Annotated in this window: 103 protein-coding genes (2 of these 103 running past the window's edge); 40 read left to right on the plus strand and 63 right to left on the minus strand. The window is 39.6% G+C overall.

Annotated elements, in window-relative coordinates; all coding sequences use genetic code 11:
* Positions 1–45 carry the 3' end of a hypothetical protein gene (locus tag OA84_RS03435; RefSeq protein ID WP_039342293.1) on the plus strand. 906 nt of this gene lie to the left of the window's left edge, so 45 of the gene's 951 nt are visible here — the last part of the coding sequence; its start codon lies off the left edge, out of view; its stop codon occupies positions 43–45.
* A 2-nt stretch (positions 46–47) separates the two neighbouring features.
* On the opposite strand, the gene OA84_RS03440 is transcribed toward OA84_RS03435, so the two are convergent.
* The 7 genes from OA84_RS03440 to OA84_RS03470 form a co-directional block, all read right to left on the minus strand.
* Complete coding sequence (locus OA84_RS03440) at positions 48–482, minus strand: nucleoside deaminase (protein ID WP_039342295.1); 435 nt, start codon at positions 480–482, stop codon at positions 48–50.
* Between the two features lie 66 nt (positions 483–548).
* The gene (locus tag OA84_RS03445) at positions 549–1,088 is read right to left on the minus strand and encodes a hypothetical protein (protein WP_052252087.1); all 540 of its coding nucleotides are present in this window, start codon (positions 1,086–1,088) and stop codon (positions 549–551) included.
* A gap of 63 nt (positions 1,089–1,151) precedes the next feature.
* Positions 1,152–1,745 (minus strand): hypothetical protein, encoded by a 594-nt coding sequence (locus OA84_RS03450; protein WP_233701814.1) that lies wholly within the window; start codon positions 1,743–1,745, stop codon positions 1,152–1,154.
* Between the two features lie 167 nt (positions 1,746–1,912).
* Positions 1,913–2,557 carry a 50S ribosomal protein L25/general stress protein Ctc gene (locus OA84_RS03455; protein ID WP_039342298.1) on the minus strand — a complete coding sequence of 215 codons (645 nt, stop codon included), beginning with the start codon at positions 2,555–2,557 and terminating at the stop codon, positions 1,913–1,915.
* 47 nt (positions 2,558–2,604) lie between these two features.
* On the minus strand, positions 2,605–3,543 hold the full coding sequence (locus OA84_RS03460; RefSeq protein ID WP_039342301.1) for a ribose-phosphate diphosphokinase: 939 nt from the start codon (positions 3,541–3,543) through the stop codon (positions 2,605–2,607).
* Between the two features lie 95 nt (positions 3,544–3,638).
* Positions 3,639–5,189, minus strand: coding sequence for an SGNH/GDSL hydrolase family protein (locus OA84_RS03465; RefSeq protein WP_039342304.1), 1,551 nt, complete (start codon positions 5,187–5,189; stop codon positions 3,639–3,641).
* 12 nt (positions 5,190–5,201) lie between these two features.
* Positions 5,202–6,440, minus strand: coding sequence for an OmpP1/FadL family transporter (locus OA84_RS03470; protein WP_039342307.1), 1,239 nt, complete (start codon positions 6,438–6,440; stop codon positions 5,202–5,204).
* Between the two features lie 389 nt (positions 6,441–6,829).
* Here OA84_RS03470 and ricT point away from each other — a divergent pair, with 389 nt between their 5' ends.
* From ricT to OA84_RS03495, 5 genes are all read left to right on the plus strand, one after another.
* Positions 6,830–8,131, plus strand: coding sequence for a PSP1 domain-containing protein (gene ricT / locus OA84_RS03475; RefSeq protein ID WP_039342748.1), 1,302 nt, complete (start codon positions 6,830–6,832; stop codon positions 8,129–8,131).
* A gap of 4 nt (positions 8,132–8,135) precedes the next feature.
* Positions 8,136–8,588: a gliding motility lipoprotein GldH gene (locus OA84_RS03480; RefSeq protein WP_233701815.1), complete on the plus strand. Its 453-nt coding sequence runs from the start codon at positions 8,136–8,138 to the stop codon at positions 8,586–8,588.
* A gap of 8 nt (positions 8,589–8,596) precedes the next feature.
* Positions 8,597–10,972 (plus strand): penicillin-binding protein 1A, encoded by a 2,376-nt coding sequence (locus tag OA84_RS03485; RefSeq protein WP_039342313.1) that lies wholly within the window; start codon positions 8,597–8,599, stop codon positions 10,970–10,972.
* A gap of 63 nt (positions 10,973–11,035) precedes the next feature.
* Entirely contained in the window at positions 11,036–12,580 is a 1,545-nt protein-coding gene (locus OA84_RS03490) for a protein adenylyltransferase SelO (RefSeq protein WP_039342316.1), read from the plus strand.
* Positions 12,581–12,611: 31 nt separating this feature from the next.
* On the plus strand, positions 12,612–13,886 hold the full coding sequence (locus tag OA84_RS03495) for a DUF6080 domain-containing protein (protein WP_052252089.1): 1,275 nt from the start codon (positions 12,612–12,614) through the stop codon (positions 13,884–13,886).
* 60 nt (positions 13,887–13,946) lie between these two features.
* Here OA84_RS03495 and OA84_RS03500 read toward each other — a convergent pair whose 3' ends face one another.
* The 6 genes from OA84_RS03500 to OA84_RS03520 form a co-directional block, all read right to left on the minus strand.
* Positions 13,947–15,317, minus strand: a complete 1,371-nt coding sequence (locus OA84_RS03500; protein WP_039342319.1) for a tetratricopeptide repeat protein — start codon at positions 15,315–15,317, stop codon at positions 13,947–13,949.
* 98 nt (positions 15,318–15,415) lie between these two features.
* Positions 15,416–16,798 (minus strand): phosphoglucosamine mutase, encoded by a 1,383-nt coding sequence (glmM, locus tag OA84_RS03505; RefSeq protein ID WP_039342321.1) that lies wholly within the window; start codon positions 16,796–16,798, stop codon positions 15,416–15,418.
* Between the two features lie 149 nt (positions 16,799–16,947).
* Positions 16,948–17,100, minus strand: coding sequence for a hypothetical protein (locus OA84_RS11445; protein WP_169743477.1), 153 nt, complete (start codon positions 17,098–17,100; stop codon positions 16,948–16,950).
* Complete coding sequence (gene feoB, locus OA84_RS03510) at positions 17,100–19,130, minus strand: ferrous iron transport protein B (protein ID WP_039342324.1); 2,031 nt, start codon at positions 19,128–19,130, stop codon at positions 17,100–17,102. The genes OA84_RS11445 and feoB overlap by 1 nt, the downstream gene beginning before the upstream one ends.
* A gap of 36 nt (positions 19,131–19,166) precedes the next feature.
* Positions 19,167–19,373: a FeoA family protein gene (locus OA84_RS03515; RefSeq protein ID WP_052252105.1), complete on the minus strand. Its 207-nt coding sequence runs from the start codon at positions 19,371–19,373 to the stop codon at positions 19,167–19,169.
* 185 nt (positions 19,374–19,558) lie between these two features.
* Complete coding sequence (locus OA84_RS03520) at positions 19,559–20,449, minus strand: GLPGLI family protein (protein WP_039342329.1); 891 nt, start codon at positions 20,447–20,449, stop codon at positions 19,559–19,561.
* Positions 20,450–20,571: 122 nt separating this feature from the next.
* On the opposite strand from OA84_RS03520, the gene OA84_RS03525 reads away from it, so the two are divergent.
* A complete protein-coding gene (locus OA84_RS03525; RefSeq protein ID WP_039342332.1) occupies positions 20,572–21,069 on the plus strand; it encodes a DinB family protein in 498 nt (165 codons plus the stop codon).
* A 47-nt stretch (positions 21,070–21,116) separates the two neighbouring features.
* Here the strand turns inward: OA84_RS03525 and OA84_RS03530 are convergent, their stop codons facing one another.
* On the minus strand, positions 21,117–23,828 hold the full coding sequence (locus tag OA84_RS03530) for a TonB-dependent receptor (protein WP_039342335.1): 2,712 nt from the start codon (positions 23,826–23,828) through the stop codon (positions 21,117–21,119).
* A 158-nt stretch (positions 23,829–23,986) separates the two neighbouring features.
* Between OA84_RS03530 and OA84_RS03535 the strand changes: the two genes are divergently transcribed.
* Complete coding sequence (locus OA84_RS03535) at positions 23,987–24,868, plus strand: cupin-like domain-containing protein (RefSeq protein ID WP_039342338.1); 882 nt, start codon at positions 23,987–23,989, stop codon at positions 24,866–24,868.
* A gap of 41 nt (positions 24,869–24,909) precedes the next feature.
* On the opposite strand, the gene OA84_RS03540 is transcribed toward OA84_RS03535, so the two are convergent.
* The 5 genes from OA84_RS03540 to OA84_RS03560 all read right to left on the minus strand — a co-directional run bounded on the left by OA84_RS03540 (position 24,910) and on the right by OA84_RS03560 (position 30,463).
* Entirely contained in the window at positions 24,910–26,607 is a 1,698-nt protein-coding gene (locus OA84_RS03540) for a M14 family zinc carboxypeptidase (protein WP_039342342.1), read from the minus strand.
* A 182-nt stretch (positions 26,608–26,789) separates the two neighbouring features.
* Complete coding sequence (gene lepA, locus OA84_RS03545) at positions 26,790–28,586, minus strand: translation elongation factor 4 (RefSeq protein WP_039342345.1); 1,797 nt, start codon at positions 28,584–28,586, stop codon at positions 26,790–26,792.
* 257 nt (positions 28,587–28,843) lie between these two features.
* The gene (locus OA84_RS03550) at positions 28,844–29,356 is read right to left on the minus strand and encodes a hypothetical protein (protein ID WP_039342348.1); all 513 of its coding nucleotides are present in this window, start codon (positions 29,354–29,356) and stop codon (positions 28,844–28,846) included.
* Positions 29,357–29,362: 6 nt separating this feature from the next.
* Positions 29,363–29,899, minus strand: a complete 537-nt coding sequence (locus tag OA84_RS03555; RefSeq protein ID WP_039342351.1) for a hypothetical protein — start codon at positions 29,897–29,899, stop codon at positions 29,363–29,365.
* Between the two features lie 12 nt (positions 29,900–29,911).
* Entirely contained in the window at positions 29,912–30,463 is a 552-nt protein-coding gene (locus OA84_RS03560; RefSeq protein ID WP_039342354.1) for an RNA polymerase sigma factor, read from the minus strand.
* A 103-nt stretch (positions 30,464–30,566) separates the two neighbouring features.
* On the opposite strand from OA84_RS03560, the gene OA84_RS03565 reads away from it, so the two are divergent.
* The 4 genes from OA84_RS03565 to porW all read left to right on the plus strand — a co-directional run bounded on the left by OA84_RS03565 (position 30,567) and on the right by porW (position 34,979).
* On the plus strand, positions 30,567–31,319 hold the full coding sequence (locus tag OA84_RS03565; protein WP_039342358.1) for a Rossmann-like and DUF2520 domain-containing protein: 753 nt from the start codon (positions 30,567–30,569) through the stop codon (positions 31,317–31,319).
* On the plus strand, positions 31,309–31,827 hold the full coding sequence (locus OA84_RS03570; RefSeq protein WP_039342361.1) for a KdsC family phosphatase: 519 nt from the start codon (positions 31,309–31,311) through the stop codon (positions 31,825–31,827). Before OA84_RS03565 ends, OA84_RS03570 begins: the two co-directional genes overlap by 11 nt.
* 14 nt (positions 31,828–31,841) lie before the next feature.
* On the plus strand, positions 31,842–32,399 hold the full coding sequence (locus OA84_RS03575; protein WP_039342363.1) for a Maf family nucleotide pyrophosphatase: 558 nt from the start codon (positions 31,842–31,844) through the stop codon (positions 32,397–32,399).
* An 87-nt stretch (positions 32,400–32,486) separates the two neighbouring features.
* Entirely contained in the window at positions 32,487–34,979 is a 2,493-nt protein-coding gene (gene porW, locus OA84_RS03580; protein ID WP_084060834.1) for a type IX secretion system periplasmic lipoprotein PorW/SprE, read from the plus strand.
* A gap of 9 nt (positions 34,980–34,988) precedes the next feature.
* Here porW and tsaB read toward each other — a convergent pair whose 3' ends face one another.
* Genes tsaB through rpiB form a run of 7 tightly spaced genes read right to left on the minus strand, consistent with a single transcriptional unit; the run spans position 34,989 to position 41,125 of the window.
* Positions 34,989–35,669, minus strand: a complete 681-nt coding sequence (gene tsaB, locus OA84_RS03585) for a tRNA (adenosine(37)-N6)-threonylcarbamoyltransferase complex dimerization subunit type 1 TsaB (protein WP_039342365.1) — start codon at positions 35,667–35,669, stop codon at positions 34,989–34,991.
* Between the two features lie 34 nt (positions 35,670–35,703).
* Entirely contained in the window at positions 35,704–36,453 is a 750-nt protein-coding gene (locus OA84_RS03590; RefSeq protein ID WP_039342367.1) for an SDR family NAD(P)-dependent oxidoreductase, read from the minus strand.
* Between the two features lie 11 nt (positions 36,454–36,464).
* Complete coding sequence (locus OA84_RS03595) at positions 36,465–36,836, minus strand: YraN family protein (RefSeq protein ID WP_039342370.1); 372 nt, start codon at positions 36,834–36,836, stop codon at positions 36,465–36,467.
* Positions 36,823–37,770, minus strand: a complete 948-nt coding sequence (locus tag OA84_RS03600; protein ID WP_039342371.1) for a S66 peptidase family protein — start codon at positions 37,768–37,770, stop codon at positions 36,823–36,825. The genes OA84_RS03595 and OA84_RS03600 overlap by 14 nt, the downstream gene beginning before the upstream one ends.
* On the minus strand, positions 37,767–38,450 hold the full coding sequence (locus OA84_RS03605) for a LysE family translocator (protein WP_039342373.1): 684 nt from the start codon (positions 38,448–38,450) through the stop codon (positions 37,767–37,769). Before OA84_RS03605 ends, OA84_RS03600 begins: the two co-directional genes overlap by 4 nt.
* Positions 38,451–38,502: 52 nt before the next feature.
* The gene (gene rnr / locus OA84_RS03610) at positions 38,503–40,668 is read right to left on the minus strand and encodes a ribonuclease R (RefSeq protein ID WP_039342374.1); all 2,166 of its coding nucleotides are present in this window, start codon (positions 40,666–40,668) and stop codon (positions 38,503–38,505) included.
* A 25-nt stretch (positions 40,669–40,693) separates the two neighbouring features.
* Positions 40,694–41,125: a ribose 5-phosphate isomerase B gene (rpiB, locus tag OA84_RS03615; RefSeq protein ID WP_039342375.1), complete on the minus strand. Its 432-nt coding sequence runs from the start codon at positions 41,123–41,125 to the stop codon at positions 40,694–40,696.
* Between the two features lie 592 nt (positions 41,126–41,717).
* Here rpiB and OA84_RS03620 point away from each other — a divergent pair.
* Positions 41,718–42,908 carry a phosphoglycerate kinase gene (locus OA84_RS03620; RefSeq protein ID WP_039342755.1) on the plus strand — a complete coding sequence of 397 codons (1,191 nt, stop codon included), beginning with the start codon at positions 41,718–41,720 and terminating at the stop codon, positions 42,906–42,908.
* Positions 42,909–43,229: 321 nt separating this feature from the next.
* Here the strand turns inward: OA84_RS03620 and OA84_RS03625 are convergent, their stop codons facing one another.
* The 6 genes from OA84_RS03625 to OA84_RS03650 all read right to left on the minus strand — a co-directional run bounded on the left by OA84_RS03625 (position 43,230) and on the right by OA84_RS03650 (position 51,612).
* Positions 43,230–44,048 carry a class I SAM-dependent methyltransferase gene (locus tag OA84_RS03625; RefSeq protein WP_039342376.1) on the minus strand — a complete coding sequence of 273 codons (819 nt, stop codon included), beginning with the start codon at positions 44,046–44,048 and terminating at the stop codon, positions 43,230–43,232.
* Positions 44,049–44,072: 24 nt separating this feature from the next.
* Positions 44,073–45,932, minus strand: coding sequence for a tRNA uridine-5-carboxymethylaminomethyl(34) synthesis enzyme MnmG (gene mnmG, locus OA84_RS03630; RefSeq protein WP_039342377.1), 1,860 nt, complete (start codon positions 45,930–45,932; stop codon positions 44,073–44,075).
* Positions 45,933–46,004: 72 nt separating this feature from the next.
* Complete coding sequence (ybeY, locus tag OA84_RS03635; protein WP_039342378.1) at positions 46,005–46,412, minus strand: rRNA maturation RNase YbeY; 408 nt, start codon at positions 46,410–46,412, stop codon at positions 46,005–46,007.
* Positions 46,413–46,416: 4 nt separating this feature from the next.
* Positions 46,417–48,579 carry a patatin-like phospholipase family protein gene (locus OA84_RS03640; protein ID WP_052252090.1) on the minus strand — a complete coding sequence of 721 codons (2,163 nt, stop codon included), beginning with the start codon at positions 48,577–48,579 and terminating at the stop codon, positions 46,417–46,419.
* Position 48,580: 1 nt separating this feature from the next.
* A complete protein-coding gene (locus tag OA84_RS03645; protein ID WP_039342379.1) occupies positions 48,581–51,025 on the minus strand; it encodes a bifunctional UDP-N-acetylmuramoyl-tripeptide:D-alanyl-D-alanine ligase/alanine racemase in 2,445 nt (814 codons plus the stop codon).
* Positions 51,022–51,612 carry a thymidine kinase gene (locus tag OA84_RS03650; protein WP_039342380.1) on the minus strand — a complete coding sequence of 197 codons (591 nt, stop codon included), beginning with the start codon at positions 51,610–51,612 and terminating at the stop codon, positions 51,022–51,024. The genes OA84_RS03645 and OA84_RS03650 overlap by 4 nt, the downstream gene beginning before the upstream one ends.
* Positions 51,613–51,673: 61 nt before the next feature.
* Between OA84_RS03650 and OA84_RS11145 the strand changes: the two genes are divergently transcribed.
* The 7 genes from OA84_RS11145 (at position 51,674) to OA84_RS03685 (ending at position 58,417) form a co-directional block, all read left to right on the plus strand.
* A complete protein-coding gene (locus OA84_RS11145; protein WP_052252091.1) occupies positions 51,674–52,672 on the plus strand; it encodes a hypothetical protein in 999 nt (332 codons plus the stop codon).
* Positions 52,673–52,681: 9 nt separating this feature from the next.
* Positions 52,682–54,058 carry a UDP-N-acetylmuramate--L-alanine ligase gene (gene murC, locus OA84_RS03660; RefSeq protein ID WP_156965026.1) on the plus strand — a complete coding sequence of 459 codons (1,377 nt, stop codon included), beginning with the start codon at positions 52,682–52,684 and terminating at the stop codon, positions 54,056–54,058.
* On the plus strand, positions 54,059–54,793 hold the full coding sequence (rsmI, locus tag OA84_RS03665; protein ID WP_039342382.1) for a 16S rRNA (cytidine(1402)-2'-O)-methyltransferase: 735 nt from the start codon (positions 54,059–54,061) through the stop codon (positions 54,791–54,793). It abuts the gene before it with no gap.
* A 10-nt stretch (positions 54,794–54,803) separates the two neighbouring features.
* Positions 54,804–55,547, plus strand: a complete 744-nt coding sequence (fabG, locus tag OA84_RS03670) for a 3-oxoacyl-[acyl-carrier-protein] reductase (protein WP_039342385.1) — start codon at positions 54,804–54,806, stop codon at positions 55,545–55,547.
* A gap of 109 nt (positions 55,548–55,656) precedes the next feature.
* The gene (gene egtB, locus OA84_RS03675) at positions 55,657–56,808 is read left to right on the plus strand and encodes an ergothioneine biosynthesis protein EgtB (protein WP_039342386.1); all 1,152 of its coding nucleotides are present in this window, start codon (positions 55,657–55,659) and stop codon (positions 56,806–56,808) included.
* Positions 56,805–57,758 carry an L-histidine N(alpha)-methyltransferase gene (locus OA84_RS03680; RefSeq protein ID WP_039342389.1) on the plus strand — a complete coding sequence of 318 codons (954 nt, stop codon included), beginning with the start codon at positions 56,805–56,807 and terminating at the stop codon, positions 57,756–57,758. The genes egtB and OA84_RS03680 overlap by 4 nt, the downstream gene beginning before the upstream one ends.
* Positions 57,755–58,417 carry an aspartate/glutamate racemase family protein gene (locus OA84_RS03685; protein WP_039342391.1) on the plus strand — a complete coding sequence of 221 codons (663 nt, stop codon included), beginning with the start codon at positions 57,755–57,757 and terminating at the stop codon, positions 58,415–58,417. Before OA84_RS03680 ends, OA84_RS03685 begins: the two co-directional genes overlap by 4 nt.
* Before the next feature lie 13 nt (positions 58,418–58,430).
* Here OA84_RS03685 and OA84_RS03690 read toward each other — a convergent pair whose 3' ends face one another.
* Together OA84_RS03690 and surE are read right to left on the minus strand one after the other, a co-directional pair.
* Positions 58,431–59,471 carry a GMP reductase gene (locus tag OA84_RS03690; protein ID WP_039342392.1) on the minus strand — a complete coding sequence of 347 codons (1,041 nt, stop codon included), beginning with the start codon at positions 59,469–59,471 and terminating at the stop codon, positions 58,431–58,433.
* A gap of 34 nt (positions 59,472–59,505) precedes the next feature.
* Positions 59,506–60,270, minus strand: coding sequence for a 5'/3'-nucleotidase SurE (gene surE, locus OA84_RS03695; RefSeq protein ID WP_039342395.1), 765 nt, complete (start codon positions 60,268–60,270; stop codon positions 59,506–59,508).
* 134 nt (positions 60,271–60,404) lie between these two features.
* Here surE and OA84_RS03700 point away from each other — a divergent pair, with 134 nt between their 5' ends.
* The 4 genes from OA84_RS03700 to OA84_RS03715 all read left to right on the plus strand — a co-directional run bounded on the left by OA84_RS03700 (position 60,405) and on the right by OA84_RS03715 (position 65,052).
* Positions 60,405–62,525 carry a carboxy terminal-processing peptidase gene (locus tag OA84_RS03700; protein ID WP_039342397.1) on the plus strand — a complete coding sequence of 707 codons (2,121 nt, stop codon included), beginning with the start codon at positions 60,405–60,407 and terminating at the stop codon, positions 62,523–62,525.
* Between the two features lie 140 nt (positions 62,526–62,665).
* Complete coding sequence (locus OA84_RS03705) at positions 62,666–63,976, plus strand: 2TM domain-containing protein (protein ID WP_039342400.1); 1,311 nt, start codon at positions 62,666–62,668, stop codon at positions 63,974–63,976.
* 6 nt (positions 63,977–63,982) lie between these two features.
* On the plus strand, positions 63,983–64,282 hold the full coding sequence (locus tag OA84_RS03710) for a 2TM domain-containing protein (RefSeq protein WP_039342403.1): 300 nt from the start codon (positions 63,983–63,985) through the stop codon (positions 64,280–64,282).
* A 29-nt stretch (positions 64,283–64,311) separates the two neighbouring features.
* Positions 64,312–65,052, plus strand: coding sequence for a LytR/AlgR family response regulator transcription factor (locus tag OA84_RS03715; RefSeq protein WP_156965036.1), 741 nt, complete (start codon positions 64,312–64,314; stop codon positions 65,050–65,052).
* A 9-nt stretch (positions 65,053–65,061) separates the two neighbouring features.
* Here the strand turns inward: OA84_RS03715 and OA84_RS03720 are convergent, their stop codons facing one another.
* From OA84_RS03720 to mnmA, 4 genes are all read right to left on the minus strand, one after another.
* A complete protein-coding gene (locus OA84_RS03720) occupies positions 65,062–66,147 on the minus strand; it encodes an endonuclease/exonuclease/phosphatase family protein (protein ID WP_039342408.1) in 1,086 nt (361 codons plus the stop codon).
* Positions 66,148–66,312: 165 nt separating this feature from the next.
* Positions 66,313–66,924 carry a beta-1,6-N-acetylglucosaminyltransferase gene (locus OA84_RS03725; RefSeq protein ID WP_084060828.1) on the minus strand — a complete coding sequence of 204 codons (612 nt, stop codon included), beginning with the start codon at positions 66,922–66,924 and terminating at the stop codon, positions 66,313–66,315.
* Entirely contained in the window at positions 66,875–67,183 is a 309-nt protein-coding gene (locus OA84_RS03730) for a beta-1,6-N-acetylglucosaminyltransferase (RefSeq protein ID WP_039342414.1), read from the minus strand. The genes OA84_RS03725 and OA84_RS03730 overlap by 50 nt, the downstream gene beginning before the upstream one ends.
* A gap of 226 nt (positions 67,184–67,409) precedes the next feature.
* Positions 67,410–68,597 carry a tRNA 2-thiouridine(34) synthase MnmA gene (mnmA, locus tag OA84_RS03735; RefSeq protein ID WP_039342416.1) on the minus strand — a complete coding sequence of 396 codons (1,188 nt, stop codon included), beginning with the start codon at positions 68,595–68,597 and terminating at the stop codon, positions 67,410–67,412.
* 307 nt (positions 68,598–68,904) lie between these two features.
* Here mnmA and OA84_RS03740 point away from each other — a divergent pair, with 307 nt between their 5' ends.
* Both OA84_RS03740 and OA84_RS03750 read left to right on the plus strand, forming a co-directional pair.
* A complete protein-coding gene (locus tag OA84_RS03740; RefSeq protein WP_052252092.1) occupies positions 68,905–69,441 on the plus strand; it encodes a hypothetical protein in 537 nt (178 codons plus the stop codon).
* A 273-nt stretch (positions 69,442–69,714) separates the two neighbouring features.
* Positions 69,715–70,218 (plus strand): superoxide dismutase family protein, encoded by a 504-nt coding sequence (locus OA84_RS03750; RefSeq protein ID WP_039342423.1) that lies wholly within the window; start codon positions 69,715–69,717, stop codon positions 70,216–70,218.
* Positions 70,219–70,290: 72 nt separating this feature from the next.
* Here OA84_RS03750 and OA84_RS03755 read toward each other — a convergent pair whose 3' ends face one another.
* Positions 70,291–72,810 (minus strand): ATP-dependent Clp protease ATP-binding subunit, encoded by a 2,520-nt coding sequence (locus tag OA84_RS03755; protein ID WP_039342426.1) that lies wholly within the window; start codon positions 72,808–72,810, stop codon positions 70,291–70,293.
* A gap of 158 nt (positions 72,811–72,968) precedes the next feature.
* Here OA84_RS03755 and OA84_RS03760 point away from each other — a divergent pair, with 158 nt between their 5' ends.
* From OA84_RS03760 to OA84_RS03775, 4 genes are read left to right on the plus strand one after another with little or no spacing between them, the layout of a single operon-like run.
* On the plus strand, positions 72,969–73,187 hold the full coding sequence (locus OA84_RS03760; protein ID WP_039342429.1) for a hypothetical protein: 219 nt from the start codon (positions 72,969–72,971) through the stop codon (positions 73,185–73,187).
* A 9-nt stretch (positions 73,188–73,196) separates the two neighbouring features.
* The gene (locus OA84_RS03765) at positions 73,197–74,291 is read left to right on the plus strand and encodes a glycosyltransferase (protein ID WP_039342431.1); all 1,095 of its coding nucleotides are present in this window, start codon (positions 73,197–73,199) and stop codon (positions 74,289–74,291) included.
* 33 nt (positions 74,292–74,324) lie between these two features.
* A complete protein-coding gene (locus OA84_RS03770) occupies positions 74,325–74,744 on the plus strand; it encodes a SufE family protein (RefSeq protein WP_039342434.1) in 420 nt (139 codons plus the stop codon).
* Complete coding sequence (locus OA84_RS03775; RefSeq protein WP_039342436.1) at positions 74,741–75,703, plus strand: glycosyltransferase family 9 protein; 963 nt, start codon at positions 74,741–74,743, stop codon at positions 75,701–75,703. Before OA84_RS03770 ends, OA84_RS03775 begins: the two co-directional genes overlap by 4 nt.
* A gap of 247 nt (positions 75,704–75,950) precedes the next feature.
* Here OA84_RS03775 and OA84_RS03780 read toward each other — a convergent pair whose 3' ends face one another.
* The 6 genes from OA84_RS03780 to OA84_RS03805 form a co-directional block, all read right to left on the minus strand.
* Positions 75,951–77,033, minus strand: coding sequence for a mannose-1-phosphate guanylyltransferase (locus OA84_RS03780; RefSeq protein ID WP_039342439.1), 1,083 nt, complete (start codon positions 77,031–77,033; stop codon positions 75,951–75,953).
* Between the two features lie 2 nt (positions 77,034–77,035).
* The gene (locus tag OA84_RS03785; protein WP_039342441.1) at positions 77,036–77,626 is read right to left on the minus strand and encodes a SprT-like domain-containing protein; all 591 of its coding nucleotides are present in this window, start codon (positions 77,624–77,626) and stop codon (positions 77,036–77,038) included.
* Positions 77,627–77,650: 24 nt separating this feature from the next.
* Positions 77,651–78,991 (minus strand): TolC family protein, encoded by a 1,341-nt coding sequence (locus OA84_RS03790; protein WP_039342444.1) that lies wholly within the window; start codon positions 78,989–78,991, stop codon positions 77,651–77,653.
* Between the two features lie 40 nt (positions 78,992–79,031).
* Positions 79,032–79,421, minus strand: coding sequence for a hypothetical protein (locus OA84_RS03795; RefSeq protein WP_039342447.1), 390 nt, complete (start codon positions 79,419–79,421; stop codon positions 79,032–79,034).
* A 23-nt stretch (positions 79,422–79,444) separates the two neighbouring features.
* Complete coding sequence (locus tag OA84_RS03800) at positions 79,445–80,848, minus strand: nucleoside recognition domain-containing protein (RefSeq protein WP_039342765.1); 1,404 nt, start codon at positions 80,846–80,848, stop codon at positions 79,445–79,447.
* Between the two features lie 186 nt (positions 80,849–81,034).
* Complete coding sequence (locus OA84_RS03805; protein ID WP_039342452.1) at positions 81,035–81,229, minus strand: hypothetical protein; 195 nt, start codon at positions 81,227–81,229, stop codon at positions 81,035–81,037.
* Between the two features lie 191 nt (positions 81,230–81,420).
* Between OA84_RS03805 and OA84_RS03810 the strand changes: the two genes are divergently transcribed.
* From OA84_RS03810 to OA84_RS03835, 6 genes are all read left to right on the plus strand, one after another.
* On the plus strand, positions 81,421–83,535 hold the full coding sequence (locus OA84_RS03810; RefSeq protein WP_039342455.1) for a prolyl oligopeptidase family serine peptidase: 2,115 nt from the start codon (positions 81,421–81,423) through the stop codon (positions 83,533–83,535).
* A 16-nt stretch (positions 83,536–83,551) separates the two neighbouring features.
* Positions 83,552–84,343 (plus strand): class I SAM-dependent methyltransferase, encoded by a 792-nt coding sequence (locus tag OA84_RS03815; protein ID WP_262493303.1) that lies wholly within the window; start codon positions 83,552–83,554, stop codon positions 84,341–84,343.
* A gap of 31 nt (positions 84,344–84,374) precedes the next feature.
* Positions 84,375–86,138 carry a DNA mismatch repair endonuclease MutL gene (gene mutL / locus OA84_RS03820; RefSeq protein WP_039342461.1) on the plus strand — a complete coding sequence of 588 codons (1,764 nt, stop codon included), beginning with the start codon at positions 84,375–84,377 and terminating at the stop codon, positions 86,136–86,138.
* A gap of 3 nt (positions 86,139–86,141) precedes the next feature.
* Complete coding sequence (locus tag OA84_RS03825) at positions 86,142–86,783, plus strand: rhomboid family intramembrane serine protease (protein ID WP_039342464.1); 642 nt, start codon at positions 86,142–86,144, stop codon at positions 86,781–86,783.
* A gap of 69 nt (positions 86,784–86,852) precedes the next feature.
* Positions 86,853–87,773 carry an endonuclease/exonuclease/phosphatase family protein gene (locus tag OA84_RS03830; RefSeq protein WP_233701817.1) on the plus strand — a complete coding sequence of 307 codons (921 nt, stop codon included), beginning with the start codon at positions 86,853–86,855 and terminating at the stop codon, positions 87,771–87,773.
* Position 87,774: 1 nt separating this feature from the next.
* On the plus strand, positions 87,775–88,149 hold the full coding sequence (locus OA84_RS03835; RefSeq protein ID WP_039342469.1) for a hypothetical protein: 375 nt from the start codon (positions 87,775–87,777) through the stop codon (positions 88,147–88,149).
* A gap of 3 nt (positions 88,150–88,152) precedes the next feature.
* Here OA84_RS03835 and OA84_RS03840 read toward each other — a convergent pair whose 3' ends face one another.
* From OA84_RS03840 to mraZ, 16 genes are all read right to left on the minus strand, one after another.
* Positions 88,153–89,670 carry a GH3 auxin-responsive promoter family protein gene (locus OA84_RS03840; RefSeq protein WP_039342471.1) on the minus strand — a complete coding sequence of 506 codons (1,518 nt, stop codon included), beginning with the start codon at positions 89,668–89,670 and terminating at the stop codon, positions 88,153–88,155.
* Positions 89,671–89,774: 104 nt separating this feature from the next.
* Positions 89,775–90,185: a BrxA/BrxB family bacilliredoxin gene (locus OA84_RS03845; protein WP_039342474.1), complete on the minus strand. Its 411-nt coding sequence runs from the start codon at positions 90,183–90,185 to the stop codon at positions 89,775–89,777.
* Positions 90,186–90,425: 240 nt separating this feature from the next.
* A complete protein-coding gene (locus tag OA84_RS03850) occupies positions 90,426–90,872 on the minus strand; it encodes a GatB/YqeY domain-containing protein (RefSeq protein ID WP_039342477.1) in 447 nt (148 codons plus the stop codon).
* A gap of 11 nt (positions 90,873–90,883) precedes the next feature.
* Positions 90,884–92,692 carry a cell division protein FtsZ gene (gene ftsZ / locus OA84_RS03855; protein ID WP_039342767.1) on the minus strand — a complete coding sequence of 603 codons (1,809 nt, stop codon included), beginning with the start codon at positions 92,690–92,692 and terminating at the stop codon, positions 90,884–90,886.
* A gap of 16 nt (positions 92,693–92,708) precedes the next feature.
* Positions 92,709–94,082 (minus strand): cell division protein FtsA, encoded by a 1,374-nt coding sequence (ftsA, locus tag OA84_RS03860; protein ID WP_039342479.1) that lies wholly within the window; start codon positions 94,080–94,082, stop codon positions 92,709–92,711.
* Between the two features lie 30 nt (positions 94,083–94,112).
* Entirely contained in the window at positions 94,113–95,075 is a 963-nt protein-coding gene (locus OA84_RS03865; protein WP_039342481.1) for a cell division protein FtsQ/DivIB, read from the minus strand.
* Positions 95,072–96,433 (minus strand): UDP-N-acetylmuramate--L-alanine ligase, encoded by a 1,362-nt coding sequence (gene murC / locus OA84_RS03870; protein WP_039342484.1) that lies wholly within the window; start codon positions 96,431–96,433, stop codon positions 95,072–95,074. Before murC (OA84_RS03870) ends, OA84_RS03865 begins: the two co-directional genes overlap by 4 nt.
* Positions 96,430–97,548 (minus strand): undecaprenyldiphospho-muramoylpentapeptide beta-N-acetylglucosaminyltransferase, encoded by a 1,119-nt coding sequence (murG, locus tag OA84_RS03875; protein WP_039342486.1) that lies wholly within the window; start codon positions 97,546–97,548, stop codon positions 96,430–96,432. The genes murC (OA84_RS03870) and murG overlap by 4 nt, the downstream gene beginning before the upstream one ends.
* A gap of 3 nt (positions 97,549–97,551) precedes the next feature.
* The gene (locus OA84_RS03880; protein WP_039342489.1) at positions 97,552–98,775 is read right to left on the minus strand and encodes an FtsW/RodA/SpoVE family cell cycle protein; all 1,224 of its coding nucleotides are present in this window, start codon (positions 98,773–98,775) and stop codon (positions 97,552–97,554) included.
* A gap of 2 nt (positions 98,776–98,777) precedes the next feature.
* Positions 98,778–100,124, minus strand: coding sequence for a UDP-N-acetylmuramoyl-L-alanine--D-glutamate ligase (gene murD / locus OA84_RS03885; RefSeq protein WP_039342492.1), 1,347 nt, complete (start codon positions 100,122–100,124; stop codon positions 98,778–98,780).
* Between the two features lie 5 nt (positions 100,125–100,129).
* Complete coding sequence (gene mraY / locus OA84_RS03890; RefSeq protein WP_039342495.1) at positions 100,130–101,371, minus strand: phospho-N-acetylmuramoyl-pentapeptide-transferase; 1,242 nt, start codon at positions 101,369–101,371, stop codon at positions 100,130–100,132.
* 25 nt (positions 101,372–101,396) lie between these two features.
* Positions 101,397–102,857, minus strand: a complete 1,461-nt coding sequence (locus OA84_RS03895) for a UDP-N-acetylmuramoyl-L-alanyl-D-glutamate--2,6-diaminopimelate ligase (protein WP_039342498.1) — start codon at positions 102,855–102,857, stop codon at positions 101,397–101,399.
* Between the two features lie 15 nt (positions 102,858–102,872).
* Complete coding sequence (locus OA84_RS03900; RefSeq protein ID WP_039342500.1) at positions 102,873–104,864, minus strand: penicillin-binding transpeptidase domain-containing protein; 1,992 nt, start codon at positions 104,862–104,864, stop codon at positions 102,873–102,875.
* A complete protein-coding gene (locus OA84_RS03905) occupies positions 104,848–105,213 on the minus strand; it encodes an FtsL-like putative cell division protein (protein ID WP_039342503.1) in 366 nt (121 codons plus the stop codon). The genes OA84_RS03900 and OA84_RS03905 overlap by 17 nt, the downstream gene beginning before the upstream one ends.
* Positions 105,214–105,242: 29 nt before the next feature.
* The gene (rsmH, locus tag OA84_RS03910) at positions 105,243–106,136 is read right to left on the minus strand and encodes a 16S rRNA (cytosine(1402)-N(4))-methyltransferase RsmH (protein WP_039342506.1); all 894 of its coding nucleotides are present in this window, start codon (positions 106,134–106,136) and stop codon (positions 105,243–105,245) included.
* Positions 106,137–106,172: 36 nt separating this feature from the next.
* On the minus strand, positions 106,173–106,643 hold the full coding sequence (gene mraZ, locus OA84_RS03915; RefSeq protein ID WP_039342509.1) for a division/cell wall cluster transcriptional repressor MraZ: 471 nt from the start codon (positions 106,641–106,643) through the stop codon (positions 106,173–106,175).
* A gap of 244 nt (positions 106,644–106,887) precedes the next feature.
* Here mraZ and OA84_RS03920 point away from each other — a divergent pair, with 244 nt between their 5' ends.
* The 4 genes from OA84_RS03920 to OA84_RS03935 all read left to right on the plus strand — a co-directional run bounded on the left by OA84_RS03920 (position 106,888) and on the right by OA84_RS03935 (position 111,061).
* Positions 106,888–107,652, plus strand: a complete 765-nt coding sequence (locus tag OA84_RS03920; protein WP_039342512.1) for an alpha/beta fold hydrolase — start codon at positions 106,888–106,890, stop codon at positions 107,650–107,652.
* Positions 107,653–107,705: 53 nt separating this feature from the next.
* Positions 107,706–108,329 carry a ribosome biogenesis GTP-binding protein YihA/YsxC gene (yihA, locus tag OA84_RS03925; protein WP_039342514.1) on the plus strand — a complete coding sequence of 208 codons (624 nt, stop codon included), beginning with the start codon at positions 107,706–107,708 and terminating at the stop codon, positions 108,327–108,329.
* 14 nt (positions 108,330–108,343) lie between these two features.
* A complete protein-coding gene (locus OA84_RS03930) occupies positions 108,344–108,799 on the plus strand; it encodes a GNAT family N-acetyltransferase (protein ID WP_394332711.1) in 456 nt (151 codons plus the stop codon).
* A gap of 123 nt (positions 108,800–108,922) precedes the next feature.
* A complete protein-coding gene (locus OA84_RS03935; RefSeq protein ID WP_039342516.1) occupies positions 108,923–111,061 on the plus strand; it encodes a S46 family peptidase in 2,139 nt (712 codons plus the stop codon).
* Positions 111,062–111,468: 407 nt separating this feature from the next.
* On the opposite strand, the gene OA84_RS03940 is transcribed toward OA84_RS03935, so the two are convergent.
* Together OA84_RS03940 and secA are read right to left on the minus strand one after the other, a co-directional pair.
* Positions 111,469–112,437, minus strand: coding sequence for an ROK family protein (locus OA84_RS03940; RefSeq protein WP_039342519.1), 969 nt, complete (start codon positions 112,435–112,437; stop codon positions 111,469–111,471).
* A 100-nt stretch (positions 112,438–112,537) separates the two neighbouring features.
* Positions 112,538–115,343, minus strand: the 3' portion of a protein-coding gene (gene secA / locus OA84_RS03945; RefSeq protein WP_039342521.1) for a preprotein translocase subunit SecA. It continues 266 nt past the right edge of the window; the window shows 2,806 of its 3,072 coding nt (coding positions 267–3,072); the start codon falls outside the window, past its right edge; it ends in the stop codon at positions 112,538–112,540.

The following is a 115,343-nucleotide window of genomic DNA, read 5'->3' on the forward strand; positions in this document are numbered from 1 at the left end:
CCAGCTTTAGCCAAGAAAAGTTTATTTGATGCTAAATGCCATTAATTTTATCTTTTACTTCTAAAAAATTCTTTCACGATTTGTGAGCATTCGTTTTCCAAAATACCCAGGACAATTTCTGTTTTCGGATGAAGGTGCAGGTTTTTATTAATAAAACCGCGCTGCTCGTCTCGCGCGCCGATAACCACTTTCGAAATCTGAGACCAGTTTAAAGCGCCCGCGCACATCACGCAGGGCTCAAGCGTTACGTAAAGCGTACAGTTCTGCAGATATTTACCACCAATAAAATCTGCGGCAGAAGTAATAGCCTGCATTTCAGCATGAGCGGTTACGTCATTTAAAGTTTCGGTGAGGTTGTGTGCTTTTGCAATAATCCGGTTTTGTGAAACGACGACACAACCCACGGGAACTTCATCTTTTTCCAGTGCTTGAGTGGCTTCTGCCAAAGCCATTTTCATAAAATATTCGTCGTTAAAAGCCATTTTTTTTAAATTTCGTATTAACAAAAAAATAAGCCATTAAAACGGCATTTTTTTGACTTTTACTGACTAGAAGCGATATCCAATTCCCAGCATCCCTTTGCCGGTAATCTTATCGAAATTCCCGCTCCCAAATCTTCTGGCGATTCCCGCACTTGCTTCAAATAGGATATTTTTGCGCGCAATCCATTTTCCGCCAAAACCAAAACCTAGACCAAAAGTCGTATTATCTTCAATTTCAAACGAAGAATTTCCGTACGGATCCGAATAAAAATAAGTGTCGTAATTGCGGTCGTTTGACATGGTAATAGGCGCGAAACCTTCAATAAAAAATCCGGAGGCGTATTTTTTCCCAAAATACATCCGGTAATAAGGTGAAATTTGCGAGGTTACACCGTCAATGCTATCATCGCTGTTGAAAAGAAGAGCAACGTTAATACCTATTCCGGAGCTTTCATTAAGCAATCTTTCGTAAGAAACGTTCAACGCTGGACCTGCGATCAGCTCGATTGGGCTGATCATAATATCATTTTGTTTTTCTGCACCTTCCTGTGCGTGCAGCTGTAGAAAAGTGGCAAAAAATGCCGAAATAAGGAGAAATTTTTTCATAGGTTATTTTTACCAAATGTAATAATATATTTGGCACCGACTGTGTTTTTTTTAACAAGGTGCTTAGTCAAAATTCATTGCTAAAGGCAGGCGGAAACGGTAGCGCACGGGAGTGGAATTAATGTACGCCGGCGTAAATTTATTCGGTAAAAGATAGAGTGCAATCTCGGCCTGGCGGTTAAAAGTAAAATTTTCACCGTCTGCTTTTACACTGCTGATGCTGCCATCTTTTTCCACTACAAAAAGAAGATTTGTACGAATGATTTTTTTATCGGCAAGCACAGCGTCGGTATAGAAAATGTTGGAAATCTGCTCGCGCATTTTGTCAAAACCTCCGGGATATTGAGCGTCTGTGGTGAGGTCGGACTTTCGTGCATTGTATTTTGTTCCCGGCTTGTTTTCTTCATTTGGAAAAATTTGCCCTAAATCTTCCCGAATTTTCACTTTTACCAAAGCATTGATGAGCGCGCTGTTCTGGATGCTGTCCATCTTTACCATAAACTCCTGAAAAACGTTTCGTACCAGCGCTTTCTGTTCGACGTCCGGTTCTTTATCAAAGCGTTTTTTAAACTCGGTATTCAGCATGCTGCGCTGATAATCGTAATAATTTATTACGTCTTTAAACTCGGAATTTTGCTGCCCGAAAGTAAAGGACATTAAAAAAATGAAGAAGAATTGTAGATATTTTTTAAGCACAGCGGTAAATAAGAAAGTAAAAATAATTAAAATAAACGAGAATAAAATCTAAAGCACCGGGTGAAATCACTATTAAATAAAAGTCCCGCTCATTAGAACGGGACTTATTATTATTTATTGAAGATTAATTATTCTGCGCTTGTAGCTTCTGCAGCAGGAGCATCGCCTTCAGCAGGAGTAGCTTCACCTTCCTCATCTTCATCTTCAGCAGCAGCACCACCTTTAAGAGCTGTTCTTGCCATTTTCACGGCTACAACTACGGCATTATCAGGATGCATAAATGTAAATCCTTCTGCTTTTACATCTCCAACATAAAGTTTGCTACCGATTTTCAATGGCGTAATATCCACCACGATTTCGTCCGGCAAGTTAGCAGGAATCGCTTTAACTTTAAGTTTACGGAATGACTGACGAAGTGCACCACCCGCAACAACACCTTTAGAACGACCTGTTAATTTCACAGGAACTTCCATAATCACCGGCTTGTCTTCTGACAACTGGTAAAAATCTACGTGTAAAATTTTGTCTGTTAATGGGTGAAATTGAATGTCCTGAAGTACGGCAGGAATAGTTTTTCCGTCAACCTCAATAGATACCGTGTGTGCTTCAGGAGTATAAACCAACCCTTTGAATGCTCTTTCTTCTGCAGAAAAATTCAGGGTTTCTTCACCTCCGTAAACAACACAAGGAACTAATTCAGCATCACGTAAAGCTTTAGTAGACTTTTTGCCCACGCTTTCTCTTTTTGTACCTTGAATTGTAATTGATTTCATTATAGTAAATTAATAAATTTTAAGGCTGCAAAGATATAAATTTAATATTAAATAATGAATTTATCGCTGATGGATTTGTGCTGATGCACCATATTCATCACGTCAGCAAACAATTCTGCACAGGATAGCACTTTTATTTTAGAACTTAATTCGGTTTTCACCGGAATGGTATCCGTAACAATAACTTCCGAAAGCTGAGAATTTTCAATGTTTTCATACGCATTTCCGGAAAGAACTGCGTGTGTTGCCATTGCACGAACGCTCAGCGCGCCGTTTGCCATGATAATTCCTGCAGCTTTACACAACGTACCTGCGGTGTCAATCATATCATCAATAAGAACGACGTTTCTACCTGCAACATCACCAATAAGGAACATTTCATCAACGACGTTCGCTTTTTTACGCTCTTTATAAGCAATTACGACATCGGCTCCGAGGTGGCCGGCATAATTTTTAGCTCTTTTTGCTCCTCCCATATCCGGTGATGCGATGGTAAGGGATGGCAAATTCAGCTTTTGGATATAATCGATGAAGATTGTGGAAGCGTACAAATGATCGACTGGAATTTCGAAAAAGCCCTGAATCTGATCAGCATGTAAATCCATGGTCATGATTCGCGTTGCACCGGCGGCTGTAAGTAAGTTTGCCACCAGCTTTGCTCCGATTGGCGCTCTTGGCTGATCTTTTCGATCCTGGCGCGCTAATCCATAATATGGAAGAACCACCGTGATGCTTTTTGCTGAAGCACGTTTTGACGCATCGATCATCAGTAATAATTCAAGCAGATTATCTGCCGGCGGAAAGGTGGAACCAATTAAAAAAACCCGCGCACCACGCACGGATTGGTCTAAAACAGGTTCGAATTCGCCGTCGCTGAACTCCTGAAAATTAATTTTTCCCATTTCCTGCCCATAAAAATGAGCGATTTTTTCTGCCAAAACCTTACTGGTGCGGGTAGAAAATAAATAACTTGCCTGGTCAGCCATTTTTTCACTTTATTAGATGTGCAAATTTAAAAAAAATAAAACCACCCGAAGAACTCAAGTGGTTTAATTATTTGGTTTAATTAGTCCCGATTTTTTTAAGGGAAAGTAACGCCGGAATAGCTGTTTACATTTACTTTTGGTAAAGTAGATTTGTATTTATCATTAATAGCTTCGATAAATTCATTAGCTAAGATTGCGTATCCGCGTCCTGTTGGATGTACACCGTCCAGTGAGAATGAACCACCGGTTACAAATGTTGAAGTATACTTCACGCCATCAAACTGGATACCGCCGGTTGCGTTAAGTTCACCCATTGTAGTATTAGCATCTACGAAAGCAAGCCCGTAAGTACCCGCTAAAGCAACAATTGATTTATTGTATGCTGTTACAGCTTTTGCCACTTTACCAACTTCAGTTGCTGTTAAAGAGTATTGATCGCCTACTGGGAAAGATGCTCCGTAAATAAACTGTGAAGTTGCTGTTGCAGGTGCATTTGTAAGTGCATCAAGACCTAAAACATTTGAAGCGGTAAGAAGAATCAATTCTCCTTTTTTCGCCTGTCTAGCCTGACCAAAAGCATTTCCTAAAAATGCTGCCTGTGTTGCCGGATATCCGTTTGCTGCTAAAACTGCGGTTAGCTGTGCTGATAAGTTTGGTAAAGAATTATCCACAATAATTACCGGATTATTTCCTGCTTTTACCATTGAAAAACGGTCTGGTGCACCTAAGTAAGTAAGCGCTCCGATTAATGGCTGATATAAGCCAGCGTTTAAAGCCTGTGCTTTTGCAGCGTCTAAAGGGACTGCATTATAAGGAACACGGTTGAAGTAAGGAATTTTTGTTACATCCGGAATGTTAGCAATTACGCCTTTTGTAGCTCCTACACTTTTCAAACCATCAAGCATGCTTTTGATTACACCCGCAACAAGAGTAGGATCAGAAATATCATTAGACTTATAGGTTGCAGGGTTCATATTACCTGTTTGGTCAACTGCTGCAACAACTTTGTTATCTGATGTGGTATTTGTTCCGCCACTTGTTGCGTAAGAAAGAACATCGTTATTACCAATCCACAGCGAGAAGAACGTCGGTTTTTGCTCCATTGCATCACCAATAACGCTTGAGGTTGGTGTTTTGGCAAAACGCACGAAGTACGGATTTGCTGCTCCAACAGCTAAATTTGCTGCGCTACCGTAACCCGGTGCAACAAGGTGAAAAGATTTTGCTCCCGGAACTCCCATATTATTATAAGGACCCGCGCTATAAATATTTGCTAAAGTTGTCGCGCCCGTTCCCGGTGCGATCGCCAAACCAAGTGTTGGAGTTAAAATTCTTTTGTTGGAAAATCCAACAGACGGAATACCACCTAAATTATCTGCCATCAAAGGTTGCTTGAAGACACCACCACCGGCTAAGGCCATCTGTTGAGCGATCATTGAAGGGAAAGATTGAGTTTGTCCATCAATGTACAAAGCACCATCTTGGTAACCTGAAGTCAATGAATTACCAATTGCCACATATTTGCTGAAATCTGCGGTGCCGCTTGTTACAGCAATATTTGCAACATCTGTTTCAAAATCTGTCTTACAACTCGCAGTGCTCAATAATGCTGCTACTGCCAGGGTTGAATATACTATTTTTTTCATAATTTATTAATCTTAAAATGCGTTATATGAAAGACCTAAACCAAAATAATAAGCTTTCGCTTTAGCCTGTCCGTAGAAGTTATTGTAATCGTTTTCAACCATTCTGGTTTTTGGGAAAGCAAGTCCACCCGCAAGATCCACTCCGAAACCTTTGAAAACATTAATTCCTAAACCTGCAGTAAATACATTGGAATCAAATGATGGCGTTTCTGCCTGGAAATTTTTGTCAGAGTATGGTGACTCGTCATAATAATATCCTGCGCGTGCAGCAAACATATCATTAATCTGGTATTGAGTTCCGATTCTGTAGGTGCGTGTGCTTTTGAAGTTTTTCGGGCTTACCAAAATGGTTGCATCATTTGGCTGATTACCGATTGGTGCGTTTTCGAAATCTAAAGTAAGTTCGTTATAACGGTCCCAACCGCTGTAATTAAAGTCTCCGGAAACCAACCATTTCGGTGTAATTTTATAAGTAAGACCTACTGTATATTCATCAACCAAAGGTAAAGTTGCTTTAAATGAATCTGTACCGGCAGCATCAAGACCCAAGTTCGGATATAAAGCCTGAGAAATATTGAAACTTACGGTTCCGTTATCCGCTTTCATATCGATTGGTGAACGGTACGCGATGCTTACATCTAATTTTTCGGTTGGTTTAATATAGAATCCAACACCGAAACCACTTCCGGAAGCCTGGTCATCGGTAAGATTTAAACTTCCGCCCAACTGCGTTACCGCTTTGTCCCAGTTTACACTTCCTTTTGCGTAGATATAGCTACCACCAACAGATGCCCACGGTGATAATTTAAAGGAAACCATCGGCTGGAAATAGAAAGCTTTCAGCTCCAGACGCTGTACGATCTCGCGACCCGCCCAGTCAGAAGGCCATTCAATAGTACTTCCGAATGGCGTAGAAAAGTTGAAACCAACTGATACATTATCTAAAACTTTATATGCAATTGCAGCATAAATAGGTGTTCCAAGCGGACTGTCTGTTTCATAAGACTGTAGCGTTGACATATTTTGGTAAGTCACTGTGGACTGTGCGCCAAAACCTCCAGCTGCAACACTTAATTTTGCCGGAATGAAAGACATTCCCGCAGGGTTGAAAAATGTTACACTCGCATCTTCCGTATGAGCACTGGTGTGTGCCATGGCCAACTGCTTTACACCCTGTAAAGAAACTCTAAAGCCACCGGCATAGGAAAGAACGCCGGCCAACAATGCTGTTGTTACAACTATTTTTTTCATAAAATCATTATTAATGTTCCAAATATAAAATTATTTTTTAAACAATTGTTAATTATTCTTAATTTATTTCAAACATATTTGGTTAAATGCCAGTCGTTTAAAGGCTGCGCTCAGAAATTAATAAAAATTCCCCTTTAGAACAGGCAATTTTTGCTTTTTAGCTAAAAATGTAACAGCACTTGTTTAATTTAAATAAAATGCCTTTTTAGCACCGAATTTTTAAATTCAGTAATTATATGATTAGCATAATAAGCAGACAATATTTGAACATATCATAAATAATTACCATTTTTAATGCATTTTGAAAAATAACCGATGGAAATGAATGCCCTTTGGCCGATACCAAAAAAATTATACTAAATTTGCAGCTTATTACAAAAAATAAAAATATGAGTTGTGGATGCAAAACATCCGGCGATTCTTCCCATTCCTGCGGAACGAAATCTGCAAATGGGTGTGAAAGTGTAGATACGTGTGGCAATAGTTATAAATTAAGTGTTTTTGATTGGCTTTCGGATATTAACAATCCGTCGCAGTCACAAACTGATTTTGTGGAAGTTAGATTTAAAAACGATCATAAATTTTTCTATAAAAACGTAAATAAATTGCCGCTTCATATCGGAAGCATCGTCACAGTAGAATCCAGCCCGGGTCACGATATAGGTGTAGTAAGCCTTACAGGAGAATTGGTTAAAATTCAGATGAAGAAAAAATACGTCACTGAAGATAACCCACTGAAAATTTACCGTTTAGCCAACCAAAAAGATATTGAGGTTTGGCAGGAATACCGCGCGAAAGAAGAAAGCGTAAAAATACAGGCACGTAAAATTGCGTATGCTTTAAACCTGGATATGAAAATTTCTGATGTTGAATATCAGGGCGATGGCGGTAAAGTTACCTTTTATTATACTGCAGAAAATCGCGTAGATTTCCGGCAGTTGATTAAAGAATACGCGTCACTTTTCCGTACTAAAATTGATATGAAACAGATTGGTTTCCGTCAGGAAGCCGCAAAAATTGGCGGAATTGGCTCCTGCGGACGCGAACTTTGCTGTTCTACCTGGTTGACAGATTTCCGTTCGGTGAATACCAACGCCGCGCGTTATCAGCAATTGAGTATTAATCCGCAAAAATTAGCTGGCCAGTGCGGAAAATTAAAGTGCTGTTTAAATTACGAGCTCGACAGTTATTTGGATGCGCTCAGCGATTTTCCTTCTTCAAATTCTACCATTGATTCCGTTAAAGGAAAAGCGTTCTGCATTAAAATCGATGTGTTCAAAAAAAGAATGTGGTTTGCTTATGTAGATCATTCCATGGCTTGGTACGATCTTGATGTTCAGGAAGTTAAAAAATTGCTGTCTCAGAATAAAAAAGGTGAAAAAGCGCCGCCTCTGGAAGAATTAAAAACCAATGATATTCCGGTAAAATCTGTAGATTTAATTCAGGAAAACAATGTGGACCGTTTCGAACGACGGGACAGAAATTCTGGAAAAAACCAGAAAAGAAGGCCGAATAACCAAAACCAAAATCAGCCTCGCGGAAACCGAAAACCAGCTGAAAACCAAAATCAAACGGAAAAGAGAAATCAGCCGCGCCGCGAAAAGCAACCAACCGAAAATGCGAAACCTGCTCAACCGCAGGCTAAAAAATTTAAAAAGAAGACTCCGCCCAAACGTGATGAAAATACATAACATTTTGAGCCTTTTTTTCGTTATTGCAATTTTGCTAAGTTGTGGTGATAATTCAGAATATGTGGAACTCAAAGGTCTTAACGGCACTTGGGATAAAAATGCTGAACAGAAGTTTAACTTTAATATTACCGATAATCAAGAGTCCAGAAATATTATATTTGTGGTAAGAAATAATAATGACTATCCGTACAGCAATATCCGCTTAATCGTTGATTTTCTGAACAATAAAACCAAAACCAAAAGCACTGATACGCTGAATTATATTTTAGCGGAACCAAACGGCACCTGGTTAGGTAAAGGCTTTGGAGATACCAAAGAAATCCTTTTTCAGTATAAAGTAAATTATAAATTCCCGAATGTGGGCGATTATTCCATCGGCATCAAACAGGCTATGCGTCAGGAAAAATTGCCGGGTATAGAAGATATTGGCGTTAAAATTAATACAGCGAAACCGTAAAAGTATTTATGGAAAACACACAGAATAAAGGAAATAAAACACAGTTTCCGCTTCCTCCCAAAAAAACCCGGAATACCGGCTGGAAAAAGTGGGTAAAAATGATCTGGATGGGACTTGCCATCCTGGTTGTAGGCATTGCCGGATTATTTTTTGCGGTTTCACAGGGTTTTCTTGGTGATATGCCCGATGTGAAGGAACTCGAAAATCCAGATATCTATGTTGCTTCGGAAATTTACTCTTCAGACGGTAAACTTTTAGGAAAATTCGAAAAAGAAAAAACGCAGCCTGTTACTTACAAGCAGCTTCCACCGTATTTAATTTACGCTTTACAGGCAAAAGAAGATGAGCGCTTTAAAGAACATTCAGGAATTGATTTACAGTCCGTTGCGCGTGCCGTGGCATTTGGTGGTCAGCGTGGTGGTGGTTCCACCATTACCCAGCAGTTGGCAAAACTTCTTTTTACCGGAACAGCTTCCCAGAACACCGTTCAGCGTGTTTTTCAAAAACTCAAAGAATGGGTTGTTGCGGTAAGTCTTGAAAAAAGATACACCAAAGAAGAAATTATTACGCTCTATTTCAACAAGTTCGATTTTGTAAATAACGCAAACGGAATTGAAATGGCATCGCGAATTTATTTCAACAAAAAAACGCCGGAACTTACACTTCCGGAGGCAGCTACTTTTGTGGCGATGTTGGAAGCGCCGGTTGCGAATAATCCCTTGAGAAATCCGGACCGCGCGAAACGCAGAAGAGATGTGGTTTTAGACCAAATGCTGAAAACCGGATATTTGGATCAGCAAACTTATGAAAAAGCCGTAGCAACACCAATTCAAACAGATTTTCATCCTATAAAAACCATCGACGACGGATATTCCGCGTATTACAAATCTTATCTGAGACAGGAAATCGAAGGCTATATTAAAGATTTTGAGAAAAAAACAGGCAAAAGACTCAATATTTTTAAAGATGGTTTAAAGATTTATACCACATTGGATTCACGAATGCAGGTTTATGCTGAAGAAGCTATTAAAGAACATTTAACCGACCTTCAAAAAAGATTTGATGCTGAACAGCGCGGCCGTAAAGACCGTCCGTTCTACTTAATTGATGACAAACAGATCAATTCCATCATGGTTCAGGCCATGAAGCGTACAGGCCGCTATAAGCAGCTTAAAAACGCGGGCGTTTCGGAAGATTCCATCATGATCGATTTTAAAACCCCGATCAAAACCTCCAGATTTACCTGGGATGGTGAAGAAGAAGTAGAAATGTCGCCGTGGGATTCCATCAGATACCACAAGCAAATCGCGCAGGCGGGATTAATGTCTATGGTTCCTGGAACCGGCGAAATTAAAGCTTGGGTTGGCGGGATTAACTGGCAGCATTTCCAGTACGATCACATCAAGCAGGGAAAAAGACAGGTTGGTTCTACATTTAAACCATTTGTTTACGCTACTGCGATTATGAAATTAGGGATGACGCCTTGTTCAACCGTTTCTAACGCAACTTACACCAAAGGAACGTGGCGCGTAGAAGGCTCCGGCGGAATGCTGACACTTCGTGATGCCTTAGCCCACTCTAAAAACCCGGTTGCCGTGCGCCTAATTGAGATGACCGGCGTAAAAAGTGTAATCCAGACAGCGCGTGATTTGGGCGTCACTGAAGAAATTCCAAACGAATACGCCGTTGCTTTAGGATCTTCGGATATTACCATTTACGAAATGCTTGGCGCCTACAGTACTTTTGCAAATTACGGAAACTACATTAAACCCGAAATGATCTGGCGTATTGAAGATGCCAACTCCCGTTTGATTAAAGAGGTGAAACCAGTGACCAAAGAAGTAATGAACGAATTATACGCTTACACCATGATCGATTTGATGAAAGGTGTTGCCGAATATGGTACCGGTGCAGGCGAACTCGGTCGTCGCGGAGTTCCGCAAGGAATTGAAATTGCCGCCAAAACCGGAACAACACAAAACAACTCTGATGGTTGGTTTATGGGTATTACACCAAATCTTGCGACGGGAGTCTGGGTTGGCTGGGAAGACCGTGCGGCGCACTTCCGCGGAACGGGTGAAGGTCAGGGTGCAAAAATGGCATTACCAGTTTGGGCGATTTATATGAAAAAAGTCTGGGCCAATAAAGACCTCGAAGTTTCACCTGAAGACAAGTTTGTAAAACCTTCCAACTGGACCGGAAGCTGTACTGATTTACAGGGACTCGGCGGTTATGGTGACGAAGGCGCGCTGCAAACTATCGATGAAATTAAAAATCCGAAAGCTGAAGAACCAGTTAACGTTCCGAAAAAATCTCCGGCGAAAAAAAAGGAAAATGTCAACGAAAAAATCAATACCGGCGACGAAATTGATTTTAATAAATAACTTCTATTTTACTCATATCATCCTTTCAAAGTAATTTGGAAGGATTTTTTTTACCTTTGATACATGAATTTAGACCGTATAACACAACCATATTTCGAAATTTTTCCGGGTGATTTGTCCGGAAATCCTCAGCAGCGCCAAACGCCAAAAATGGTCTTTTCAACCGTTAAAATCGTGGGTTTTGAAAAGCCGGAACTTATTATTTTTAATGAAAAGTTAGCGCAGGAAATCGGTTTGGGTGAAATTGAAAACCAGGATGATCTGAACTTTTTAAATGCTTCTGCACTTCCGGAAAATATTAAAACGTATTCTACGGCGTACGCCGGACATCAGTTTGGGAACTGGGCGGGACAGCTTGGCGATGGACGCGCAATTTTTGCCGGTGAAATAACCAATGAAAATGGCAAAAAAACAGAACTTCAGTGGAAAGGTGCGGGCGCAACTCCGTATTCCAGACATGCTGATGGTCGTGCGGTGCTGCGCTCTTCCGTGCGGGAATATCTAATGAGTGAAGCGATGCACCATCTCGGTATTCCGACAACGCGCGCACTTTCGCTTTCGCTGAGCGGCGAGCAGGTGGTTCGCGATATGTTATATGACGGAAATGCGGCGTACGAAAAAGGCGCCGTCATGATGCGGACAGCACCGAGCTTTTTGCGCTTCGGTCATTTTGAATTATTATCAGCGCAGAAGGAAACAGCTACTTTGCAAAAATTAGCCGATTTTGCCATCAAAAATTATTTCGCGGAAATCGATGAAAACAGTTCTACAAAATATGCCGAATTTTTCCAGAAAATTTCTGATTTAACCGCGGATATGATTGTAGAATGGTACCGCGTGGGATTCGTACACGGCGTGATGAATACCGACAACATGTCGATTCTTGGGCTGACGATCGATTATGGACCGTTTTCTTTTTTAGATGAATACCATCTGAATTTTACCCCAAACACTACCGACTTACCCGGCCGACGTTACGCTTTTGGAAATCAGGCGAAAATAGCCCAATGGAACCTTTGGCAGTTAGCAAATGCGCTTTATCCGTTAATTAAAGATGAGCAACAACTGGAAAAAACGCTGAATAATTTCAACGAACGTTTTTGGCAAAAACACGATGAAATGATGGCGAAAAAATTTGGCTTTGATGTAGTACTGGAAGGCGACGCCGCTTTTTTCACCGAAGTGCAACAGCTCATGCAGGATTTAACCTTGGATTACACCTTATTTTTCAAACAGCTGGAAACTTTCACACAAGAAAAAGAGAGCAAACTATATTTCAAAGATGTTTTTTACGCATCACCAACGACGGAAAATCTTGAAAAATTTGACTCTTTTCTCGAAAAATATTTTGGTCGATTTTCGAAAAATACGATTTCAAAAGAAGAATCTTTGGAGCTGATGCAAAAAACCAACCCAAAATTTATCCTTCGAAATTACCTGCTTTTTGAATGTATCAATGAATTAAATGAAGGCAAAAAAGATCTTTTAAATAAATTGCAGCACGCTTTAGAAAATCCATACGAAGAAATTTATCCCGAATTTTCGGTTAAAAGGCCATCTTTCTACGATGGCCAAACCGGCTGTTCAACCTTGTCGTGCAGTTCCTAAAATTGCCTATTTTTGCAGCTAAAATTTCACTTTGGATTTCAAACAAAAATTTACAGATTTACTGCGTACTGTTTTCCCGCAAACAAAATTTGAGCTGCTCTTATTCCTGATTTTTTTCAGCGCCTACGGCATTCTGGGAACCATAATCGCCATAGATTACCGCATTATTTTTGATAACAGAATTCCGTGGGACGCGTATTTCAGCTTTGATAACCGTGCGATTGTGATGACCGGCGGCGGTTTCGAAAGACATCCGTTTGCCAATTATTTTTTCACCTGGATTCGGGAGTTTACACTTTTGTTTTCAAACGGTGAAAAAAACGAAATCTTCCGGCTGGTTTTGGCCTGGTGCAGCAACCTTGCGGTGAGTTTAAGTTTAATTCAGATTTATAAATATCTGAAAAACATTATCACTTTACCGAAAAAAATTTCGAGCTTAATCACCATTTTTTTTGCTTTTTTCAGCACACCGATTTTGCTTTCTTTTACACCGGAAACATACACTTATACTTTATTTTTCTTAATGCTGTTTAATTATTACGCGGCGCTGAAGCTTAGAAAAAATGAAAAAATTCCGGCCTCTGCACTGATTTTTTCCGGAATTGCTGTTGGAGGATTAACCGTGACTAATATTGTTAAAGTGTATATTCCGTTGCTGTTTGAAGAAAAAGTGTTCCGGAACTGGCGAAAATTTGGCAATTTGGTATTGCGTGTAGCACTTTCGGTGGCAGCTTTTGTTTTGCTGTTTATGTACCGCTTAAACTTTCAGTTCCTGAATTTTTTCGAAAAATCCACAGAACAGCTTGAAAAATTTTCGAAACCAAAAGTTACACCGCTTTGGGATATGATAATTTCATGGTTTTTTGGTGGAAATATGCTTTTCAGCTCCTTCATTCTGCGTGATTATCACAACAAAAAAGGCTTTGAATACAAAGCAATTTTCATGGATGTTTTTACCACAGCACTTCCGTACATTTTCACGGGAATCATTTTGGTTTTGGTGTTGTGGAGTTATGTAAAGAACTTTAAAAATAAGCTGGTACAGGTATTAATGCTGTCGTTTTTAGTGGATATTTCAATTCACTGTATTTTAAAATTCGGGCTTCACACTTCGTATATTTACGGTGGACATTTTATTTTCATTTTTCCGCTGATGATCGGCTGGCTTTTTTACGCTTACCGCAATTCTGCTAAAATGATTTCCATTTTATTCGTCGTTATTTGGATACTTTTTGCCTATTTAGCTTTTAATAATGTGTACCGGATGACGGAATTTTTCCAGTTCCTTAATTTGTATTACCGCTAAGTATCAAAACAAAAAAAACGAGCTAAAAGCACGTTTTTTTTTCATTTTAACCAAAAGTTTTTATTTCTTTTTGGCTTTTACTTTATCAACTTCCTCTTTAATAAAAGGATATTTTTGCTGCATATCATCCAAAAGCTGCGGATCGAGTTCCAGCGCTTTTGCAAGCGAATTTCTGCCTTTTTTCTGGTTGTTCAGGTGGAAATAACAGTTGCTTAACTGATAATAAAGTTCTGCTCTGTTATGAAGTTTTGTACCGTTCAAAAGCACCGCAATTGCTTCTTCATATTCACCAATCAGCATCAAAACTTCAGATTGCGCGTACCAGTTATAAAAACGGTTCGGTTCGAAATCCACCAATTTTTTCAGACAAATTAAACTTTCTTCAAACTCACCAGCTTCAATGTGAAGATAAGCCAACCTTTTCTGATATTCCATATTGGTGTCGTTCAGCGAAACTGCCTCTTTCGCAAAATGCAACGCTTCCTTCATGCTGCCCATTTCTTCGTACACATACGACTGTTCGATCATCGACATATAAAATTGCGGGTCATCGCGAAGTGATTTCTGGAAAAAATTCAGAGCTAAAACAGGTTGTTTATTCTCTTTGTAACACAAACCGATTTTATAGAAAGTGAAAGATTTGGTATATTCTAGCGTCAACATTTCTTCATAGACTGCGATGGCTTTTAGCCACTCGCCCATCGCTTCATAACACGCCGCTTTATTCGCATAAACGCCCACGGATTGGGAATTGATCGCCAATAAATAATCAAAACCTCTGATGGCTTCTTCGTAATTTTTCTTATTGAAGTAAAACTGACCGTATTCGTACCAAGCAGTTTCCGAAAAAGCATATTTATCCAGATAACCATTCAAAAATTCGATGGCTTCATCGCCTCTTTTCAGCTGGTTGTAGCAAAACATAATGTTTTCTAACGAATATTCATCCTGCGGATCGAATGTCAGTGCGAGTTTATAATGTTTCAGTGCCTTGAATGGATCTTCAAGGTTTACGTATTCGTCTGCGATAAAGTTGTGCAGGAAGTTTTCTTCTTCACCGAGTTCAAGCGCAAATTCGCAATATTCAATGGAACGTCGCGGGTTTCCAAGATTTGAATAATATTTCGCACAGCACACCAGAAAATCTGTTTTTTCCATGCAGCTTTCCTTTAGTTCAGCCATTAATTCCTTGGCTTCCGAATATTTTTCAAGTTCAAGAAAAACCTCGAATTGTTTTACTTTAAGGTCGATAGAATTGGGATGGATTTTAAGGCCATATTTTGTCGCCATATCGGCAAACGAAATATCGCCCATTTCCAGGTAGTGAATAATGATTTCTTCGTATTCTTCGGTTTCGAAGTACAATTCGTCATTATTTTCTATCATTGCTTCGAACCGTTGTACTAGTTCGTTTTCAAAAAATTCTTCCAATAGTATATTTTACGGTTATTTCCGATGGAGGAATTGCGCTTGCAACCTTCGGAAAAACCTTTTACTTAAACATTTATTAAATTTAATAAAAAATCTGTTTAAATCAGACTTCTTATTTTTGCAATCATCTGGTCGCCCAGCTGATCTGCTTCTTCCTGAGAAAAAGCTTCGGTGTAAATTCTAATAATCGGTTCGGTGTTTGATTTTCTGAGGTGAACCCAGTTATTTTCAAAATCGATTTTTACACCGTCCACAGTAGAAATTTCCTCCTTTTGATACTCTTTTTCCACTTTTGTTAAAAGTGAATCCACATCGATGTCCGGCGTGAGTTCAATTTTCTTTTTACCCATGAAATAACTTGGGTAAGTTGCGCGAAGTTCGGAAACCGTTTTGTTTTCTTTTGCCAAATGCGTTAAAAAAAGCGCTACACCAACCAAAGAATCGCGGCCGTAATGCAAATCCGGATAGATGATTCCACCATTTCCTTCACCGCCAATTACCGCGTTTTTTTCTTTCATTAAAGTCACCACATTTACTTCGCCCACGGCGCTCGCAAAATATTCTGAATTGTGACTGTTTGCAACATCTCTTAAAGCGCGGCTGGAAGATAGATTGGAAATTGCTACGCCTTTTTTATTTTTCAAAAGGTAATCTGCAACCGCGACCAAAGTGTATTCTTCACCGAAAAGTTCACCATTTTCATCTACCAAAGCCAAACGGTCAACGTCCGGATCTACGACGATTCCGACGTCAGCTTTTTCCGTTTTCATGAGATCGCAAATGTCACCCAAATGCTCTTTCAACGGCTCGGGATTATGAGGAAAATGTCCATTTGGTTCGCAATATAATTTTACGACCTCGCAGCCCAGATTTTCCAATAATTGTGGAATGGCAATTCCACCCGTAGAATTTACAGCATCAACAACAACCTTAAATTTCTTGGCTTTAATGGCTTCTGCGTCAACCATTGGTAAATCCAAAATCTTCTGGATATGAATATCAAAAGCGTCGTCGCGCGTTTCGTATTTGCCTAAATCATCAACTTCAGCGTAATCGAAATCCTGACTTTCAGCCAAAGCTAAAACATCAGTACCGTTTTCGCCTGTGATAAATTCCCCTTTGTCGTTTAATAATTTCAGCGCGTTCCACTGTTTCGGGTTGTGTGAAGCGGTAAGAATAATTCCGCCATCTGCCTGAAGTTCCGGCACCATTACTTCCACCGTTGGTGTTGTGGAAAGTCCCAAATCGATGACATTAATTCCTAAACCTTGCAAAGTTGCAGTCACTAAAGAATTTACCATCGCACCGGAAATCCGCGCATCCCGGCCGACAACCAAGGTTAAATCTTTTTTGTTTTTATTGTTTTGAAGCCAGGTTCCGAAGGCGGAAGTAAATTTCACCACATCAAGCGGCGTGAGATTTTCATCAACTTTACCGCCGATGGTGCCGCGGATTCCGGAAATAGATTTTATTAAAGACATATTTTCAATTTTTTAGCACGAAGTGCGTGTGTTTTTTCGATGTGCAAAATTACGAATTAAATGGAAAAGAAATTAGCGCCTTAAAACGGCTTTTTTTTCAAAATGAAAATTTTTAAAAGCTAAAAATCAGCCGTTTTAGCCCGGAATTTTTAACTACAGCAATCGCGGTCGCAACCGGGTTTTCCTTTGGATTTAAATTTTTTCGAACTGAAATTCCGCGCGATGATTTTAGACAGAGAATATCCTGCAACCAAAACGATTACAGCAATAATAAGGTATTGAAAAAGAAGTGAATTATCCATTACTTTAATATTTGATAGACAATTAATGAAGCAATATAAGCCAGACCCGACATACCGAAAAGTTGCGCCAGCATCCATTTCCAGGACTTGGTTTCTTTATATACAACGGCTAAAGTAGACACACATTGCATTGCAAAAGCATAGAAAAACAGGATTGAAACTCCGGTAGCAAAACTGAAAACTTTTTCGCCGTTCGGTTTTACGTCGCTGCGCATTTTATCGATAATTGTTCCTTCGGGAGCTTCTTCATCTAAGCTGTAAAGCGTTGACATTGTGCCAACAAACACTTCACGCGCCACAAAACTGGTGAGTATTCCGACGCCCATTTTCCAGTCATAACCCAACGGTGCAATTGCAGGTTCGATGGATTTCCCCATCTTGGCAAGGTAAGAATTTTCAAGTTTTACATCGGTTGCCACAAATTCCTGAGCGTTTTGTTTCGGGCCGATATAGCTGAAAAACCAAATCACGATGCTGAAAAGGAAAATAATTTTTCCGGCTCCGGTGATAAATTCCCAGACTTTACCTAAAACAATTTTAAAATCATAACCGAATAGCGGCATTTTATACGAAGGCAAATCCATCACCAGGAAAGAAGTTCCTTTGCTTTTAATAATTTTTTTCAGGATTAATGCTCCCATTAATGAGGTGAAAAATCCGAGGAAATACATCGCCATTAAAGCCAAAGCTTTGTAGCTCATTCCGATAAAATATTTGTCGGGAATTATTAAACCAATGATGATACTGTAAACCGGAAGCCGCGCAGAACACGTCATAAAAGGCGTCACGAGAATGGTGATGAGCCTTTCTTTTACGTTTTCAATATTCCGCGTCGACATAATTGCCGGAATTGCACACGCCGTCCCAGAGACCAGCGGCACGATGCTTTTACCGTTCAAACCAAACGGACGCAGAAAACGGTCCATGAGAAAAATGACGCGCGACATGTAACCCGAATCCTCCAGTAAATAGAGAAAATACAATAAAATGCCGATTTGAGGGGCAAAAACCACGATGCCACCAATCCCTGGAATTATACCGTTTGAGACCAGAGAATTTATCGGACCTTCCGGAAGTTGTGTGCTTACAAAGGTGGAAAACCAAAGGAAAAATTCGGAAATCCAGTTCATTGGATATTCGGCGAGGAAAAAGACACTTTCGAAAATAACCAGTAAAACAAGCCCAAAAATTGCATAACCCCAAATTGGGTGAACCAAAATCTTGTCAAGCTTTTCGGTGAGCAATTCTTTGAACTGCGGTTTTTTAGCTAAAACTTTACCGATTATTTTATCGATTTCCTGATAGCGCCGGATGGTTTCCTGAGTTTGTAATCTTTTCCGAACCAAGCATTTAACCTCATCATTATCGATTTGGTCATTCACCGTTTCCAGTTTTCCCAAATAGGTATCGGAGGAAAGTAAAGTCCAGATTTTATATTGATTTTCTTCCTTGGTTTCTTCTAAAATTTTGAAAACGAGACCTTTATGCTCTGTCGGAATATCAAAAGAAACCGTTTCAGATTTGCTGAAACTTTGTTTGAAAATTTCTTCGCGTAGCTCATCAATCCCTTGATTGAATTTTGCATTTGCTTCCAAAACCGTAACATTGAGTTCTTTAGAAAGCTGTTCGGTGTCTATTTTAATTCCGCGGCGGTGCGCCTGATCAATTTGGTTAACGACTAAAAGCACCGGAATACCTAAATCCTGAATTTGCTGAAATAAAAGCAGTCCACGTTTGATGCTTAAAGCTTCTAAAATATAAACAACACCGGTATAATTTTGCTGTTCGTCGATCAGATATTTAGAAAAAATTGCTTCGTCTTCGGAAGTTGGATAAATGCTGTAAGAACCCGGCAGATCGATAACTTCTACTTGCTCGCCCTTATATTCATAACCGCCGGAATGGCTGGCAACAGTAACACCAGCGTAATTACCGGTTTTCTGCTTTTTGTTGCACAATATGTTGAAAACAGTGGATTTACCTACGTTGGGATTTCCGACTAAAAGAATTTGTTTTTTTGAAGTGTTCATTCTACGCTCCGCGATCTGCAAGAAATGGGAGAATATTTAAGTTAAACTTTCTACGATAATGAACCGTGCTTCTTCCTCGCGAAGAGCGATCCTGCTTTTCTCGTCGCCGAATTCAATATAAAGCGGTCCTTTGAAAGGGGCCTGATAAAGGACTTTAAAAACAGTGTTCGGCAGCAGGCCCATTTCAATAATTTTGTTGGGCATGATGAGGTCCTTATTTTCGTAACCCAGAATCTTCCCCATTTTTTTCCGGGGAAAACAACATAATTTATCGGAAATATCTCTTTTCAAGGCTAAAATTTTGAATGGCAAATATACGTTATTTAAATTTAATCTAAATAAGGATTAAAGGAAAAATTACACACAAAAAACCTCAAAACAGTAAATGTCCCGAGGTTTCAACAATTATAATTTAATCTATCTGAAGTCTATTTTTTTGGTTTTTCGACCGGAATTTCAATTGGGTTGTCGTTCGATTTATAAAACTCAATGGTTGTTTTTTCCTGCTGTTTCAGGTAATCTCCCATGGTACCGTCCATTCCGGGCATTTTCATCGACATCATTTGCGGCGTAAGCATTGGTCTCATCGAAGCAAACGGATCTTTTTTATAGTCGCTGAGCATTTTGGTAAATTTTTCACGCGAAAGCTCCTGAACTTTCCCACCGTTTCCGCCCGGCATTACCGATTCGATGTAAGTTACTTCATTGAAGTTCGGTATTTTTTTATTTCCCTTTAATTCCCAGGAATAATTATTGTCGTCGTCGCTGATTTTTACAATAAGTCCCGGTAAGCCGTGAAATTTGTACGGTCCGTCCTGCAATGGAATATCCGTGGTAAACCACGCGGTATACTTTCTTCCGCCATATTCTGTTGTGGCTTTTTGGGCGTTATATTCACCAATTTTTTCTTTTTGCGAATCAATCTTCCAGTTGAATTTCAAATCTTCGTTGTAACCAATATTCACCGGCGTAAAACCACTGCTGATTTGGTCCACAAACTGAACTTTCATTTCCGGGTAAAACTTGTAAATCTTCTCCGTAAACTTCGGCATCGTCATCGTTTTCGAAATATCTTTAAACGTGCCCGATTTCTGCATCGCTTCAACCTGAACTTTTAGAATGGAATCCTGCGCTACAAGCGTATAATCGCGGTAAATGCTTTTGTTTTTGGTTACGTCCAAAACAGCCATCACCTTTTCTACTTTTGCTGAATCTTTTTTCGGCTTATAGCTTAATTCATAAAAAAATCTATTGGCAGTTTCCTGTGCATTAATCGCAAAAAACGCCGTAAACGCTACAAATGCAAAAATTTTTTTCATCTTTCTATTTTACAATTAGTAAACAACGGGCGGTAATTGTTACAGAATTTTAGAAAAAAATTGCTTTTTTTAGCTTAATTTTAATCTTCATTTACCACACCTTTCACCTTAAAAATACTAACATGGAAACTTTACCGCTATTAAAGCAAGAATTTGAGCAGGAGTACGAAACCACGAAAAAATTCCTGGAAATTTTTCCTGAGGGAAAAAACGATTACCGCCCGCACGAAAAAAGCATGAAGCTGATGAGTCTTGCCACGCACATCGTAGAAATTTTCGGCTGGCCAGAAGTCGTGATGAAAACCGAAAAGATAGATTTTGCCGCGGGCGATTACAAACCGACAATTTTGCTGAACCGCAAAGAACTTCAGCAAAAATTCGAAGAAGTTTCCGCAATCAGCAGAGAAATTTTGGAAACCAGCAAAGAAGACGACCTGACCGGAAAATGGAGCATGAATATGGGTGAGCTGGTTTTAGCAGAATTCGATAAATATGGCGCTATACGTCACGCACTGAACCAGATTGTTCACCACCGCGCTCAACTTGGTGTTTATTATCGCCTGAATCATATTCCGCTGCCGGCAAGTTACGGCCCGAGCGCGGATCACGAAACTTTCTAAATTATTCTTAAAAAAAATTCCCGCTTAAAAGGCGGGAATTTTTCGTTTTACTTAAAGTTGAATTTCACGGTAAACATCACCTGGCTTGGCCGAATTTCGATGCTGTTTCGTGTTGTAGAGAAATACGTCGTGTTGTAACCGATGGTTTCATACACCTTTTTATTGGCGATATTCAGCCATTTTATTTCAAAATCTATTTTCTTTTTCGCCCACGTGTATTGGTAAGATAAGTCATAGAAAGGATTTCGTAACGTGGTTGCGCCTTGCGTGGTCGAAATATCATCCCAGACAAAACCGACGGTATGATTTTCCAGCGGGTAAAGATAAAGATTCAGATTATGGTTCCAGCCCGAAGATTTATTCACATTATTCCGGTAATCATCGCTGTTTTTGTTCCAGTTCAGTGAGATATTGTAATCCAGACTCATCCAGCTGAAATAGGTATTATTAAATTTAAAAGCCACACTTTGCGTGTTATTTTTGCTTTCAATAAGATTGTCAACGTTATTAATATCCACCAAAATGCTGTAAGAATTTCCATCGCGGTTGCTGAAACTTGCCGACGCATTTGTTTTAAACTTCGGGAAATATTTACCGATTTCAGCACTTTCGGTTTGCGAATAAGAATTATTATCAAAGTATTCCAACGCTACAGACGACGCGCCAGAAGCAAACGGCCGCGTTTTCGTGATTATATTTCGGTTCGAAACATTATAGCCGTAACGTAAATTGAAGAAAAGGTTGTTCAACGGATTTCTGTACTCCAAACGCGCGGTAGAATTGATATTTCTGTTTTCCGGCAAAAGATTGCTGTCGCGGAAATTCAAAGATTTCGGACTTGTCAAAATTTGACCTTCATACACCGAACCGAAATTTCCAAAATTATAATTTATACCTCCGTAACCCGAAAATTTCCAGAAGGATGCGAAATCATAACTTCCGTAAAAAGTTGGTTCAAAAACCGTTCGGCTTATTTCAGAATCTTTGACGCGCAACAGATCTTTGTAATCCATTCCGTACATATTTACCGGCAAATTGATGCTTAAATTAAGTGCATTTCCTTTATAATTCAGTCCTACGGAAGTATACGGATTGATTTCATTCCACTTTAATTTGTTTTGAAAAGATCTGTCAAGCAAATCACCATCGCCATAAAGCTGAGAATTCATGTCGTTAAAAGATAGATTTAAACCAACTTCCGGCGTAATCGTCCACTTTTTATAAGAAAATCCTACCGATGCGGAATGGTTGGCTTCCAAGGTTTTTAAAGCAATATTCTGGTCCAAACGGTTAAAATGCGTTCCGAAGGCGTCATCCAAATCGTAAAAATTGTCATAAACAGCAGCCAATTTTTGTCGGTCGGTTTGGTAAGAAAGGTAACTCATAAAATTCACCAGCTTATCTTTCCACGGAATTATGGTGCTTAATGAGTTTTTGATGATTCCTGTCGGCGCGCTCATCGCTTCAGCGACGGAAATATCATTTAGCGACGGATCCGGCACGGCCATATTGTATTGCGTGCGCGTATTTCCGCGGTCTTCATTCCAGAAACCATTCCAGGTTGTTGTATTTTTAAAGAAGCCTTTTTTAGCATTTTTGGTAAAAATAAGTTCACCTTTCGCGGCGTTGCTGTAGAAGTTATTAGATTCTATGGTGGTAATCTTTCCGGCTTTGAAAAAATCGGTGTCCTGTTCGTAAGTCGTTTCACGATAGGATTCTCTGCTGATCGCATTGTTTGTATAGCTCGTATTTGCTTTCAATTCCCATTCTTTGTTTTTGAACGGATTCGTCAGAAGATTTGCCGAAAAAAAGTGCACATTATTCATTAAATAACGCTTTTCCGGAATATTCGGCACTGAGGCTTCATCCACACTTAACCAATGGTTTGGCGACGCCTGACCTCTTCTGCCCTCCCAGCGACTTCCGAAAGAAAGCATGTTCCCTTCCCTTTCTACACTTTCACCATTATTATTGGTTTTATAATTCACTACCCATTGGTTTTTCTGCCCGAAAAACATCGGAGTTAATTTTAAATTATATAAAAACGGCTCCATCCCTACACCAACTTCACCACGCCCGGTCATCGTCACCGACTTTTTTAGTTTAATGTTAAGCGCTGCATTTTCGGACGGAACTTTATCCTGAAGAATTTTCACCGGCTGATGGTTTTCCATTACCTCAATTTTCTGCACAGCGCCGGTTGGTAAGGAATTATTGATCGTTCCGTAACCACCTTCCATTAAATCTTTTCCGTTTACGTAAAATTTATTGATCGGTTCACCCTGATAAAGCACGGTTCCGTCTTTATTCACCTCAATGCCGGGAACTTTCTTTAAAACATCGGCAAGCGTACGGTCAGATTTGCTTTCAAAAGCTTTGATGTCGTACGAAATGGTGTCGCCACGTTTGGTAATCATTTTGGCTTTCAGTTTCACTTCTTTAATCTCCGTTGCATCTGGCTGAAGTGTAAAATTCTGGCTTTGATCTTCGTTTTTTATCGTTTTTTGAAGCGGCTTTTGGTTAAAAGCTTTAATTTTTAAATCCACATTGGCTTCGGCGGTGGTAAAAACCACTTTATATTCACCTTTCGCATTGGTGATGGAAAAGGCGATAATAGCGTCTTTGCCGGGTTCTTCTACCGTAACACTCGCGCTCGAAACTGGCTGGCCTTCGGTGTCGATAACTTTACCGGAAATGGTAGATTGTGCCCAGGATAGAATTGCAAAAAAAACAGCAAAAAAGGTCGAAATTTTTCTCATTAAAGATTTTAGCAATTAGTATTTCTTTCCGCGTAAATGTTACAAAAACCAATTTCCGCCGCGCTTTTGCTTAAACTTTTTAAAATTAAATGCTACAAAAGGTTTGAATTAAAATGCTGACTTTTTTACTACTTTTGCTCCATATTTATCTATTTTTTATGGGATTACATTTACAGCCAATTGATGTCGTGGAAACGATTTCTGCGGAAGACTTCCGGACAAAATATTTGCTTCCGAGAAAACCCGTTGTCATCAAAGATTTAGCGCGAAACTGGCCCGCTTACCAAAAATGGACAATGGATTATATGAAAGAAATCGTGGGTGATGTGGAAGTTCCGCTGTACGACTCTTCGAAAGCAGATCCCGCAGCGCCCATTAATTCCGCGGCGGCGAAAATGAAATTCACGGAATACATTGATTTAATTAATGAGAAGCCGACGGATTTGCGCATCTTTTTATTCGACCCACTGAAATCTGCGCCGCAACTTCTGGAAGATTATATCGCTCCGAAAGATTTAATGGGCGGCTTTTTGGATAAATATCCCAATATGTTTTTCGGTGGTGAAGGTTCAGAAACTTTCCTGCATTACGATATCGATTTAGCTCATATTTTCCATACGCATTTCAACGGACGGAAACACGTTTTGCTTTTTGCGAACAAATGGAAAAGCCGCCTGTACAAAATTCCGTACGCGACTTACGCGCTGGAAGATTACGATATTTCGCAACCAGATTTCGAAGAATTTCCCGCATTAGACGGCGTGGAAGGCATTGAATGTTTCCTGGAACACGGCGACACTTTATTTATGCCGACCGGCTGGTGGCATTATATGAAATATCTGGACGGAAGTTTTTCCATCTCGCAGCGCGCTTGGGACAAATCCTGGGGCGTAAAAGCGCGCTCCCTTTGGAATCTTACCGTGCAGCGGAATTTCGATAATTTCATGAAAGCAAGGTTCAAAAAGAGATACATGGACTGGAAAGAAAAAAAGGCTGTTGAAAGGGCAAATTTTGCTCTAAGAAAAGGCTTGCCTAAATAATTAAAAACCCTTTCATTTTTCTGAAAGAGTTTTTTTTAAGTTTACAAAATTCTGAAAATTGGGTACAAACCGACCGAATTTTCGTAATACGGCGAATGCTTGTAAATCCATTCCAGTTGCTTGTTACTGTCTTTAGCAAAATCTGGGTTTGCTATTTTTTCCATTTCAAAAGCGGTTCGAAGCACCGTGTCTTTTTTCAGCAATTCCGCGGCGGTGTCTTCGAAAACGTAATCCGAAAAATACTCTTTTTGGCCCAAAATGCCGTCAAAAAAATTCCAATTGAAAAAAGAATCTGTAGCTGCAGGTTCTAATGTTTCAAGTAAATATTTTACACCGGGCTGTTTCGTGGAAATCAGGAAATCACCTTTCCGGAAGTTTTGGTTTTTAAATTCCGATTTCGTTTTGGTATCGAAATGTAAATAATGGCCTTCGTAAGGGTTTTTTACAGTTTTAAAATTTGCGATCCGGTAAAGCTCCACACTGATGGTAGAATCCTGCGCGAGTTCTTTCATCTGAATATTGTTGCGTTTCAGATATTCAATGACTTTATTTTCTGATTTCGGGATTACATAAAAGTTCGGAATCTGAATTTCAGCCGTTGGCTTGTATTCATTATAAAACTTCACTTTTCGGGTGAAAGGTTTTTTTCGGTCGTAAAATAATCTGGGTTTTCCGGAAACTTCGCTGGCGTTTTTTCCGGCTTCAAAACCCTTAAAATCGATGAGTTTATATTTTGTGCTGTCGACTTTCCAGCCAATGGAATATTTCTTTCCGGGCAAAAAATTCGCTGCATTTTCGGTCATTTTTTGCTGAATTTCTTTCGCGTTCTTTTGAGTATAATTAATGGAGCTCAGCATGTATTCGTAAGTTGCACGAACTCTTTCGTTATAAGGTTTCAGCATATGCGTTTCCGCAACGGTTCCTAAAGTGTTGAAAAGTGTGGTATAACCTGTGGCGTAGCGCGGTGAATCCATAAAAGCCGGAAAACCTTCGTCTGGAGAATCGCCGTGAATATTGACATAAGGGGTTGCTAAAATTCCTTTTTTCTCGATATTTTTTAGGATTTCAGGTTGCATTTTTTCGTTGAAATACTTGCCCAGTTTATCACCCAATCTTTCCTTATTCGTAGAAATATAGGTGAACAGATATTGATAATCTGCGCCGTTACTTACGTGATTATCGATGAAATAAATCGGTTTAAAAAACTGAAAAATATGCTGAAATGCCTCGGAATTTTTGGTGTCGTTTTTAATGAAATCGCGGTTCAGATCGTAGTTGCGCGCATTTCCACGAAAACCATATTCTTCAGGGCCATTTTGGTTCGCGCGTGAAAAACTTCCGCGGCGTAACATTCCGGAAATATTATAAGCTTCGATGGCAACAATTTTTAGATTTTTAGCGGAAATTTTTCCGGTGGCCAAATCGCGCATGAGCATCATGGCCGCATCTATACCGTCCGGTTCACCCGGATGAATCCCGTTATTGATTAAGATTACAGGCGCTGCTTTACTTTTTGAATTTTCGAAAATCACCACTTTTATGGGTTCGCCGTTATCGTCGGTACCGAAATCCTGAATGCTGACGGTTTTGAAATTTTCGTCCAAATCAGCGTAAAATTTTACCATCTCAACGTAAGTCGTGGTTTGGTTTCCGTTACCTTTTTCGTAAGGCGTTGGAAATTTATTTTGAGCCAAAACTAAATTGCAAAGCAAAAGCAGAAACAGTAATTGATATTTCATTGGTAAAAATTTTATCGAAATTAAATAAAAAATTCCCGACTAAAAGCAGGAATTTTTGTGTTTTAGAAAGTCTTGATTTAGAACGGAACGCGCGCCCCGACCTGAGTGGATCCCGATTATTCGGGAGGGAACCCTTCGACAAGCTCAGGATAAACTAGGGCGGAAAAGGCGCCCAAGCTCAATTATTCATTCAGCTTCAAGACCGCCATAAATGCGGACTGCGGTACTTCTACCCGACCGATTTGCTTCATTTTTTTCTTCCCTTCTTTCTGCTTTTCCAACAATTTACGCTTACGGGAAATATCGCCACCGTAACATTTTGCGGTCACATCTTTTCTTAGAGCTTTGATTGTTTCGCGCGCAATAACTTTCGCGCCGAGCGCCGCCTGAACGGCAATATCAAACTGCTGACGCGGAATGAGTTCGCGAAGTTTTTCGCACATTCTTTTTCCGATATAATACGCGTTGCTGTCGTGGATGAGCGAGGAAAGCGCATCTACCATGTCGCCATTGATGAGAATATCCATTTTCACCAATTTCGAAGCGCGGAAACCGATAGGATGATAATCGAAACTCGCATAACCTTTGGAAATTGATTTCAAACGGTCGTAAAAATCGAAAACAACCTCCGCCAAAGGCATGTTGAAAACCATTTCCACGCGGTCTGAAGTCAGATAATTTTGGGTGACAATTTCACCTCTTTTCTCAATACAAAGCGTCATTACCGGTCCGACAAAATCAGATTTTGTAATGATGGAAGCTTTGATGAAAGGCTCCTCTACGCGGTCCAGCATCATGGGATCTGTCATTTCCGACGGATTGTTGATGAGAATCATTTTGTCTGGATCTTTCTTGGTGTAGCCGTGGTAGGAAACGTTGGGTACCGTGGTGATAACGTCCATGTTGAATTCGCGGTCTAGTCTTTCCTGAACGATTTCCATGTGGAGCATACCGAGGAAGCCGCAACGGAAACCGAAACCAAGCGCCGCGGAACTTTCCGGTTCGAAAACCAGTGACGCGTCATTTAACCGTAACTTTTCGAGCGAGAAACGCAATTCTTCGAAGTCCTCAGCTTCAATGGGATAAATTCCGGCGAAGACCATAGGTTTTACTTCTTCGAATCCTTCAATTGCAGCGTCCGCACCATTTTCAAAAGTGGTGATGGTATCTCCTACTTTTACTTCGCGGGCATCTTTAATTCCGGAAATTATATATCCTACGTCGCCGGTGCTGATTTCTTTTTTCGGAACCTGTTTTAGTTTTAAAGTTCCCACCTCATCGGCTACGTACATTTTGCCGGTTGCCATAAATTTAATGCGCTGGCCTTTTTTAATGCTGCCGTTAACGACTTTAAAATAAGCTTCAATTCCGCGGAACGGATTGTAAACGGAATCGAAAACCAAGGCTTGCAAAGGTGCGTCGGGATCACCAACAGGTGCCGGGATTCTTTTCACAATTTGCTCCAATAATTCGTGCACGCCTTCGCCGGTTTTTCCGGAAACACGCAAAACGTCTTCGTACTCGCAACCGATTAGGTTCATGATTTCATCGGTTACTTCTTCCGGATTTGCGGAAGGTAAATCGATTTTATTGAGAATTGGAATAATGGTAAGGTCATTTTCCAAAGCTAAATATAAATTGCTTATCGTCTGTGCCTGAATGCTTTGCGCTGCATCAACAATAAGAAGCGCACCTTCGCAAGCTGCGATGGAACGGGAAACCTCGTAGGAAAAATCTACGTGTCCCGGTGTATCAATAAGGTTGAGGATATATTTTTCACCATTCAGTTCATAATCCATCTGGATGGCGTGGGATTTTATGGTAATTCCGCGCTCTTTTTCAAGATCCATATCATCCAGCGTCTGCGATTGCAGCTCTCTTTGGGTCACCGTGTTGGTGTATTCCAAAAGGCGGTCTGCGAGTGTAGATTTACCGTGGTCAATATGTGCAATAATGCAAAAGTTTCGTATGTTTTTCATTTAAAATAGAAGATAGTGCGCAAATTTAGTGTTTTTTGATGGATTTTTTCTAAGAAATAAAATGCGCGCAACCGCTGAAAAGGAAACCGTTTTAAAAAAATTTGCCCTTAGAACGGCTAATTTTTGATTTTTACTGAAAGAAATTTCATCAATCTAGAAGTTAAAATTTATTTGCCGTTAAAATGGCATTTTTTTAAAAAAGAACGACCTCTACAATAAAATTGCAGAGGTCGCTCAAACATTAAAAAAATAAACTATTATGGTCGCCTGCGCTGCGGACCTGGATTTCTAGGTCCGTCTTGTTTTTTGTCTAATATCTTGGTACGCATTTTACCTTCTGTCTGGTACATTTTCAATACCTGCTGAGGTGAAATTACTTTCATGAATTTCTGCGCGTAATTTTTTCTGTTATCTAAAAGCTGCTGCCCGATTTCAAAACTTTGTTCCAGTTGTTTTACAGCATCAGCATCGCTCATGTTTTCATAATTTTCGTCCGCGGTGAACTTTTCTTTTATTGCATTTTGCTTTTCCTGATATTCGGCGTACAGATTTTTAAATTCCTCCTGCTGATTGCCTGGCACTTCAAGCTCAGAGATCATCATTTTTTCGCGGAATTCCTTTAAAAGGTTCATTCGGTCTTCCGGTTTCATTTTCTGGATAATCTCTTTCCTTTGTTCAGGCTTCATATTTTTCCAGTCGTAGTTCAGTTGTTGGGCAAAACTCGCGGAAGTTAGAAGTGCGACGCTCAGAAGTGTTAAAATCTTTTTCATTGTTGCTTAATTATACAAGTCCAGGTAAATATCTTGCTCTGCATTTTGTGATAAATCTGCTAATTCGGCGCGGGTAAAATTCGAAAGAATTTGATCGACCTGAATTTCTGCTGTTTTTACCTGTTCTTTTTCATTTTGCTTTGCAAATTTAGCTGTTTTCTCTGTAAAATTTGTTTTCCGTTCTGCGGTGTTTTTTGGATTATCGTTTTCTATGGAAGTTAAATCCTGTTCTAAAACTTTCAGCGCAATCGCTTCTTCAGAAGGTGTAGCTTCTTGTTCCACAGCATTTACGGTGTTTTTAATTTCAACTTCATTCTGTGCGACAGATGGTGTTTCTGCGGGCGCGGAAGTCAGGAAAAAAGTAAAACCAAACAGCAACGCAACTGCGGCGGCGGCCGTATAAGCCCAGTTCATTTTGATAACCTTTCCTGCTTTTTCCTGTGGAATTTCTGCCAGAACCTTGTTTTGCATTTCAGCAAAAAAGTCCTCTTTATGAGTGAAAATATTTTTGCGTTCTAATTTATCTAAATCAAATTCTTTCATCTTTTTCGTATCTTAATCCGTGTAATTTTGTTTTATGTAATCTTCAACTTTTTGCTTGGCATAGTGGTAATTGGTCTTTAAAGTCCCCACGGACATATCTAAAATCTGCGACATATCTTCGTAGGGTAAGTCTTCATAATACCTCATATTAAAAACCAGTTTCTGCTTATCCGGCAAAGAATGAATCGCTTTCTGCAATAAAACCTGAATTTCATCTGCATCGGGCTGCACATTGTCTGCTACTAAATTCTGAAGATAATTGGTAGATTCTTCGTCATTTTTCTGCATTTTTTTCATTTTGTTTAACTGCTGCAAAGATTCGTTAGTTGCAATCCTGTAAAGCCAGGTGTAAAGTTGACTTTCCTGTTTAAACTGATGAAAATTCTGATAAGCTTTAATAAAAGTATCCTGCAAAACATCCTGTGAGATATCGTGATCCACAATAAATCGCCGGATATGCCAATATAACCTGCTCTGATATGCATCCATCATCATGCGAACTCCTTTTTCACGGGTTTTCTCGCCAGACATTAAGTTGATAATTTCGGCTTCCTTAATCTTCATTGAGATGCAATCGGTGTTTTGATGAGTGAATTGTTTAAAAGTTAAAAAAGACTTCAATTTTTAGTCCAAACCAAAATACTATCTTTGTTTATAATACTTTTCTATGAAGATTGTCATTATAGGTTCGGGCAATGTGGCGTATCATTTATGCAAAGCATTCGCTCAAAATCATATTCCTGTTGCCCAGATTTTTGGCCGAAATGAAACTGATTTAAAGCAGATTTCTGCCGAACTTGATATACCGTTTTCCACCACTTCACTTGCCGATGCAGATTTATATTTAATTTGCGTCAGCGATGATTCTGTTTCGGAAATTTCAAAGTTAATAAAAAATGAAAACTCATTGGTAGCGCACACTTCAGGTTCGTTGGAAAAAGAAATTCTTTCCGGAAATTACCGCAAAGCAAGTTTTTATCCTTTACAGACTTTTTCCCGGGCTAAAATGCTGAATTATTCCGAAATACCATTCTTCATCGAAGCTGAGAAAAGAGAAGACGAAAGTTTGCTTTTCGATTTAGCTGAAAAAATCAGCAAGAAGGTGATGCGTTCAACTTATGAAAAGCGAAAATATATCCATTTAACGGCTGTTTTTTCCTGTAATTTTGTAAATCATCTTTTTGCGCGGGCGAAAGAAATTTCAGACCGTGAAGAAATTCCGTTTGACTATTTTTTACCATTAATTAAAGAAACCACCCAGAAAATAGAGCATATTGAGCCGAAATTAGCGCAAACCGGTCCCGCGGTGCGGAATGACAAACGAGTTCTGCAGCTTCACGAAGAACTTTTACCGTCTGATGAGCACCGGAAAATCTACAAAACGCTGAATGAATCTATTAAAAAAATGTATGAGCTATAAATCCAGATTAAAAAATATAAAAGCCTTTGTTTTTGATGTTGACGGCGTATTTACAGACGGAAGTGTGGTTTTGATGCCCGACAAAAGCATGTGCCGCGTGATGAATGTTCTAGATGGTTACGCGGTGGTGCAGGCCCGAAAACATGGCTACCCGATTTGTGTAATTACCGGCGGTGACGATCCTTCTGTCCGAAACAGAATTCATTATTTGGGAATTACCGATTATTACGCAAAAATCGGCGATAAGCTGGAAAAATTCGAAGAATTCAAGCAAAAATATCAGCTTAAAAACGAAGAAATTCTCACCATGGGCGACGATATTCCCGATTTACCGATGATGAAGATTTCGGGAATTTCCGCATGCCCAAAGAATTCGGTACCCGATATTAAATTGATTTCACATTATATTTCTCCGATCGAAGGCGGAAAAGGCGCCGTTCGTGATGTGATTGAACAAGTGATGAAAGTGCAGGGAACCTGGCAGTTTGATGATACAAAAAGTGTTTAAATAACCGGAAGAAAATGAAAATATTACTCGGTTCAAACTCGCCGCGCCGCAAAGAATTATTAAAGGAATTAGGTTTTGATTTTTCCGTCGTCAAAATCGATTGTGAAGAAAATTATCCTGAAGATTTGCCGGTTTCCGAAATTGCCGGTTATCTCTCGGAATTGAAATCGTCTGCTTACGGAAATTTAAAAAACGATGAAGTTTTATTGACGGCAGATACCATTGTGGTTTTAAACGAAACCGTTTTAGGAAAACCTGAAAAAGAAGTACAGGCACGGGAAATGCTCGAAAAACTATCCGGCAAAATTCACGAGGTTTATACCGGAATTACCATACGGACTTTAGAAAAAACCATCACAAAGACCGATGTCGCGCAAGTGGAATTTGAAAATCTAAGTTCAGAAGAAATAGATTTTTATATTAAAAATTATCAGCCGTTCGATAAAGCCGGCAGCTATGGAATTCAGGAATGGCTGGGCATGGTAAAAATTCGGTGCATTTCGGGCAGTTTTTTTACAATTATGGGTTTGCCCACGCATTTGGTCTATAAACTGCTGAAAGATTTAAAATAAAAAATATCGGCATAAAAGACCATATTTTTGCTAATTTTATAATCAGCATTTTACAATAAAATCCTGATTTAAAAGTTATTATAAATGATGAAAAAAATTATACTTTTCCTTTTAACAATCGTGGTTATTAACTCCTGCTCATCGCGGAAGAAAGCCAACGATTCCACTTTCTTGAAAGGATTTTTCACCTATTATAATACCTTATTTAACAGTAAAGATGCGCTGGAAACCGAGTTGCGCAACCGCGATAAAAGCCACCGGGACAATTTTTATGCGCCGTACATCCAGATTCTTACCTATGAAAATCAAGCCGAAGGAAGTGAGCTGAATAACGCTTTGACGGGCGACGATTTCGATCCGGGTTTTACAGGTTCCAACATGCGCGGAACGCCGGGTTCGCCTGGAAATTTTCAAGGTGACGGTGGTGGCCGCGGGAACGGCGGTGGTGCCACAATTCTGGAAATTGCAGAAGCAAAAGCGCTGAAAGCAATCGCAAAATATTCAGTGCTGAAAAATGGCGAAGAAAAAAACAAAAAGATTTTTGATGCGCACATTTTGCTTGCGCAGGCACGTATTTACCAAGAAAAACCTCTGGAAGCTTTAGATGCGCTGAACTATCTTTTCACCAATATGCGCGAAGATAAAAGATTGCCATTGGCGCGTATTTACCAGGGATTGGCCTACACAAAAATTGGAGATTATGCACGTGCAGAAGAGATTTTTGCTAATTTAAAGCGTAGCGACATTAATAAAAATCATCAACAACTTGCCAGCATTTATTATTCAGAAATGCTGCTGAATGCCGGTAAAAAACAGGATGCGATCATCGAGCTTGAAAATGCTTATGTCATCAATAAAAACAGAAAGTTACGCAGCCGGATTTCGTTTCTGCGTGGGCAAATTCTGGCAGATTTAGTTCGGGACGGAGAAGCGCGCGAAAGTTTTGTTACCGCATACCAAAACGCAAACGACTTTGAATTTGAAGTGAAATCTCAAATCGAAATTGCGAAAACCTTTAACGGAACCGACGATGATTTCAACGGTGCAAAAGAATATCTGGAAAATATCAGCAAAAAAGGCACATATGCCTCGAGAAAAAATGAATTTTACTACGCGCTTGGTTTGATGGCGAACAAAGCCGGAAAAAAAGAAGAAGCCAAACAGTTTTTTGCACAATCTTTGGCCGAAAAAATTTCCGATCCACAGGTGCGAGGCTTAACGTATTATGAAATTGGAAAAGATTATTTCGAAAACAGCGATTACCTTTCTGCGGGCGCGTTTTACGATTCAGCTTTGGCGGTAATGACCTATGAACCGGCAAAAATTCTTTTGCAGGAACAGTTTTCCAATATTAAAAATGTCTCTGCAAATTATTATTTAATTAAGAAGAACGACAGTATTTTGAATTTGACCAAAATGCCGCAAGCGGAGAGAACTGCGTACTTCACCACGTATATCGACGCGCTGAAAAACAAAGAAAAGCAGCAGGAAATCGCACAGCGAAAAGCGGACAGAAGTAAAGGTTTTGACACTGGAGATTATTCAGCAAATTCGGCTTTTGCAGGAAATGCAGGCGGTTTTCAGAACTTCGATAATTCCAAAGGCAGCTTTTATTTTGCAAATACCGGAACTGTGGCAAAAGGTGAATCCACTTTTAAGCAAATTTGGGGGAACCGCACACTTAACGACGACTGGCGAACTTCGGTGCGCAGCAATTCCATTGAAGACCTTCGCAATGAAGCGCTGGGACTTTCTACGGCGCCAAATCCACGACGTTTTGAACCCACTTTCTACATTGACCAGCTTCCGACCAGTCTCGCGGAAATAACGGCTTTAAAGAAAGCGCGAGACACAGCGTCGCTTGCTTTGGGAAGAATGTATGAAAGTTATTTTGGCGATACCGAACTTGCCACAAAAACTCTGTATGATTTGGTTGATCAGCAGCCTGAAGAAGAAACGAAACTACAGGCGCTTTACCAGATATTTTCGATGAATTATGAAAAAAATCCGGCCGGAGCGGAACGCGCAAAACAAACCATTCTTACCGAATTTCCATATACTTCGTATGCAGAATTTGTTCGAAATCCGAAAAATAAAGTGTTCTCGCAGTCTTCTGATGAGGTAGAAAAAATGTACGCTGATGCTTTCTCGCTGTATAAAGAGGAAAAATTTGAGGAAAGCAAAACGTTGATTCAAAATGCTTTAGCGAAATATCCAAAAGATGCTTTAGTCCCGAAATTTGCGTTGCTAAATGCCTTTAATACTGGAAAAACCGCGGGGAAAGAAATTATGATTTTGCAGCTGGAACAGATTGCGCTGAATTATGCCAACACTACTGAAGGGGAAAAAGCCGCCGAAATGCTGAAATACCTGCACAGCGATTTACAGTTTGAAACTACCGACAGCGCGGGAAATGTGGTACAACCGACGCGTCCGGAAAATTCGGGGCAAAAAATCCCAGATTCTATAAAAGTGGATACGGATGATCTTCCGCAAAAAGCTCCACCAAGACCAGGTGGAAGGGGAACGCCGCAAGATGTGCCGCCAAGTGGGAGCGGGGAAAAACCCAAAACAAAATAAAAGCGGAGATTATTCTTCGCTTTTTTTCATTTTCACACCCTGAAATTCCTTTAGATAAAAAGGTTCAAAGTAGGCAACATCTTCAAATTCCTGATTTTCAAATTTATTAGCCGCTTTTTTGACCAAAAATTTCGCACTCGGGAAAACCTCAGCATTAAAATCTGCTTCGATGTTCTGTAAAATATCTTGAGCTTTAGCCGCGCCGTCACCTACGAAAAGAATTTTTTTACCCTGAAATTCCGCAAAAGAATTTTCATCTAAAATTTTTGCTTCCGTGTCGGCTAATAATTCTCCGGAAAAACCATCAAATACCGCCGAATAAACTTCCATTCTACGCGCATCGATTAAGGGAATAATTAAATCATAACCTTGATTTAAAAAGGATTCAACCATCGTTTCCAAAGAATTTACAGCGATAAGCGGAATGTTTAAACCATAGCAAAAACCTTTTGCAGACGATGATCCAATGCGCAAACCCGTGTAGGAACCCGGACCTTTTCCAAGCGAAACGGCATCGATATCGTTCAAAGTAAGTTTTGCGCCCTCCAAAGCCCATTGCACGAATAAATGTAAACTTTCGGACTGCTTATAATTGTCGGAAACTTCTTCGCAGAGACAAAGCAGTTTATCGCCGTCTGAAATGGCAACAGAACAGTTTCGGGAAGAGGTTTCAAGGTGAAGAATTTTCATAATTTAAAATGGAAAAATTTACCGTTTTAGCCGGTTATTTTCTGTGAATGGTTCTTGGTTCGCTTTGCGCTGCCGGGAAAATAGTAAGGTCGGAAATGCTGACATGTTTCGGTGCATTAATGCAATAGGAAATGGCATCGGCGATATCAGCGGCTTTTAAAGCATCGTAACCCGCGTAAACGGTTTTCGCACGCGCTTCATCACCTTTAAAACGAACATTCGAAAAATCGGTTTCTACAGCGCCAGGTTGGATGTTGGTGACCTTAATTCCATGTTCCGTAAGCTCAAGCCGCATACCTTCAGAAATTACGTCAACCGCCTTTTTTGAAGCGCAGTACACCACGCCGTTTGCGTAAGTCTGGCGCGCCGCGACCGAGGAAATATTTACAATGTGTCCGGAATTGCGTTTGATCATGCCGGGAATAATCATTTTAGAAACGTATAAAAGTCCTTTTACATTACCGTCAATCATGGCATCCCAATCTGCGGTATCGCCTTTTGGTAATGAATCTAAACCATGTGCATTTCCTGCATTATTAATTAAAACATCGATATTTTTCCAGTCTTCAGGTAAAATTTCAAAAGCGCTTTCAACTTCTGGTAAAAACCTTTGGTCAAAGTTTAAACTAAAAACTTCGGTAAACTGCGAAAGTTCATGTTTAACCAGATCTAAAACTTCAGTTCTGCGCCCGCAGATAATCAGTCGGAAACCCTGTTGTGCTAAAAGTTCTGCGGTGGCTTTTCCAATTCCGGAAGTTGCCCCGGTGATTAAGGCTGTTTTCATTTCAATAAATTTTAATTCGCATCAAAGCTTTGAAAAGCATCTTCCAAATGCTTGATTTCTAATTTGCCGCCGTCATCCGGCAGCACGGTAATAATATCAAAACGCACCTCCTGGTTGATATTGTGGTGCTTCAAATACTGGTCTGCCGCTAAAACCAACAGTTTTTTCTTGGTTTTTGTAACGGCTTCTTCCGGCGCCATAAAAATATCTGTACCGCGCGCTTTCACCTCTACGATGATAATCTCATTTTTGAAAGCAGCAATGATGTCAATTTCTGCATGCTGAAACCGGAAATTTTTTTGCAGAATTTTATAACCTTTTTCCACCAAAAAATTTGCTGCTAATTCTTCCGCCAAATTACCAAAATCGTTATGCTCCGCCATTGTAGTAAAATTGAACGGTTACACTTTCTGCAACTTCCATTTTTATGGCAGCGCCAATGATCAGCGGCTTATTATTAAAAATATGACCGTTTGGAAAACCGAAAATTACCGGGAAATCGTATTTTTTCAGCCGTTCAGAAATGATTTGATATGCAAAATCATCAAAGCTTTCATCGTAGTTTTTATTCTCTTTTTCTTCGCCCATATTGATCATTCCGCCAACAATTAAACCTTTGATTTTGCGGAATACGCCTGCAAGTTCCAGACTCATCAGCATGCGGTCCAGGGCGTAAAATTTCTCACCAATATCCTCGATAAACAGAATTCTGTTTTTGAATTTGAAAGAGTAGGGCGTGCCCAGTAAAGCATAAATCAGTGCCAAATTTCCACCGACGAGCTGACCTTCGGCGTTTCCGTTTTTGTTCAGCAAATGCTTTTCAACATTGTAAAAAGGCTTTTCACCTTGCATGATGTCAAAAATTAAATCATAACTATCTTCCGAAACGCCAAAACTTGAAGTTTTGATGGTTTGCCCGTGAATTGAAGCAAAATTATTTTTTAATAAATAGCTCTGGATGGCGGTATTGTCTGAATATCCGATATACCATTTCGGATTTTTTTTAAATTCCGAAAGTTTGAGATGCTGAAGCAAATGCTGGCTTCCGTAGCCTCCGCGCGACGCCCAAATTGCTGAGATTTCATCGTCATTCAGCGCCCAGTTTAAATCAGAAATCCGTTCTTTTTCAGTGCCAGCGTAATTGTATCCGTGATTGTATTTGGTGAAAATATATTTTCCTACAACCGGCTCGAAACCTTTTTCCCGAATTAAAGCCATTCCTTTTTGGAGTTGATCTTCGGTGACCATTCCTGCGGGAGAAATAATGGCAATTTTCGCCCCTTTTTCAATGTTTTTTGGGAAAATAGCTTTTTTCATCGCTTTAAAATTTTTTGTTCCGTACGTTCCGCTTCTTCCAGTTTTCTGTCAAATGAATTGAATTTTTTAAAGCTTTGAAGAAAAATAACAAAACTAAAAGCAATTAAAATAAACCCGACAGCCCGCCGAATTTTATTTGCTAAAAGTTGTGTGAGTTTATCATGAAAAATCTTCGCTAAATAAATTTTAAATAAATCAATTACCAAATACGTCCCGACAACAAGTGCCATATAGAACAGAAATTCAGCAGTTTCCGGATAAGCGTTCCGGACAGAAATGACCGTTACCAACCAGAAAAGCACAACACCAATATTCAAAATATTAAAGAAAAAGCCGTTAAAAAATGTTTTAAAATAGTTTTGGTTAATCAGTTTTTCTTCACCGGGGAGGTGCATTTTTGTTTTCGAGACAATCATGTACAATGCGTAAATGAAAACGACGAAGGCGGTAATGCGGTAAAAACCCGGATGCTTATCAATGATTTCTACGAGGTCGCCGCTGGCAAAATAGGACGCTACAATACAAATAATATCGGCTACAACAACACCTAAATCCAAGGTCATGGCGTGTTTTGGACCGCGCGAAAAACTGGTTTCAATAAGCAGGAAAAAAATCGGGCCGATGAAAACCAGACTGAGCATAATACCGAGACCAACCGCTGAAAGAATGAGTTCTAACATTAATTTTTATTCAGGAAAAGACAGGATTTTTTGGAAATTAAAAATGGATTTTTTAAGAGTTCTGCGGTTCAACAATTTTAAAATCCAGCTGTTTCTGGATAAGATTCGCTTTCATTACTTTAATAGTAACCTTGTCACCAAGTTGGTATTGATTTCCAGTGCGGCTGCCTTGAACCAAGTGGTTTTTAGCATCATAACTGTAAGAATCGTCCATTAGATCGCGTAATTTTATCAGGCCTTCAGCACCATTTTCCGGAATTTGAACCCAGAAACCAAAATCTGCGACACCAGAAATAACACCGGTAAATTCTTCACCAATATGTTTTTCCATAAATTTCACCTGCATGAATTTAATCGAATCTCGTTCTGCATCAGCGGCAAGTCTTTCCATTGAACTGCAATGCTTGGACTTTACTTCGTATTCCTCTTTATTTGGTGATTTTCCACCATCTAAATAATGCTGAAGCAGGCGGTGCGCAATTAAATCGGGATATCGACGGATCGGCGAGGTAAAATGCGAATAATATTCAAAACCTAAACCGTAATGTCCGATAGGATTGGTAGAGTAGACGGCTTTGCTCATCGAACGCATGGCAAGGGTTTCAATCATATTTTCTTCGCCTTTACCCTGAACTTCTTTCAATAAATTATTGAGCGATTCGGCTACTTTTTTGGTATTTGCCAAATTCATCTTATAGCCAAAAGTTCCCACAAAATCGCGGAGTGCTTCCAGTTTGGCCGGATCCGGATCGTCGTGAATTCTGTAAATAAAGGTATTTCCGGTTGGTTCACCACGCCGGTTCAGCGAAACAAATTCTGAAACTTTTCGGTTTGCTAGCAGCATAAATTCTTCGATAAGATGGTTGGAATCTTTGCTGACTTTGAAATAAACGCCAATCGGTTCGTTATTTTCATCCAGATTAAAGCGGACTTCACTTCTGTCAAATGTAATAGCACCATTGTCAATCCGTTCTTTACGAAGAATTTTTGCTAAGCGGTCTAAAACCAAAATTTCTTCCGCCAATTCTCCCTCTTTTTTCTCAATTCTTTCCTGTGCTTCTTCATAAGCAAACCTTCGGTCGGAATGAATTACCGTGCGGCCAAACCATTCTTTTTTGACTTCAGCATCATCGGTAATTTCGAAGACGGCGGAAAAAGTATATTTATCCTCGTTCGGACGCAAGGAACAAACGTCGTTACTTAAAACTTCCGGTAACATCGGAACCACGCGATCTACAAGATATACCGAAGTTGCGCGGTCATAAGCTTCATCATCGATTAAAGTTCCGGGCATCACATAATGCGAAACATCGGCGATGTGAACACCGATTTCCCAGTTGCCGTTTTCAAGCTTTTGAATTGATAAAGCGTCGTCAAAATCTTTTGCATCTTTCGGATCGATAGTGAAAGTGCAGACATCGCGCATATCACGACGCTTTGCAACTTCTTCAGGTCTGATGCTGCGGTCCAGATTACTGGCTTCATTTTCAACATCTTCAGGGAAAGTGTAGGGTAGACCGTACTCAGCCAGTATCGAGTGAATTTCGGTTTCGTGTTCGCCCGGCGCACCCAAAACTTTGATGATTTCACCTTCAGGATTTTTCTCACCTTGTTTCCAATCGGTCATTTTTACCACAACCTTATCACCATCCTGGGCGCCACCAATTTTTCCTTTCGGAACAAAAATATCGGTATTTATCCGCTTTTTATCGCCAACAACAAAACCAAAATCTTTATGTTTAATAAACTGAAAAGTTCCCACAAATTCGGTTCGGCTGCGCTCCATAACTTCAAGTACAGAACCTTCGATCTTGCGGCCTTTAAAATGATACGTTACAATAAGAACCGTATCACCCTGTAAAGCATCTTTTACGTTTTTTGAATGCACGAAAATATCATCCTCTAAGCCTTCAACTTTTACATAGGCATTTCCGGTTTGGTTAAAATCGATAATTCCGGTCAAAGTTTCTTCAATTTTTAAATTGATGATGTACTTTCCTTTTTCCACCTCCTTGATGCTCTGCACACTCAGCAGCTGATGCAGCGCCTGAATAACCAATTCACGCTGGCGCGGGTTTTTGTAATCAATACCATCCGAAATCTGCTTATAATTGTAGATTTTGGAGGAATTGTGGTTCATAAACTTTAAAATCAGGCGACCGATTTCCTGTAATTTATGATCGTTTTTAGCGGAAATATATTTCTTTTTTCTTGGCATCTAGTTTATTTTTATGTGTTTAAATTTAGCAAACGCTGATTTTACCAACGCGGTTCTGATGTCTTCCACCTTCAAATTCCGAAGTAAGGAACTTGTCCACAATTTCCACAGCAAGTTCGCTGGCTATAAATCTAGCTGGGATGGAAATCATATTCGCATTATTATGTTTGCGGGCTAAATCAGCCAGTTCCGGCATCCAGCACAGCGCGCAGCGAATTTTCTGGTGCTTGTTTGCGGTAATCTGTACGCCGTTACCACTACCGCAAATCAGGATTCCAAATTCGTTCTTACCATCTGCTACAGAATTTGCAGCAGGATGCACAAAATCCGGGTAATCAACGGAATCTTCAGAAAATGTACCAAAATCTTCAACTTCGTATGATCCCGCCAGATGTTGCTTAATGATCTCTTTATACTTAAAACCTGCGTGGTCACACGCAATTGCTATTTTCTTCATGATTTATATATTGAGGTTGGTGTAGAATAAACACAAATTTAAGATTAAAAATATTAATATATTTTGCGAGGAACATTAATTTACGGCACGGTAATTTCTGTGTTTTCCGCTTTTTTAACAATCTCGGAAAACTTGTGGATTAAGTTTCTAATTGGTGTTAATAACTTTCGAAAAAGAAGTCTTTCGTAATCCAGAAAATTTGATATTGGTAAAAATCCGCGAACAATTGATTTTTAAATTTTAATTTTTTGCTGAGGTCTTCAGCGGAAGTTTTCAATAAAATATTTGTTCATAAAGAGATAAATTTTAACTTATTAACAAACGTTGATAAAAGCCTTAATATGTTATAAATCACATATTAAAGCTGTTAATAAGCACACCAGCAACTCCATAGATCGTGTGATTAAATTCTTTAGTAAAAGTTCTCTGCAAAACCGTAACCTACAACAACACTATTCATATTCTCTATTTATAAAAAAGAGTTTACTGGTGAGAAAATGAATGAAAGAGTTTTGTGGAATTTAAAAATGAAAATAATTTCCAGACGAAGGAATTAATCTTACATTTGTTAAACTTAAAAACCGGGATTTTTATGAAGACAATTAACGATTTTAACTTTAAAGAAAAAAAGGCTCTGGTTCGGGTGGATTTCAATGTTCCGCAAAGCGCTGACTTAAAAGTTACCGATAACACCAGAATTCAAGCTGTAAAACCGACAATTGAAAAGATTTTAAACGACGGTGGTTCTGTGATTTTGCTTTCACATCTCGGTCGGCCAAAAGGTAAGTTCTGTGAAGAATTTTCGATGAAAAATCTCATTCCGGAAATTGAAGAAGTTTTCGGTAAAACCGTAAAGTTTTGTGAGGATTGTATGAGCGAAGATGCGCAAAAAATGACTAATGATCTGAAAGACGGAGAAATTTTACTTTTAGAAAATGTACGCTTTTATGAGCAGGAAGAAAACGGTGATGTAGAATTTGCTAAAAAATTAGCCTCGTATGCCGATGCTTTTGTAAACGATGCCTTCGGAACCGCACATCGCGAGCATGCTTCTACCGCAGTAATCGCACAGTTTTTTCCTTCAACTAAATTTTTCGGTTTATTGATGGCGAAAGAATTAGAAGCGATTGATAAAGTGCTGAAAAATGGTGAAAAGCCTGTTTTAGCAATTTTGGGAGGTTCAAAAGTTTCGTCAAAAATTACTATAATTGAAAATATGCTTCCGGCTATAGATCATCTGCTTATCGGCGGCGGTATGGCTTTTACTTTCATTAAAGCACTCGGTGGTGAAGTTGGAAATTCTATAGTAGAGGAGGATAAACTTGGTTTAGCGCTTGAAATTTTAGAAAAAGCAAAACGGCTGAATGTTGATGTACATCTGCCGGTAGATGTTATTATGGCTGATGAATTCAATAATGACGCAGATACAAAAGAAGTAGATATTTATGATATTGAACCTGGTTGGATGGGCTTGGATGCCGGAACCAAATCCCGTTTGTTATTCAATGACGTGGTGATGAAATGCCGCACCATTTTATGGAATGGTCCCATCGGTGTTTTTGAAATGCCAAATTTCGCGGCTGGAACTATATCTTTAGGTGACAGCATTGCAGAAGCAACGAAATTAGGTGCATTTTCATTAGTTGGTGGTGGCGATAGTGTGGCTTTTGTTAAAAAGTTTGGTTACGAAGATAAAGTGAGTTACGTTTCCACCGGCGGTGGAGCAATGCTGGAAAGTTTGGAAGGAAAAGAGCTTCCCGGAGTAAAAGCGATTAATCAATAAAGTATATATTTAATAAAAAAAAATTTCCTGCTAACACAGGAAATTTTTTCATTTTGAAAACTACAGTTATTATATTGAGTTTTTGCTTTTTAGTAAAGTTAAATTTGCTTCAATTACATCAAAATAAAATATCCTGCTAAAACAGGATATTTTTCATTTTTGAAAACTACGTTGAAATTCTGAAGTTCCTGATTGGTAAAATTTAACTTCCTTTAATTCTCAAAAAAAATTCCTGGTAAAACGAGCGTTTTTCGCTTTTTTCGAAAATTGTGTGGAAAAGCTGTAAATTTGGCTTCTATAAATACCGCAAAAATCCAATAACTATTTTTTTTCGATAATGTATATCAAGCTGGAATATTCGCCGGTTTTTGATGCCTTAAAATTAGAAATCGAGCCGTAGAGCAGTCCTTTTAGCCAAAATATGCGTGATTTTTTATATTTTTCGCTCAAAGCTGAAATGTAGTACGCATCAAGTAGGAGCGGTTTTATTTTTTTCACTTTCCATTTTTCACTGTTCATTAATTTCAGCATTCCGTTTTTTGAGAAATGAAATATATGTCGCGGGACATCATAAGCTGCCCAAAACTCTTTATATTTTTTTGCATCGTGAGACGTTGGATTTGGTACAGCTATTATTAGTTTTCCGTTTGCTGAAAGTTTGTGATAAAATATTTCCAGAATTTCCTGCTGATTTTCTATGTGCTCAAAAACATGCCACAGCGTAATTGCATCTAATGAATTGTTTTCAACTTCCTCTAAGGTTGAAATAAATTTTCCGGAAGATACCTTTTTTTGTGCAAAACTTCTAGCGGTCTCATTTGGTTCAAAGCCATAAATTTTAAAGTCTCCCTCGATTTTTTTTAAAAATTCTCCCGCACCACAACCATAATCTAAAACGCTTGAACCAATTTTTACCTGCTCCAGAAGGATTTTTTTCTTATAATCTAAATTAAAGTTTTGCAGAAATTTGTAAACTTTTTCTTTTAAACTGCCGGAATCCTGATGATGAGATATATAATTTTCGCTTTGGTAGTATTTAGAAAGATCTTTTGGAACTTGATGTGTTTTCCAAATACCCGGAATTTCAGTTTCTTTTAGCTCAAAGGTTTCTTGTGTAAGAAAATGATCTTTTATTTTCATTAAATATTTGTTTCACGTGAAACATTATTTTAAATAAATCAGCAAAATATTAATGTCAGAAGGCGATACACCACTAATCCTACCAGCTTGTGCAATGGTTTTTGGCCTAATTTTATCTAATTTTTGTCGCGCTTCAGTTGATAATGACTTCAAAGTTGAGTAGTTAAAATTTTCAGGTATTTTAATAGTTTCCAATTTCTGAAGTTTTGCGACATTGTCGCGTTCTTTATCAATGTATCCTTTGTACTTAATATTTATTTCAGCCTGCTCTTTAATTTCAGGTGCAAAATTGGCGGTATAATCTTTAATTAAATCTATCTGTTCCAATTTCTCCAGCGTCATATTTGGACGTGTTAAAATGTTCGCAGTTTTAAAAGCCTGATCAACAGGTGAAGATTGAATTTCAGCTAAAATTGGATTTATATCACCTGGTTTTAATGATGTATTTTTTAGAAACATTTCAAGTTTGTCGCTTTCTTCGATCTTCTTTTGAACTTTTTCAAGTCGCTCTGCGCTGGCTAAACCTAAATTGTACGATTTTTCGGTAAGACGAATATCAGCATTATCCTGACGCAACAAGAGGCGATATTCAGCGCGCGAGGTAAACATTCGGTACGGTTCTTCAGTTCCTTTTGTAATTAAATCGTCAATCAGAACTCCAATATATGCTTCATCTCTGTTTAAAGTGAAAGCATCTTTACCATGAACTTTATTGTGTGCATTAATACCTGCCATTAGACCTTGTCCAGCTGCTTCTTCGTAACCTGTTGTGCCATTAATTTGTCCTGCAAAATAAAGGTTATTTATAAGTTTAGTTTCTAAGGTATGGGTAAGCTGAGTAGGAGGGAAGTAATCATATTCTATTGCATAACCTGGTCTGAAAACTTTGGCATTTTCAAAGCCTGGAATATGACGCATCGCTTTCAACTGAACCTCTTCAGGAAGTGAAGAACTAAAACCATTAATATACATTTCTACAGTTCGCCAACCTTCCGGCTCTACAAAAAGCTGATGTCTTTCACGTTCTGCAAACCTATTTATTTTATCTTCAATACTTGGGCAATAGCGCGGGCCCGTGCTTTGAATTGTGCCGTTAAACATCGGACTTCTGTCAAAACCTTCGCGTAAGATTTCATGAACTATTTCGTTCGTGTACACAATATGACAACTCATTTGTTTTGTCATTTTTGGTGTGTCTAAAAAGGAAAACCTTTGAGGGTATTCATCACCTTTTTGTTCTTCCATTTTGGAATAGTCCAACGTTCTGCCGTCAACACGCGGAGGTGTTCCGGTTTTCATACGGCCCGCTTCAAAACCGAGTGAAATAAGCTGCTCTGTTATTCCTACAGCTCGTGGTTCACCCATTCTTCCGCCACCAAGTTGCTTATCCCCAACGTGAATTAAACCATTAAGAAAAGTTCCGTTGGTTAAAACAACAGATTTTGCTTTTATCTTTAAACCAAGCGAAGTTACGACACCTGCTACAGTGTCATTTTCTATAATTAAACTTTTCACCATATCCTGAAAAAAGTCCAGATTTGGTGTCTGTTCTAAAGCAATCCGCCATTCTTCGGCAAATAGCATTCGGTCATTCTGCGTTCTTGGTGACCACATTGCCGGACCTTTTGAAAGATTCAGCATTTTAAACTGAATTGCAGATTTATCCGAAACGATGCCGGAATAACCACCCATCGCATCAATTTCCCGAACGATCTGTCCTTTTGCAATTCCGCCCATAGCCGGATTACAGGACATTTGTCCGATCGTCTGCATGTTCATTGTGATCAAAAGTGTTTTTGATCCGAGGTTCGCTGCGGCAGCTGCAGCTTCTGAACCTGCATGCCCGGCGCCAACTACAATGACGTCATATATATCGTTTATCATAATATCTTCTAAAATGTTTCACGTGAAACTTTAAAAAAAAACAGCAAAAGAGGGGGAAATTTTTTCGAAATTTTAAAGCAGGTTTAAATAAAAATCTTCTTTTTGTCGCATAATTTTTACTTCCTCTTCGCTTTTATCTTTATAGCCACATAGGTGTAAAATACCATGTGCTAAAACGCGGTGAAACTCTTGATTAAAATTTTTCGCAAGTTTTTCAGCATTTTCTAAAATGCGGGGCAAAGATACGAAAATATCAGCGGAAATATTTTTACCCTTCACATAATCAAAGGTTATGATGTCCGTATAGTAATCATGCTGAAGGTAATCCTGATTCACCTTCAGCAAACCTTCATCCGTGCAAAAAATGTAGTTAATTTTACCCGTTTTTTTTCCTTCAAGAGAAATAATCTCTTCTAACCACACTGAAGTGCTCGGTTCAATGGTTATTTCGTTTATATCTTCAAAAAAATAATATATCATAATTTTAAAACCAATGACCGAGAATCACGCTTATTAAACCTTTTTTCTCCTGTAAAGACTGGCTGTAATTTAATTTAATCTGTCCGAACGGTGATTTGTAACCCGCGGTAATTCCCGCCGAAGAATCAGTAACGTGTAAAATTTCATCTACTTTATAATCGTTGAAAATATTTGCTAAACTAAAGCTGGCTTCTACGAAATAGTTTTTGTAAATATTAAACTGCAGATTATTAGAATTCATCAGCATATTTTCACCGGATTTTTCTCCAAATTCATAACCACCCAAACTGTTAAAATTGCCCAAATTCTGGTCAAAAATTCCACCAAGGCGATATTGATAATACTTGCTTAAAGTTTCACCAACAGTAAAACCACCGAAAAGCTTTAATTTGTAGGTTAACCACGAAGTAAGCGGGAAGTTTAGATTTGAATTAACCTTTAGCTGAAAAGTTTTACCGTCATTTTTATTATTAAAAATGTCTAATAATTTCCCTTCGGCATTTAGCAAAAATCCTCTTGTGGGGAAATTTCGGTCGTCCTGCGTATCGGTTTTTATAAAAACATAGGCATTTAAAAAATTATCAGAGTCGCTGTATGTGGTTTGACCTACAAGTTTAGATTCAAAATAGTCGTGACTAAGACCGCCGCCGATCGCAAATTTATCACGCCAAATAGATTGCAGAAATGCTTCGTTACGAAACCAGTTCCACTTTTCATTTAAATTTCCTGCTGCATCCTGCAATTCTAAGGACATTCCGGATGCGTAAACTCCAAAACCAGGAATATACCCGTTATCAATAAAATAATTGAAATAATAGCGTGGCTGATCTCCTACAACCAAATCCAGCGACACCGTCGAGTTTTGAAAAAGCAGCCTTTTAGCGGTTGCATTTACAAGCAAACCGGTCTTGAAAACTTCATCATAATGCAAGCCAAATTTCAGGAAAAATCTCGTGTCGTCTTCTGTTACATTCAGTTTTAAATAGTTTTGGTCGCCGCCCTGGATAATGTCATAATTAATAAGCCGGTAATTGTTCGTTGCGTACAGCTTATCAACCATTTTATTGATGCTTCCGTACGTTTGAAGTGACGGAATTTTTAAATTCATTTTTCCCTGTATGTAATTCTTCCGGAAAATAAGATTATTTTCAACATCCAAACTGTCTATTTTATAAACATTGGAATATATTGAACTCAGCGGTGCACGCAATAATTCCTGCTTCCTTTTCGGTAACTTTTCAAGAATATCAGCATATTTTTTAGCTTCTACATACCCAGAGTCGAGGATTGCTTTTTTCGCATCATAACTAGTGGCACCAGAACCGGCCAAATCGGGGTGAATATTAATATCAGTGTAGGAATACTGGTTTTTGGTTTCTTTCTGAATACCAAAATCGATGACCTGGTTTAAAATCGAAATCGCGGATTCCAGATTTTTTCGGCTGGCAAGTCCCTGACTTAAATCTACACCGATGACCACATCAATACCTTTTTCTTTTAGCGGTTTTGATGGGTAATTTACCGTCATCGCACCATCGATGTATAGCGAATCACCAATTTTAACCGGATTCAGCAGCCCGGGAAAAGCAGAACTGGCCATAATTGCTGAAACCAGATCACCCTTCTCAAACACTTCCATTTTACCGCTTTCCAGATTGGTAGCGACCGCCATAAACGGAATCGGCAATTTCGAAAAATCACTGATTGTTGAAACGTTTTTGAAAAGTTCCTTTAATAAATAAATGTTCTTTTGCCCGGTAGAAATTGCTCTCGGTAAAACATTAATTTTTCCGTCTTTAATGGGGATTGAAAGAATATATTTGTCGACTGATTTGTTGAAAAAAGAGGATTCCTGACGGGTTTTTTCATTCGCGATGATGGAGTAGAAGTCCGTATCCATCACGATTTTTTCAATTTCTTTACCGGTATAACCGGAGGCATACAAACCTCCAACAATTGCGCCCATACTCGTGCCTGAAATATAGTCGATTTTTACACCCAAAGAATCCAAAACTTTTAAAACACCAATATGCGCAAAACCTTTGGCGCCACCGCCTGAAAGCGACAAACCGATTTTTGGGTTTTTCGGAATTTTAAAGCCTTCTTTTACCTGGGCTGACCATTGTAAACTTAAAAAAAACAGGCATAAAACGGCAAATTTTTTCATTTTAATCTTTGATGTATATTCGTTTTACCCGACGCGAAATTGAAGTTAAAACTTCGTATGGAATGGTAGAACAGCTTTCTGCAAATTGTTCCAGCGAAGGGCAGGAGTTGAACAAAATTACCTCTTCACCTTCCTTTATCGATGCATTACCAAGATCAACCATCAGCATGTCCATACAAACATTTCCGACAATCGGGAAAATGCGGTTCTGAATTCCAACCACACCCACCTTATTTCCCAATAACCGCGGAATACCGTCGGCATAACCCACCGGGATTGTTGCGATTTTGGTGTCTTTTTCAGCTTTAAATTTACGGTTATATCCCACAGATTCACCTTTTTTAACCTCCGAAATTTGGGAAATCACGGTCTTAAAGGTAACTGCGCTTTTGAGTCTTTTTGAAATTTCAAAATTGCTGCTAATTCCAACCATTCCAATTCCGATGCGAACCATTTCGAATTGATATGCGGAAAAGTTTACAATTCCGGTGCTGTTCAGAATATGGCGAATGGGTTGGTAACCTAAATTTTTGGTTAAGAAATTGGCATTTTTTTCGAAAATTCCAATCTGTTCCAATGTGTACGCATTTTCGTTTTCATCATCGGCAGAACTTAAGTGACTGAATATGGATTTTACCTTCACGTTCATTCCTCGAAGTTTCGAAATTAGCTCCGGTAATTCTTCAGTTTTAAATCCGAGCCGGTGCATTCCCGTTTCCAATTTAATGTGAATTGGATACGTTTGCATAATTCCCTTTTGAAGCAGCTTTTCATTGAATAAGACCAGCACTCGGAAGCTGTAAATTTCCGGTTCCAGATTAAAATCAATTATGCTGTTATAGCTGTGCTGCTCAGGATTCATCACCATAATTGGTGTTGTAATGCCGTTTTTCCGCAAATCTATACCTTCATCAGCATAAGCAACACCTAAATAATCAATGTGGTGATGTTGAAGAAATTCCGCGATTTCGTATCCACCAAGCCCATAAGAATACGCTTTAACCATCGCCATCATTTTGGTTTCAGGATTTAGCAGCGATTTATGAACGTTGATGTTGTGTAAAATTGAGTTCAGATTAATTTCTAAAACCGTGTCGTGCTTTTGAAGTTCCAGAAAAGTCTTTACCCTTTCAATTTCAAATTTCCGCGCACCTTTTAGCAGAATTAAATGATTTTCAACAAGGTTAAGTTGGTGACTGTCAATTAATTCCTGAGTTGTGGTGAAGGTATGCGTTTCATTTTTAAAAAGTCCTTCGTGCTGTGTGATTTCCGAACCTACGAGAAAAATTTGGTCGAAATTTTGCTGATTTGTTAATGTAGAAACTTCGTGATACAGCTCCTGTGAATTTTTTCCTTCCACAAAATCCGTCAAAATCAGGCATTTTTGCGGCTTATTATATTCTTTAATATTTTGATAAGCAATTTTCAGCGAATCGACATCCAGATTAAAAGAATCATTGATGATCAAATTATTACGAACACCGATGACACTTTCGAGCCGCATTTCGATGGCTTTCAAACTGTTTAATCGGCGGACAATCTGGTCGTTTGTAAATTTAAACTCTTTTAAAACCGCAATTACACAAAGCACATTGCTGATTGTCGCTTCGTCACGCTGGGAAACCGGAAAAGAGAATTTTTCACCCAAATAGCTCACGGAAATTTCCTGCGTGCGGTCCGTCCAGTTTCCTACGACGTGCAAATTGTTCTCGCTATGAAAACCGAAAGAAATTAGCCTTTTAGCAGGATATTTTTCTTCCATCACACTTTTTACCGCAGCATTGTCGCCATTGAAAATAATCAATTTCGAATGCTGAAAAAGCTTAATCTTCTCGGAAATGATTTCATATATATCTTCAAAATTTACCGAGTGTGCGGTACCGATATAGGTGAGAATTCCAATTTTCGGTGAAAAAATATTTTCCAGAATTTCCATTTCACCCGGTTTTGAAATGCCGACTTCGAAAATTCCGAGTTGATGTTTGTGCTTTATTTCTAAAAGTGAAAGCGGAAGACCTAATTGTGAATTAAAACTTTTGGGGCTTTTAACAGTGGTAAAATCATGAAAAAGCGACTGGTAAAGCCATTCTTTAACAATTGTTTTTCCGTTGCTGCCGGTAATTCCAATGGTTTTCAGCTGAAACTGCTCTAAATGGTATTTAGCAAAATTTTGCAGAAACAGCAGCGAATTTTCTACAATAATCCAAGTAACGTCGGAGAATTGCGGTAAATAATTTTCCGCAATAATTACCATAATTCCCTTTTCAATAACCGAGTGGATATATTTTTCACCTGAATTTTTAGCCGTTGTAATGGCAACAAATGCGGTATCTGCTACAGAATAAATATTTCTGCTGTCGTAAGCGATATTTTTTATGGTGACATCGGGATTACCAATCAGTTTTGATCCGGTAATTTCTGTGATTTCTTGGGCTGTATAGTTCATTCGGTTGGCCTATTCAGGTATTCTTCATTGAAAACTTTTCTGCTTACTGCTTCGTAACTGTCGGTTTCACCAAGCTGCACCAAATCGGTATTTGCAGAAATTCTCATCGAATGGTTGGCTAAATTTCCGGTTCTTTTACAAATCGCGTGCACTTTGGTTACATATTCTGCGGTTGCCATCAGGTTTGGCATCGGACCGAAGGGACGCCCCAAAAAATCCATATCAAGTCCCGCAATCACCACTCTAACACCACTGTTAGCCAGTTTATTAGCTACTTCTACAATGCTTTCATCGAAAAACTGTGCTTCATCGATTCCCACAACATCGCAGGTGCTGCCAAGCAGTAAAATTTCGTTCGGGCTTTCTACCGGTGTACTTCGGATTTTATTTTGATTGTGAGATACCACTTCTTCCTCTGCATAGCGCGTATCGAGTTTCGGCTTAAAAATCTCCACGCTTTGCCCAGCCATTTCAGCGCGGCGCAGTCTGCGGATTAATTCCTCTGTTTTCCCTGAAAACATAGAGCCGCAGATGACTTCCATCCAACCGCTTTGTTTTGCGTGATTAATTGTATTTTCTAAAAACATTTGTTAATTTAGCCGTAAGAATTTAAAGGCCAAAATTACGGAAATTTAATAAGAAACTGATATGCAGAATCTTCAAGATATACAGGATAAAATTTTTTTTGAAACCAAAACAATTTTAGAAACACTGGGGAAAATAGCATCGGTTGATGAGCTGCTGGCAAAACACGACTTGTTCAGCGAAGTTACGGACAGAGTGGCATTTCTGAGAATTCTGGAAAAAAATTCCGAGGGTTTTGAGCAGATTTTTAAAGATTTTAATGATTCGCTTTCCGTTAAAGAAAATCAGAAAAAAACCGCCTTTTACCAGGAAGAAAATTTCGATGATTCGTCTTTTCCCGAAGATGTCATTGAAGAAGAAGTTCTGTTTACCAACGAGCTGAATGCGATTGAACCTGAAGAACCTGCCAAAACACCTGAACACGAGGAAATTTTACCGGATCCGAATTTTAGCAAGGAGCAAAAGCAGTACAATATTAATGTTGAGGAAGCGCGCGCTTTTAACGAAGAACAGCATATTTTAGAAAATTCCACAAGCGCCGATATTATCGCGCAGAAAGAAAGAGAACTGGAAGAAACCGAAGCGCGGCGTCGGCAAATTGTAGAAATCAGCAAACACGCACAGGAAGCGCAGCCAACTGAAGAAAGTTCTCATAATGAGGAAACTCCCCTTCAGCAGGCAGAAAAAAAATTCAAACTCGCTCATATCAAAGGATTAAAAGCCGTAAAGCAAATTTTTGATAATGATCCGCTGGAAGAAGAGAAAGAAATGCAGCCGGAAAAAGGGAGTATTTTGAAAACCAATGTTCAGACGGATTTTATGGAAGCTGAAAGACGCAAACCGGAATTCCGTTTGGATTTAAATGACAAAGTTGCTTTTACGAAAAGCCTTTTTAACGGAAATTCTGAGGAATTATCGACAGCAATTGCGGAGTTAAACAGCTTTAAAACTTTGGACGAAGCAAAAAGTTATCTCAGCGAGCTGTATCACGAAAGAAACTGGGCAAAATCTGATGAATATGCGCAGCGGCTCTGGAGTTTGGTTGAAAATAAATTCATGTAAGGTTGATTGATGATTAAAAAAATAGAGGATTTTAACAGCGTTTTTTTTATTGGCATTGCAGGCGTGGGAATGAGCGCCATTGCGCAATATCTGAAAGGAATTGGTAAAAAAGTAAGCGGCAGCGACCGCTATTTTCATGCTGATGAATTTAATAAAACGCGCGAACAGCTGGAAAACGAAGGAATTGAGTGCTTTGTTCAGAACGGCAGCGGAATCACCGAGAAAACAGATTTAATCGTAGTTTCCACTGCGATTGAAGATACGGTTTTCGAAGTAAAAAAAGCAAAAGAACTCGGTATTCCAATCATAAAACGCAGCGAACTTCTTGCAATAATTGCTGAAAGTAAAAAAACCATCGCGGTTGCCGGAACATCCGGGAAATCTACAACCTCAGCAATGTTGTACCAAATTTTGCTTGACGCTAAACTGAATCCCAGCATTATTTCTGGTGCGGGCTTAACAAGCATCATTAAAACCGGAAAAATAGGTAATGCAGCCGTAGGAAAAGGCGAGTGGCTGATAATTGAAGCCGATGAAAGCGACGGCTCCATTGTGCAATATCAACCTGAAATTGGTTTGCTTTTAAACATCGATAAAGATCATCAGGAAATTGATGAATTACAGGATTTATTCACCGCTTTTAAAAATAATACCAGAGGCTTATTTATTGTAAATCAGTCCAATACATTAGCAAAAAAACTCTCTGCCGATTCAGCACATGATTTTGGTTTTGAAAATAATTCTGCCGGTTATTCCGCCGAAAATTTTAAACAAAGCGGTTTGTCTTTAACCTTTAAAGTGAAAGGAGAGAAATTCGAGATGAATTCGCTTGGACAGCATTCCGTAGAAAATGCTACGGCCGCAATTGCGGTTGCAAATCAAATCGGAGTTGATCTGAAAATCTGCGCGGAAAGTTTAGCACAATATGAAGGAATTTACCGCCGACACCAAATTCTCGGAAAGAAAAACGGTGTTTGGGTAATTGATGATTACGCACATAATCCCGCGAAATGCGCAGCTTCAATTAAAGCCTGTCAACCTTTAGCAAAGAAAGTAATCGCTTGGTTTCAGCCGCACGGTTATGGTCCGACGCGTTTTCTGAAAGACGATTTCATCGAAGAAATTTCAGCAGCTTTACGCCCACAAGATGAAATCTGGATGAGCGAAATTTTCTACGCGGGCGGAACCGCGGTGAAAGATATTTCCGCAAACGACCTGATTGAAGGAATAAAAAATAACGGCAAAAATGCCTATTTTATTGAAAATCGGAATAACCTTCTTAAAACACTTCAACCTGAATTGAAAGAAGGCACACTTTTGCTTTTAATGGGCGCGCGCGATCCAAGCCTGGAACTTTTCTGTAAAAATATTTTTGAAAATCTGTAGATGAGTGGAATAATGTATTTTGTTCCAACACCGATTGGGAATTTAGAAGATATGACCTTCAGGGCGGTAAAAATCCTGAAAGAGGTGGATTATATTTTATGTGAGGATACGCGGACTTCTGGTGTGCTTTTAAAACATTACGAAATAGCTAAACCGCTGAAATCGTATCATTTACACAACGAGCATCACAGCACGCAGAAGGTTATTGAAGATTTAAAAAATGGTCAGAATATCGCCATAATTACCGACGCCGGCACGCCGGGAATTTCAGATCCGGGATATTTACTGGCAAAAGCCATTGCAGATGAAAATTTAGAAATGCAGTGTTTACCTGGCGCGACCGCTTTTGTGCCTGCTTTAGTAGTTTCTGGTTTACCAAATAATGAATTTTTATTCGTAGGTTTTTTACCTCAGAAAAAAGGGCGTCAGACTAAATTAAAGCAGCTGGCAGGGGAGAAAAAAACCATTATTTTGTACGAAAGTCCACATAAGATTAATACGACTTTAGAACAAATCAAGGAATTTTTTGGTGAAGAAACCAAGGTGAGTTTAAGCCGGGAAATTTCAAAAAAATTCGAAGAAACCAAACGCGGAACAATCGACGAAGTTATTGATTTTTCAAAGTCAAAAACCTTAAAAGGTGAAATCGTGCTGATTATCAATAATGTAATCGTAAAAGAAGACAGCGAAGAAATTCCGATGTCTAAGAATAAATACAAAAAAACAGAAAAATAAACGGGAGAATATGGGATTATTAGAAGGAAAGGTTGCGTTGATTACGGGCGCAACACGCGGAATCGGAAAAGGTATTGCAGAAGTTTTTGCTAAAGAAGGTGCCCACGTAGCTTTTACTTACGCAGGTTCTGTGGATAAAGCAAAAGCGCTGGAAGAAGAATTGGGCAAGCTGACCACGGTAAAATCTTATCAATCCGATGCTTCAGATTACGACGCGGCGCAGCAGTTGGTTGCCGATGTATTGGCAGAATTTGGTAAAATCGATATTTTGATAAATAATGCCGGAATAACCCGTGATAATTTGATGTTACGCATGTCCAAAGACGATTGGGACACCATTATCAAAGTGAATTTAGATTCCGTTTTCAATCTTACGAAAGCCGTCATTAAACCCATGATGAAGGCCAGAACCGGTTCCATCATCAATATGACTTCCGTTGTTGGAATTAAAGGCAATGCAGGTCAGGCAAATTATGCCGCTTCAAAAGCCGGTGTTATTGGATTTTCCAAATCGATCGCGCTGGAATTAGGTTCCCGAAATATTCGTTGTAACGCCATTGCGCCGGGCTTTATCGAAACTGAAATGACTGCAGCTTTAGACGAAAAAACCGTTCAGGGATGGAGAGAATCGATACCTTTGAAACGCGGTGGACAGCCGGAAGATGTAGCCAACGCTTGTGTATTCCTGGCGAGCGACCGTGCCGCTTATATCACCGGACAGGTTCTGAATGTGGACGGCGGAATGCTCACATAAAAGCTAAAATCAAAAAAAGCTCCAAATCACGCCAAATTTTTTGCGTGGCAGGTAAATAAGAATAGCGGAATATGTTTTGTATTCCACTATTCTTAATTACCATGATTGTATGAGCTCATTATTAGAACTTTTCCAGAAAACGCGTGCGCAGACTGTGGCGATTTGCAAACCCTTGGAAATTGAGGACTATATTCCGCAGCCTGTGGATTTCGCCAGTCCGCCGAAATGGCATTTAAGCCATTCCACCTGGTTTTTTGAGGAGATGATTCTTAAAAAATTCATACCTGATTATCAGGTTTTTAATCCACATTTTGGTTTTCTTTTCAACAGCTATTACCAAACTTTGGGTGATCGGGCAATCCGCACCGAACGCGGAACCATTACCAGACCCGCTGTAGCTGAGGTTTATGACTACCGGAATTACGTTGATCAGCACATTTCAAATTTGATTCAAAACAATCAGGACCAAGCTTTAGCAGAACTGATTATCTTGGGAATTAACCACGAGCAGCAACATCAGGAACTGCTGATTACCGATCTCAAACATACTTTTTCTTACAATCCAACTTATCCGGTTTATAAAAAAGACTTCAACCTTACCGCGCAGGAAAATGCCGAAGAAGGCTGGCTTCAGGTGGATGAAGGAATTTATGATATCGGTTTTGAAGGCGAAGGTTTTCATTTCGATAACGAAAAAGGTCGGCATAAAGTTTTTCTTCACGATTTTCACATCTCAAAAGCTCTCGTTACCAATGCCGAATATTTGGAATTTATCGACGCCGCCGGCTATGAAAATTTTAAATTTTGGTTAGATGAAGGTTGGTCCTGGGTTCAAGAAAATGAAATAAAATGCCCTTTATACTGGAAAAAAATTGAAAGTAAATGGTATTCCTATACTTTAGAAGGTTTAAAACTGCTCCAACCGCAACATATTCTGGCACATATTTCTTTTTACGAAGCGCAGGCTTTTGCGACCTGGAAAGGTTTGCGGTTAGCGACGGAATTTGAATGGGAAGCAGCAGCAGATCAACTACAGTGGGGAAACCGCTGGGAATGGACATATTCCGCGTATTTACCATATCCAAATTTTAAAATTGCTGACGGCGCTGTCGGTGAGTACAATGGAAAATTTATGATAAGCCAGATGGTTTTGCGCGGTGCTTCTACAGCAACACCAAAAGGCCACGAAAGAAAAACCTACCGAAACTTTTTTCACCCCAAACACCGCTGGCAAATCACCGGAATACGATTAGCAAAATGACAAAAGACATTACTTTTTTAGAAGATATTAAAACCGGTTTTTCGCATTCACCGAAATATATTTCGTCGCAATATTTTTACGATAAAGCAGGCGACAAGCTGTTTCAGCAAATTATGAACATGCCGGAGTATTACCTGACCGACGCGGAAATGGAGATTTTCAAAGAGCAAAGCGAAGCAATTATTAAATCGTTTGAACTTGACCCGAAAAAAGAATTTGAACTGATAGAATTGGGCGCCGGGGACGGTAAAAAGACGCAGCACTTGCTAAAGGCCTTACTCGCGAAAAAATACAGATTCACCTACATTCCGGTGGATATTTCGCAAAATACGCTAAACGTCATCGAAAGCCGCTTGGATGATGTTTTGGTAAATCTGGAAATTTTGCCCAAACAAGGCGATTATTTTCAGGTCTTGGAAGAACTTATTGCGTCGCAAAAACCAAAAGTGGTGTTATTCATAGGTTCCACTTTGGGAAATATGCCGGATCAAGTCGCTAAAGATTTTCTGAACCAAATTTCTGCACATGTAAAACCAAATGAGAAATTGCTGTTAGGTTTGGACCAAATTAAACCTGTAGAAATCGTACTTCCGGCCTACAACGACGCAGCCGGGATTACGCGCGAATTTAATCTGAATCTGCTTCGCAGAATTAACCGTGAGCTTGAAGCGGATTTTATCCTTGAAAATTTCGAGCACGCGCCTGAATATGATGAAATCGAAGGAATTGCAAAAAGCTATTTGAAAAGCAAAAAAGACCAAAAAGTTTTTATTAAAAATTTAAACCAAATCTTCCATTTTGCTGAGAATGAGCTCATTCACACCGAAATTTCTAGGAAGTATAACGATGAAATTTTAAACGAACTTATAAGTGAATCGGGTTTAGAAATTTCTGAAAAATTCCTTGATAAAAGGGGATATTTTGCAGATTATATTTTAACCAAAAAATGATTGCGGCTTCAATAAAAAAAGGTATTCTAGGTTTGGGGCGCGTTTCTACGACCTATTACTTTAATGAAATTCAGCGCCGATACCAGCTACTTCACGATGAATTTTCAACTTGTGAACTGCTTCTTTATCAAATTGATTTTCAGGAAATAAACCCTTTTTTGCCGAATAATTTTGAAAATTTAATTCCAAAAATAGAAAGCTATTTGGCCCAAATTTCCAAAATGGGAATTTCTCATCTTTTAGTGCCGAATATTACGTTGCACGAAACTTTAGATAAAATTGATTTTCCTTTCGAGATTTATCATCCGGTCGATTTGGCTTTTAATTATTTAACGGAAAAAGCCATTTCTGAAATCTACATTTTCGGAACATTCTACACCATGAACGGAAGATATATTTGCGAAAAATTTGCCCAAAAAGCCGTCAAAAGTTTAAAACCAAATCGCGCTGACCAAACTTGGCTTGACACATTTCGAAAGGCGGTTTACAATGAAACACAAACCGCTGATGAGGTGAAACATTTTCAAAATTTAATAGAAAAATACACCACAAAAAGTCCCGTACTTCTGGCATGTACGGAACTTTCTGTTTTTTCACCGAAAGATAATTTGCGGTGTATTGATATGGCTGAACTTCAGATTATAGATTTTCTAAAATGAAAAATTTGTCTTTTTAAACGTTAAAAATTTGGTTTTCCTGTTCAGCCACGCGGATGAAAGTGGTGCGTTTTGAAAGTTCGCGCAACTGCGAAGCGCCAACGTAAGTACAGGTAGAGCGCACACCGCCTAAAATATCTTTCACGGTTTCAGCAACTGCACCTTTGTACGGAACTTTCACCGTTTTTCCTTCGGAAGCTCGGTATTCTGCAACACCGCCGGCATGTTTATCCATGGCGGTTTGCGAGCTCATTCCGTAAAAAAGCCGGAATTTTTTGCCGCTTTCTTCCACTATTTCGCCGCCACTTTCATCATGTCCGGCGAACATTCCGCCGAGCATCACAAAATCGGAACCGCCGCCAAACGCTTTTGCCACATCACCCGGAACTTTGCAGCCGCCGTCAGAAATAATGTGCCCGCCAAGACCGTGCGCCGCATCAGCACATTCGATTATTGCGGACAGCTGCGGATAACCGACACCGGTTTTAATTCTGGTTGTGCAAACCGAACCCGGACCAATTCCCACTTTAATGATATCCGCGCCCGCCAAAATAAGTTCTTCTACCATTTCACCCGTAACCACATTTCCCGCGATAATGGTTTTGTCTGGAAACTGTGCACGAACTTTTTTCACGAAGTCTACGAAATGTTCGGAATAACCATTCGCAACATCGATGCACAGAAAATTAATTTTTGGGTGCTTTTCGACTATATTTTTGATTTTTTCTTCATCGGAGGAACCAATTCCGGTGCTTAATGCGATGAAATCATAGATGGAATCTGGCTGATTGCTTAAAAAATCACTCCATTCTTCGAGGCTGTAGTGTTTATGAATGGCGGTGATTATTTTATCTTTTGCCAGCGCTTCTGCCATTTCAAAAGTTCCGACCGTATCCATATTTGCAGCGATAATCGGCACGCCGCTCCATTTTTTTTGAGAATTTACGAAGGTGAAACTTCGTTCAAGACTAACCTGCGATCTGGATTTCAAGGTCGAACGTTTCGGACGGATCATCACGTCTTTAAAACCTAATTTTATTTCGTTTTCTATACGCATTTTTTACATTATTATAATTAAATTTTGCTTGGAATTATTCCATAATTTGCTTTAAGCTTTCCAGATATTCATAAGCTGTAAGGTCAAATTTTACAGGAACAATTGATATAAAGCCGTCTAACAATGCGGTTTCATCAGCATCGTCGCCATCATCCATATTGTTGAAATAACCGGTCAACCAATAGTATTTTTTACCGTGCGGGTTTACCCGTTCATCGAAATTTTCCTCCCACTTGGCGTTTGCCTGACGGCAAACTTTGATTCCTTTTATTTCGTCTTTATCAAGTTTCGGAATGTTTACGTTCAGCACAATACCTTTCGGCAAAGGATTTTCCAGGACATTTCGAACAATTTTCTGGATATATTCTTTAGCCTGCGAAAAATCCGCATCCCAGGAAAAATCAAGCAACGAAAAGCCGATCGCTTGCAAACCTTCAACACCAGCTTCCACCGCGGCGCTCATCGTGCCGGAGTAAATTACGTTGATGGAGGAATTTGCACCATGATTAATTCCGGAAACCACCAAGTCCGGGCGGCGCGGCAATATTTTGTCCAAAGCAAACTTCACACAATCCACGGGAGTTCCGCTCAGCGAATAATCTTTTTGGGCACCTTCGAGGTTGATTTCCTCAAAAGTTATCGTAGAATTTATAGTAATAGCGTGACCTTTTCCGGATTGTGGTGAATTTGGAGCTACGACAATAACTTCGCCGATTTCGCTCATAAATTCCACCAGATTACGGATTCCGGGTGCGGTAATTCCGTCATCATTCGTCACTAATATCAAGGGTTTTTGCATATAAATTTTGGGTTTCCACAAATTTACTTAAAAAATAGTGCGTAGATATAAATAAGGTATTAATTTTGATTGCTTGTAGCAACCTGTAACAAAACCGGTAAATACCCAACAAATTATTTATTACTACCCATTTTATGTTCAAAAAATTTAGCCTCAATACTTTACTGCTTTTTATTCCTTTAACGAGCCTGGTATTTTGTTTTAATTCGCCAAAAAATGATGACGAAAAAATGTCGACCATCATGATCAGCGTTAAAAATACCTTAAGCTACCTTCACTATTCACCGAAACCAATTAATGATGCTTATTCCCAGGAAGTTTACAAGCATTATTTCGATATGGTTGACGGTTCCAAAAGATATTTCTTACAGTCTGATATGGCTGAATTCGCGCAGCACAAAACCAAACTGGATGATTATCTAAACCAGGGCGATCTGAAGTTTTACAAACTCACAATTGACCGTTTATATCAACGTGTTGATGAAATTGATAAAATTACTCAGGATATTTTAAGCAAACCGATTAACCTGAATGAAGACGAAATTCTGGTTCTGGAACCGAAAGTAAAATCAAATCCTGTAAGCCAGGCAGAGCTTGCGTTAGAATGGAAAAAATACATTAAATACAACATTCTTCAGGAAATGGAATCGCTAACTGCGAAAGAAGAAATGCAGCGTGAAAAAAAAGATTCTGTACAGAAATTTAAGCTTAAAGATACCATTAAACTCGAAATTTTAACGCCGGAACAAAAACGGGTGAAAGCAACTCAGGAAGTGAAAGATCTGGTGACCGACACTTTCCGAAGGTTTAAAAAGCGTAATAAGATGGACTGGTTTACGGTTTATATGAACGCATATACCGAAGTTTTTGATCCGCATACCAATTATTATTCACCAAAAAATAAAGAAGATTTTGATACTCAGTTTAAAGGAAAAGTAATCGGGATAGGTGCTATTATTCAGGAAAAAAGAGGATTTCTGTATTTGGGTCCTCTCACCATCGGCGCGCCGGCCTGGAAATCCAAGCAGCTTTCTGAAGGAGATAAAATTCTGAAAGTACGCTCTAAGCCCAGCGAAGATGCTGTAAACGTAGTCGGAATGCTGTCCGACGAAGCAGTGCGGTTGATCCGTGGTGAAAAAGGCACGAAAGTAACTTTAACTGTGGAGAAAAAAGATAAAACCATCCGTGAAGTTACCATGATCCGCGAGGAAGTTGCGATTGAAGATACTTTTGCGCGCAGCATCATTGTAAATTCACCAGACGGCAAAAAATATGGTTTCATCAATTTACCAAGCTTTAATGCTGATTTCGAAGATGCTAAAGGCAGAAATGCTTCGGATGACATTAAAAATGAACTCATTAAACTAAAAGCGCAAAAAGTACAGGGAATCGTTCTTGATTTACGAAACAACGGCGGCGGAAGTTTAACCGAAGTTGGCGATATCATGGGACTTTTTATGAATGAGGGTGCCTATGTGCAGGTGAAAGACGGAAACGGAAAAATCCAGACACTTCGTAATAAAGCAAATACACCGATCTGGACCGGTCCGGTGGTAATTATGCAGAACGAACTTTCAGCTTCTGCATCTGAAATTTTAGCAGGTGCAATGCAGGATTACGGCAGAGGTGTAATTATCGGTTCGCCGCAGTCTTTCGGTAAAGGTACCGTACAGACATTTGTTGATTTGAACAGATTTTTGAACACCACCGACGATTTCGGTTCTTTGAAACTAACCATTCAGAAATTTTACCGGGTTACTGGTGAATCTACCCAAAGAAAAGGTATTGAGTCTGACATTAAAATGAAAGATTTCTATACTTATTCTGAAATTGGAGAGCGTTACGACGACTATGCTTTGGCGTGGGATAAAATTCCGGCGGTGGAATATAAGCCGGTTAATTATTTCTCGGTATTGGCGTTACAGAAAGGTTTGGAAGCGCGTTTAGCAAACAACAAAACCTATCAGCTCGTGCAGGAATCTGCGCAGTGGAAAGAAAAGCTGGATCAGGAAGAAACCATTTCGCTGAACCAGGAAAAATTCAATGAAATTATGATGATGCGCAAAGCGCAGATCAAGAAATTTAAAGGTCTGGAGAAATATAACAACGGTTTGAAATTCACCTTGAATGCTGATGAAGCGCTTCGCGAGAAGAAAGACGAAGCTTTCACCAAAAAAACAGAACTCTGGGTTAAAAACCTGAAACGCGACCTTTATCTGCAGGAAGCAATTCAGGTAATCTCTGAAATGAAATAAAGAACTCTGCTATAAAAAATACCACCGATTTTCGGTGGTTTTTTTGTTTTTGTACCGTTCAGCTAAGGAATTTAACCCTTCGGTCAGTAAAAGTTTTTTTTAATTTTAATCTGCTTTACATTTGATCCAACATTTAAGTCATGCAAAGAAAAAGTTTAATTACCATCGCCTGGATTTCCTTTTTTATCGGGAGCATTTTGTTCCTTTTTTTCAATAATGAAAAAACAGTGCAGAATTATCTTAGCTTTCTCGCAATCTCAGCGCTGTACGCTTTTACCATTGCCATGGGAAATGGGGTGATAAACGATTACCTTAACCAAAAATTTTCTTGGGTTGAAGACACAAAAACCCGCCTGATCTGGGGAATAATTTCCACTTTGGTAATTAATGTGATTTTGGTGCTGTTCTGTAATTATGTGAATTTTATTTTAATTCAGAAAGAGAATCCAAATGAATTTTTCGCCGGTAAAATGGGCTTTTTTAACTGGATTATCTTGAACATCACTTTGCTGGTCTCTGCTATCCTGCATGCCCGGGAATTTATGGACGCCTGGAAACGCTCCACACGACAGGAAGTTGTGCAGCAGAAACTGATAGCAAAATCTGCCAATGCCCAGTTTGAAAGTTTGAAAAATCAGTTGGATCCACATTTTCTCTTCAACTCGCTGAATGTGTTAAGTTCTTTAATCGATGAAAATCCCGAGCAGGCACAAAATTTTACCGCCTCCATGTCCAAAATTTACCGATATGTCTTGGAGCAAAAAGATAAAGAATTGGTTACGGTTCAGGAAGAAATAGATTTTGCACGAATCTATTGCGACTTGCTGAAAACTCGGTTTGAAGACAGCGTAAGCTTTGAATTTAATGTATCTTCTCGCGATTTGAAATTTTATGTAGTTCCACTTTCGTTGCAATTGCTGTTGGAAAACTGCATCAAACATAATTTTGCTACGTCTGGAAAACCGTTGCACATTAAAATTTTTGCGGAAGAAAATCACCTTATTATTGAAAATAATCTTCAGCAAAGAGAGCAGGTGAAAGAAGCAGCAGGAATCGGACTTGCAAATATCGTTCAGCGCTATTCTTTGCTGACCAAAAAAAATGTATTTATTGAAAAATCACCCACTTTTTTTAAAGTAAAAATACCTTTATTAACCGAAAAAATTACTGCAATGACGACATCACAATCATCCCAAGAATCAAAGGCTTATGAAAGAGCCGCAAAAAGAGTAAAAGAATTGAAAGGTTTCTACGGAAATCTCCTCTCCTACTGTTTGGTCATCCCTTTTTTAATTTTTGTAAACCTATATACAGCGCCTCAATATCACTGGTTTTGGTGGCCAGTGCTGGGCTGGGGAATAGGTTTGACCTCTCATGCCCTTCAGGTCTTTGGAATTGGCCGGAACTGGGAAGAAAAACAGATTCAGAAAATTTTGGACAAAGAAAAATAATACATCATGGAAACATCTAATACTACTCATAATAAGTATCTTGAGGCCAAGAAAAGAGTTAAGCGAATTAAGGGATTTTATACTCATTTATTCGTGTATATCTGCGTAAATTTATTTATCGTTTACCTGAATTATTCACAACTGAAACCGGGAGAAACCTATTTTCAATGGCAAAATTTCCTAACATTATTTTTCTGGGGAATTGGTTTGCTCGCGCACGGTTTAAGCGTTTTCCTGCCGAATTTTATTTTAGGTAAAAACTGGGAAGAGCAAAAAATCCGGGAATTAATGGAGAAAAATAAATAGTTTTTACCATTTTTATGAACGTGAAAAAGATTAGCACCGTCATCATCGAAGATGAAAAACCCGCCGCGCGGAAACTACAACGCCTTTTAAGCGATTTTATTGATTTAGAAATAGTTGCAGTCTTGCATTCGGTGGAAGATGGTTTAGAATTTTTTGAAAAAAATCCGGCTCCGCAGCTCATTTTTTCGGATATTGTTCTGGGTGATGGACTGTCTTTTGACATTTTTGAAAAATTTCCCGTTAAAAGCTTCTTTATTTATACCACGGCCTTTGACCAATATACCCTGAAGGCTTTTAAGCTTAACTCGATTGATTATCTTCTAAAGCCAATCATGTCCGCAGATCTGGCACAAGCTATTGAAAAATACAAAAGTTTCTTACCTGCTGAAAGCAGTTATAATGCTCAGGAAATCAAAACCTTAATTAAAGAAGATAAGCAGAAATTATCCCGGATTTTGGTTAAAATTGGTTATAATTTAAAAATCATTCAGACAGCTGACGTAACCTGCTTTTTCAGCGAGAATAAAATCGTGTATCTGCAGACATTTGAGCGCAGCTATCCGACGGATTTCACTTTAGATGAGCTTCAGGAAGTTTTGGACGAACAGAAATTCTTCCGGGTAAACAGGCAATTTATTGTGAATTCTGATTTTATCAAAAACATTCATACTTCACCTGTTTTTAACATTGAACTTCTGGCTCAGCCAAATCAGGAAATAACGGTGAGCCGCGACCGAGTAAAGGATTTTAAGGATTGGCTGGCAAAATAAATTGTAAATTTAGCCGGAAACTACAGCAGGCCGCTGACTTTGTTCTTTAACGCCTTCTTCGATGATTTCTTCAATCATCGGTAAATCTTCTTTTTCAAGCGTTTCAATCTCTTTTTCTTGCAGTTTGTTATGAGGATTGATAAAAAAACTGCAGAAAAGGGGCAAATGGTCGCTGCCGATATTTCTTAAAGTTTTAAAGTCTTTAATGAAAATATTGGTGGAGTGAAAAAACAGATCGATCGGAAAGCGCAGCAAGCGGTATTTTGCATGATAAGTGGAGACAAAGCCGCGACCAATTCTCGGATCAATCAGCTCCGATGTTTTACGGAACAGAATTGAAGAACGCGCCCACGCCACATTATTAAAATCTCCCGCGACAACCACAGGTTCGCTCATTCCTCGCACTTTTTTACCGATTGTAAGCAATTCGCCATCGCGCTCTTTGGCGGTTTCTTCTTCAGTCGGACTTGGCGGTGGCGGATGAACTCCAAAAAAGGTGAATTTTTGACCTTTGTTTGTAAATAATGTCGCTGCAATGCTGGGTAAATCGTCCGCGACAAAGTAATTAACCTTTATATCTTCGACTTTTAGTTTGGTGTAAAGATGAATTCCGTAAGTGTTTTCTAAAGGAACTTTCTTTGAATTTGGGTATTGATCTTCAATCGCGGTCAGTGCGTCTTCCCACGCCTGATTGCTTTCCATAGTGAGTAAAATATCCGGCTTTGTTTCTTTTACCAGATCGATCAGTTTTCCATAATCCTTATTGAATTGGTAAACATTCACCGAAATTATTGAAACTAAATCATAGGGCATTTTCGTGTTTTTAGCCGGATTTCTGCGGTATAACGTGGTATATGGCAACAGAATTATCACATGATTTGCGATAAGTCCAATGTGGAGTAAAACAGTTATCCAAAAAAAGGTGCTTTTATCCGCTAAAAAAATCAGCCCGAAAAGCAACGTGAGAAACTGCAGCGCCACAATTTGTATGCGCGCAAATTCCCAGATCCGGAAAAACCAGTGCTGATGGCTGATAAACGGTAATATGCTGGCGATAATGGTAATCGCTGATAAAATGTAGAATGCTAATTGCATAAATTACAAAAGATAAACTTTGATGTCTGGAACTACGCAAAAATCGGACTAAAAATAATTAAATCTTAAAAGGCTGCAGTTTCCATGTGCTTTTCCAATGGTTTTGCCTCAAAACTGTCATTTATAAATTGGAAAATTTTAGGCTTTTAACACCGAAAAAATTAGTTATTCAACGTGATCTTTTTGTGATTTAAGCTTTTTCAGCAATTCTACCTCGTTTGCGGCAATTTTTCGCGCAAATAACTTGTTGCTATTTACAAGGTTATCAAAATATTCCATTGTTAAAAATGCGGGACCAAGACCATCTTCTTCCCAGTCCATAAATCTTAGAGAGTCATTAATCATATTTTGTGCGTGTATAGAATTCATCAACACCGTTTGGAAATAAAATTCTTCGGCCACATAAGTGTTGTGCAAGCGTTTATAAATAGCTGGTCTTTCGGATGTAAAATCGATGACGTATTTCAGAATGTTCCGCGGTAAAGTCCAGTAAGTAGAGCCACCATATAATTTTTCTTTGAAATAAATTTTCCGCTTAAAATGTAGTTTTTTCTGAATTTGCAAGGTCCACCTGATAACTCGTTCGCCAAATTTGGTAAAGGGGTTGAATTGCGTATTTAAATAATAATATTCCAGCCTGTCTATTCCACCGTTCTTCCAGCTTGGCTTAAGCACACTGAAAAATTCCATATAACCTTTCAGATCTTCGTCTGGAGAAAGCAACAAATTATTTATATAGTTGATGTTTTTGAGCAGTAATAACGTGGAAGTAGGCATTTTCACCGTCTTTCAGCGGAATTCTTGAAAGATGAAGAAAAGCATTCAGATGATTAAGCCCACCCCAATTAATCACATATTTCCTCTCAATGCATTTCACATTTTCCTTGCTCGAAACTTTTGAAATGATGTTTTCATCCACTTTGCTTTTCTTATCAATGTGAATGTAAATATTGTAATCATCGGCCGGAAATTCCTCAACTAGATTTGCAAGTTGCTGAAAATCTTTGTAAGCGGTAATCAGTATAGCATGTTTCATTTGCTAAAATTAAAATTTGCCCATTGAGCAGGGCAAAAACTTATTTCTTTTAAAAATACACATTTTCAACATATTACATATTTACATTTTCAAAAAAATCGAGAAGAAATAGTAAAAATTCATGGAGTATTCAAAAAATTTCGCCTTCTAACGGCATATTTTCGGTTTTTACCAAAAAAATTCCTCTCGAAAAATCGAAAGGAATTTAAATGAATTTAAAATATTTTTACGAAATCACGCCACTTCCCACCAACTCATCTTCCTGATACCACGCTGCAAACTGTCCTTCTGCAATCGCAGACTGTGGATTTTCAAACTCGATATACAAACCTTCCTCAAACTGATAAAGCGTCGCTTCTTCCAAAGGTTGTCGGTACCGGATTCGCGCTTTTACTTTCATTGATTCTCCATTTTTCAGACGTAAATCTTCGCGAACCCAATGAACTTCGGAGTTTACTATTTTCAGAGCTTTGCGGAAAAGCCCCGGAAAATTCTTGCCTTCACCAACGAAGATGAGGTTCTTTTCAATATCGCGTGAGATCATAAAACACGATTCCACATGTCCTCCGATGCCCAAACCTTTGCTTTGCCCGATGGTGAAATAATGCGCGCCTTGGTGTTTTCCGATCACTTTTCCGTCGGTTTTTTCGTATTTTATTTTTTCAGCTAAAAACTGCAGTTCTTCCAATTTAGAAGAAAATTCCGGAATTCCGCGGTTATAACCGTCAAAATCTTTAAAAATCTCTACTATTTCTCCTTCTTTCGGTTCAAGCTGCTGCTGCAAAAATGTCGGTAAACTCACTTTCCCGATGAAACACAAACCTTGCGAATCTTTTTTCTCTGCCGTCACCAAACCCATTTCGCGCGCAATTTCGCGCACTTCAGGTTTCGTCAACTCACCAATCGGGAAAAGCGACCGCGACAGCTGCTCCTGACTCAGTTGGCACAGAAAATACGACTGGTCTTTATTGTCATCTTTACCGGCTAAAAGGTGAAAAATTTCTTTACCATTTTCATCAAAAGTCGAGTTCACGCGCGCGTAATGTCCCGTTGCAACCTTCTCAGCGCCAAGCGATAAGGCTGTTTTCATAAAGACATCAAACTTCACTTCGCGGTTACACAAAACATCGGGATTGGGCGTTCGTCCGTTTTTATATTCCTCAAACATATAATCCACGATTTTCTCCTTATAAAGCTCGCTCATGTCAATTACCTGAAACGGTATTCCAAGCTTTTGCGCCACCATCAAAGCATCATTACTGTCCTCAATCCACGGACATTCGTCCTCCAAAGTGACCGAAGCATCGTTCCAGTTCCGCATAAAAAGCGCTACCACATCATGACCTTGTTTTTGCAGCAAATACGCTGCAACACTGGAATCCACGCCTCCAGAAAGGCCTACTACAATTTTCATATTTTCAAAAAATTAAGAAAAAATTACCGGTTATTTGACCGAATTTTTCAGATTGCAAATTTACGATAATTAAAGCTATTTTTAGGAGCAGCCAGGATCTCGCTCCTTTCTAAGATGGGTTCCCGCTCTTCGCTGTATCTTTCTCCCGGAAGCTCCCGGGCGAAAGGATGCCGCTGCGATCGGGGCTAGAAGCCGGTTTTTCCCTATTAACCAGATTTTTTACCTGCTATAACTCCGCATTTTTTCAAATTATAGAAAATGGCAATTACATAAATTGTGGTATTTTTGAAAGATAAACACCTTCATCATGAAAAATTTTTTCGGCCTTATTTTCAGCTTTTTTCTGATTTTGTCAAATGCGCAGATCAGCACGTCCACAGCGCTTGATAAAGATTCAAAATGGACCATCGGTGGTTACGCCGGTTTGGGCGGAAGTTTCGGAAGTGGTGGCGGCGGCACTTCGGTGTATCTTTCACCGCGCGTTGGTTATAAACTTACTGAAAACCTTGAAACGGGACTCGCAACCAATTTTACCTGGTCCAATTCCAAATATTATTCAGCGACAACTTTTGGTGTCGGGCCATTTCTGAATTATTATTTTGCCCGGAATTTTTTCCTCAGCGGAATGTTTCAGGAATATTTCTTCAACCAAAAAAATAAAATCGACAATCTGAAATATTCGGGTGACGAAGCTGCGCTTTATCTTGGCGGCGGTTACATGCAGAAAATTGGTGAACGTGCGTATATGCAGATTGGCGGAATGTATAATGTGCTGTATGACAAAAATGATTCGGTTTTTGGCAGCGGTTTTATCCCGAATGTGGGTGTAGTTTTCGGACTTTAATTCAAATAAAATTCCGAAAAAAAATGGCCTTTTAACCGGGAAAAATTTCAGCATTTTCAAAAGCAAAATTATCTTCGATACCAAAATTAAATTTGAAAAAATTTGCCCTTAAAGCCGCTAAAAAACTGGTTTTGAAAAATTTAAAATAAAAGATCTGCCAACGGAATACCTTTTGCTGAAAATTTTTCGCAGAATCGCCGGTTTTGCTGTTCAATTGAAATGGTTTTGAAATACCGTATCTTTATGAAATTCTAACATTAAAATATAAATATTATGAAAATCACAACACTTTCTACGTTATTTTTCGGCGCCGTTGTCGCGGTTTCGTGTACTACAACTAAATCTTACGTTGTAAATTCCAAAAGCGGAACCGATACGCAGGGAACAGCAAAATTTAAGCAGGTAGGTTCTAAAGTTCAAATGGATTTGAATGTTTACAAACTTACACCGGGCATTCACGCGGTACATATTCATGAAACAGGCGATTGTTCAGCAACCGACGCGAGTTCAGCAGGCGGCCACTGGAATCCAACTTCTGATATGCACGGCAGATGGGGCAATGACGAACACCACATGGGTGACATCGGAAATTTAGTTGCTGATAAAGACGGAACTGCAAGACTGACTTTCAGCACTGATAAATGGTGTTTAGGTTGTGCAGACTCTAATGAAAATATCATCGGGAAAGCCATCGTAATTCATGCTGATAAAGATGATTTTAAAACTCAACCAACCGGAAATGCCGGTGGTAGAGTAGGTTGTGTGGAAATAAAATAATACGTTACTTTTTTTAAAATAAAAATCCGCCACTGAATTTTCAGTGACGGATTTTTTATAATTTATTCCGGCTTATTTTGCCGAAGTTTTCTTTTTTACCGGTTCGCCTTCTAAGGCATCTTTAGCTTCGTTTACTTTTAAAACTACAGTTCCGCCTTCGGCTAACTGTTTGTTTACAAGCATTTCTGCCAACAGATCTTCGATATATTTCTGGATTGCACGTTTCAAAGGCCTTGCTCCAAAATCTTTGTCCCAACCTTTCTCTGCGATAAAATCTTTCGCATCATCGGTCAGTTCAACTTTATAATTCAGTTTTTCAAGACGTTTGTAGAGTTTGTTCAATTCCAGATCGATAATTTTTGAAATATCTTCTTTTTCAAGATTGTTGAAGATTACAATATCATCAATTCTGTTCAAAAATTCCGGAGCAAAGGCTTTTTTCAAAGCATTTTCAATCGTACTTCTGGCTCTTGCATCGGTATTGGATTTCTTCGCAGTAGTTCCGAAACCTACACCGTCACCGAAATCTTTCAGGTCACGTGTACCAATATTTGAAGTCAAAATAATAATCGTGTTTCTAAAATCGATTTTTCTACCCAAAGAATCGGTAACAAAACCTTCATCTAAAATCTGCAACAAAATGTTGAAAACATCCGGATGCGCTTTTTCTATTTCATCTAAAAGCACCACGGCGTAAGGTTTTCTGCGAACCGCTTCAGTAAGCTGACCACCTTCTTCGTAGCCAACATATCCCGGAGGCGCGCCCACCAAACGTGAAACCGCGAATTTTTCCATGTATTCACTCATGTCGATTCGGATTAATGCTTCGTCAGAATCGAAAAGTTCACGGGCCATTACTTTTGCAAGCTCAGTTTTACCAACACCGGTGGTTCCGAGGAAAATAAAAGTTCCGATTGGCCTGTTTGGATCTTTCAATCCGGCACGGTTTCTCTGGATGGCTTTCACCACTTTTTTCACCGCATCGGTTTGGCCGATCACTTTGCCGTTCAGCATGTCGTCCATCTGCGAAAGTTTGTCAAGCTCGTTTTTACCAACTTTCGTAACCGGAATTCCGCTCATCATAGAAACTACTTCCGCAACATTTTCTTCGGTTACGGTTTCTTTTTTCTCTTTCACATCTTTATCCCAGGCTTCCTGCGCAAGATTTAGTTCAATTTGCAACCGTTCCTCTTCATCTTTCAGTTTTCGCGCTTCCAGGTAATCCTGTTTTTTTACTGCTTGCTGTTTTTGCTCTTTTATGGTTTCGATATTGGTTTCAAACTCAATAATCTGAGTCGGGACTTTCATATTTTTAATATAAACACGCGAGCCGGCTTCGTCCATCGCGTCAATAGCTTTGTCGGGTAAAAAACGGTCGGTAATATAACGTGAAGTCAAGTTCACACACGCTTTTATCGCTTCGTCCGTATAAGTCACGTTGTGATGATCTTCGTATTTATCTTTAATCTGATTCAAAATCTGAATGGTTTCATCTACAGTTGTAGGTTCTACCATTACTTTTTGAAAACGTCTTTCGAGCGCCCCATCTTTTTCGATATATTGGCGATATTCATCTAAAGTTGTTGCACCAATACATTGGATTTCACCTCGCGCTAATGCAGGTTTAAACATATTCGACGCGTCCAGGCTTCCGGTAGAACTTCCGGCGCCAACGATGGTATGCAACTCATCAATAAATAAAATGACGTCGCGGTTTTTTTCAAGCTCGGTCATAATTGCTTTCATGCGCTCTTCGAACTGGCCACGGTATTTTGTCCCTGCAACCAAACTCGCTAAATCCAGCGTAATCACACGTTTGCCATAAAGCACACGCGATACTTTTTTCTGCTGAATTCTTAAAGCTAAACCTTCGGCAATGGCAGATTTACCCACGCCCGGCTCACCGATAAGCAACGGATTGTTTTTCTTTCTTCGCGAAAGAATCTGCGACACGCGTTCGATTTCTTTTTCTCTTCCGATAACCGGATCCAGTTTTCCTTCCCGCGCTAAAGTGGTCAAATCACGCCCAAAATTATCTAAAGTTGGTGTTTTGCTTTTGCCGGTTCCTATATTTCCTGTTGGTTTACGCATTTGTCCGAACTCTTCACGCTCTTCATCGTCATCGTAAGCACTCATTTTCGGATTTTGACCGGAATTTTTCAACAATTTCTGGTATTCCCGCGAAATCATTTCATAGTCAATATCGTAAGAACTTAAAATACTGGTGGTGGGATCTTCCGATTTATAAAGAATTCCGAGTAATAGGTGCACGGTATTTATTTCTGCGCTCTGGTATTGTCTGCATTCCAGTTCGGAACGTTTTACGGCCTGGTCAGCCATTTTGGTGAAAGATATCTTGTCGCTTTCCACAGAAAACGGGTTTAAGCTCGCCACCGACATGGTTTCGATTTTTCTTTTGATTTGGGTTAAATCGGCTCCCAAAGTTTGCATAATTTCCTTCGCTGAATTTTCGGTGGAAATAATCCCGAGAAGGAAATGTTCTGTATTCAGAAACTCGCTGTGCAAGCGTCTGGCTTCGTTTTTACTGAGCTTAAAGACTTGGTCTAACCCAGCTGAAAATTGATGATCCATATAATGTTTCTCGTCTTTTTATTTAATAATTACTTACTTCAGTAAGCGTCAAACCAAAGTTACAAATACTTTACCAAAAACTATTTCTGACGATATGGCAGTTAATATTTTCTTAATTCGCTGAAAATGTTTAGGTTTGTCTCCCAAAAAAATTAAGCATGAACCCAGAAATTACCAATATCATCGGTTACGCCGCATCTTTCTTCATCGTCCTGAGTTTCGTGCTGAAAGACATCAGAAAGATCAGAATCGTAAACCTTGTTGGCTGTATCTGTTTTGTGATTTATGGTATTTTCAGCGATTACCTTTGGCCCATCATCATTCCAAATGCTATTTTATGTGGCGTTCAGGTTTATCATTTGGTTAAAAAGGCGTAAATTAATGCCGTGCGAATCATTGTTTCGGTTTTCAATAATCTATATACGGACCAAAGGGTAGAAAAGGTTTGCAGAACCTTATCTGAAAACGGTTACGAAATCGAACTCATCGGCAATAACTGGCGCGGTTTGCCGCCGGTGAACCGAAATTATTCCGTAAAAAGATTAAATCTCCGCGCCAAAATTCTCCGTCATGCGTACCTCGAATTTCAGTGGAAATTGTACAGGCATTTGCTGAAAAGTGCAGGCCGAAACTGCATTTTACTTTCCAATGATCTGGATACGATTTTACCGAATTATTTAGTTTCAAAAAAACTCGGCATTCCGCTGGTTTTCGACAGCCACGAAATTTTCACAGAAATGCCGTCTTTAGCCGGAAGATTTCCGCAAAAAATCTGGCGGACTTTGGAAAAGCAACTTTTGCCGAAAATCCGTTATATGATTACAGCAAGTGAAAGTTATGCGGATTGGTTTGTTGAAAAATATAAAATTTCGCGTCCGGTCGTCGTGCAGAACTTTCCGGTTTATTTAAAAATCGAAAAAAATTCCGGGCTATATAACCCAAAAATCATTATTTACCAGGGTGTCATTAATCCATCACGCGGTTTAGATAAAATGATTGCTGCGATGGCGGAAATTCCAAATGCTAAATTATGGCTTGCCGGCGATGGTCCGATGAAAACCGAATATGAACAACTGACCAAAAAACTCGGGCTTCAAAAAAAAATCGAGTTTCTTGGGCAAATTTTTCCGGAAAAGCTACGGGAAATTACACAGCAGGCTGATGTCGGATTAAGCATCGAAGAAAATAACGGTCTCAGCTATTATTTTTCTTTACCAAACAAAATTTCAGATTATATCCAGGCAAGAATTCCCGTCGTTGTCTCAGATTTTCCAGAAATGAAAAAAATCATTAAGGAATTTCAGGTCGGCGAAACAATTTCAGATCATTCCGAACTTGCAGAAAAAATAAAAAAAGTGCTCGAAAAGGCGCCAGAATTTTATTCCGAAAATCTTGAAAAGGCAGCGGCACAACTATGCTGGGAAAAAGAAGAACCTAAATTGCTGAATCTCTTTCGGAAAGTAACCGAAGAAAATTTTTAGGAATGCTTATCTTTGCACAAATTCAACTTTGCGATGACGATTAAAGAAAAACAGCAGGAAACTGTGGAAGCTTTTGCCTTTTTGGAAGATTGGGAACAAAAGTACGAATATATTATAGACCTCGGAAAAGAGTTGAAAGGCATGCCCGAAGATCAGAAAACCGATGAAAATTTAATTAAAGGTTGCCAGTCGAAAGTCTGGATTAAAGCGCGTTTTGAAGATGGTAAACTTTTTTTTAACGCTGATTCCGACGGAATTTTACCGAAGGGCATCGTGTCACTTTTGGTTTCCATTTACAGCGGTCACACTACGCAGGAAATTCTGGATTCAGATTTTTCGTTTATCGAAGAAATCGGCTTGCAGGAATTTCTCTCGCCTTCGCGTGCCAACGGTTTGATGGCGATGACCAAACAAATTAAGTTTTACGCCGTGGCCTATCAGCTGAAATCGTGACGCGAATTTTAGCATACCGTTTTTCGGCGTTCGGCGACGTTGCGATGACCGTTCCGGTTTTGCGCGAATTTCTGGCTCAAAATGCTGATGTTGAAATTGTTATGGTTTCCCGCGAAAATTTCAGCGCACTTTTCGATGATATTCCGAATCTGCAATTTAAAGGGATAAATCTCGAAGATTTTAAAGGTTTTTTCGGTTTGCAGAAACTGGGAAAATTGCTTTTGGAAGAATTTAAACCAAATTTTATCGCCGATTTACACGACGTCATCCGAACGAAAACGCTCAATCTTTTTTTTCTGCAAAAAGGTTTCAAAGTTTACAAAATAAATAAAGGTAAAGCTGAAAAAGAAAAACTCACCGATATTTGGAATATCGAAAAACAACCGCTAAAACCCACCGTGGAAAGATATGCCGACGTTTTTCGCGAAATGAAGTTTAAGCTTGAACTTTCCAATCAATTACAACCAAAATCTGGAAAATCCGGAATTGGTGTCGCGCCGTTTGCGCAGCACAAAGGTAAAATGATGCCGCTGGAAAAAACTTTCGAATTGGTAAAAATATTGGCACAAAAGCACCAAATTTTCTTTTTTGGCGGCGGCGCTCAGGAAGTTGAAATCTTAAATTCCTGGCAGCAAAAAATCCCAAATACTGAAAATTTAGCTGGAAAATTAACCTTGAAGCAGGAATTGGAAAAAATTTCGGGCTTAGAAGCCATGATTTCGATGGATTCTGCAAATATGCATTTGGCAAGTTTGGTTGGTACGCGCTGTATTTCGGTTTGGGGTTCCACGCATTTTTACGCCGGATTTTTAGGATACGGACAAAGTGTAAATGATGTCGTACATGTGAAAGATTTAACCTGCCGGCCGTGTTCGGTTTTTGGTGATAAAGAATGTTACCGCGGCGATTATGCTTGCCTGCACGAACTGAATATCCAGCAAATCATTAATCTGATTTAGAAAAATATGCCGTTAGAAGCGGTGATTTTTTCGTTTTACTGAATTTTCAAGAAAATCATTATCTGGTTTAAAAAAAATTTGCCGCTAAAAGCGGCAAATTTTTCGTTTTCGGAAAGATGACGAAACTATATCTAGCCCCGATGGAAGCGGCATCCTGCGCGCCACGAAAGTGGCGTGCAGATAAAGCGGACAGCGGGTTGAAACTTCTATAAGATGCGAAATTTTCCTTGCTTCTAAGCCAGATTTTTTACAAAAAGCTGTCGCCTTTTTTTAACGTTTTTAAGTCCTGAACATATTCTTTAATCAACTGGTCGTTGGCGCGCGGGCAGATCAGCAAAGCTTTGTCGGTGTCCACGATAATGTAGTCTTTCAAACCGTCGATGATCACCGCCTTGTTTTTATTTTTCAGGTTGATGATATTTCCTTTTGCGTTGTAGGTTAAAAGATGGCGCGATTTTGAAGCGTTTTTTTCCGCGTCTTTCACCGCATTTTCGTAAACGGAAGTCCAGGTCCCAAGATCGCTCCAGCCAATATCGGCGGGAATTACATAGACATTTTTCGCTTTTTCCAGAATGCCGTTGTCAATTGAAATTTTTGCGACTTTTGGATAAATAGCATCGATGCAGCCTTCTTCTTCTTTCGTATTGTAATCGCAACTCTGGAAATGCTGAGACATTTCGCTGAGGTATTCTTCAAACGCCGACAAAATGCTTTGGACATTCCAGATAAAAATCCCGGCATTCCACAGGAAATCGCCGCTTTCCAGAAAAGTTCTGGCGAATTCTAAATCAGGTTTTTCGGTAAATGTTTTAACCTTGAAATATTCTTTGTCTTTATTTTCTTCAAACTGAATATAGCCGTAACCGGTTTCCGGCCGTGTTGGTTTGATGCCCAACGTGATGAGGAAATTTTTGGTCGCCGCGAGGTTTAAAGCAAGCTCAATTTTCTGTAGAAAAACGGTTTCGTTTAAAATCAAATGATCCGCCGGAAGCACAATAATATTTGCGTTCGGGTTTTTATCTGCGATTTTTTTCGCCATGTACATATTGCACGCCGCGGTGTTTTTCATCATGGGTTCGCCCACGATATTTTCCGGGTTTAATTCCGGTAGCTGCTGCTCGGTGAGTGCGATATATTCTTTGCTGGTGATGACATAGATGTTTTCCGGAATTACAATTTTGCTGATTCGGTTGTAGGTTTGCTGGATCATGGTGTGGCCGGTTCCTAAAATATCCTGAAACTGTTTCGGGTATTTCTGGGTGCTCATCGGCCAAAATCTGCTGCCTACGCCTCCTGCCATGATGACGCAGTAATTATTTGATTCTGACATATTTAACTTAGTTTTTCCACGCGGGCCAACGGCTTGAAAATATACTTTTTTCCGTTGTTGGTATTCAGGCAAAGATAGTTTTTTTTCCGCTTCTCCTCAATGATATAAGTCTCCTTTCGGTAGGTAAAACGGTCGTTTTCGTTAAGGTCTTCGATATACGAAGTTTCGTCGTCGTAATTTTCAATGTGGAAATAGCGCACAAGATCGGGGCTCGACATAAAATTTGATTTCGGCGCTTTTGAAAATCTCCGGATAATCGGTTTTAAATCTTCGGGATAAATTTCGATGCTTTCAAGGAGCATTTGCCTAAACGTTTGTTTCCATTCCGCACCGTGTGCTGAAATGCGCTTTTTGCTTTGGTCAAAAGCGATAAGATGCGCGAGTTCATGCGTCAGCACGAAGAAAAAAAGATACGGCTGTAAGGTGGAATTGATGGTGATTTGATGCGTTTTATCCGGCATTTTCCGGTAATCGCCCAGTTTCGAATTTCTCCCGCGCGTTACTTTGATATGAATCGTATAATCAGCGAACCATTTTTTTAGAAAAATCAGGCTATTATCCGGCAAATATTTCTGTAACAGCACGATGGACATAACAACAATTGAAGTATTTTAAAACTACAAAGTTAAAGGAATTCCTGCGTAGAAATTTAGAAGTTTCAAGCTGAAAATGTAATTGTATTTTGCCTGTGCCACGCTGCCTTGCGCATTAGCATAATTATTACGCGCGTTGTTTAGGTCATAAACCGTGGCGCGGCCGGCGTTATAGCTTTTCTCCGCAAAATCCAGGGCTAATTTGGCACTTTTTTCAGCTTCGCGAGAAGCAACGAAAGATTCGTAGTTGCTTTCCGCATCAAACTGTGCTTTCTGAACGTTTTGTAAAACGTCCTGCTTTTGTAACAGCAAAGAATTCTTCGCAATATCTTCGTTTACTTTAGACTGCTCTACGTTAAGTCGCGTAATTCCTTTATTGAAAATCGGGATGTTTGCGGAAACGCCAACCTGCTGCCCGAAATTGTCTTTATATTGTTTAAAAAAGCCACTTTGCTGAATGGTGTTTCCGGTAAGATCTTTTCCGGCGTTCAGCAAATAAAAGTATGAACTTCCCAATCCTGCGTTTGCGGAAATTGTCGGCCAGAAGGCGGTTTCGGTAATTTCTGTTTGGGCTTCGGCCGATTTTATGCGGCTTTCAGCAGCTTTTATCTGCGGTTGGTTTTCAAAAGCTTTATTAATGATTTGGTCCGCTGTAAATAAAGGTGCCTGAATATCATCTTCAATGGCAACATTTTGCACATCGAAGTTTTTATAATCCGGAAGCTGCAGAAGCATTGCTAAAGAAAACAAACTTCGGTCGGTATTGATTTCTGCAGTTTTTACATTGAGCTTTTCGCGTGCCAGCCCGGCTTCAGCTTCAGCTAAAACCGTTTGCGCGGTGGTGCCAACCTGCGTCGTGATTTTTGCACGCTCGTAAAGTCTTTCCGCATTTTCCAAAGCGCTTCTCGCAATGGTTACCACTTCGCGGTTAAGCAAAATGGCTAAATATTGCTGCGCAATTTGAAGTGAAATGTCATTTTTTACCTGTTCCACATCAAATCCGCTTGCCTGAACATCATATTCGTTTTTGCGGATATTTTTTTCGAGTCTGCCGTGGTTGAAAAGCAACATATCAGCACCAACATTTGCACTGTTGCTGAAATTATCATTGCTGCCTGTGCGGCCGAAAGTGTCGCGGCCCTGCCCAAAAGTTGCAGAATTATTGATGTTTCCGGAAACCGACGGAAGATATTGCCGTTTTGCAATCGACAGATTATAATCTTGAAGTTTCTTGTTGTACTCGTTCTGGATGACCTGCAGGTTATTTTCTACGGCGTAATTCACGCATTCCTGAAGCGTCCATTTCTTTTGAGAAAACAGAAAAGCAGACATCAAAGTCAGGGAAAACAGCAAAGATTTTCTCATAGATTATTTTCTGTAATAAGACGGTTTTTTTGCAAAATTGTTACACAGATTTCTTTAAATCATTAATTCTACTTACAATTGGCATAGAAAAAACTCCACTTTTTTGCAGATAGAGCTCGTAAAATTTCTGCGCTTTTGCAGCAAAATCTACATTTGAATTTTCCCTGTTTTTAAAGTAAAATAAATGACCGAGCAATTCGTAATACGGAATGTGGTGACTGCTGTCTTTCGCTTCGATGAGCTCAATTATTTCGTCGGTGCTTTTTGCCGACAAAGTTTCGAAATCCATTTTGAAAGTATCATTCATGTTGGTATCGAAAATCCTTTCCTGTTCCGGCAATTCGCCTTCATTTTTTTCTAAAAGCAGCTTCGAAAGAAATTCGGAAAACTGCTTTACAATGCGAATGATGTAATCTTTATCGTGGATCATTTTATTAAATATTTAATTAAAGTTTAAGCAAAGAAAAGATAAGCCAAAATTACTGACGTGATGATGCCTACCAAATCAGCCATCAGCATTGCGGTTACGGTGTATCTGGTGTTTTTAATGCCCACCGCACCGAAATAAACCGCGATTACATAGAAAGTGGTGTCCGAACTTCCTTGTAAAACCGCTGCTAATCGTCCCTGGAAACTGTCCGCACCGAAAGTCTGCATCGTATCCACCATCATTCCGCGCGCGCCGGAACCCGAAAGCGGTTTGATGAGCGCAGTTGGTAAACCGTCAACAAATCGGGTATCGAAACCGACAACCTGTGCTACCCATTTCATTCCATCGATTAAAACATCGAAAACTCCGGAAGTTCTAAGCAAGGAAATCGCGATGAGCATTCCGACCAAATAAGGAATAATTTTTACACACGTCCAGAAACCTTCTTTTGCCCCATCGATAAAAGCATCGAAAACATTAATTTTTTTATAAACCGCGCCCAAAACAATAGCAAAGAAGATCAACAAAATAATTCCGTTGCTCAGCAACATGCTGAAATTATCCAGTCCTTCTTTGGTTAAATTTACCAAATACACCACGAGCAAAGCAATAATAGCGGAAATTCCTCCAACATAAGCGATGACGACAGGTTGAAGCAAATTTATTTTCTGATACAGCGAAACGAAAATCATAGCGGCTAAAGTCGCTGCAAAAGTTGCAATCATGCACGGCAGAAAAATATCGGTTGGCGTTGTAGAACCCATCGAAGCACGGATTGCGATAATGGAAACCGGAATCAAAGTTAAACCGCCGGCGTGCAAACACAAAAACATGATTTGGGAATTACTCGCGCGCTCGTTTTCCGGATTTAATGTCTGCAAACTTTCCATCGCTTTTAATCCAAACGGTGTCGCGGCGTTGTCCAAACCAAGCAAATTCGCTGAAAAATTCAGCAACATATGTCCGAAGGACGGATGGTTTTTCGGGATTTCGGGGAATAATTTTGAAAAAAACGGCTGAATTATGCGTGAAAGCAAATTGATACCGCCGGCTTTTTCGGCAATGCTCATAAAACCCATGAAAAGCGTCATAATTCCAATCAGACCAAGGCAGATTTTTACGGCCGTTTCCGAAGTTCCGATGACACCGTCGGTTTCCTGCACGCGGTAAACCGCAACTTTCGAAGTTGCTGAATCGCTTTTGTAATGAATTCGGTTTTGATTAAAATTGGGTGCTAATACAAGGTTTTTTTGAATTTCAGGTGAGAGTTCACCGATGCTTTTGGTCGCAATCTGCACGGTATCACCACTTTTGCCGACCACCATATCGTTGTAAATGGCTTTGTAATGATCTGAAAAAATATATTTGATGCTGGCGACAATAATCGCGACGATGATAAAGGCGCTCCAGATTCTGCTTAAAACCATTTTGTAGAAAATTTTGTTAAAAATAACCAAAATCTTGAAGTAATGGTTTGCGCCGTGCAATTATTCAGCTGAAAGTTTATAAAACGAAAAAATTTGACGTTAAAATGGCAAATTTTTTTAATTATAATTTCATCAAGACAAAACAAAAAAATTCCGCCTTAAAAGACCGAATTTTGTAAAAATGTTTTACAGAACTGCGAGGAACTCCACGCCGTCGTTGTTTTCTTCTTTTGGTAATTTCACGAAATGACGGTGAAAGTCTGCGTAATAATCATCATATTCCTGGCTCTTTTTCTTCAAAAACTGCTTGAGCCCAAAAATGCCGATTCCGATCAAGATACCGGCACCTCCCGCCAATAATATGCCTACCTGTGTTTTCATAAGTTTATTTTTCTCGACGATGTCAGAAGCAAATTATGTTCCTTTTCTGGTGGATGCCGGATTAAAAAATTGTTAAATAATCAAGAATTCTGTCTTATCATTTCTGAATGAGTAAAAAATTTCGCAGAAATCTTGCGGTTCAGCTCGGAATAATTCGGTAAAAAATGGTATTTTTGAACAAATCCTGAACTATGAATATTAAAACTTTTGCTTTGGGCGCCGCCGGTTTTCTGGCAGCAGCATGTACACCACAAAAAATGATCAGCACCATCAACTATCCTGAAACGAAAAAAATAGACCACACGGATACTTATTTCGGAACCACAGTTGCCGATCCGTACCGCTGGCTCGAAGATGATCGTGCCGCTGATACCAAAGATTGGGTGCAGCGAGAAGTCGCTTTCACCAATGATTATTTAGCAAAAATTCCTTTCCGCGAAGAAATTCGTTCGCAGTTGAAAGACATCTGGAATTACGAAAAAATCGGTGCTCCATTTAAGGAAGGCGATTATACTTATTTTTATAAAAATGACGGTCTGCAGGCGCAGTCTGTTTTATACAGAACAGATAAAGCCGGTAAGACTGAAGTTTTCCTGGATCCAAATAAATTTTCCGAAAAAGGCACGACTTCTTTAGCCGGAGTTTCCTTTAATAAGAAAGGAAATTTAGTTGCTTATTCGATTTCCGAGGGCGGAAGTGACTGGAATAAAATTATCATTCTGGATGCGGTAACCAAAAATAAAATCGATGAAACCATTAATGATGTGAAGTTTTCCGGAGCTTCGTGGTTAGGTGACGAAGGTTTTTTCTATTCAAGCTACGATAAACCAACGGGCAGCGAACTTTCCGCTAAAACAGATACACACAAGGTGTATTTCCATAAGTTGGGCACCAAGCAAAGTGAGGATAAGCTTGTGATCGGCGGCGACCAGTTTAAAAGACGTTATATGGGAATGGGCGTGACGGATGACGAACGGTTCCAGATTTTAAGCGCTTCCGAAGCTACAAACGGTAACGAGGTCTATATTAAAGACCTAAAAAATAAAACCGATTTAATTCCAATTCAAAACGGATATGATTACAATACCGATATCATTGATTCTAAAGGTGATTTCATCTATGCTTTAACGGATAAAGACGCGCCAAATATGCGTTTGGTTAAATTTAACATTAAAACGCCGAATGTTTGGGTAGATGTAATCCCGCAAACCGAAAATGTGTTAAGTGTTTCTACCGGTGGCGGCTATATTTTCGCAAAATATATGCAGGATGCGGTAACGTCTGTAAAGCAATATGATTACGACGGAAAACTTATCCGCACCATTGAACTTCCAGGAATTGGTACCGCGGGCGGCTTCAGTGGAAAAGAAAACGACAAAGATTTATATTACAATTTCAGCAATTATATTACTCCTGGAACAACGTACAAATTTAATGTTGAAACCGGAAAATCCGAAGTTTACCAAAAACCGAAGGTGAAATTCAATCCTGAAGATTACGTTTCCGAGCAGGTTTTTTACACTTCAAAAGACGGCACGCGCATTCCGATGATGATAAACTACAAAAAAGGCCTTAAAATGGACGGAAAAAATCCAACCATTTTATATTCTTACGGAGGTTTTAATATCAGCCTGCAGCCAGGTTTTTCTGTAGTAAACGCGATCTGGATGGAAAATGGCGGAATCTACGCTGTTCCTAATATTCGCGGTGGTGGTGAATACGGTAAAAAATGGCACGATGCCGGCACAAAAATGCAGAAGAAAAATGTTTTTGATGACTTCATCGCGGCTGGTGAATATCTTCAAAGCAAAGGTTACACTTCCAAAGATTATATGGCGCTTTCGGGCCGTTCAAACGGCGGACTTTTAGTCGGTGCTACCATGACAATGCGTCCGGATTTGGCTAAAGTTGCCTTCCCGGGAGTTGGCGTTCTGGATATGTTGCGTTACAACAAATTTACGGCAGGCGCAGGCTGGAGCTACGATTACGGTACCGCCGAAGACAGCAAAGAAATGTTTGAATATTTGCGCTCTTATTCCCCGATTCATCAGGTGAAAGAAGGCGTTTGTTACCCGTCCACTATGATTATCACCAGTGATCATGATGACCGCGTAGTGCCGGCGCACTCTTTTAAATTTGGTGCCGAACTTCAGGAAAAACAGTCGTGCAACAACCCGATTTTGGTTCGTATCGAGACCAATGCCGGTCACGGAGCAGGTAGAAGTACCGAACAGGTCATCGGTGAAAATGCTGATATCCTGAGTTTTGCGCTTTATGAAATGGGTTACAAAACGTTAAAAAAGTAAAAAACTCTGAAAAATTTTGAAACTTTCCGCCCGCAAGCGGAAAGTTTTTTTATTCAAGTCAAGAAATAAATTCACTAATTTTGCCTTTATGCACAAAGAGGAAATTGCCGGTTATTATGATGTGTTTTCTGCAACGCAGGTGAAAACCGGCGCCAATGAAAGATTGATTTCTCTTTACAAAAGACTTTTGGAACAAGGTTTAAAATCAAGCTCCAATGTACTGGAACTCGGCTGTGGCGTTGGAAACTTTACCAAACTTCTGGCGGAAAAAGTAACTTCCGGAAAAATTGAAGCGGTTGATTTTAGCCAAAAAAGCATCGAAATAGCCCGGAAAAAATGCGGTGAGAAACAAAATATACATTTCGAAGTTGCTGATGTTACGGCTTACACGCCAAAATTTGCTGACTTCGATTTTATCACTTTAATGGATGTTATCGAGCATATTCCGCTGGAAAAACATCAGGAATTATTTTCGAAAATTTGCCGTTTTAGCACGGAAAAAACCTTAATTGCGCTTAATATTCCGAACCCGGAATATATTGCATTTACGCGCAAAAACCAGCCGGAAACTTTGCAGGTGATCGACCAGGAAATCCATTTGGCACCTTTGCTTACAATTTTAGAAAATTCCGGCTTAGAACTGGTTTTTTTTGAAAAATACAGCATCTGGGAAATTGAAGATTATCATTTTCTTTTGGTTCGTAAAAAGCAGAATTTCGAACTACGGCACCTTTCGGATGAGCGCACGCTTTCGGAAAAAGTTTTAAACAAAGTTTCCCGAAAAATCGACTCGCTGAAATACCGATAATGCGGAAAAACCTTTATTTGATTAAATTTTAATGTCTGATATTATAAAACTTTTACCCGATCATGTTGCCAACCAAATTGCCGCAGGCGAAGTGGTGCAGCGGCCCGCATCGATTGTAAAAGAACTCATCGAAAACTCCATCGATGCCGGAGCGACAAAAATTGAACTGATCGTTCGCGATTCCGGTAAAAACCTCATTCAGGTGGTGGATAACGGCAGCGGAATGAGCGAAACCGATGCACGGCTAGCTTTCGAGCGCCACGCAACTTCGAAAATAAGCACCACCGAAGATATTTTCCGGATTTCTACAAAAGGTTTTCGCGGAGAAGCTTTAGCTTCAATAGCGGCGGTTGCGCAGGTGGAACTTCGCACCAAAACTCACGATGCGGTAAGCGGCACCAACATTTATATTGAGGGCGGAGGTTTTCAGTTTCAGGAACCGATTCAAACTGCGGCGGGCTCTAGTTTTTCGGTTAAAAATCTTTTTTACAATGTTCCGGCGCGCCGGAAATTCCTTAAAAATAATAATATTGAGTTTCGCCACATTATCGATGAATTTCAGCGCATTGCGCTGGCGCACGATAATCTTGATTTCGAACTCTACCATAACGACGATATTATTTTCCGGCTTCGCAAAGCAAGTCTTTTACAAAGAATTGTAGATGTTTTCGGACGAAAACTGCAGCCGCTTTTAATTCCGATTAAAGAAGATTTGGGTTGGGTGCAGTTGAATGGTTTTGTGGCAAAACCGGAAGGCGCCAAAAAAACGCGCGGCGAGCAGTTTTTTTTTGTTAATGGGCGCTTTTTCCGAAGTGCTTATTTTAATAAAGCCGTACAGGAAGCTTTTGAAGGTTTACTTTTACCGGGTTATATTCCAACTTTTTTCCTTTTTTTAGAACTCGATCCGGAGAAGGTGGATGTTAATATTCATCCGCAAAAAACCGAAGTGAAATTCGAAGATGAAAATCTTATTTTCGCATTGGTTCGCTCAACGATTAAGCGGTCGTTAGGAATTTATAATATTTCACCAAGTCTGGATTTTGACCGTGGTGAAGGTGTAGAAGCTTTTCTGGCGCAGTCAACCGGTGGAAACACCGCTTACAAAACACCCGAAATTGTGGTGGACCGCAGCTATAATCCTTTTCTGGAAGAGCGCGAAACTGAAGGTGAACGGGTGGCGATGACCGAGCTATTTCAGCAAAATATGCCCGCAGAGCCGTCAAAAATTAATCTTTTTGAAGATGATGACTTTGATGATGATTTGATGCGTTTGCCCAACGGTTACTGGCTTTTCAATAAAAACGGTAAAACCCTGATGCTGGATTTAGGTAGAATGCACCGCCTGGTTGTTTCTGAAAAAAATGCCAAAAAGAAGCGCAATTCCGAGAAACATACGCTGCTTTTTTCGTTGGAATATCACATGAATGAAACCGAAAAAAATAAATTTCGGTCGATTAAAAAATTTCTGCCGGAACTTGGCTTCGAAATGGTATTGGCAAATGATAATGTTTTGCGGATTGATGCCGTCCCTGAAGGTTTGAAGGAAACTCAGGTAATGAAATTCCTTGAAAATCTTTTTGAGATCCTGGAATACCGCAACGAAGATGAGTTTATGGAATTCTACAACAGCCAGTGGAATAAAATACAGAGCAAATCGCGGTTTGATTTTTTATATAAAACCGATGCCGAGCACGCCATCACAGATTTTACCGAGCTGGGCTTCCCGGAATTTTTACCGTCTGGAAAGCGGTGCTATATCGTTCTTCCGCTGGAAGAGCTTAAAAACAAATTTTAATTTATGTTTCCAAGATTAACGCCGATTACCAAAAATATTATCATTCTGAATGTTATATTTTATCTGGCTTCCAATTTCATTGCTTTTCCAAAACTTTATGAAATGTTTTCGGTGTTTTACTTTGAATCACCTTATTTTAAAGTTTGGCAAATCATCACGCACATGTTTATGCATGCGCCGATGGGACAGGGAATTGGACTGACGCACATTCTTTTCAATATGCTGACGCTGATGAGTTTCGGACCAGTTTTAGAGCAGGTTTTGGGCGACAGAAAATACATTATTTTGTATTTTGCCAGCGGAATTGGCGCTTACCTACTGAACTGCGGCTGGAATTATTTTGAAATTACGCAGGGTGCAGATCCGATGGAAATTTATTCCATCCCAATGATGGGCGCTTCGGGTGCGATTTTCGGGGTTGTAGCGGCATTTTCTACTATGTTTCCTGATTCTAAGCTTTACTTCATGTTTATTCCGTTCGGCATCAAAGCCAAATATTTATTACCAGGAATTATTCTGATCTCACTGTATTTAGGATTCAGCGGCTCGATGGGCGGCATTGCACATTTCGCACATATCGGTGGTGCTATTGTAGGATATGTCTTGGCCAGAAAATGGAAAAATGATCATTTTAGAGTTAATTAAGCACAATTTCCTGTGAAGATATTGCGATTTTTCTCTACGTTTTGTCACGCTGTAATTTTGATTTTGCTTTTGGCAACTTCACTCAACTCGTTGGTTCCACCGCAAAAATTTCCTTATATAAACCTGCTTTCGCTGGCTTTTCCCGTTTTGATGATTTTAAACGTTTTGTTGTGTTTATGGTGGACTATTCGTGCTAAAAAAAGAGCAATTCTTTTCATTGTGCTTTCGTTATTTTTAATAAAACCAACCGGTCGATGGCTAAACTGGCAGACTAAAAGTGATGAAAAAGCAAATCTGAAAGTAGTTTCTTTAAATATAAAAGGCGGCAATTTCGGTCGGAAAAATGTTTATGAATATCTGAAAAACCAGAATGCTGATATTGTTTTCGGACAGGAATATGGTGAAGAATACAATGTTCCCGGTTATCCGAACAAAGCCGTAGATTACCAGATTGTGGCCATAAATTCAAAACTTAAAATCATTAATACCGATAAAATTGCGACCTCCGGAAACGGAAATTCGTTTTATGCTGATATCGAAGTGAATGGTAAGGTCATCCGCTGCATCAATTTATATCTGACGCCCTTCGCTTTTGATAAAAAAAAGGTAAAACCCAGCGAAGACTTGGAAACGAACAAAACTAAGATGAGTTATATTCTGAAACGCCTTGTACCGACATTTAAAGCGCATCAGCAGGAAGTTGAAGACGTGCGTCAGGCGGTTTTGGATTCGCCATATCCGGTTTTGTTAGCCGGCGATTTCAATGCGGTGCCAAATTCCTACGAATATTATCAGGTGAATTCGGTGTTGGAGGATGCTTTTGTTAAAGTTGGCAGAGGCAGCAGCACGAGTTTTCACGATTATAAATTCCCCATTAGAATCGACTATTTTTTCTCCTCGAAAGAAATTGAACCGATTACCTACCGCGTGGACAGAAGCGTAAAAGTTTCCGATCATTTTCCCGTAATTGCAACCTTCAAAGTACATTAAAATGCCAAAAACGATATTTTTGCTCATTTTGCTCGTAATTTTTTCCTGCAATAAAGAAACTGCTGAAAAAACTACAATCAGCGCCGAAAATACCACAATACCACCCTACGACACAGTAGCTATTGATTCTTTTTCTGCCGGTGCAACATCGGTGGATATAGCACGGCAAATACGGATGTCTACCGTGAAATTTCAGGATTCTTTACAGCAGGTTAAAATTAAAGCCGAAGAAGAGCAGCTATTGAAAAAAGCTAAAGAAGAAAAGCAGAAGTTGGAAAAAGCCGAAACGGAAAAAAATGCCGCTGAAGCAGCCAAAAAATCAAAATCTGAAGAGACAAAAGCTTCTGTGCCGGAAGTAAAAACCGAAAAAGCATAGTAATTACGCTTCGTTCATCTGAATGAGCGGCTCGATATATTCGCGGTCGTTGCTGAGACGCGGAACTTTATTCTGTCCACCCAATTTTCCGCGCTGCGACATCCAATTGTAAAAAAGCTGAGGTTTTGCGACATGAATAATCGGTTTTTTCAACGTCATATCATTGTATCTTTTCGCCTCGTAATCGGAGTTCACGGACTTCAGATGATTGTCGAAAATTTCACCAAAATGCTCGATATTTTCCGGTTTCCGCTGAAATTCCAAAACCCATTCGTGCGCTCCGCTTTCGCCATTTTGCATAAAAACCGGCGCGCCGGTGAAGTCGAGAATTGAAGCATCTGTTGCTTCGCAAGCTTTTGTCAGCGCCGTTTCCACGTTATCAATCATCAACTCTTCGCCAAAAGCATTGATATAATGTTTTGTACGGCCGGAAACTTTAATTCTGAAAGGCTCAAGCGAGGTAAAACGTACAGTGTCACCAATTAAATAGCGCCATAATCCGCTGTTGGTGGTGATGACCATCGCGTAGTTTTTGCCGATTTCCACTTCTTCCAGCGGAATTGCGTGGAGATTTTTTTCATCGAAAGTTTCCATTGGAATAAATTCATAGAAAATCCCGTAATCCAGCATCAGCAACATTTCATCGCTGCCGTGCTGATCCTGAATGGCGAAAAATCCTTCGGATGCGTTATAGATTTCGTAGTAATTAATTTCTTTGCCAATCACCTGACGGTATTGGTCACGATATGGTTTGAAACTGATGCCGCCGTGGAAAAAAACCTCCAGATTCGGCCATAAATCCGAAATCGTTTTGTGTCCGGTTTCGGCTAAAGTTCGCTGTAACAAGACCAACATCCAACTTGGAACGCCGGTTAAACTGCCGACATCTTCACTTTTAACTTCGGAAATGATGGCTTTCAATTTACTTTCCCATTCGGACATCAACGAAACTTTTTTGCTCGGTGTTGTGGTTATTTCTACCCAAAACGGCAAATTATCAATTAAAATCGCGGAAAGATCGCCAAACTTGGTATTGAAATCTTCATAAAAATCTGCGCTGCCGCCGAGACGTAAATTTTTATTGGTAAACAGTTGGTTGTCGGGATGATTATTCGCATAAATGGAAATTAAATCTTTACCGGCTTTCATGTGGCAAAGTTCCAGACTTTCATCGGTAATCGGAATGAATTTACTTTTAGCATTTGTAGTTCCGGAAGATTTAGCAAAATTCTTTACCAAACCCGGCCAGAAAACATCACGCTGGCCTTGGCGCGCGCGTTCGATATACGGCTCGAAATCTTCATACGTAACGATCGGAATATTCCGGCGAAAATCTTCGTAGCTTGAAATGGAGCTGAAGCCGTGAATTTTACCGTAATCGGTATTTTCAGCATGGTAAAGCTGGGAAAAAAGCACGCCTTTTTGAGTTTCAACCGGGTGATCCATAAAATTCTGGATCTGGTCTATACGCTGACGGATAAACCAATTGACGACCGTATTGAAAAGTGCTTTTGTTGCCATAAAGACAAATATAATATATTTTGTCTAAAGGAGCTCCATCAATTTTTTACAAAAAAATTCCGTGCAAAAAGCACGGAATTTCAGGTTTTACCTAAAGTTTTAGTTTAGCAATATTCAGCGTAAGCGCCCTGTAGATTTGCAGCAATTGCGCCTGCAGGATTACCTTCAATGTGGTGTCTTTCCAGCATGTGCACCAACTCGCCATCTTTGAAAAGCGCGATACATGGTGAACTTGGTGGAAAAGGTGCCAAATGTTTTCGTGCAGCGTCAACTGCTTCTTTATCTACACCTGCAAATACGGTGATTAAGTTATCTGGTTTTTTGTCGCCTGTCAAAGAAAAAACAGCTCCTGGTCTCGCAGCACCTGCCGCACAACCACAAACGGAATTGATCATCAACAAAGTTGTTCCTTCTTTTTTGATGGCTTCATTTACTTCTTCAGCTGAAGTTAAGTCCTGGAAACCTTTATCGGTTAGCTCATGCTTCATTGGCATTACTAAATCATCTGGATACATATCTATAAAATTTATAAGTTAAAATATTGAGTACAAAATTAATTCTTTTTAATCAATCACCCGCTATTTATAATCCATCAAAACAATACCAATAATCTATTGCGACTTTTGGGCGGAGTTTCTGGTCGGTTTTGGCAAATTAGAAAAATTAGGCTAAAATACAGGTAAAAAACCCGGCACATAAAATGCGCCGGGTCTCAATCAAATCGATATGCAAAGGTTGAATATCCGTACTAATACTTAGGAAAGTAATTTTTTAGCCATTTCGGAGATGCTTTTTCCGTCGCTTTTTCCGGCAAGCGATTTACTCGCCACGCCCATTACTTTTCCTAAATCTTTGGCGCTTGTGGCGCCAGTTTGTGCGATGATTTCTTTCATCGCGCTTTCCAGTTCTTCAGCAGATAATTGCTGAGGTAAAAATTTCTCGATGACTTTGGACTGCGCTTCTTCAACTTCCGCCAGGTCATTTCTCCCCTGTGCCGTAAACTGGTCGAAAGAATCTTTACGCTGCTTAATCATTCGCTGTAAAATTGCGGTTTCCTGCTCTTCCGAAACTTCAGCACCTTTAGCTTCGGTTTTTAAAAGAAGAATTTGAGATTTTACCGCGCGAAGAGCATCCAAAGCAATTTTGTCTTTAGCGCGCATCGCGTCTTTTATCGCTTCGCTGATAGTGTTTTCTAAACTCATGATTTTACTTATTAATCTACGTCTTTATTTAAAAAACGGTTTTCGCGAACCTGCATTTTTCCGTTGCTGTCAGCTAAAAAATTGTTGATTTTCTGCTCAGAAGCATTTTCCTGGCCGATAGAAATATTTTTTCTGCGGAATGCTGGTACAGTTTCGAACTCATTTTCAACTTCCATATTCTGGTAACGAGAATTGAATTCTTTTAATTTATTACGTCTTTCCTGAACTTTTTCGTTGGTTGGAGTTTTTGTGATGAAGGTGAAATCGCTTTCAGCCTCGAAGACATTATTTTCCTCAATTTGCGGTTCTGCAGGAATTACCGTTGGTTTCGCAGGTTCATCTTTAATAACAGCTTTTGGTTCCGGTTTTTCATAAACAGGTTCCTGAACCGGCTCATTGATTACAAAACTGAATTCTTCCACCGGTTTGGTTGGAATTTGTGAAGCGGGGATTTCCGCTTTTTTTTCTTCAGTTTCAAAAGTAAAAGCACGTGAAACTGGTTCATCAATTTGCTCCTCGGTGATGGTAAACAAATCGAATTCATTATTTACGTTATTCTGAGGCGTTTCAGAATCGTCCTTCGGAATTGGAAAACGGTTAATTTCAGTTGGAGTTTCTCTTTCAATTACCATTTTTTTTTCCACCGTATTCACTTTAAAATCAGTGCGCGGATAATCATCTTCGTCGTCCAGAATAAATAAATTACCTGCTGAAAGGTGATCTTTTTTCAAATCGGTTTCTTCATCAGGTTGAAAAAAAGACTCCTTTTTGCTCGAAGAATCTCTCGAGTCAGAAAGTGTTAACTTCACTTTTTCGGTCACGCCGGAGTGTTTTTTATGATCTTTCGCAAAACCTGTAGCAATAACCAAAACGCTTACAGAATCGCCCAATTCTTCATCGGTACCAACCCCGAAAATAATATCAGCAGTGTTTCCGGCTTCGTCCTGGATATGATCCATAATAACTCCGATTTCGTCCATGGTAACTTCTTCAGAACCACTTCGGATAAGAAGCAAGACGTTTTTAGCGCCGGTGATTTTGTTGTCATTCAATAACGGAGAATCAAGCGCTTTTTTTACCGCTTCTTCGGCCTTATTTTCGCCGGATGCAACACCGTTGGACATTAATGCCGTACCGGAATTTGCCAAAACAGATTTCGCATCACGGAAGTCAATATTTACATCGAAATAGCCGGTAATAACTTCAGCCATGCCTTTCGCAGCATTTGTCAGAACCTCATCGGCTTTAGAAAAACCGGATTTAAAGCCTAAATTTCCGAACTGCTGACGTAATTTATCATTATTAATGACAATCAGTGAATCCACATTATTTCTTAGTTTATCCAAACCAAGTTCCGCCTGCTCTAATCTTCTTTTACCTTCAAAACTGAAAGGTACGGTAACAATTCCTACGGTAAGGATGCCCATATCTTTGGCAACTTTTGCAATTACCGGCGCAGCTCCGGTTCCGGTTCCACCGCCCATTCCGGCAGTAATGAAAACCATTTTGGTATTTTGTCCCATTGCAGCTTTGATGTCTTCAATGCTTTCAATTGCAGCTTTTTCGCCAACTTCAGGATCGGCGCCCGCGCCCAAACCTTCGGTGATGGTGATTCCCAACTGAACTTTGTTGGCAACCGGGTTATTATCTAATGTCTGTGAATCGGTATTGCAAATCACGAAATCTACACCGTGAATGCCGCGCTCGTACATGTGTTTCAGCGCGTTGTTACCGCCGCCACCGACGCCTATTACTTTAATGATTGAAGAATTTCCTTTTGGTAAATCAAATGAAAATCCTGTCGTGCTTATGTTTTCCATAGTATTGGTTTTTTTATTATTCAACTTCTTCAAAGAATTTCTTTACACTTTCCATAATTTTCTGGCCGATGGTCAGTTTGTTGCGTCTTTTTTCGGCGCTGTGCGCGATGTGTTCTTCACGCGTCATTACTTCCTGCTGCTCGGTGTTTTCAACTGCAACCGGTGTTTCGTTTTTCGGCGCTGTTTCGGCATTTTTTTCTTCAACAGGATGTGGTGCACCTTTTTTATCGCGAATTTTAAGACTTTCCATCAGCAAACCGATAGAAGTTGCGAATTCCGGCCCTTTTAAAAGCTGGCTTTTGTCATTCACCACATATTCATTTGCAAAACCGATTCTGCTATCAAAACCTGTGGTGTAATTTGCCAATTGCCGAAGGTGACGAAGATTTGAACCACCACCAGTCAATACGATTCCGGCGATCAATTTTTTCTTCTGTTCGAAAGCGCCGTAAGCTTTAAGTTCAGTGTTCACCATTTCCAGGATTTCTTCAACACGCGCGTTTACGATTTGCGCCAAAGTTTTTAAAGAAATTTCTTTGTCCGGTCTGCCGTGTAATCCTGGAATGGTTACAAAAGTGCTGTCTTTTTCAAGTTCGGGAACTGCAGAACCGAAATTTACCTTGAGCTTTTCAGCATGTTTTTCAATGATTGAACAACCTTCTTTGATATCTTCGGTAATAATGCCGCCACCGTAAGGAATTACACAGGTGTGGCGAATAATATTGTCTTTAAAAATCGCGATATCTGTAGTACCACCACCGATATCAACAATCGCCACACCGGCTTCTTTTTCTTCTTTGGTTAAAACCGCTTCAGACGAGGCTAAAGGTTCCAGCGTTAAAGCTTCCATTACTAAACCTGCTTCGCGAACACATCTTGCAATGTTTCGGATGCTGCCCATTTGGCCTACAACTACGTGGAAGTTGGCTTCCAGACGCGTTCCGTGCATACCAACAGGTTCCTGAATTTCACCTTGTGAATCTACCTTATATTCTTGCGGAAGAACGTGAATAATTTCTTCACCCGGTAACATTACCAACTGTTTTACCTGATCTTTTAATTTCTCGATGTCGTCATCCGTGATGTATTGGTCCGGATTTTCGCGCATGATGTAGTCGGAGTGCTGCAGCGATCTGATGTGTTTGCCCGCAATACCTACCGTAACTTTGTGGATGGGAACTTCGGCGCTGGACTGGGCTTGTGCTACTGCAGACTTGATAGACTGTATGGTTTGCGAAATATTATTCACAATACCTTTGTGCACACCCAAACTTTTTGCGGTTCCAACGCCGAGGACTTCGATTTTTCCGTGGGCGTTTCGTCGGCCGACAATGGCCACAATCTTTGTGGTACCGATGTCTAAGCCTACTGAATACTCGTGATTTTCCATTTTATGTCGATTTGATTTTTAACATTTTCTTTACTCCACCTTAACCGTGGCTTTGCGCTTTGTCTCAGTTTTTTCCGGCGTTATAGCGACTTTTTTTTCTGATTTAGCCTCTGCCACTGTATTTTTTACCGGCTTTTTAGCCGTTTTTTTCGTATTTGCCGAACTTGCAGAAACACTGCTTTTCTTTTCAGCCTTTTCTTTTCTCTCCGCTATAACCGGCAATTTTGCCAATTCTTTTTTTCCTACGGAAATAATGCTGTCGTTTTCCTCGAATGATGGGTTTAAAGTCGTAACGATTTGATTATCATATTTTAAAGATACTTTCGTATACTTTTCCGGCGACTGATAAATCAGATATTTATTTACAAAAGCTTTAAAACCTTTTACTTTCAAGTCGATATTTTCCAGATCACCTATTTCAACTTTAAAATTTCCTTCGCTGGTTAAAAGGTTATAATCGTTTTTGGTTTTTGAAACACCGATGAAATATTTCCTGCTGAAATCATCTTTATTTATTTTATTGATGAGTTCTGCAAGCTGCACATATTCCGCCTTTTTCACATTTCCTGTTACAAGCATACACGGAAACGAATAGTTTTTCGAAATCGGAAATTCTACGCCTTTTTCATCAACATAGAAATCTTCACCATTTTTAGTCAACCGGAAAGCAGGCACGCGCTGTTTGATATTTAAATTCAGATTTCCGTTAAGGTTTAGATAGACATTCGCGCTGTCCACACCCGGAAGATTGTTGAGTTTCTTTTCAAGTTCCGGAATATTAATATCTCCCACTTTCTTCGTTGGATTCGATTTTTTTACGAGCTCTTTTACCTCTTTTTCGTCAATAAAATAAACCGGTTCTTTGGTTTCCGTCATCTTCACCGAAACCTTTTCCATCGGTTTTTCATTGAATCTTTTCAACGAGAAACTCAACAGAAATCCGAAAGTGATTACTGTGACTAAAATTTTTAATATTCTGAATTTCTTTTTCATTCGTTCTCAGAAAGCCATTCTACAATTCCGTCGTACAAAGTGTCGATATTTCCGGCACCAACCGTCAGCAAAACGTCAAAATCCTTTTCTTTTATTTTATCAAAAGCGTCCGTTAGGGTAGAAACTTCTTTATTTTTAAGTTCTATTTTTTCCGATAACCAGTCGGAAGTTATTCCGTCGAAACTTTCCGGAAGTTCACGCGCCGGATAAATATCAAGCAAAATAAGTTGATCTGCTTTAGCCAAACTTTCCGCAAAACCATCAGCAAAATCTCGCGTTCTGCTGAAAAGATGGGGCTGAAAAACCACCAATAATTTTTTTTCAGGATAAAAGGTTTTTATTGAGCCAATTACCGCATTAAGTTCAGTTGGATGATGCGCATAATCATCGATATAAATTTTCCCGCTTGTGAACTGATGTTTGGTGTAACGTCTTTTAATTCCTTTAAAACTGGCAATTCCAGATTTTAAAGTTTCGAAATCCACACCGAAAGAATTTAATAAAGCTATTGCGGCTGTGGCATTTTCAACATTATGAATTCCCGGAATTTCCCATAAAAAGCCCGGAATTTTTTTCTCACCATGGTGAAAATCAAAGGAAATTTTATCGCCCTTTTCCTGGATATTATCCGAATAAAAATCTGCTACTTCATTTACAGCGTAGGTTTTCGCGTCACGACCGATGTCTATTCCTTTTCTTACAAAAAGCTGCTGTTCGGACGGAACTAAATCTGCGAAATCCTGAAATCCTTTTTGGATTGTCGCATTGTCACCATAAATATCGAGATGATCAGCATCGGTTGAGGTTATTACCGCCCAATCCGGTGAAAGGGTGAGAAAACTTCTGTCATATTCATCAGCTTCAACCACTGAAATTTCATCGCCGTTGAAGAAAAAATTCGATTTAAAATTTTCGGCAATTCCGCCTAAAAAACATGAAAATGGCAAATTTGCTTCTTTGCAAAGATGCGCAACCAAAGATGAAGTCGTGGTTTTTCCGTGCGTTCCGGCAATTGCAATGCTTTTGGTTTTTTCGGTAATCATGCCGAGAACTTTCGCTCTTTTTAAAATATCAAAATTTTGGGCGTTAAAATGGCTTAAAATTTCTAATTTCTTAATTGCAGGCGTGAAAATCACCAACGTATTTTCCAGTGTTAAACCGTTGATTTTTTCATTAATTACATCTTCAAAAACAATATCAATTCCTTCAGACTGCAGCGCTTCCGTCAGTTTTGTCGGCATCTTGTCGTAACCGAGCACTTTTTTTCCCGACGCATTGAAATAGCGCGCTAAAGCGCTCATCCCGATGCCGCCGATCCCAACGAAGTAGAAATTCTGATATGTGGTTAACGGTTTCATAATGATTTGATATCTAATATAGAGAAGATTTCGCCCACAATTTCTTCTGTAGCATCTGGTTTTGCGAAAAATTTCAGGTTATCAGACATTTCTTTTCTCAAGTTTTCATCTTCGCAGATTTCCACCAAAGTCTTCCAGAACTTTTCTGTCATTTCCGAATCTTTTACCATTTTAGCGGCATTTTTTTCAACCAAAGTCTGGGCATTTTTGGTTTGATGATCTTCTGCAGCAAACGGAAACGGCACCAAAAGCAAAGGTTTTTGCGCCATCGCCAATTCTGAAATTGCAATTGCGCCGGCGCGCGATACAATAACGTCTGCCGCCGAATAAGCAAGCGCCATATCTGAAATAAATTCTTTTAATAAAATTTGGTCCCTAAAAGAGGAAATTTTTTCGTTTTGGCTCAAATTACTAAAATCGAGTTTTCCGGTTTGCCAGATAAGCTGGTAACCGTTTTCTATCACTTTACCGAGGTTTTCCTGCCAGCCATTATTTAAAGTTCTTGAACCTAAAGAACCACCAACCGAAAGTATCGTCAGTTTTTCGGGGTTTAAACCGAGTTTTTTCTTGGCTTGCGAAGTTTCTTCCAAATCGGTAATGATATTTTTCCGGACGGGATTTCCGAAAAAAAAGGTCTTTGAATGCGGAAAAAAATGATTCATCGCCGGATAAGCCGTGAAAACCGCTTTTGCTTTTCTTCCCAGAAAAATATTGGTTTTTCCGGGCAAGGAATTCTGTTCCTGAACAAAAATCGGAATATCCGAAGTTGCCGCCATATAAAGCGCCGGCCCACTGGCAAAGCCGCCAGTTCCGATAGCAAAATCGGGCTTGAATTCTTTAATGGTTTTACGCGCTTTTGCTAAACTCGAAATCAGTTTATAAGGTAATTTGAAATTATTCAGAAGATTTCCGCGGTCGAATCCAGCGATATTTAAACCGACGATTTTAAAACCGGCTTGCGGAACTTTTTCCATTTCCATTTTGCCTTCGGCACCGATGAACAGAAATTCTGCTGTCGGAAACCGTTTCTGGATTTCCTGCGCAAGGGCAATGGCCGGGAAGATATGTCCTCCGGTTCCGCCCCCGCTCATTAGAATTTTAAGTATTTTGCTCATCGGTTATGCGATATCATTTATTTCTTCAATACTTTGTTTTTTGCCCATTCCTTCTTCATCATAAACCTGGATTCTGGAACTTACATTGAGGATAATTCCGAGTTGAATATAAGTCACCAACATTGAGGTTCCACCGTAGCTGATTAAGGGCAAAGGTTGTCCCGTCACAGGAATTAAATTAATAGCAACCGCAATATTCACTGCAAGCTGCACGAATATCATTGTGCCGAGACTCAGCACAAGTAAACTTCCGAAAAAAGCCGGCATTTTGCTGGCAATCATCACAATTCGGATAATCATTATTAAATACAGCGCGATTAAAAACGTGGCGCCAATAAAACCATATTCTTCCACAATAATTGCGAAAATAAAATCCGAAGCAGACTGCGGAAGCATTTGTTTCAAAGCACTTTTCCCAGGTCCCATTCCGGCGATGCCGCCGTGAACGATCGCGGCTTTTGCCTGCATAATCTGGTAATTTTTTGCTTTATCAGCTTCATCCTCAATCTGATTATCTTTTTTCGTAAAGGTTTCCACACGGCTCATCCACGTGTGTACACGGTTGTTTCCGATTAAATCGGTTTTTAAAGCTAAGAACATGAAAATTCCAATCACCACTGAAGATAATCCAACGAAACCAAAAATATATTTACGGTCCAGCTGGCCAACCAACATTACGATCATCGAAACCATTAAAATCATTAAAGCCGTGGAACCGTTATCTTTTGCTACAAGACCAAAAACCAGCAAAACAGGCCCGAAAACGTAGAATATATTTTCGATCGGGAGGCGCTGTCTTTTTATTTTTTTGGTTAAATATCTGCAGAGATAAATTACCAACATCAGATAGGCAAACGACGAAGGCTGAAAGGAAATCGGAGTGCCCGGAATTTTTAACCAACGCGAAGCTGAAGCTCCGTCAATTGTCTGCCCCGAAACCATAGTCAGTAGAAGCAAAACCACTGTTAATGCTAACAAAATACTGCTGAGCTTGCCGATATATTCGTATTTTACAACACCCACAAACCGCATAATCACGAGACCAAGCACGACGAAGAAAGTGTGCTTGATGAGGTGCGAAGTGGTAGTTCCGCTGTTTACAATATATTCCAAATTAGAACTTGCGGAATAGACGGGAAATATGGAGAAGAACGAAATCAGTAAGATGACGCTCCACAGCACTTTATCGCCTTTCAGCAGTTCGAATTTGTTATCGCTGTCCTGCATTTTTAGTTGAGGATTTTTTCATTATTTTTTAAAACTTCGCTTTTAAACTGATTTCCGCGATCTTCGTAATTATCAAAAAGATCGAAACTCGCGCAGCAAGGTGATAAAAGTACAGTGTCACCTTCTATCGCCAAAGATTTTGAAACTTTTATCGCTTCCTGCATGCTGGAAGTGCTGTAAATCAAATCTTTTTTATCCTTGAAAAAGTCGATAATTTTCTGGTTATCAATTCCTAAGCACACAATTGCTTTTACTTTTCTTTTCACCAAATCTTCAATTTCGGTGTAATCATTTCCTTTGTCCACGCCGCCAACAATCCAAACGGTGGGTTGATTCATACTTTCGAGCGCGAAATATGACGCATTTACGTTCGTTGCCTTGCTGTCATTAATGAAAGTCACGCCGTTGATTTTCGCAACCTGCTCCAAACGGTGTTCAACCGCCTGGAATGTCATTAAAGAATTCCGTATACTTTCATTGCTGATATGCAGGATTTTACTAGCAATTGAAGCTGCGAGGCTGTTTGCAATATTGTGATTTCCAACCAAGGCGAGTTCCGCGATTTTCATTGAAAATTCTTCCTCTATTTTCACCACAATTTTGTCTTTATTTATAAAGCCTCCCTCCGGAAGTTTTTCGTGAGTTGAAAACGGAATTTTGGTTGCATTAATGGCCAATTTTTCCAAAATTTTCATGCTCATTTCGTCATCTTTATTGTAGATGAAAAAATTATCATTCTCCTGGTTTTCCGCGATGCGGAACTTTGCAAGCGCGTACTCGTCGTAGTTGTAATTATACTGGTCCAGATGGTCTTTGCTTAAATTCAATAAAAGCGAGATAAAAGGCCGAAAATTTTGAATGTCATCAAGCTGAAAGGAACTTACTTCCAGAACGTAATAGTCGAAGTTTTCATCAGCAACCTGGCGCGCAAAACTTTTTCCGATGTTTCCAGCCAATCCAACTTTTAAATCGTCGTTTTTCAGGATGTGATAAATAAGCGATGTTGTCGTGGTTTTTCCGTTACTTCCGGTTATTGCAATGATTTTCGCTGTGGTAAATTCTGCTGCAAATTCAATTTCAGATGATAATCGAATTCCTTTCTGGTTGATTTTATAAATAATTTCAGCCTTTTTCGGAATTCCGGGCGATTTTATAACCCAATCTGCTTTTAAAATCCGTGCTTCATCGTGTTTACCTTCTTCAAACTCAATTTCAGCATCGATAAGCTGTTTTTTGTATTCATCTTTAATCACACCTTTATCCGAAAGAAAAACATTCAAGCCTTTCTTCTTTGCCAAATATGCTGCGCCTACACCACTTTCCCCGCCACCTAAAACAACTATTTTCATTTTTTTTATCTGACTTTAAGAGTAATTAAACATATAATCGCGAACAAAACCCCGATAATCACCATGCGGTTCACGATTTTGCTTTCGTGATAACCTTCTTTCTGATAATGATGATGAAGCGGCGACATTTTAAACAGTCTGTTATTTTGTGCGTATTCTAAGCCGTATTTTCTTTTTCGATATTTAAAAACCGCAACCTGCAGCATGACTGACAGGTTTTCAATTAAGAATATTCCGCATAAAACCGGGATCAAAAGTTCCTTTCGTAAAATAATGGCAAGAACTGCGATAACGCCGCCGAGCATTAAACTTCCGGTATCGCCCATAAAAACCTGCGCCGGGTAGGTATTGTACCAAAAAAATCCGATAACTGCCCCGACAAGTGCCAGCGTGAAAATAGTAGTTTCACCCATATTTGGGAGGAACATGATGTTCAGATAATCTGCGAAAATAATATTCCCCGATAAATACGCAAAAAAGGCGAGTGTCAGCAGAATGACGACGCTGGTTCCGGCCGCAAGCCCGTCAATTCCGTCGGTAATATTGGCGCCATTCGAAACGGCGGTTACGATGAAAATTACAATCGGGATAAAAACAATCCAAGCCCATTCCTGCGCGTCTTCCGGTGTCATCCAGAACAGAAGTCCGCTGTAATCGAATTCGTTATTTTTCACAAACGGAACGGTAGAAAATGTGGATTTTTCAGTTTTCATAAAGTTTGCTTCCACGTTATTGCGGTTTACTTCTTTTGCGTCAGCATATTTCCGCTGCACTGTAATATCTTGGTGAAAGTACATGGTAACACCGACAATCAGCCCTAAACCGACCTGTCCGATTACTTTAAACTTTCCGCTTAAACCGTCCTTGTTTTTCTTTATTTTCTTCAGATAATCATCAATAAAACCAATTGCGCCCATCCAAACCACAGAAACGATGAGTAAAATGATGTAGATATTTAAAATTTTAGTGAAGAGCAAAACCGGAATCAGCGTGGCAAAAATGATGATTAAGCCTCCCATCGTCGGAGTACCTTCTTTTTGCTTTTGTCCGTCTAAACCTAAATCGCGCACGAGTTCGCCCATCTGTTTTTTTCGGAGGTAATTGATGATTTTTTTACCAAAAACCAATGCAATAATCAACGATAATAGTACCGACATCCCCGCCCGGAACGAGATGAATTTAAACATACCCATTCCCGGAACGTGAATTCCGTGAGCGGTAAGATATTCGAATAGGTAATATAACATGGTTTATAATTTTCTCTTCAATAATTTACTTTGACATCAGTCTTGCCAGTTCCAAAATGGTTTCCTGATCATCAAAATGGTGTTTTACTCCGTTTATTTCCTGATAAGTTTCGTGACCTTTCCCGGCAACTACCACAATATCTTTTGGTTCGGCAAATTTGATGGCCATTTTTATCGCTTCGCGACGGTCCGGGATTGAAGTGTATTTGCTGAAAAACTGCGGCTCTACACCAGCTTCAATTTCTTTGATGATTTCCGCAGGATCTTCGGTTCTCGGATTGTCCGAAGTGATAATTGCCAGCGTAGATTTTTTGGTTGCTATTTTGCCCATTTTTGGCCTTTTAGCTACATCGCGGTCGCCGCCACACCCGAAAACGGTGATGAGTCTTTCGTTTTTTGTACGGATTTCATTGATTGAATCCAGAATATTTTCCAAAGCATCGGGCGTATGAGCGTAATCCACGACGAAGAAAATTCCGCCTTCGGATTTAAAAGTTTCAAACCGGCCTTTTACGCGCGTCAGTTGCGAAATAGCCGGTAAAATATCATCCGCATGAAAACCGCATTCAACTGCCACAGCGTATGCAAGCAATAAATTGTACGCGTTGAATTTTCCAGTTAAAGTTGTCCAGAATTCCTTTCCGTTAAAATTCAGCAGCATTCCGTTAAAATCGACTTCGGTGATTTTTCCGTGGAAATCTGCCATCGATTTCATAGCAAAAGTTTTCTTTTCAGCTTTCGTATTTTGAAGCATCACCAACCCGTTTTTGTCATCAACATTGGTAATTGCAATAGCTTCGGAACTTAATTCATCAAAAAATCTTTTTTTGGTTTTAATGTATTCGTCGAAAGTTTTATGATAATCGAGATGATCGTGGGAAATGTTTGTAAATCCTGCAATTTTGAAATTTAAACCTTCGGTTCGGTATTGATGAATGCCGTGCGAAGAAACTTCCATGAAAGCATATTCACAACCTTCATACACCGCTTGTGACAAAATCTGGTTTAAGCGGATAATGTCAGGCGTGGTGTGTGTGGACGGAATTATTTCTTCATCGATGCGATATTCCACCGTGGAAATTAAGGCGCTTTTAAAGCCCAGAATTTTAAAAATATCGAAAAGCAGAGTAGTGGTAGAAGTTTTTCCGTTGGTTCCGGTAATAGCGATGAGGTTAAGTTTTGCTGAAGGATTTCCGTAAAAATTTGCCGCTAAAAGGCCTAAAATTTTCGCAGAATTTTTAACTGAAATATAGGTGACGCTGTCTTTTAAATTTTCTGGTAGAACTTGGCAGACAATAGCTTTTGCACCATTTTCGATTGCAGCATTAATGAAATCATGACCGTCAGAAACCGTTCCTTTAACCGCCACGTACATCGAGTTTTCCACTGCTTTTCGGCTGTCGAATGTTAAATCTGAAATATTCAGGTCCTTAGCACCGAAAATTTCTAGATGGGGAACTCTGTTTAAAACTTCTTCTAATTTCATATTAATTCACAGAAATTAATTCTGCAGTGTGAGGTAAATTTTTTGATTTTTATTGATGATGGTTCCTTCCAGCGGAAACTGTTCCTTGATTTTTCCAACACCCTGATAATCCACACGATAACCTTGGTTTTCGAGTTGTGGAATAATATTTTTGCCGATCAAGCCGGTAACATTAGGCATGGTGTTGCTTTTTCCCGCAAGTTTTACGGCTGGTTTAAACATCTTGCTGAGGTCCACTTTTTTGTCCACCAACATTTCCTGCTCGATATTTTGCGGCGTTTTCAGGAAGGTTTTCCCTGCAATTTCTTTAAACACCGGCGCTGCAACAGTAGAGCCGTAAAAACCTTTTGAAGTATCGGGCTCGCTGACCATAACATAGCACGTATATTTCGGATTGTCGGACGGATAAAACCCTGCGAACGACGCTCTGTATTTCATTTTGCCAGGCAACCAATATTCAAATCTTGCGGTTCCGGTTTTTCCGGCCATTTTTAAATTGGGAGTGAAAATACTTTTTGCAGTCCCTTTTTCTACCGCTTTAGTAAGGGCGCTTGTCATCATTTCAATGGCATCTTTGGACGCCATTTTATTTACCATTACTTTGGGTTTCGCTTCATACAGTGTACGACCGTCTTTTAGAATTTTCTCTATAAAAAGAGGTTCTACCATTTTGCCCTTATTTGCAATTCCGTTATAAAAGGTGGTGAGTTGCAGTAAGTTAATATTAGTTGCATAGCCGAAAGAAATTGAAGCCAGTGCTCCGGGGCTCCACCTTTTACTCTTCGGAGTTATAATTCTTGGCTTTGTAATACCAGGAAGTTCAATATCCATCTTATCGAACAATTTCCATTTTCTCAAGTGATCTAAAAATACCTCTGGATTACTGCCGTAATACTGAGTAATGAGTTTGGCGGTGCCCACGTTGCTGGATTTTGCCAGGACATCTGAAATTTCATAAGTTCCGCCACCGTGACCATCTGATATTCTTTGTTTCGCATAAGTCCAAACCCCGTTTCCGACATTTACAGTTGTATTTTCATCAATAAAACCATCATCCATCGCCGCCAGTAATGATATGGTCTTAAAAGTCGAGCCTGGTTCAATATTGTCTTTAATAGCGTAATTATAAGCATCAACATAAATTTCGGGTTCAGTACGGCGAAGGTTTACCATTGCTTTTACCTTTCCCGTAGAGACCTCCATCACGATCACAGAACCGTGCTCAGCATCAAATTTTATTAATTGTTTTTCTAAAGCGGAATGCGCAATGTCCTGAATACGGATATCGATGGTGGTGTAAACGTCCTGTCCGTCTACAGGTTCTTTAACTTTCCAGTAATCAATAGGTTTCCATTGGCTGGAATTTACGCGCTGTTCAAGCCGGGTCCCGTCCGTTCCGGTAAGATATTTTGAAAAAGCGCCTTCCAGACCCGATTTTGCTGCGCCGTTGTCCATACCGATGGTTCCGGCACCGATTTGCGTGGTCGCTAGTTCACGCTTATATTTTCGGTCAACGATAAATCCGCCACGGTTTTTACCTTTTTTAAATATGGGAAATTTGCGGATGCGATCATAATCATCGAAATCCAAGCCTTTTACCAACGCATAGTATTGGTTTTGTGCGGCTTTTTGCTGATCGAAACGATCGCGGAAATAGCTTCTCGGTTTTCCGAACATCTTGGAAAGAGAATCGGTTAAAGCGCCGATGTTATTTGAATAAACGGTGTCTTTAATGATTTTAAAATCAAGATAAACATCATAACGCATCACGGTGGTTGCTAAAATTGAACCGTCTGAAGCGAACAAATTTCCGCGTGCAGCCTGAAGCGTCGCTTCGCGGTAATTATTATTGATGTAATCATCTTTAATTTCCTGAACATTTGAATTCTGTAAAATCAGGATTCTGGCGAGAAAAACGACAAACAAAACGAAGGCAAACCCTGTAAAAAGGTAGCCCCAACGCAACGTTTTCGAACGTTTTTTTTCATATTCATTTTGCACCGCCATCTAAACTGTCTAGTTTTATCAATATTTTATGTGGATGATTTTCTAAGGACAAAAGCGAGTCCTGCACCATTTCTTTTCCTAATTCGGATTCTAGTTTTACTTTTATTAACCGGCTTTGCGCATATGCGTTTCGGGATTTATATTCTTCGGTTTGTTCTTTTAACGCATTTACCTGCTCGATTTTTTGGCTTACCAGGTGATTGCTGTAAATCATGATCATCAGCAAGACGAAAACAACGGCAAAATAGCGGTAATGGATTTTTACCTCGTCGCGGTTCAGAAAATTTCCTTTCACAATGTCTATGAAAGTCAGTTTTTTCTGTGGGCGATATGTTGGTTTTTTTGCCATTTAAAAATTCCGGGTTATTTCGTGCTTTTTTACAGTTTTATACCTGTTCTTAGTTTCGCGCTTCTGGCGCGCGAGTTTTCATCAATTTCTTCACTGCTCGGAATGGTCGCTTTAGTTTGAAGCAATTCAAAGGTTTTCGCAAAATTTCCATAAATATCGCGTTCAGGTTCTCCTTCGAACATTCCGTTTTTCAAAAATCTTTTTACCAATCGGTCTTCTAATGAATGATAAGAAATCACCACCAAACGGCCGCCCGGTTTCAAAATGCGGTGTGCCTGCAAAAGCATTTCTTTTAAAGCCTCCAATTCCTGATTGACTTCAATCCGGATTGCCTGAAAAATCTGCGCGTACACTTTATTTTGTTTGAATTGCGGAATATAACTGAACACTTTTTTCAGCTCTTCCGTCGTTTCAATGGGTTTATTTTTTCTCGCTTGAACAATTTCGCGCGCTAATTTCCGCGATTCGCGGATTTCACCATACTGAAAAAGGATATTCGCGATATCGTCTTCTTCATATTCATTAATGATTTTCTTGGCGTCTAAAAGCTGCATTACATTCATCCGCATATCCAGCGGCGCATCGCTACGGGTGGAAAATCCACGGTCGGCTTCATCAAACTGATGAGAAGAAACACCCAAATCTGCCAAAACACCGTCCACCTGCGTAACTCCGTAGATAAATAGCGCATTTTCCAGAAACCGGAAATTTTGGTTGATCAGCGTAAAACGTTCATCTTCGATGGTGTTTTTCAGCGCGTCCAAATCCTGGTCGAAACTGTAGAGTTTCCCTTTTTCCGAAAGCCTGCTGAGAATTTCGCGGGAATGACCACCGCCGCCGAAAGTACAATCCACGTAGATACCATCGGGATTTGTTACCAAATCATCGACACTTTTTTTTAGCAAAACAGGATTGTGATACATTATATTCAGGTTAAATTCTCTTGATTTCCTTAGAAATTACAGCGCTTCATCATCAAAGCTCAGGTTTCCCATCACTTCTTCGGCAAGTTTTGCGAAATTTTCCTCGGAGGTTGCGATAACATTTTCGTAGGCTTCTTTGTCCCAAATTTCTAAAAGCTCGCCAGCACTCGTAATTACGATTTCTTTTTTCAGATGAGCGAACTGTGTTAAATCTTTAGAAATTTGGAGGCGCCCTGCATTGTCCAGTTCTACCACTTTTACACCTGCGGTAAACTGGCGGATGAAGTCGGCATTTTTCTTTATAAACCGGTTGAGACCGGTAAGTTTTTTCATCAGCCGATCCCAAACTGTCATTGGATAAACCTCCAGACATGGCTGAAACACAGCACGTTTGATGACAAAGCAACCATCATCGAAATCTCCCATTTGCTTTACCAGCGCGGCAGGGAGTTTTAGGCGACCTTTGTCGTCTATTCTACATTCATATGTTCCGATGAAATTCTTCATTTGGGACAAATTTATATAAAAATTTCTAAAAGCTCCCACTTTTACCCACTTTTTGACTTAATGTTAATAAGTTTCCATTTTCGTGTTAAAACGCTGATTAAAAAGGAGTTATTCAAACCATAAAAATTACCCGTTTTAGCGGCATATTTTTGATAAAAAAAATCTTAATTTTATTATTATAAAAAGGTAAATTATAATTTGGTGTTTAATTTGTATTTTTGCACACGCTCAATGCGTACACTCTATGATATTTAAAACAAAAAAAGAAAAAAAATTCGCTTTTATTGAAGCTGGTGAAGGTGAACCTATTATTCTGCTGCACGGATTAATGGGCGGTTTAAGCAATTTCGAAAAGACAGTAATGTTCTTTTCAGAGCGTGGTTACAAGGTTTTTGTTCCCGTGCTTCCGGTGTACGATTTGCCGGTGCTTAATACCAACTTAACCACAATAGCGAAATACGTTTCCAAGTTTATTGAAGAAAAAGTAGGGAAGCCGGCGGTAATTGTCGGAAATTCTATGGGTGGACATATTGGGCTGATCCTGACCTTAGCACGCCCGGATTTGGTGACGCACCTTGTGCTTACCGGAAGCTCCGGCCTTTACGAACGCGCTTTCGGAGACAGTTTCCCGCGGAAAAGCGATAAAAACTACATCAGAAAAAAAACCGAAGAAGTTTTCTACGACCCAATTGTCGCAACCGATGAATTGGTGGATGAGGTTTTTGCGGTGGTGAATGACCGTATGAAAGGTATTAAAACCGTGATGCTTGCACGAAGTGCTATTAAGCACAACATGCTGAATGATTTACCAAAAATCACCACACCGGTTTGCCTGATCTGGGGACGGCAGGATAATGTAACGCCGCCGGATGTTGCAATAGATATGAATAAATTTCTGCCAAATTCTGAACTCCACTGGATTGAAGAATGCGGGCACGCTGCAATGATGGAAAAGCCAGACGAGTTCAATGAAATATTGTACGAGTGGCTGGAGCGCAAGAAAATATAGTTTGATGGAAGTTCTGCTTCCATTTTTTATTTCAGTTAATTAAATTTCAGAACATGGTTATCAAGACAGCAGAATTCGTAAAAAGTAGCGGCAAATGGCAGGAATGTCCCGAACCGACTTTACCGGAATATGCATTTATCGGCCGCTCGAACGTTGGAAAATCTTCACTGATCAACGCGCTGATGAACCATAAAGATTTGGCAAAGACCTCCGGAACGCCGGGAAAAACGCAGCTTATCAATCATTTTATCATCAATGAAAAATGGTATTTGACCGATTTGCCGGGCTATGGTTACGCCAGAGTTTCTAAAACTTTGCGGAAAGATTTCGAAAATCTCATCATTAATTATATTTTGAACCGCAAAAATCTGGTGAACCTTTTCGTGCTCATCGATTCCCGACACACGCCACAAAAAATTGATATTGAATTTATTGAATATTGCGGCGAAAGTGGAATTCCGTTTTCTTTGGTTTTTACAAAAGCTGATAAATTGAAACCGAACGTGGTTCTTGCGAACGTGGAAAAATACAGACAGGAACTGCTGAAAACCTGGGAAGATCTGCCGGAAATTTATGTAACCTCGGCCGAGAAAAAGACCGGCGGCGACGAAATTCTGGCTTTCATTTCCCAAACCAATCAGTTTCTTCACGAAAATCATGTTAAATTCGATAATTAGCAGCTTAAAATTGTATGGAACTGAACGCAGCTGTTTGGCGCATAAAATCTTTCGACGAACTTTCCGCGACCGAACTGTATAAAATTTTACAGGTTAGAATTAATGTTTTTGTGGTGGAACAGAATTGTCCGTATCCGGAAACCGATGGTTATGATGAAAAAGCACTTCACCTTTGGGCAGAAAAAAACGGTGAAATTGCAGCATATTGCCGGGTTTTCGCACCCGGAATTAAATACGATTTCGCCTCGATCGGGCGCGTGCTGACCAATCAGAAATTTCGTGGGCAAAATTTTGGTAAAGGTTTAATGAAAATCGCTGTAGATATTATTGAAACGAAATTCGGAACAGCTAAGATTCAGATTTCAGCGCAGGATTATCTGCTAAATTTTTATGAAGAATTTGGTTTTCAATCCACCGGAAACTCTTATCTTGAAGACGATATTCCGCACACCGAAATGTTACGATCTTAGAAAAACGGAAAAATTTGCCGTTTCAACGCGGAAAAAATACAAACCGGAAACTGAAGTTTTCCGGTTTTTTTGATGCTTTGAAGTAAAAGTTATTTCTTAAATTAGCACATTAAATAATATTAAATGAAAAGAATTTTTTTACTGCTCACTTTTATGCTGAGCTTTCTGCAACTGAAAGCAGATGAGGGAATGTGGCTTTTGACCATGATTAAAAGATTGAACGGTGTAGACCTTCAAAAACAAGGATTAAAACTTACCGCAGAAGAAATATATTCTGTGAACAATTCCAGCTTAAAAGATGCTATTGTGCAGTTTGGCGGCGGGTGTACCGCAGAAATGGTTTCCAAGGAAGGTTTGCTTTTCACGAATCACCACTGTGGTTACGGAAATATCGCAGCACTTTCTACCCCGGAAAAGGACCATTTAACCAATGGTTTCTGGGCGATGAAAAGAAGTGAAGAACTTCCTGCTAAAGGTTTATCTGTACGGTTTTTGGTGAGAATGGACGATGTTTCCAAAAGAATCAACGCAAAACTGAACAACACCATGTCTGCAGATGAAAGAAAAAATATCATCGATGCAGAATACAAACTCATCCAGAACGAAAATTCTGAAAACGGAAAATATACCGTTGTAGTTCGGGATTTTTTCAACGGAAATGAATTTTACTATTTCGTTTACCAGGATTTTAAAGATGTAAGATTGGTTGGAACTCCGCCAAATTCTTTAGGTAAATTCGGTGGCGATACCGATAACTGGGAATGGCCAAGACATACCGTAGATTTCTCTGTCTTCCGTGTCTATGCTGATGCCAACAATAATCCAGCGGAATATTCGGCTACCAACGTGCCGATGAAACCAAAACATTCGCTTCCTATTTCATTGAAAGGTTACAAACCTGGTGATTTCACCATGATTCTTGGTTTCCCGGGAAGAACCAACCGTTTTTTACCATCTTTCGGTATTGAGCAAATGGTGAACAAAGATTATCCGGCTTGGGTAGAAGCTTCTAAAGTTGCCATGGATGTTATGAAAAAATACATGGACAAAGACCAGGCGACCAAATTAGACTACGCTTCACAATACGCAAGTGTGGCAAACTACTGGAAAAACAGACAGGGAACCATCGATGCTGTCGAGAAAAACGGAACAGTTGCTGACAAGCAAAAATTGGAAGCTAAATTCCAGGCTTGGGCACTTTTACCTGCTAATGAAGAAATGTACGGAACAGTTCTTCAGGACTTGAAAAACAATTACGCACAGTTTTCTAACAGAAATGTGGAGAGAAATTACGCGTCACAACTTCAGAGAAATGCCAAATACATCGGTATTGCCTATCAGTTAGGTTCATTATTGAAAACTTACGCAGATCAGGATGCAACGGCTCGTCTTTCGATGAAACCAAAAGTTGAAGATGCAATCAACAGACTTTACGACAAAATAAACGTAAAACTGGAAGGTGAAATGTTGAACTCCATGGTGGCGCTTTACCAGCAAAGAGTTACAAAAGGTGATTCTTCGCCAACGCTTTTAGCTGCAGATGCGAAAAACCTTTCTACAATGGCATACGCTTCTATTTTTGCAACGAAAGAGTCAGCGATGAATTTCCTAAACAATCCGGACAGACTGAAAATTGATGCAGATCCGCTATTGAAATTGGCTAACGGTTTTGTTAACGACCAGAAATTAGGTGCTGAAAAATATGCTAAAGTTGATGAAGCTTTCGCAAAAAATAACCGAATCTTCTTAGATGGTTTAAGAAAATCCCTTCCGGATCAAGCATTTTATCCGGACGCGAATTCTACAATGCGTTTAACTTACGGTTCTATCAGCACTTTGCCGGAAAGAGAAGACCGCAACTACGCGGGTATTTCTGAGAAAAATAACTACTATACCGACATCAACGGAATGGTGGCGAAATACAAAAAAGGTGATGAAGAATTCGATTTGCCACAGCGCTTTTTAGACTTGGTGAAAAAGAAAGATTTCGGCCAATATAAAGACAAAAAAGGATTTATGCCGGTAAACTTCCTGTCGGACAACGATATCACCGGAGGAAACTCAGGCTCACCGGTTCTTGATGGCGAAGGAAGATTGCTTGGTTTGGCTTTCGATGGAAACAGCGAAGCGTTAAGCGGGGATATTATCTTCGATCCGAAATTGCAGAAAACCATCAGTGTGGATGTGAGAATGGTGCTTTGGACCATTGAAAAATACGGAAACGCAGGTCACTTGATCAGTGAAATGGAATTGGTAAAATAACGAAAAGGTTTTCCTTTAAATAAGAAGACTGCTGAAATTTTTCAGCAGTTTTTTTGTGCTTAAAAGCGGAATTTTTAATAATGTTTAATTATTAATGAAAAATATAAAACCAAAAAATACCGTGCTTTAAGGGCAAATTTTTCTAGACTTTAAAACCAAAAAATCTGGCAATTTAACCCGGAATTTTAATATTTGAAGAGATGAATGTTGACTGGTTTTTGAAGTATTAAAATCGAAAAAATTACCTGCTTTAAAGCCGAATTTTTTCAATTTTAAAACTAATATTTCCAATGCAAAAATTGATTATTCGAAAACATTAAAACAAAAAAATATGCCGCTGAAACGGCATATATTTCAAATTTACAAAAAGCAAAAAAAAGGTCTTTTTGCAGCTAAGAAAGTAGTTATTATTTTTCCCAAACCAAAGCGCTGGCGCCTAAAATTGCGGCATCAGCTTCATTCAGCTCGCTGAAAACCAATGAAACTTTATTTCGGAAAATCGGTAAAAGATTGCGCTCCATGTGAAGTTTTGTAGGTTTCAAAATGAAATCTCCGGCTTTGATAACACCGCCAAAAAGCAAAATAGCTTCGGGTGAGGAAAACATCACAAAATTAGCCAGTGCTTCGCCCAGTTTCTGGCCGGTATAGCGAAAGACTTCAATTGCAGTTTCGTCGCCGGCAATGGCGCATTCATACACCACTTTAGAACTGATGTCTTCTTCCGGATAATTGTTAAGCATTGAACTGGGGAATTCAGCGCGCATTTTCTTCGCGGTAATCGCAATTCCCGTCGCAGATGCGTAGGCTTCCAGAGAACCTTCAGAGCCGGTACTCCAGTGCTTTCTGCCGCCAGGTTTCACGATCGTATGTCCAAGTTCGCCCGCGAAACCATCGTGACCGTAAAGCAGCTGTCCATTGGTGATAATTCCGCTTCCTACGCCGGTTCCCAAAGTCATCATAATGAAATCTTTCATACCGCGCGCAGCACCAAACATCATTTCGCCAAGTGCCGCAGCATTGGCATCGTTGGTCATTTTGCAGCGTACACCGAACTTTTTAGTCATGAGATCCGCAAACGGCACAATACCTTTCCAGTTCAGGTTTGGTGCCTGCTCAATCGTTCCGGTATAATAATTTGCATTCGGTGCGCCGACACCAATTCCGTCAAGTTTTTCTTCATCGCAATGTCTGGCAATGAGTGGCGTAAGATTTTCGTATAAAGCGTCGATAAAGTCTTCCACAAGCGGGAAATCGTCGGTTTTTAAGCTGCCTTTTTCTAAAATCTGGCCCCGATGATTTACAAGTCCGAATTTGGTATTGGTACCGCCGATATCAATACCGAGTGCAACTTGTTGCGAAAGATCTACTAATGCCATTTATCTATTTTTATGGCATTAAAAGTACAAAAAATTAAAATGTGCGCACAAAAAAACTTCTCCAGCAGGCTGAAGAAGTTTGGTATTTAGAAAGTGTTAATTACGCCGGGATTTCGCCTTTGTAAAGGAAAGAAATAATTTCTTTGTTTACTCTTTCCACCATTTCAGTGAAAAGGTAAAAAGATTCCTGTTTGTAGATTACGAGCGGATCTTTCTGCTCGTAAACCGCGCCTTGTGAGGAACGACGAAGGTCGTCCATTTCTCTGAGGTGAAGTTTCCAGTTTTCATCGATAATCGCTAAAGAAATATTTTTTTCGAAATCGTTTATTAAGGATTCACATTTCGATTCGTAAGCTTCTTTTAAATCCGTTACAATTGTCATGGTTTTAATGCCGTCGGTAAACGGAACCTGAATCATTTTAAACATTGAGCCCTGGTTTTGGTAAACGTTTTCGATGATCGGATAAGATTTTTCTTTCAAAAGATTCAGCTTCATCTGGTAATCGTCGGATGCAGCTTTGTATAAAATATCGGTAAGTTCCGGAACCTGTTTTGTTTTGAAATCGTTTTCACTAAATGGAGTTTCCATGGTGAAAAATTTAATGATTTCATATTCAAGCTCTTTGAAATCGCCTTCCAGTTTTCCGCGCGAAACTAAAGATTGCGCAACATCGAAAATCATGTTGGAAATATCGTATTTCAGGTGGTCACCGAAGAGTGCATTTTTTCTTCTTTTGTAGATAACGTCGCGCTGTTTGTTCATCACGTCGTCATATTCCAAAAGTTTTTTACGGACACCAAAGTTATTTTCCTCAACTTTTTTCTGTGCTCTTTCGATGGATTTTGAGATCATACCGTGCTGAATAACTTCGCCTTCTTTATGACCCATTTTGTCCATCATTTTCGCAATTCTTTCAGAACCGAAAAGACGCATCAAATTGTCTTCAAGGGAAACATAGAACTGAGAACTACCCGGATCTCCCTGACGACCGGCACGACCGCGCAGCTGTCTGTCCACACGTCGGGAATCGTGTCTTTCTGTACCAATGATTGCTAAACCGCCGTTTTTCTTTACTTCTCCCTGTAGTTTAATATCGGTACCACGACCTGCCATGTTGGTTGCGATGGTTACAACACCAGGTCCACCTGCCATTGCTACGATTTCCGCTTCACGAGCGTGAAGTTTCGCGTTCAAGACATTATGCTGAATTTTTCTGAGCTGAAGCGCTCTGGATAGCAACTGAGAGATTTCTACTGAAGTGGTACCCACCAAAACCGGTCGGCCATCTGCGGTTAATCTTTCAATTTCTTCAATTACTGCGTTATATTTTTCTCGGTTGGTTTTGTAAACCAAATCCTGTCTGTCATCTCTGATAATTGGTTTATTGGTTGGGATAACCACTACATCCAGTTTATAGATTTCCCAAAGTTCGCCTGCTTCAGTTTCTGCTGTACCCGTCATCCCCGCAAGTTTGTTGTACATACGGAAATAGTTCTGAAGCGTAATTGTTGCAAAAGTTTGGGTTGCAGCTTCGATCTTTACATTTTCTTTCGCTTCGATCGCCTGGTGAAGTCCGTCGGAATAACGTCTTCCTTCCATAATACGGCCGGTTTGCTCGTCCACGATTTTTACCTCGCCGTCGATAACCACGTATTCATCATCTTTTTCAAATAGGGTGTAAGCTTTAAGCAATTGGTTCAAAGTGTGAACGCGCTCAGATTTTACCGCAAAATCACTGAATAATTTTTCTTTAGCTTCAAACTCTTCTTCTTTGGTTAAATTTTTAGCTTCAACTTCTGCAATTTCAGTTCCGATGTCCTGCAAAACGAAGAAATCCTTATCTTCATTTCCCGCAGACATATATTCTACACCTTTATCGGTAAGGTCAATCTGGTTGTTTTTTTCGTCGATAACGAAATATAAATCTTTATCAACAATCGGCATATCGCGGTTGTTGTCCGCCATATATTGTCCTTCGACTTTTTGAAGAAGCGATTTGTGACCACTTTCAGAAAGGAATTTTATAAGCTGACGGTTTTTTGGTAAACCTCTGTATGCTTGCAAAAGTTTAAAACCACCTTCTTTTGTATTTCCGTTGTTAATGAGTTTTTTAGCTTCATTAAAAATGGCGCTCACCGTTTTTTTCTGAATTTCCACAATTCGGTCAACGGAAGGTTTTAAAGTATCAAATTCCTGACGGTCACCTTGTGGGACTGGCCCGGAAATAATTAATGGTGTTCTGGCGTCATCAACCAAAACTGAATCAACCTCATCGACAATGGCATAATTCAACTCACCCTGAACCAATTCAGAAGGTGAAGTCACCATATTATCTCTTAAATAATCGAAACCAAATTCATTGTTGGTTCCGTAAGTAATGCTAGATTGGTAAGCTTTTCTTCGCGCATCAGAATTCGGCTGATGAAGGTCGATACAGTCGATAGAAAGCCCGTGGAATTGGTAAAGCGGCCCCATCCATGCGGAGTCACGTTTTGCCAGGTAGTCGTTTACGGTTACTACGTGTACACCACGACCCGGAAGCGCGTTTAGGTAAATTGGTAAGGTTCCAACCAAAGTTTTACCTTCACCTGTCGCCATCTCCGCGATTTTACCGTTATGCAAAACTACACCACCGATAAATTGCACGTCATAATGCACCATATCCCACTGGATCGGTGTTCCGGCAGCATCCCAATGATTTTTCCAAACTGCAGTATCGCCGTCTAATTCCACAAAATCTCTCGTGGCAGCAAGCTGGCGGTCCATTTCTGTGGCTTGTACGCGGATTTCTCCGTTTTGTGCCAGTCTGCGTGAAGTTTCTTTAATGAGCGCAAAAGCTTCAGGTAAAATATCCGAAAGTACTTTTTCTTCGATCTGATAAGAATCTTTTTTCAGCGCTTCTATT

This window comes from Kaistella solincola (assembly GCF_000812875.1).
Taxonomy (GTDB): Bacteria; Bacteroidota; Bacteroidia; order Flavobacteriales; family Weeksellaceae; genus Kaistella; species Kaistella solincola.

Coding starts and splice junctions, on each gene's coding strand:
- rnr (WP_039342374.1), bottom strand. CDS start 40,668: ATGCCAAGAAAAAAGAAATATATTTCCGCTAAAAACGATCATAAATTA.
- OA84_RS03935 (WP_039342516.1), top strand. CDS start 108,923: ATGAAAAGAATTTTTTTACTGCTCACTTTTATGCTGAGCTTTCTGCAA.
- OA84_RS03760 (WP_039342429.1), top strand. CDS start 72,969: ATGAACCCAGAAATTACCAATATCATCGGTTACGCCGCATCTTTCTTC.
- OA84_RS03705 (WP_039342400.1), top strand. CDS start 62,666: ATGCAAAGAAAAAGTTTAATTACCATCGCCTGGATTTCCTTTTTTATC.
- yihA (WP_039342514.1), top strand. CDS start 107,706: ATGGTTATCAAGACAGCAGAATTCGTAAAAAGTAGCGGCAAATGGCAG.
- OA84_RS03880 (WP_039342489.1), bottom strand. CDS start 98,775: ATGCAGGACAGCGATAACAAATTCGAACTGCTGAAAGGCGATAAAGTG.
- lepA (WP_039342345.1), bottom strand. CDS start 28,586: ATGAAAAACATACGAAACTTTTGCATTATTGCACATATTGACCACGGT.
- OA84_RS03680 (WP_039342389.1), top strand. CDS start 56,805: ATGACAAAAGACATTACTTTTTTAGAAGATATTAAAACCGGTTTTTCG.
- OA84_RS03795 (WP_039342447.1), bottom strand. CDS start 79,421: ATGATCCACGATAAAGATTACATCATTCGCATTGTAAAGCAGTTTTCC.
- OA84_RS03640 (WP_052252090.1), bottom strand. CDS start 48,579: ATGAAAAAATTTGCCGTTTTATGCCTGTTTTTTTTAAGTTTACAATGG.
- OA84_RS03725 (WP_084060828.1), bottom strand. CDS start 66,924: ATGCCTACTTCCACGTTATTACTGCTCAAAAACATCAACTATATAAAT.
- OA84_RS03605 (WP_039342373.1), bottom strand. CDS start 38,450: ATGTTAGAACTCATTCTTTCAGCGGTTGGTCTCGGTATTATGCTCAGT.
- OA84_RS03515 (WP_052252105.1), bottom strand. CDS start 19,373: ATGGGGAAGATTCTGGGTTACGAAAATAAGGACCTCATCATGCCCAAC.
- OA84_RS03600 (WP_039342371.1), bottom strand. CDS start 37,770: ATGAAAAAAGCTATTTTCCCAAAAAACATTGAAAAAGGGGCGAAAATT.
- egtB (WP_039342386.1), top strand. CDS start 55,657: ATGAGCTCATTATTAGAACTTTTCCAGAAAACGCGTGCGCAGACTGTG.
- OA84_RS03900 (WP_039342500.1), bottom strand. CDS start 104,864: ATGGCGGTGCAAAATGAATATGAAAAAAAACGTTCGAAAACGTTGCGT.
- OA84_RS03750 (WP_039342423.1), top strand. CDS start 69,715: ATGAAAATCACAACACTTTCTACGTTATTTTTCGGCGCCGTTGTCGCG.
- OA84_RS03895 (WP_039342498.1), bottom strand. CDS start 102,857: ATGAAATTAGAAGAAGTTTTAAACAGAGTTCCCCATCTAGAAATTTTC.
- murC (WP_039342484.1), bottom strand. CDS start 96,433: ATGAAACCGTTAACCACATATCAGAATTTCTACTTCGTTGGGATCGGC.
- OA84_RS03850 (WP_039342477.1), bottom strand. CDS start 90,872: ATGAGTTTAGAAAACACTATCAGCGAAGCGATAAAAGACGCGATGCGC.
- glmM (WP_039342321.1), bottom strand. CDS start 16,798: ATGTCTTTAATAAAATCTATTTCCGGAATCCGCGGCACCATCGGCGGT.
- OA84_RS03525 (WP_039342332.1), top strand. CDS start 20,572: ATGGAAACTTTACCGCTATTAAAGCAAGAATTTGAGCAGGAGTACGAA.
- mraZ (WP_039342509.1), bottom strand. CDS start 106,643: ATGAAGAATTTCATCGGAACATATGAATGTAGAATAGACGACAAAGGT.
- ricT (WP_039342748.1), top strand. CDS start 6,830: ATGAGTTGTGGATGCAAAACATCCGGCGATTCTTCCCATTCCTGCGGA.
- OA84_RS03620 (WP_039342755.1), top strand. CDS start 41,718: ATGAAGACAATTAACGATTTTAACTTTAAAGAAAAAAAGGCTCTGGTT.
- OA84_RS03570 (WP_039342361.1), top strand. CDS start 31,309: ATGAGCTATAAATCCAGATTAAAAAATATAAAAGCCTTTGTTTTTGAT.
- OA84_RS03555 (WP_039342351.1), bottom strand. CDS start 29,899: ATGAAAGAATTTGATTTAGATAAATTAGAACGCAAAAATATTTTCACT.
- OA84_RS03730 (WP_039342414.1), bottom strand. CDS start 67,183: ATGAAACATGCTATACTGATTACCGCTTACAAAGATTTTCAGCAACTT.
- porW (WP_084060834.1), top strand. CDS start 32,487: ATGAAAAAAATTATACTTTTCCTTTTAACAATCGTGGTTATTAACTCC.
- OA84_RS03840 (WP_039342471.1), bottom strand. CDS start 89,670: ATGGCAACAAAAGCACTTTTCAATACGGTCGTCAATTGGTTTATCCGT.
- OA84_RS11145 (WP_052252091.1), top strand. CDS start 51,674: ATGCAGAATCTTCAAGATATACAGGATAAAATTTTTTTTGAAACCAAA.
- OA84_RS03740 (WP_052252092.1), top strand. CDS start 68,905: ATGAAAAATTTTTTCGGCCTTATTTTCAGCTTTTTTCTGATTTTGTCA.
- OA84_RS03460 (WP_039342301.1), bottom strand. CDS start 3,543: ATGGCTGACCAGGCAAGTTATTTATTTTCTACCCGCACCAGTAAGGTT.
- OA84_RS03450 (WP_233701814.1), bottom strand. CDS start 1,745: ATGTCCTTTACTTTCGGGCAGCAAAATTCCGAGTTTAAAGACGTAATA.
- OA84_RS03560 (WP_039342354.1), bottom strand. CDS start 30,463: ATGAAGATTAAGGAAGCCGAAATTATCAACTTAATGTCTGGCGAGAAA.
- OA84_RS03455 (WP_039342298.1), bottom strand. CDS start 2,557: ATGAAATCAATTACAATTCAAGGTACAAAAAGAGAAAGCGTGGGCAAA.
- rpiB (WP_039342375.1), bottom strand. CDS start 41,125: ATGAAGAAAATAGCAATTGCGTGTGACCACGCAGGTTTTAAGTATAAA.
- feoB (WP_039342324.1), bottom strand. CDS start 19,130: ATGAACACTTCAAAAAAACAAATTCTTTTAGTCGGAAATCCCAACGTA.
- OA84_RS03720 (WP_039342408.1), bottom strand. CDS start 66,147: ATGCAATTAGCATTCTACATTTTATCAGCGATTACCATTATCGCCAGC.
- murG (WP_039342486.1), bottom strand. CDS start 97,548: ATGAGCAAAATACTTAAAATTCTAATGAGCGGGGGCGGAACCGGAGGA.
- OA84_RS03465 (WP_039342304.1), bottom strand. CDS start 5,189: ATGAAAAAAATAGTATATTCAACCCTGGCAGTAGCAGCATTATTGAGC.
- OA84_RS03520 (WP_039342329.1), bottom strand. CDS start 20,449: ATGAAAAAAATTTTTGCATTTGTAGCGTTTACGGCGTTTTTTGCGATT.
- mnmA (WP_039342416.1), bottom strand. CDS start 68,597: ATGAAAATTGTAGTAGGCCTTTCTGGAGGCGTGGATTCCAGTGTTGCA.
- OA84_RS03790 (WP_039342444.1), bottom strand. CDS start 78,991: ATGAGAAAATCTTTGCTGTTTTCCCTGACTTTGATGTCTGCTTTTCTG.
- OA84_RS03825 (WP_039342464.1), top strand. CDS start 86,142: ATGTTTCCAAGATTAACGCCGATTACCAAAAATATTATCATTCTGAAT.
- OA84_RS03845 (WP_039342474.1), bottom strand. CDS start 90,185: ATGTATCCAGATGATTTAGTAATGCCAATGAAGCATGAGCTAACCGAT.
- OA84_RS03755 (WP_039342426.1), bottom strand. CDS start 72,810: ATGGATCATCAATTTTCAGCTGGGTTAGACCAAGTCTTTAAGCTCAGT.
- tsaB (WP_039342365.1), bottom strand. CDS start 35,669: ATGAAAATTCTTCACCTTGAAACCTCTTCCCGAAACTGTTCTGTTGCC.
- mutL (WP_039342461.1), top strand. CDS start 84,375: ATGTCTGATATTATAAAACTTTTACCCGATCATGTTGCCAACCAAATT.
- OA84_RS03710 (WP_039342403.1), top strand. CDS start 63,983: ATGGAAACATCTAATACTACTCATAATAAGTATCTTGAGGCCAAGAAA.
- OA84_RS03865 (WP_039342481.1), bottom strand. CDS start 95,075: ATGAAAAAGAAATTCAGAATATTAAAAATTTTAGTCACAGTAATCACT.
- OA84_RS03780 (WP_039342439.1), bottom strand. CDS start 77,033: ATGTCAGAATCAAATAATTACTGCGTCATCATGGCAGGAGGCGTAGGC.
- murD (WP_039342492.1), bottom strand. CDS start 100,124: ATGAAAATAGTTGTTTTAGGTGGCGGGGAAAGTGGTGTAGGCGCAGCA.
- OA84_RS03530 (WP_039342335.1), bottom strand. CDS start 23,828: ATGAGAAAAATTTCGACCTTTTTTGCTGTTTTTTTTGCAATTCTATCC.
- OA84_RS03770 (WP_039342434.1), top strand. CDS start 74,325: ATGACGATTAAAGAAAAACAGCAGGAAACTGTGGAAGCTTTTGCCTTT.
- OA84_RS03690 (WP_039342392.1), bottom strand. CDS start 59,471: ATGCGTATAGAAAACGAAATAAAATTAGGTTTTAAAGACGTGATGATC.
- OA84_RS03785 (WP_039342441.1), bottom strand. CDS start 77,626: ATGTCCATCGTGCTGTTACAGAAATATTTGCCGGATAATAGCCTGATT.
- OA84_RS03540 (WP_039342342.1), bottom strand. CDS start 26,607: ATGAAATATCAATTACTGTTTCTGCTTTTGCTTTGCAATTTAGTTTTG.
- OA84_RS03685 (WP_039342391.1), top strand. CDS start 57,755: ATGATTGCGGCTTCAATAAAAAAAGGTATTCTAGGTTTGGGGCGCGTT.
- OA84_RS03590 (WP_039342367.1), bottom strand. CDS start 36,453: ATGAAAACAGCCTTAATCACCGGGGCAACTTCCGGAATTGGAAAAGCC.
- OA84_RS03805 (WP_039342452.1), bottom strand. CDS start 81,229: ATGAAAACACAGGTAGGCATATTATTGGCGGGAGGTGCCGGTATCTTG.
- OA84_RS03470 (WP_039342307.1), bottom strand. CDS start 6,440: ATGAAAAAAATAGTTGTAACAACAGCATTGTTGGCCGGCGTTCTTTCC.
- OA84_RS03700 (WP_039342397.1), top strand. CDS start 60,405: ATGTTCAAAAAATTTAGCCTCAATACTTTACTGCTTTTTATTCCTTTA.
- OA84_RS03905 (WP_039342503.1), bottom strand. CDS start 105,213: ATGGCAAAAAAACCAACATATCGCCCACAGAAAAAACTGACTTTCATA.
- ybeY (WP_039342378.1), bottom strand. CDS start 46,412: ATGATATATTATTTTTTTGAAGATATAAACGAAATAACCATTGAACCG.
- murC (WP_156965026.1), top strand. CDS start 52,682: ATGATTAAAAAAATAGAGGATTTTAACAGCGTTTTTTTTATTGGCATT.
- OA84_RS03445 (WP_052252087.1), bottom strand. CDS start 1,088: ATGAAAAAATTTCTCCTTATTTCGGCATTTTTTGCCACTTTTCTACAG.
- OA84_RS03565 (WP_039342358.1), top strand. CDS start 30,567: ATGAAGATTGTCATTATAGGTTCGGGCAATGTGGCGTATCATTTATGC.
- OA84_RS03800 (WP_039342765.1), bottom strand. CDS start 80,848: ATGGTTTTAAGCAGAATCTGGAGCGCCTTTATCATCGTCGCGATTATT.
- OA84_RS03625 (WP_039342376.1), bottom strand. CDS start 44,048: ATGAAAATAAAAGATCATTTTCTTACACAAGAAACCTTTGAGCTAAAA.
- fabG (WP_039342385.1), top strand. CDS start 54,804: ATGGGATTATTAGAAGGAAAGGTTGCGTTGATTACGGGCGCAACACGC.
- OA84_RS03550 (WP_039342348.1), bottom strand. CDS start 29,356: ATGAAAAAGATTTTAACACTTCTGAGCGTCGCACTTCTAACTTCCGCG.
- OA84_RS03490 (WP_039342316.1), top strand. CDS start 11,036: ATGAATTTAGACCGTATAACACAACCATATTTCGAAATTTTTCCGGGT.
- rsmI (WP_039342382.1), top strand. CDS start 54,059: ATGAGTGGAATAATGTATTTTGTTCCAACACCGATTGGGAATTTAGAA.
- OA84_RS03940 (WP_039342519.1), bottom strand. CDS start 112,437: ATGGCATTAGTAGATCTTTCGCAACAAGTTGCACTCGGTATTGATATC.
- mraY (WP_039342495.1), bottom strand. CDS start 101,371: ATGTTATATTACCTATTCGAATATCTTACCGCTCACGGAATTCACGTT.
- OA84_RS03535 (WP_039342338.1), top strand. CDS start 23,987: ATGGGATTACATTTACAGCCAATTGATGTCGTGGAAACGATTTCTGCG.
- ftsA (WP_039342479.1), bottom strand. CDS start 94,082: ATGGAAAATCACGAGTATTCAGTAGGCTTAGACATCGGTACCACAAAG.
- rsmH (WP_039342506.1), bottom strand. CDS start 106,136: ATGTATCACAATCCTGTTTTGCTAAAAAAAAGTGTCGATGATTTGGTA.
- OA84_RS03645 (WP_039342379.1), bottom strand. CDS start 51,025: ATGAACTATACAGCCCAAGAAATCACAGAAATTACCGGATCAAAACTG.
- OA84_RS03650 (WP_039342380.1), bottom strand. CDS start 51,612: ATGTTTTTAGAAAATACAATTAATCACGCAAAACAAAGCGGTTGGATG.
- OA84_RS11445 (WP_169743477.1), bottom strand. CDS start 17,100: ATGGATAATTCACTTCTTTTTCAATACCTTATTATTGCTGTAATCGTT.
- ftsZ (WP_039342767.1), bottom strand. CDS start 92,692: ATGGAAAACATAAGCACGACAGGATTTTCATTTGATTTACCAAAAGGA.
- OA84_RS03930 (WP_394332711.1), top strand. CDS start 108,344: ATGGAACTGAACGCAGCTGTTTGGCGCATAAAATCTTTCGACGAACTT.
- OA84_RS03835 (WP_039342469.1), top strand. CDS start 87,775: ATGCCAAAAACGATATTTTTGCTCATTTTGCTCGTAATTTTTTCCTGC.
- OA84_RS03440 (WP_039342295.1), bottom strand. CDS start 482: ATGGCTTTTAACGACGAATATTTTATGAAAATGGCTTTGGCAGAAGCC.
- OA84_RS03485 (WP_039342313.1), top strand. CDS start 8,597: ATGGAAAACACACAGAATAAAGGAAATAAAACACAGTTTCCGCTTCCT.
- surE (WP_039342395.1), bottom strand. CDS start 60,270: ATGCAAAAACCCTTGATATTAGTGACGAATGATGACGGAATTACCGCA.
- OA84_RS03575 (WP_039342363.1), top strand. CDS start 31,842: ATGAAAATATTACTCGGTTCAAACTCGCCGCGCCGCAAAGAATTATTA.
- mnmG (WP_039342377.1), bottom strand. CDS start 45,932: ATGATAAACGATATATATGACGTCATTGTAGTTGGCGCCGGGCATGCA.
- OA84_RS03920 (WP_039342512.1), top strand. CDS start 106,888: ATGATATTTAAAACAAAAAAAGAAAAAAAATTCGCTTTTATTGAAGCT.
- OA84_RS03595 (WP_039342370.1), bottom strand. CDS start 36,836: ATGGCGGAGCATAACGATTTTGGTAATTTGGCGGAAGAATTAGCAGCA.
- OA84_RS03810 (WP_039342455.1), top strand. CDS start 81,421: ATGAATATTAAAACTTTTGCTTTGGGCGCCGCCGGTTTTCTGGCAGCA.